We start from the raw sequence: 109,001 nt of genomic DNA on the forward strand, positions 1-109,001 counted from the left end.
CTCGTTTGGAGAACAGGCTAACTTCAAACCGCGGACCTTTCAGGGGAGCAGGTCATCGGTTCTCGGAGTTTTTCGACGGTGATGGGCCCCTCGATCTCTGCAACCCCTTCGGTAAAGGGTGGTCTAGGCTGAACCACCAATCCGGTTTCCTCATCTTCCGTGCCGGGAACCGCATTGGTGTCGAGGGGCGGTTGCGATGCGTGTTGTACCGGCGGATGAGTGACAACCATCGGATGCGGTTCAGGATGCCGCGTTGCCATCGGGTGAATGAGTCCCTGTGAAGAAACCAGTTCTTTAGCGCGGTCTTCGAACACCTTCGCCCGGATACTCTGACCTTCGTGCTCCGCTCCCAAAGCTGCAAGTCGTGCATGCAGGTGGGCTTCGACTACCTGATACTCGTGTTCGGAAGACCGGGGTTTCAATCCTGTGAAAGCCTCGAATTCGCTTACTATGGCTCTGCGAGATGCAGAAGAACGGAGGATCTCGACCTCCCTGGCGTAGACGCTGACTGCGGCCTTCACTTCGTTGGAAGACCAGGTCGCATCGAGACGCGACGCTGGAAGGGCATCGCCAAGTCCGTCGGTCAGAAGGCTGGTCAAAACGACACGTTGGATAGGAACGGACATAGCCAGGGTGCCTTTCCGCTCCGACATCCGTTCCATCCGGGATTGCCGACGCAAGGTATCCAAAGCCTGCTTCAGTCGCGCATCAAAGTAATGCGCGATCAGCTCTTCGGGGAGCGGGTCGATGACGAAAAGAAAGGCGTCCAGCATGGCTTCGAACTCTGTAATCAGCGTTCGGGACCACGTATGCGCCGTTTTTTTCATCTGTCGTCCCCAGGGCGATACGCACAGGACGGATAGATGTGGATAACCCCGGAAAGCGCCGCCGAAAATGATAGTGGCGGCCCTGGCGGTAGAGGTATGTTTGAGTTCGCATGATGCCCTCCTGATGAGGGACACCGATGGGCTGACCTGATCACCCGAAGTGCGCGCGTTGTGACATCTGTGTGTCAGCAGAGCGCAGAAACTTCAAAAGGCGTTCGGAGCTAAATCCGAAAGACACACGTTTTCAGTAGCTTGAAGGGATTTTGGCTCCGGCGGTAGGGATCGAACCTACGACCAATTGATTAACAGTTATGATTTTGGTCTCTTTCCGCTTTCTGCCCATACCCTCCAAAAGCCTCCCATACCCCTATAAATAAAGTAAAATCAGCATCTTGTACCATGTTCGGTGCGACCCTATGTTTTCCCATAGGTTCACAAAACCTGCTTACTAACTGCTTACTTTTTTTGAGGGGCTGAGGGCCATGGCCAAACTGACGGCACAAGGCGTGCGGGATATGCCGCTCACAACGGCGGGGCAGAAATTCGTCTGGGATGATGGCCAGCCCGGTCTGGGCGTCCGTATTGGGAGGGCCTCAAAGGCTTACATCGTGCAAAGCCGCGTAGGGGCCAAGACCCGCCGCGTGACGCTGGCCAAGACGGACCACCTAACCCTGAATGATGCCCGCAAGCTGGCAAAGAAGGCGCTGGCCGAAATGGCCGATGGCAAGGACCGCAACGCGCAACTCAGGCAGGACCGGGCGAAACTCATGACCCTCGGCCAAGCGGTAGACGGGTGGCTTTCCGAACGGTCGCACCGTGAGCGCACCGCCGTGACCTACCGGGCCACCATGGCCCGAGAATTTGGCGATTGGCTGAGTATGGAAATGCGCCGGATCACGCCAAAAGTGTTCCAAGCCCGTTTTCATGAGATCATGGCCCGCACTCCCGCCGGGGCCGCGCTGGCCGTGCGCACTTTCAAGAGTTGCTGGAATTGGGCACGGGTTGACGTGACCGATGCAGAGGGAAACCCGCTCTTGCCCGAATGCCCCGCTGACATTGTGAAGCGCAAAAAGATCATGCCCAAGCCAAAGCGCCGCCAGACATTCGTGAGTGACTGGAAAGAGTTTTTTGAGGCTTTGGACAACCTTGAAACCAATTCCAATCGCCACCCCGAGGCTGGGGAGAAATTCAAGGTATACGTCGAATTGCTGGCCCGCACTGGGTTGCGCATGACTGAGGCCGCATATTTGGAATGGGCCGATGTGGACCTTAAGGCCAAGACGCTCACCATTGTGGCCGAGAGGGCGAAAAACGGGGAAGCCATAACCCTGCCATTGGCTGAGCAAACCGTGAGGCTCTTAGAGGCTCAGAAAGAGCGCACCGGGGGCGAAACCTATGTCTGGGGGGCTTCGCCCTACGGCGACCCACGCAAGACGCTCACGGCCTTTCGTGAGGCTCTTGGCTGGCCTATCGGCTTCCATGATTTGCGCCGCAGCTTTTCAACGGTGGCAACCCGCCTTGATGTCCAACAGACGAAGCTGAAACGCTTGATGAACCATGCCACGGGCAGCGACGTGACCGCCGGATACCAGATTTTGACTGACCCCGAGATGATGCGGGGGGCTACACAGGCCGTAAGTGACTACATGGATCAACAGAGGACGGCTTGAAACATCGCCGCTAGCGGGCCATACTCAAAGCAGCGTCAGAACAAGGATGTTTGATCGTCACCCGCTCAAGTGACGGGCAGCGCGAAACCCGCAACCCGGTGCGTCGATGAAAGGGACGTGCCAACATCCTTGGAGAACGCCAATGCCAATCAAACTCAAAAAGCCCGCACCAATTGTGTCCGATATGCTCACGGTTGACCAAGCCGCGACCGTTCTAGGCGTCAGCCGCCGTTATCTGGACAAAGACCGATATGAGGCACGTGCCAACGGCACACCACCCAAAGTGCCTTTCTCCGTGCTGGGGCACCGCACCATTCGCTACAGCCGCACCGATTTGCTGGCATTCCTTGAAGCCAAGCGCATTGCGTGAGGTGACACATGAGCAAATGGCAAACACATGCCGAGATGTGCGGCATAAAGGCGGCTGAGCGTCTCTATGAAGTAGATCCTAGTGCCACCCGCGAAATACGCGACACAGACATGTGGGGCGCTGGGGTGGTTCTTCTGACGTTTCTCAGAGATCACCACGCGCCTGAGTATGAAATAGCCGAGGCAATGTCGATTATGCTCAGGGCATACGTGACGCGCTTTCAATCACTGAAAAGCGGGGGCGTCCCGTGACCTTTCTCAAATCAGCCAAAGCCAAGGCCGAACTGGCCAGCGATATAGCCAAGGATCACGCGGCCCAGACCGCTCAGGCGAACTCGCCTATCCAGACCCGCAAAGACATTCGGGGCTTTTGGGTGCAGCACCCCAAGAGCCGAGATTTGTTTGGAGCGATCTACAAGACTTGGCGCAAGTCCAACGCGGTTCGTCCCGGCCATGCTGGGTATTGGGCGGCTTATCCCTATCCATGGTGGAGCGACCTTACGGGCATTGCCGTTGCAACGCTCAAGCGCCACCTAGATCGTCTGGAAAACCTCGGGCTGATAGAGCGTGAGCGCGGCAAGTTTGGGGGCAACAGGGTGCTGACCTTTATCCGGCCCACGATCCTCGGCCTAAGGTTATCCAACCCAAAGAGCCAAGACTGGCAGCACCTTGGGCACGACCCCAACACCCCGCCAAACGGGCCAGCCCAAGGCGTGAAGCCGAACACTGCGCACAAGGTTGCTGGCCCCCAGTCTACCGATGAAAAGCCTCTCACCATGGCTGAGCTATTGGCGATGGAAGAAGCCGAAAAGCCTCTGACGTTGGCAGAGGTGCAGGCAATCTTGGCCGAGGATGATTGAAGGAATGGGCGGGAATGAAACGAATTGGACTAGCTCATTCTCGGCCCGAAATGGCCTAATCAGTGAGCTAGTCGATGAGCTAGTCAGTGAGCTAATCCATACACAGAAATACTCATTACATTCGTATTTCTATCCCATCTCTCTAAAGAGAGATGATCCGAAGAACCCCATCCCCTTTGTCAAGGTGACGGGTGGAGATTGGGCTATCTGAATAGATCACCCCGGAATACCCTCCACCCCCCCATAGCCCCCCGCCTCTCAAGGCCGGAATTGACAGGCCGAATGAGCCACCGTATTTTGTGATTGTTGTTGCCCGTCGGCCCTACATGGTCGGCGCTCGCACTTAGCGGGCGGGCACCACAAGCGAATGAAACCCACGCTTGAGGTGCGCCCGTGCAAACCCTGCACAAGATCACATTGCCCCAGACCCCTAGGGGACCCCTGCCCGCCGAAAGGGGGAGGCCCGCATCTATCGGAGGGGGCGGAGCGGAGGCACTCGAGCGGGTGACGGTTTTCGAGCGGGGGGCGTCCGCTTGATTACGATCCGCCGCAAACCCAAGCTGGAACCTGTTGACGCGCTGGCGAACTGGCTGGCGCGTGAGTTTACCATTCCGGCTGGTATCTCTCGCGGCGAACCTTTCGTGCTGCATGACTTCCAGCGTGAGATTGTGGCGGCGTATCTCAGCCAAGATTATGACGGCCCCACGTTTCGGACCTGCATCTTTTCCACCCCGCGCAAGCTGGGCAAGTCCACCCTGCTAGGCGCGATCCTTCTGGGTCTCATGTGCCCGGATAGCCCCATCCACATTCCCCACTTTTGCGGCGCTATCGCGGCCCCAACCGAAAAACACACGGGCTACATTGCTGCCGCGATGTTCGCCCTTCTGGAAACGGCGGGGCGTGAGGGGGAGTTGCACAAGCGGGTAGACCCCAAGCCGGGGCGGCTACTCATGGGCAATGGCGTTTGCCACCTCAGCACCGGGAACATGAAACAAGGCCACGGTGCTGACCTTGACCTAGCGGTGATTGACGAAACGGGCCTTATCTCGGCTGGGCAAGGGGAACTCATAAACGCCTTCTACGATGCCCTTGCCGCCAAGGATGGCCAGTTGATCCTCACGGGCACCCGTGGCGACAGCCCCGAGTATAACGAACTCATTTCCCGCCCTGACAAGCGCACCCATGTGACCCTCTGGGGCGCTGATCTGAATGACGATGCCAGCGACCCGGCGGTTTGGGAAGCGGCAAACCCCGCCCTGGGCACGATCAAATCCCGCCGTTTCATGCAGGATGCGCACGACAAGGCCGAGCAAGGCGGCTCGCTCACCTCTTTCAAGGCGTGGCACCTCAACATGCCGCTCAGCCCTAGCCGCCAGTTGCTGGTGGAGTATGGCCAGCTACAACGGGCTTACGATGTGAACGCCAAACCTATTCCGGGTGAGCAGTGCTTTGTTGGGCTGGACCTCGGGGGCAGCGCGGCCATGACCGCCGCCGTGATCGTCTATGCCGAAAGCGGCGTGATCCGCCCGATTGCCGCGTTTCCGGGTGAGGGGGAGTTGGACCTTGCGCAACGGGGCAAACGCGATGGCGTGGGCAACCTTTATGTGAGCCTAGCCGGGACGGGCGAACTCTTTGAGACAAGTGGCCAAGTCACCGATGTGGCCGAGTTTCTGGCGCGGCTGAGGGAAGAAATCGGGGATCACCCCGTGCAATCCATTTCTGGCGACCGTTACCGGGATGCCGAGTTTCGCACTGCCATGGCACGGGCCAAGATTGATTGGCCAGTTGTGACCCGTGGCACCGGGCCGAAAGACGGCGATAACGACATTCGGGCAACCCGCCGCATGTTCCTGAGCGGCAAGGCCAAGATGCAGCGCAGTCTTTTGATTGAGGCCGCCGTTGCCGAGGCCGATGTGAAGGTTTCCGCTACCGGGGCCTGCCAACTCGACAAGTCGCACCGCAATGCCCGCATTGACGTTGCTCAGGCCCTCACGCTGGCCTGTAGCGCCTACGTCTCGGCCATGGACGCACCTCAGCCGGAATATGAGGTGCAGCTATGGTGAGGCGTCAGGATCGTTCCACAATCGACACGCGGGAATGGAAGCGCAGCATTCGGCCCGCCATTGCGCACCGGGCGAATTACCGTTGCGAGTGTTGCGGGAAATTCTGCGGAATGCACGGGCACGTTGACCATATCGTGCCCCGCTCAGCATGTGCCGAGGCGCTGATTGACCCCCGCGACAAGGCCAACCTGCAATACCTCTGCCCCGCCTGCCACAACGCCAAATCCGCCAAGGAAAAGTGGAGCGGCCACAAGCGCCGTGACCGCACGGGCGAAATCCGCCGTTCGCACGTGCCGGGGCGTGAGGCGTTCCAGTCCGCCCTTGCGAGTGCAGTGGATTGCAAATTCTCGGGGCTATCGGGGGGTAAATGAATGAATAGGACAATTCGGGAGACAATTCTGGAAACCCTGCATCTCTCTTTGGCTGACATTTCAGGGGGTGTCCCGGCGTCTGACCCGTATCCGTTTTCTATCTCAGAGGTGGTGCGCGGCCCCTTGCCTCCGACAAGCCCCAAACGGCTCACGGCGGGGCTGGTGCCGATGAAAGAGAACAAGACGCAAGGCACGTCCTTTGTGGAGTGTTTCTTGGAGGTGAGCGTTGATTTTCGCTATCGCGCTCAGCCGGGGGAGGTGCCCGCCACGATCATTGAAACCGTGGCCGGGATGATCCAGCGCCGCCTTCTAGTGGATACGACAGTGAAAGGGTTGGCCGTTGATCTGTATGACGCTGGCAATGTCGTGGACCTCGATCACCCCGAGGATTTGACAGCCGAGGGCAGCGTTTTCTTTGTCGTGCGGTATCGCCACGACCTGAACGACCCCCGCACATATCTCGGCCAAGCGGCCCCAGCACCGGGGGCCACATGACTGACACGCACGACGTTGGCCTTTCCGTAAGCTACGGCAATCGGCGGTATCAGGACGCCCGCCGGGGCTTGGATGCTCTGGCCGCGACCCTCGGCAAGAACGTGGATGACTTTGCCCACGTGGTGGCCCGTGAAATGCGGGTTTTCATCGCACGGGAAACCGACAAGCTGGCCGCACGGCATTCCGGCACCACGACAACTGACAAGGCCCTTGCCAAGCGCACCGGGCGGCTGGTGCGTGAGCTACAGCACGGCAGGGTGGTGCATGAGGCCGCAAAGGTGGCCGATGTGTATGGCGAAGTCACCTTGCCGGGTGAGTATCGTATTCAGGAATACGGCGGCACGATCACGCCCCGAGAGGGCCAATATCTGTTTGTGCCATTGCCCGCCGCGCTCAAGGCCGATGGAAGCCCGAAAAAGCTCAATCCTCGGCAATGGCAACACACCTTAATTGCTGAAAGCCGCAAGGGAAACCTTCTGCTTTTCCAACGCTTAGGGCGGAAGGTTACACCGCTCTACGCCCTCAAACCTCAGGTGCGGGTGCGTCCCCGGCTTGGGTTTGTCGCGCAAATGAAACGGGGCTTCCCCGAGTTTGCCGACCGTGCGCTTGAGGCGCTTTTGGACGCGCTCACGAAAGACATAACCTGAGAGGCTACCATGTTGAAATCGCAAGAAATCCAACTGGCGCAAAGCAAGCGCCGTGAGAAAATGGCCGAAATCCAGAAGGCCGATGAAATCACCGACGACGCCCGCACCGAATTGCGGTCCCTGACCTCGGCATACGAAGGGGCCGAGGTGGAGTTGCGGGCCGCGCTTCTGGTGGAGGGGGCCGAACGTGACAAGATCAAAGAGCCTGACCGGGCCGAGAGCGATTTTGGCCGGGAATGCCGCTCGTTCAATCTCTCGGGCATGGTGGCAAGCCTGACCGAGGGCAAGCCGCTGACGGGACGTGAGGCCGAGGTTTCCGCCGAACTGGAAAACCGTCACGGGGATGGCCAGAAGGGGGTGCGCTTCCCATGGGAGAGCCTCTTGGAAACCCGTGCCGATGTGGCAACGGATGCCAGCACCAGCGTGAGCGGCAATCTGGCGTCTCACCCCACGATGAACGCCCTTGAGCGTTTCTTTGAGGCCAGCGCGGCACAACGCTTTGGCGTCTCGGCTCTGCAAGTCACGGGTGCCCCCAGCTTCCCCGAGATCACCGGGGGCACGGGCCTGTCATGGGTGGCCGAGGGTGCCGGGGCCGATGCCGCCGCAATCTCCACAACCGCCGTCAGCCCCGCCATTCACACGGCAACGGGCCGCTACCTTCTGACCCGCCAAGCCATTCGCCAGAACTCGGCCCTTGAGGCGATCTTGCGCCGTGACCTTTCCGAGGTGCTGCGTGAGGGCATGGATTTGGCCGTGTTGCAAGGCACCGGGGCAGATGAGCAACCGGCGGGCTTTGAAACCGTGCTGACCGGGGGCCGCACAGCGGCGCTGGATGACGTGGCCAGTTTTTCCGAGTTTCTGTTGCGGGCAACCGAAATTCAGGAAACGGCCAAGCTGAGCGACCCCTCGGGCGTCCGCATCGCGGGTGCGCCGATTGTCCACCAGACCCTTGCCGACACTTTGGTGAGCGGCACCGCCGTTTCGGAACTGGACCGCCTCAAGGGGGCGGGTTTCGGCATGATGTGGTCCAGCCAAGTCAGCACCCGAGGGGCGCGTGACGGCACCGATAAAGGGGCGTCCAGCGTCTACTTTGGGGCCGGGGCGAACAACGCATTCGTGCCCACGTGGGGAAGCCCGGAATTGCTGGTGGACCCCTACAGCGAAAGCAAGACGGGCAAGGTGGCCCTCACCATGTTCGCTTTCGTTGATGTGCTGATCCAGCGCACCGCCACCCACTATTTCAAGCTGACGGGGGTGCAAGACCGCGCATGAGTGTCCGCCGCATGATCTGGGAAGCTGACGGCCTTGAGGTGCGTCAGCTAGACAAGCGCCCGGTGATTGCGGGCCGCTTCCCATACAACTCACTGGCCGTCCTCTCTGATCGGGGGACGGTCCGCAAAGAAACCATCATGCCGGGGGCTTTCAGCTTCACCCTTGGCGACCCCAGCCGAGAGGTGAACCTGCTTTTCGGCCATTCGTTTGACCGTCCGCTTGCCTCACGATCCTCCGGCACCCTTGAGTTAAAGGATACTGAGCGTTTCCTTGATTTTGTGGCCACCATTCCCGAGGGGGCAGACCGCGCAAGCCATGTGGTGGACGCCCTGGCATTGATCGGCTCAGGGCTTGCCCGAGGTATCAGCCCCGGTTTCCGGGTGCCGCCGTCTGACGTGGTGCCGGGGGCGGAAAAACTGGTGCCTGAGCCGGGAAATCCGAGCGTCAAAATCCGGCAACTTTGGGCGCTCTTGCTCTTTGAACTCTCGATTGTGACGCGGCCCGCCTATCAGGACAGTGAGGCCGAACTCAGGGCACTGACGGCAAGCGCGAACGATCCAGCCAAGCGGGAAAGGATCGTGTTGCCATGATTACGCTTTTGGAAACCTCATTCACGCTGGGGGATGACCCGGCAACCTCGCTTCTGGCCTCTGAGGTGGCCTTTGAGGCCGATGGGACCGAAACTGAGGCCACGGCCATGCTCACGGCCTCTTGGGCCATGGTGGAGGCGTTCACGGGCAAGACATACCGGGAAATGACCGCTGGCAAGGTGATCGTCAAAGCCGATACGCCCATCACGTTCACATGGTCCCGCTATCCGTTCCCCGTGACGATTGGCGTCAGCATCTATCAGGGGGGATCATGGGTAAGCCTTTCGGCCCCCTATGTGGCCGAGGTGGGCATGATTGACCTTGAGCCGTTCCAACTCACCCGCCTGACCCAAACGGGCACCGTGGCCGGGGCACCCGTCACGGCCAACGTGACAAGGGCCGTCCACCAGCTGGCGCTTTATCAGCTCATGCAAGGCCCCAGCCGCCGGGAATACAGCTCACAATCCTCTGGGGATTTTTCGTTCACCCGTGAAAGCCTGATGCCCGTATTTCGCGGCTCTGGGGCGGGTGCCTTGCTTGCATCGGAGGTGCGGGGATGATGTGGCCATTCAAGCGAAAGTCCGAGATTGAACAACGCGCCTCTTTGGGGGTGACGCTGGAATACATGGATCACCGTCGCCGGGGCCTTCTTACTGACGGCAAGGTGCCCCTGAGCGCGACCGTGGGCACGGCTCTGCATTTCTGGACCTCGGGCTTTGCCATGCTGGAGCTTGCCCCCGTGCCTGTTGATCCTGCCACGCTGGCCGCAATGGGGCGTGACCTTCTGTTGAAGGGGGAAACGTGCTGGCATATCCGGGCCGATGGCTCAGCCCTCAAGCTGGATCACGTGGCCTATTGGGATGAATTGGCCTCGGGCCGCTTTCACCTTCACATTGCGCACCCGCATGAAACTGAAACCCGCAAGGCGCTTGCGGGTGAGGTGTTGCGGCTGACGATCAATGCCGACCCCGCCACCCCATGGCAGGGGCGTTCCCCGTTCAAGATGATGGGCCTCAGCCCCGCGCTTCTGGCCGAGATTGAAAAGGCCGTGAGCAACGCCACCAGCTATACGGGCAAGGGGCTTCTTCCCATGCCGTCCACCATCCCCGAGGATCAACAACAAAAGGCGGCTACGGGCCTGCAATCGTCCTCTTTGGCCGTGGTGTCCAGCAAGGCCGATTTTGCGCACCAGACCGGGGGCCATGCTTCTGAGTTTCGGCGGGTGGACCTGACGCCAGACCTTGGCAAGGCTGACCTCAACACGTTCACGGCTGACCTGCATAATCGCCTCTTGGCAGGGTGTGGCGTTCCCCCGGCACTGGTAACGGGCAACGGCAATGCCGGGGCCATGCGGGAAGGGTATCGGCTCTTTGCCCTGCAAACGATCTTGCCGCTTGCCCGCCAATGCCTGCCGGAACTGACGCGAAAGATTGGCGTCCAGACTGTCAGCATTGACCAGATGATGAGTGCCGATGTGGCGGGCCGTGCCCGTGCCGTGGGTGTCCTGACAGGGGCCGGGGTGCCCCTTGATAAGGCCATGCGCCTCGTGGGGTGGGACCATGAGTAGGCTCAGCCCCCTACAGACCGCCAAGAGGGCGGCGAAATCCAACCCCGCGTTCAAACGGGCGCTTGTCTACATCACAGCAACCGATAGCGGGGTGCCCGTCTATGATGCCGCCGGGGAACTGCAATACGACCGGGCCGAGGATACCTTGGGCTATGTGGACAAGAGCAAGGAAACCGTCCTGACCCTCTCGGCCACATATCAGGGCAGTCACCTTGTCACCGTCCTGAGTGAGGTGGCCCCGAACGGTGCGGCTCTGATCCTGATTGACGGGGTGTTCTACGAGATTGTCACCGTCCACTCGGCTAACGTGCTGGCCACGCTTGTGACGTATGACTGTAAGTCCCTCGGCCCGAATGACGCACCGGTGATCCGCAATGCCTAAACCGATGCCAGCACCGCCCCCGATGCCCCGAGAGGGGGCAACCGCCGATGAGATTGGCCAGACCCTTGCCGCGTTGCTGGAATGGATTGTGAAGGCCCGCCTAGCCGATTTGCTGGACGCGGGCCTTACCCATGCCGATGTGTTCAAGCTGGTGCGCGTGGCCGATGATTACCGCAAGGGGGAGTTTGGTCCCGAGACCTTGGCGACGATCCACGACCTTGCCCCCAAGCTAGACCGGATGAGCGTAGAATTGCGTTAGCACTTTAGGAAGCTACTCGGGCCAGTGCCGGTCTTCTAACTTCGCTTTTTTGGTGTAGTGGGCGCGATTGTATAAAGCCGAGACGAGGCTCGTTGTAACCATGCCAAAACGCTGCTTTGGGTCATCGGCCCGCGAAGGGTGAGCCTTGTCAAGCGCGTCAAGCGCCGACATGCCAGTTTTGAGTGCAGCGGCCCAACTGCGTATCTTTTGATCTTCAAACGAGACCAGAACGCTATGCGCAAATGCGTTTCGTATTTTGCGCACAGCTTCTATGTCCTGATACTCTGATCCCGAGATTAGGCCGAGTGCGCGGCTTGCGCTCGACTTTGCGGAGAAGGTCGAAAGTGGAGCGTTGGGACCATCAAAGAGGCTTTTGCTCGCAGCGCCCTCTAAAAGAAAGCCACGCAAGACCTCTTCCAGCATTTCTTCGATGAGTGACGCTGCAACTAAGGCTCGCCCACGGTCTGTCTCGCTGTTGGAAGCGTCAAGAAATGTCCTCAGCCGTTGATAATAGGGATCGTCAAATTTCATGGATGTCACACCGACCTGCGGGATTGCTGCGTTCTATTAGCAAGCAAAGCGACCGGCTGTGAGGGCTGACTTGCTTACTATGTGCTTACTAACGCCAGAACCCCCCTATGACGCCTCTCTGAGGTGTCGCGCAAATCTCTGATTTACTTGGGGTTTTTGGCTCCGGCGGTAGGGATCGAACCTACGACCAATTGATTAACAGTCAACTGCTCTACCGCTGAGCTACGCCGGAACACACTGCGGGGCTTTAGAGAAGCTCTGGGGGGGGCGCAAGGGGTTTTCTGGCATTTTCAGATCAGATGCCAAAGGGCACCGGGGCTAACCTCGGGGGCGGCTGCAACGCGTCCTGTCTCCCAAAGGTGGATCAAGTGCGCCAGGACGTTTCGCCCGGCCGCCGCATGGAGCGCCCTTGGCGTGTCCGTGTAGATTTCGTGAACCAAGTCCGAAACGCGCCGTGGGTGGCGGAGGGCGCCCAGGATGTCTGCCTCTCTCATAAGGCGATGGGCGCGCAACTCTGCACAGCGTCCCGACGGGTCTGTGATCATGTCCCCGTGCCCCGGCCAAAAGCGCTCGGCGCCAAGGTCAGCGAGTCGATCAAGGCTCGTCAGGAACTGCCCCAGGTCACCGTCGGGCGGTGAAATCAGAGTGCTGGCCCATCCCATGACAGTATCGCCTGTGAAGACGAGCCTCGCGTCGGGCCATTGGAACGACAGATGGTTCGACATGTGGCCCGGTGTGTGAACCGCCCGCAGGCACCAACCGTCACCCTGGACTTGATCGCCGTGGGACAGCATCTGATCGGGGGCAAACTCGGCATCAATGCCCTCACCGCCCTTAACCTGAGGCGCGAGCCTGGCCATAATCTCACTGCGTCCCGCCACGGCTGGACCGAACGCCAGGACGGGCGCTCCGGTGATTTCCGCGAGAGGGCGGGCCCCAGCGGAATGGTCCAGATGGGCGTGTGTCACGAAGATCCCACGCACCTGGCGCCCCGCGATGACGTTTTGGATCGCATCGAGATGGGCGGGCAAGGCAGGGCCCGGATCGATAACCGCAAGGTCTCGATCCCCAAGTATGAAGGTATTCGTCCCAGGCCCGGTCATCGGCGAGGGGTTGGGGGCGAGCAGGCGTCTCAAGCCACTTTCGTCGTCGCTGCCTGCGCGGTAGCCTTTGGTCATGTCATCCCCATCCGATCTTGCATCGTCCAAAGCCGTCCGTGCCCGCCTAGCACGCCGCGCGTGGTCCCGCCGTTGGTTGCCACGCAGCTTCTATGCCCGCGCCGCCCTGATCTTGATCCTGCCGGTCATCGTCATCCAACTTGCCGTGGCGGTGATGTTCCTGCAACGCCACTACGAAGATGTCACCGTTCAGATGACCTCCAACATGACACGGGAGATTGCGCTCGTTCGCGCGCAACCCGCGCTTGCGGAGCAATTGGGCGTTCGGCTGGACCTCTCCGAGGTCGAAGATCGTGTTTTGCTCTGGGATCTCTCCGCGGAGGCGATGCGCGGGGTTCTGTTTTCGCGGTTTGCCGATGTGGCGGCCATCGACACTGTCAGTCAGGACAAAACTGTCTTGGTGGGGTTCAGCGACGGAACCCGGCTGGTGTTTCCACGGTCTAAGGTGTCCGCGTCGAACCCGCACCAACTGCTTGTGTTGATGGTCGGTACGGCGCTCGTGATGACGGCGATCTCCATCCTGTTCATGCGTGGCCAGATCAGACCGATCCGGCGCTTGGCCCGCGCAGCCGAAGCCTTCGGGCGGGGGCAAAACGTATCCTATATCCCTGGCGGAGCGACCGAGGTCCGGGCGGCCGGGACCGCATTCCTGGACATGCGCGCGCGGATCGAACGGCATATGGAGCAACGGACGCTGCTGCTGTCTGGCGTGAGCCACGATCTGCGCACGCCGCTTACGCGCATGAAGCTGGAACTGTCCATGATGGATGCTGCGGAGGTCGCGGATCTGCAGCGCGACCTCGCGGCCATGGAGCGTATCATCGACACGTTTTTGACGTTTGCCCAGCAGGATGCCACGGACACGCGCGCCCGCGTTGATGCTCTGGCCTTGCTGCAAGACGCGGCGCGCATGGCAGCCCCCCAGCAGGATATTCCCGTGACGGGGCAATCGGTGACCGTAGACCTATATGCCGATGGCATCCAAAGGGCCCTGTCAAACCTCATTCGCAATGCCTTGACCTACGGCAACAGGGCGCGCGCCTCGGTGACGGCGGGTGACACGTCTTTGACCTTCACGGTGGAGGACGACGGGCCGGGTATTCCCGAGGCCCAGAGAGACGCCGCCACCCGACCCTTTGCCCGGTTGGACCGCGCCCGCAGCAATACCAACGGCAATGTGGGGCTGGGCCTGTCGATCGTCCAAGACGTGGCCCGCGCGCATGGCGGACTGCTGCGGTTGGGAACATCGGATCTGGGGGGCCTAAAGGCCGAGATTGTGATTCCCCTCTAGGTGGCTGAGGCGCCTGCGTGTTTCACGAAAAACCACTCCTGCCGTCGCTCCGATAGGCGGCATCGCCAGCGGCGAGCGGGCAGAGGCCCAAACAGACCTACCGGCAAAGCCAGATCAATTGCGAGATGGCGGCCCTCGCAACCTACCAACACCAAGCGAGACCCGATCCAACCGCCGCGCGGTACCGACGACCTGAACACGCCCGCGACCGATCAAATCAACACCGTTTGACAAGCGTTCGTCTCCCGTAGTGATGAATATCCCCGTTTCGATGTTCCTCAAATATGCCAAATCAACCGGTACAGCCTGCGCCCAAGCCTCGTCAGCGCACAAAGCTCTGAAAGCCCGGATTCGAACCGTTCGGTTCCTAACAGATGCCTGGGACGTCCAATGCACCGGCTCCCGCGAAGACGAGCCGCCCAATTGATATGCGTCTCGGACAGACCAGTGATCCCCGGCTCGTCACCCTAAGAGGCAGCCCGCGGAACGTTGATTTCACCCAACCGGGCCCGCTCGCATCCCAGTCGAGCAAGACTGCTCCCGAAGTAGGCTGCGGCGACCTGATCCTGACGCAGACGGACGTAGTAGGGCTGGTAGCCAACATAGCCGCCAAAGCCGTTCTTGGCATTGTATTCACCGCAGACGATGCGATCGCCCGTCACGGTGCGAAACCCCTCGGCGTGCCGAAACCGAAGGCTTTCCGGGTCCCTTAGACTTGCTTCCAGATGGGTCTGAACAATCGATAGATCCGCCGGCCCCACTGCCGCCGGCACGACCGAAACAGGTTCAGTCGGAACACATGCACACAAAACCAACACAGCGGCAAACGGGGCCAGACGTCTCGTACCGTAGTCTTGCCAAGGGATCGTTACCAAAGGGTTAACCGGCGAACGGCATGTCGGGAGGGCCGCAAGATGATCCAAAACCGGAAGGCGTAGCGCAGCGTGCAGACCGCGTGAACGGGGCCGACCGGGGCGTCGGTTTTAAAAATGTGGTAGGCCCGGCAGGACTTGAACCCGCAACCAAAGCGTTATGAGCGCTCTGCTCTAACCAATTGAGCTACAGGCCCCCAACGGTGTAACGAGCGATAGCAGACCGCCCCCTGTGGTCAAGTCGGAGACGCCCATGCCCCTAGATTCCCCGCGCACACCCTATCTGGGACGCTACCTTGCCGTATCTGCGGCGGTTATGGTCGGGATCGGTGCGGTCAACATCTCGCTCCGGATCTTTACGGGGTATTCGCTGCCGAGCGGGGCGGCGTCGATCATTCCGCCGATGATTGCCGCGCTGCACGTGGGGCAGGTCTGGGGGCGGGATCGCGGCTCCGTCCCCGACAATCGAACCGCTTGGCGCTGGGCGGGGGTGGCTGGCCTCGTGTACCTCGCGCTCCAGATGCTGATCGTGCCGGTGGTCATCGCGCGGGCCAATCACACGCCCGAGATCATTGCCCTGGTGGCCGTGATTATCGCTGGGGTGACGCTGGCGGCGATCGTCATCAATCGCCTGTTCCTGACCATGGGGGCCAAGGGCGCGGTTGCCGGTCCGCGGACCTGATGCTAGGGCGCGGCCACCAACCATGGGGGCGCAGATGACCGAGGGCAAAAACGGCCTGACCTATGCGGATGCGGGCGTAGATATTGACGCGGGCAATGCCTTGGTCGATCGCATCAAACCGGCGGCTAAGGCGACGGAGCGGCCCGGAACGATGGCGGGCCTCGGCGGGTTCGGCGCGCTCTTTGATCTCAAGGCAGCGGGCTACGAGGATCCGATCCTTGTCGGCGCGACGGACGGTGTCGGGACCAAGCTGCGCCTCGCCATCGACACGGGGCACCTGGGCACGGTGGGGATCGACCTTGTGGCCATGTGCGTCAACGACTTGGTTTGTCAGGGCGCCGAGCCGCTGTTTTTCCTCGACTACTTCGCGACCGGCAAGTTGGAGACCGAGGCGGCCGCTTCGGTGATCGAGGGGATCGCTGCGGGCTGCAAGGCGTCGGGTTGCGCCTTGATCGGGGGCGAGACGGCCGAAATGCCGGGCATGTATGGGGCAGGGGACTTTGACCTGGCCGGGTTCGCCGTTGGTGCAATGGAACGGGGCGCTGCCTTGCCTGCCGATGTCGCCGAAGGGGACGTCTTGCTTGGTCTGGCGTCGGATGGGGTCCACTCCAACGGGTTTTCCTTGGTGCGCCGCGTCGTGGAACGGGCGGGCTTGTCGTGGCAAGATCCTGCGCCTTTCACCGAGGGTCCGTTGGGGGCCGCCTTGCTGACGCCGACGCGGCTTTATGTGCTGTCAGCCCTGGACGCGGTCCGGGCGGGCGGCGTAACGGCGTTGGCCCATATCACGGGCGGCGGTCTGACGGAGAACCTGCCCCGTGTCCTGCCCGAGGGCCTTGGCGCAACCATCGATCTGGGGACCTGGCGACCGAACCCGGTCTTTGGATGGTTGGCGCGCGAAGGCGGTGTGTCTGACGCAGAGATGCTGAAGACCTTCAACTGCGGCGTCGGGATGGTTGTGGCCTGCTCAGCGAGTCGGGCAGAGGCCCTGACGAACCGCTTGACCGAGGCGGGCGAGACTGTCGCGCGCCTTGGCACGGTCACGCAGGGGACCGGCGTCACCTACACAGGAACCCTCACCTGGTGAGCAGGGACGACCACAAACGCGTGGCGATCCTGATTTCGGGCGGTGGCTCTAACATGCTGCGCCTCGTGGAGGATATGGCCGGGGATCACCCCGCACGTCCCGTTCTTGTGGCGTCCAACGACCCGACGGCGGCGGGGCTGCGCCGGGCTGCGGACCTGGGGATCGAGACGGCTGCGGTGGATCACCGCCCGTTCGGCAAGGACCGCGCGGCGTTTGAGGCGGCCTTGCAGGCACGCCTGATTCAATCGGCTCCCGATATCGTCTGCTTGGCGGGGTTCATGCGGATCTTGACCGCGCCATTCGTCGATGGGTGGCGGGGCAGGATGTTGAACATCCACCCCTCGCTTCTGCCGAAGTACCGTGGCCTCAACACCCACGGACGCGCCATTGCGGCGGGTGATGCGGAGGCGGGATGCACCGTCCACGAGGTGACCGCCGAGTTGGACGATGGCCCTATCCTGGGCCAAGCGCGGGTGCCGATCCTACCAGACGACGACGCAGAGACCCTGGCCGCCCGCGTGTTGGTGCAGGAGCATCGGCTCTATCCGGCGGTTCTGCGTCGGTTCGCCGCTGGATGTACCGATCCGCTGACCTTGACATGACGTCTTTTCCTAAGGGCGGACCTGGGCTACACCAGAAAGCACGCTAGGCGAAGGGGTCCTCCTATTTCTTCTGACATCACGACGATCACGACAACCGAGGACCTCGCTGCCTTCTGTGCTGCCGCAGCCAAGACGGCCTATGTCACGGTTGATACGGAGTTTCTGCGCGAGCGAACCTATTACTCCAAATTGTGCCTGATCCAACTGGCCTTTGCCGGTGATGGTGAGACAGATGCCGTGTTGGTAGACCCGCTTGTCGAAGGGCTGGACCTTCAGCCGCTCTATGATCTGTTCATGGATCCTGGCGTGATCAAAGTCTTTCACGCCGCACGCCAAGACCTTGAAATCTTTGCCATCGACGGCGATGTGATCCCCGCGCCGTTGTTCGACACGCAGGTCGCGGCCATGGTCTGCGGCTTTGGCGAGCAGGTCGGCTATGAAACGCTGGTCCGCAAGGTCGCCAAGTCCCAGGTAGATAAATCCAGCCGGTTCACGGATTGGTCCCGCCGGCCCCTGTCAGACGCGCAGAAGAAATATGCGCTGGCGGATGTGACCCACTTGCGGGTGATCTACGAATATCTCTCCCAGGAACTGGCGCGCTCGGGCCGCACCGCTTGGGTTGAGGAAGAAATGGATGTGCTGCGCGACCCTGCCACCTATCGGGTGGAGCCGCGCGAGGCCTATGCGCGCCTGAAGATGCGCAATCCCTCTCCGCGCTACCTGGCCGTGGCGCGCGAGTTGGCAGCCTTCCGGGAGCATTACGCGCAAACCCACAACGTGCCCAGATCGCGCGTGTTCAAGGATGACGCCCTGCTGGAGTTGGTCGCCAACAAGCCGAAGGACTTGGGTGAGTTGGGCAAGGCGCGGCTTCTGCTGCGGGAAGCGCGCAAGGGCGCCATCGCCGATGGTATTCTCCAGGCCGTTGCCGATGGTCTTGCCACGCCGCGCGAAGCAATGCCGATCCCGCCCAAGCCCCGAACCCGGGACCAGATCAATGGGGCCTTGGCCGACCTGCTACGGGTGTTGTTGAAAGCCAAGGCGGAGCAGGCCGGTGTGGCCCAAAAGCTGATCGCGACGGCGGCCGACCTGGATGACATCGCGTCCGGTCAGCGGGATGGGGATTGGACACGGGGCTGGCGGCGTAAGGTCTTTGGCGCCGATGCCCTCCGCCTGTGTGAGGGTGAGATCGCCCTGGCCTGCGAAGGGCAAGACGTGCGGATCGTGGAACTGTCCTGACGTCAAAGGCTCTTTGTGAAAGAGCCTTTCTGGAGTTTTAGGAAAACTCCCCCGCAGGCTCGCCGCGTGTTTTTACCAAAAACACGGGAAAGACCTTTCAAGCGAAAGGTCTTCTGGTGCTATTGCGCGACCAATTTGGGTTTGTGTGGACTTCCGTGGATGCTCGCGCTCGTCCTGAGACAGCCTTTACCTTTGCGCCCCTCAGGGCCGCAGGTGCACCCCATAGGCCCACCCTTCAGCGCCAGAAACATGGCGCACGCGCACCCAGGCCCCGTCGCGGGCAAGTTCGTCCAGGCGATCACCGGGATACATCCGCCTAAGAACATCATGTTGCGTGCCAGGCCCGCGCCGAAGGTTCAGGTAGCCCTCGCCGGTCTGGGCCACGAACAATGGCCCGCCAACGGGTTCGGCCCGGCGCTCCAGATACCTGAGAGAGGCCCAACCGCGCTCCCCCGAAGGCAGGCGTACGCGCGCCCAGGTCCCCAACTCCTCCTCGACGGACACCCTGTCACCCGGGGACAAGCGGCGCAGCACCTCATGCTGTGTCCCAGGACCCGCGCGTAGGTTCAGGTACCCTTCGTCGGACTCGGCGACGACCAACCCCTGGGCCAGGGCTGTTCCGGGAAGCAGGATCAGGGCGGCAAGCAAGGCAAGGCGGCGCATGGGGTCTCCGGGCAGTTGGGGGCGTTGGTGGGACCGTGCCGTCGCCTGTCACGCCGTTCAAGGTGAAACGAGCCCTACCAGTCGGTCAGAGCCACACCTGTGACAGCTGCGCGACCAAGGGCTTGGCCGCTACCGGAACAAGACCAATGCGCCGGGCGACCAGGCAACCCGCGCTGCTGCGCCGATCTCCAGGACGGGACGGCCAAAGACATTCCGCATGGACAAGCGGACGGTTGCCTCCGTTCCAGACAGGGCCACGTCGTAGTAGGTCATGTCGCCATAGTAGACGACTTCGGCCACATGCCCCGAGGCGACGTGGTCGGTATCGGCTTGGCCGTCGAACAACAGCGTGGCCGTTTCGGGCCGGAACCCAACGACCGTCTCCCCATCGGTCGTCGCCGTGGCCTGCACGGCGGCCAGGGGCACCTCGCCCAGGCCCGGTACGGACACGCGATCGCCCGTAACGGTGGCGGGCAAAAAGTTCATGGTCCCGATGAATTCCGCCACACGGCGGCTGTTCGGGCGGCGGTATAGGTCTTCGGCTTCGGCGATTTGAGCGACGCCGCCCTCGAACATCACCGCGATGCGGTCCGACATGACCAGCGCTTCCTCCTGATCATGCGTCACCAGAATAAAGGTGATGCCCACCTGCCGTTGGAGACGGATTAACTCCACCTGCATGTGTTCGCGCATCTTTTTGTCGAGGGCGCTGAGGGGTTCGTCCAACAACAGGACCTTAGGTTTCAGAACCAGCGCGCGGGCCAGAGCCACCCGTTGTCTCTGACCACCCGATAGGGCGTGGGCGGCGCGGTCGGCATAGCCATCCAGGCCGACCATGGCTAAGGCCTCGGCAATCAGCCCATCCTTTGCATCTGCCGTCAGATCCCGGCGCTTTCGCAATCCGAAGCCTACGTTTTGCCCAACGCTCAGATGGGGGAAGATGGCATAGGACTGGAACACCATGTTGGTGGGACGCTTGTTCGGCGCCACCCGCGTCATCTCCTCTCCGGCCAAGACGACCGTCCCTTCGGAGACATCTTCGAAGCCCGCGATCACGCGCAAAAGCGTGGTCTTGCCGCAGCCCGATGGGCCGAGCAGCGAAAAGAACTCCCCGCGTTCAATGTCCAGGTCGATCCCGCGCAGGGCGTGGTAATCGCCGTAGTATTTTTGCAGGCCGCGCAGGCGGATGAGGGGGGCGTCGGTCACAGGAACCCTCCGCTGTCTTTGGCGCCGGTTCGGGCCAGGCCCCGGCGGCGGTTCCATTCCGCCAGGACGAGGATCCCGATGGAGACGATCATGAGGATAGTGCCCAAGGCCATGACGACCGGGATCAGTCGCGGGAACCGCAAGAGAGACCAGATGTAGACCGGCAGCGTGGGGTCGGATCCCGTCAGGAAAAAGGCGATGATGAACTCGTCCAGCGAGATGGTGAAACTGATCAGGAGGGCCGCGACAATCCCAGGCATGACAAGGGGCAGGGTGATGAGGCGAAAGGTTTCCGCCCGCGAACAGCCCAGGTCGATGGCGGCTTCTTCCAGGCTGGGATCCAGCGACTGAAAGCTGGCGTTCAGGATCGCGATGGCGAAGGGCGTGCAGATCAAGACATGGGCGGCGACCACCGTCCAGAGCGACAGATCCAGCCCTAGCATCCGCACCGCCACCACCAGCAGTGAAACACCGACGATGATTTCCGGCAGAACGAGCGGCAGCATGATCAGGCCCATGGCCGCCGCCTTGGCTGGGAAGCGATACCGGATGTTCGCCCGCGCCGCCGCCAATCCGAGGAGGACCGCCAGGACCGACGAGGTTCCCGCCACGAACAGGGAGTTCATCAGCGCCGCGTGCAACTCGTCATTGGTCCAAAGTTCGGCGAACCACTTGGTCGTGAAGCCGTCTAAGGGAAAGGCGATCACTGTCCCGTCATTGAAGGCGAAGACCGGTAACAACAGGATCGGCGCATACAGAAACGCCAGAAACAGAATGACATAGGCCCGCAACATCTCAGCGCGCCCCACCCGACAGCTTCCGTGCGATCAAGACCGTGGCTAGGGCGATGATCGTCACGATCCCCATGGCCAGGATCGCCAGCGTGGCCCCCATTGGGGCGTTGTTAAGCCCCCCGAAATGGGCCTGGATCAGATTGGCAATCATCAGCCCGCCGGGGCCACCCACTTCGGCGGGGGTGACGTAGTCGCCCACCGTTGGGATGAAAACAATCAACAGCGCTGCAATCACGCCTGGCATGGCCAAGGGCAGGGTGACCCGAAGAAAGGTCGTCACGGCCGTCTCACCCAGGTCACGCGCGGCCTCCAACAAGCTGCGGTCGATTTTTTCGAGCGCCACAAAGATCGGCAGAATCGCAAAGGGGGCAAACGCATGGGACAGCGTCAGCACCACCGCGTTCGCATTATAGAGCAGGAAGGTCAGAGGCGCGTCGATCAGGCCCAGCCCCGTCAAAGCGGAGTTGATGACCCCATTGAACCCCAGCATCACTTTCCACAGGAAGATCCGCAGAAGATAGCTGGTCCAGAACGGAATGGTGATCAAAAACAGCCAGAGGCTCTTGCGGTCGGGTCGGACGTGAAAGCTGACGTAATAGGCGACCGGGAAGGCCAGGATCACCGTGACGATGGTGACCACGCCCGAAATGGCGATGCTGCGCCCCATGATCGTGCGATAAATCGGGTCGGTCAGCGCCTCGGCGTAGTTGGCCAGGGTCGGCGTGCGGTCGATGGTCAGGTAGTCTTGTGTCCAAAAGCTGAACACGAGGACGGCCAGTAGGGGCCCCGCCAAAAGGGCTAAGGCATAGACCAGGGGCGGCGCAATCAGAGTCAGCCCGCGTTTCGTGTCTTGATCCAACGGCACCCCCATCGACCCGTCTGGGGACGATGGCGCGAGGGCTTCCGGGGGGCAAGCCCCGTTGGCGGTCTTCGCTATGGTTTCCGGCGCCCCAGGGTCGGTTCTGCACGGTCCTGACGCGGCGCCGCCGCAACGGCGGGCGGTGTTTGGTCCGGCCCCGGCCGGGTGCCGCTTTCCATCAGGGCGCGCATGGCGTGGGTGTCCCGCGCCGTGTCGACCTGCGCCCGCGCGCCAACGGTCAAGGCCACGACCAACAGGCCGCCGACCGCCAGGCCGCCGCCCGTTCCCATGAGCACCGGGTCCGCCGCATAGAGCACGACCCCGCGATAAGCGATCCACCCCCCAAAGAAGAGCACCGCCCAGCCGCAGACGGCCACCAGGAAGAGCGCAATGCGCGAAAAGACATACATGGGCCAGAGTGTGCCGCGCCCGTGGGGCCGGGGGCAAGCCATCAAACGGCGTGCAGGCGGCGCGCGCGACTCGGAGCCGTTATCCGTCGCCTAGGACATACCAATCATCGAAGGCCGATGCTTTTTCCAAGACGCGGGTGTAGCCCTGCGCCGCCAAGAGATCATGGATCTGTTCCCGCGCGGGGGTGTAGTTGTGCTCCACCGTCATGACGCGGATCTTGCGCGGCCCAAAGTCGAAGGCCCGTAAGATGTCCAACTCGCTCCCCTCGGTGTCGATAGACATGTAATCGATGACCTCTGGCGCATCGTGCCGGTCCAACAGATCGTTCAAAGAAACCGTGGTGACCTTATACCGGTCACTGCGGAGCTTTTTGCGCGGTGACAGGGTCCGGTCCGCAAAGGTCGCAATCGATCCGAACTCCGACCCTGCGTCGCGCGGGCTCACGAATTCAAGCGAGGCGCCCGTCTCCGACCACACGCAATCCGTGTCGATCGCCGCCGCTCGGTTGTTTCGGAGGTCTGCGTGCCACAGCTGCGCGGGTCCGCCAAGATCCCCGACCAGCCAAAGGACATCTCCAGCAGCCATGTGTTGGACAGCGTGACACCGTCGGTGGCGCCGAACTCCACAAAGTAGCCGCCCCGCTTGAACCCCGTTTGCATGAGGGCAAAGACATCTTGTCTCAATTGGCTTCGGCTTGGCCCGGCATTGTGTTGGGCGAGGACCATATCAAACAGCTGAAACACACCCGTCTGACAGTCCAGAGCGCGGCGATACTTCTCGTCTCGGACGACGGACTACCCAAAAACTGGCAAAAACTCTCTCTCCGGCAACACCACGGTGTGCCGGTTCTACAGGATAACACCCGCAAGAAAAGGCACCAGCGCCGGGTAAGGCGCTGGGTCAGCCGAGAAAGCGTATGGTCATCACTGGCGTATAGTTTTCGCCGAACCCACGGGGTTGCACGGTGATCGTCTCGCCGCGCAACAGGGTGTTGCCAACGATCTCGTCCACAGACAGCGAAGACTGACCAACACTGTTGGTCAGGAAACCAGCGGTCATGGACATGCGCAGCCGACCACCCACGGAAAAGAACCCTTGGAAATCGGTGTAGTTTTCGCCTGCGGTCAGATCGTCGACAGCCAGCAACGACATCTCACCGCGTTGGGTGCCGAGGGTCAGGGTTGCCAAGCGACGCAAGGAGGGGGTCGAGCCGTCGGGCTCCAGCCCGTTGCGCAGCCTGTTGACTACCACACGGTAGCGCCCGTCAAAGGCATCGGTCAGGATACGGTCGCCGTCATCGCTGGAGGACCCGGCAACGGTGTTACATGCCGCCAACATCGGCGCGACTGCCATCGCTGCCAAAAGCCGTCGGCGATACGGATTGGGTGTCAAATCGTCGGAAGTCATGGTGCCTGCTCTGTCCGCTTCTAGGTCGGTACATTGTTGGGGGCCGCCACGGGGGCAGCCCCACACCATGTTTTGTAGCTTAACGCTTCGAGAACTGGAAGGACTTACGTGCCTTCGCCTTACCGTACTTCTTCCGCTCGACCACACGGCTGTCGCGGGTCAGGAAGCCAGCCGCCTTCAGGGCGGAGCGCAGGCCGGGCTCGTAGAGTTGCAGAGCCTTGGACACGCCGTGCTTTACCGCACCAGCTTGGCCAGACAGACCGCCGCCCTTGACCGTGGCCATGACGTCGAACTGACCTTCGCGGTCGGTGATCTGGAACGGCTGCTTCAGGATCATCTGGAGCACGGGGCGGGCGAAGTACTTGTTGATGTCCTTGCCGTTGACCGTGACCTTCCCGGATCCGGGCTTGATCCAAACGCGGGCGACCGCGTCCTTCCGCTTGCCGGTGGCGTAGGAGCGGCCCAGCTCGTCGCGCACGGGCTCGCGCGGCGCAGAGGTGTCCAGCAGGATCTCTTCGCCAGCGGCAGGCGCGGCGGCCGAGGTGTCGACGGCGCCCTTGAGATCTTCGAGGGAGTTGAGTTGTTCGGCCATGCGATCAGCTCCGCGTGTTCTTGGAGTTCATGGACTTAACGTCCAGCACTTCGGGGGACTGGGCCTCATGCGGGTGCTCGGCACCGGCATAGACGCGCAGGTTGGTCATTTGCGTGCGGGACAGCTTGTTGCCCGGCAGCATCCGCTTGACGGCCTGGGTGACGACCCGCTCGGGGTACTTGCCTTCCAGGATCTGGCCGGTCGTGCGCGACTTGATCCCGCCCGGATAGCCGGTGTGCCAGTAGTTTTCCTTGTCACGCTTCTTGCCGGTCAGTTGCACCTTGTCGGCGTTGATGACGATGACATTGTCGCCCATGTCCATGGACGGCGTGAAGGTGGCCTTGTGCTTGCCGCGCAGGCGCATGGCGATGATCGAGGCGAGGCGACCCAGAACCACGCCTTCGGCGTCGATCAGGATCCACTTCTTGTCGATCTGGTCGGGGGTCATGGTGAAGGTTTTCACGGGTCCCAATCCTATCTGATCGTATGTGGAAACAAGAGGGCATCGCCCCCGGATGCGCGGCTTATATAGAGTTCATGCGCCGGGTCAACGGCGCGCGATCTGCGAAAATAAAGAGATTACAGCTGCTTAATTATAAGGTATTATTTTACCCCATATACTTAGACGTCCAAACCACCCTGAGGATTGTCCAGCAACTCTTTCAGGCGTCGGATCGCGCTGCGAAAGCTGTCGAGGCTGACGCCCGCGTTGATTGCAAAGCGCACCGCATGGGGGGCGTTGGTGTCGCGCCCTGCATATTCCTCAGCCGCGCGCAGCTTGACGCCCGCGGCCTCCGCCGCGCGACAAAAGGCCGAGGCCCGCCACCCCACGGGCAAGGTCAGCCACAGGAACGAGACGTCCTGCCGCCACACAAGGTCATAGCCCGACAGGATGTCTGCGGCGGCTTCGGCATAGGTGCTGACCATGCGCCGAGTCTCATCCATCAACTCCGGCAGATCGGGGTGGACCAGCAAACGCGCCATCAGATCGCTCAGTGGCGTTGCCATGCCAAAGGAATTGTATTCCGCCGCGCGGCGCAGCGCGACCTGCCGTCCAGATGGCGCAATGGCAAAGCCCAACCGCAGGGCTGGCGTGATCGTCTTTGCGATGGAGGCGATGTGCCAAGTCCGTTCCGGCGCCAGCAAGCGATAACTGGGCAGGGGACCCGGCTCCATCCGGTAGCAATCGTCTTCCAGGATCTGCAGGTTGGTTTCCCGCGCGACCGCTACAATCTCGCGCCGCCGGGCCTCGGGTGTGACACGGGCCGTGGGATTGTGCACTTCGGGCGACGTACAAAGAAGTTGCGCGTCCACCTGGCGGGCGGCCGCCTCAAGGGCATCGGGGCGAAGTCCGTCCGAATCCATGGCAATCGGCACCACCTCGGCACGCATCGTCTCGGCCATGCGGCGAAAACCGGGGTAGGTCAGTTCCTCCACCAGAACGACGGGGCGCCGCCCGGTCAGGACCGATTGCATCACCATGGCGATCCCGTGTTGCCCGCCGTGGGTCAGGGCGATGTCATCGGCCTCAACCGGGCCCAGTGACGGATGGGACAGGAATTGCGCGGCCGCCGCCCGCGCGGGGCGTTCGCTGGCAAAGCTGGGATAATGCATCATGCCCGAGGGCGGATCTTCGGCCACCTCCTTTAGCAGGTCACGGATGAGGCGCGCCTGCCCGACCGATGGCAGGTGCGGGGACAGCAGATTGACTTCATAGACATCGCCGCCGGTATTGTGCGGGGTCGAATCCACTTCGAGCGCCTGAAACTCCCGATAAATCGGGGCCGGTCCCGAGGGTTCTGCCACAAAGGTTCCGCGCCCCACCTGGGCCTCCAACTCGCCGCTGTCGGTCAAGCGCGCGTAAGCGCGTGCGATGGTGCCCGGTGTGACGCCGATCCGCCACGCGAGGTCACGTACCGGCGGCAAGCGCGTGCCCGGTGTCAGGTCGCCCCGGGCGATCGCCGCACGCACGGCGCTTTCGACCACGACATATTTGGGGCGGTCATCGCCACCGAAGTCGACTTGGATGATATTCGATTCCGTTATTGTACCCATGACAATGTATCGCTGGTTTTGTGTGACGACGAATTGTATCTCTATCTCACGGCCTAGCCGAAAAATTGTATCAATGCAATCCACAGCCTAAAGGTTACACTCGAAAGGACACATGTCATGACCTCCCTCGCCTTCGACCATCCCGCCCTCAACGCCCATGCTGCTGCCCCGGCCTCGCCGCTCAGCCAGGCTTTGATGACCCTCGCGGTGACCGTGTCCGTCTGGGAGATGCGCGCAAAGACCCGCCAGGCGCTGCGTGACATGGATCCAAACCGCTATCCCGACATTGGCCTGACCACAGCAGAAGTACTGCACGAGGTTGGCAAGCCGTTCTGGGTGGCCTGACGCCCCATTCCTGATCTCTTCCCCACTAAGGCCGGATATCCGAGAGGATCCGGCCTCTTTTTTTTGACCGCCACGCGCCTTGCGTCAGGTCGCAGGGTCCTGGGCACAATCTTCGTGAACTATCCCACCGTCGTCAGATCTTGGCGGTGTTTGACGCCACCGCAGCGTCACGGGCCGGGATGGAATAGGTCAGACTGGCGCGCGCCACGGGGGCGGTATTGCCTTCGGAGAAAAGCAAACACTCCCCCACGGCCAGAACCCGTCCCAGCTTCAGCAGGCGGACATGGCACAGAATATCCGCGCCCGCCGCAGGTTTGCGCATGAAGTCGATGGAACAATTGGTCGTGACCGCCAAGGCAACGGGCCCGATCCGCGACAGGATCGCCAGGTAGACACTCACATCGGCCAGGGCAAACATCGACGGGCCAGAGACGGTCCCGCCCGGCCTCAGATGTTTGTCCGACACGCGCAAGCGGACCACTAGGCGGTCCACCGTGACCTCATCCAGCGTGAAATCCTCGGCCACCTGCAAGAACTCCGCATCGAGAAATCGCTCAAGCGAGGCCGCATCCATGGCGAGCGTTGTATTGACCATTGCATTCCCTCCAACCGCTCCGCAGTTTTGCGGCGGGTGAGGGGGATCGCAATGACCGACATTTTGTTACGTGACGACTCGGACGGCATCACAACGTTGACCTTGAACGATCCGGGGACGTTGAACGCGCTCTCCGATGAGATGCTGGCCGCTCTGTCGACCACCCTGGCCGAGGTGGGCGACAGCGACAGCCGCGCCGTCGTTCTGGCCGCCGAGGGGCGGGCCTTCTGCGCGGGCCATAATCTGCGCCAGATGCAAGCCATGCGCCAAGCCGAAGACGGCGGGGCCGCGGCCTTCGGGGATCTGTTCGACCGTTGCACCGCCGTCATGGCCCAAATCCGGGATCTGCCCCAACCCGTGATCGCCCAGGTGCAGGGCCTCGCCACAGCCGCCGGATGCCAGTTGGTTGCAACCTGTGACATGGCAATCGCCGCCGAGGATGTGCGGTTTGGGGTCAACGGCGTGAACATCGGTCTCTTCTGTTCTACGCCGATGGTCGCGCTTTCGCGCAACGTGCCGCGAAAACAGGCGATGGAGATGTTAACGACGGGTGCGTTTCTGACGGCGTCCCGCGCGACAGAGGTCGGTTTGATCAATCGAGCGGTGCCCGCAGACCAGCTAGTGGCGGAAACCCGCGCATTGGCGGAGACGGTGGCAAGCAAGCTGGCGGCGGCGCAGCGCATCGGAAAGGCGGCATTTTATGCACAGCTGGAGCGTCCCCTCGACGCCGCCTATGCGCTGACCCGGGATGCGATGGTGGCCAATCTCGCCGACGCCGATACGGCGGAGGGGATACAGGCTTTCTTGGAAAAGCGCCCGCCCCGCTGGACATGACGCGACGCACCCCGCACAAGGCCCTGACGGCAAGGGGGCAGTGGGTATGCGTATTCTTATTACCAATGATGACGGCATAGCGGCCCCCGGTTTGGTGGCGCTGACCGAGATCGCCGAGGCGGTCGCGGGGCCTAGTGGCGAGGTTTGGACCGTCGCACCGGCCTTTGAGCAGTCGGGCGTCGGCCATTGCATCAACTATGTTAAGCCGTCGATGATGACCAAACTGGCGGAGCGCCGTTTCGCCATCGAAGGCAGCCCGGCAGATTGCGTCCTCGCCGGGATTGGAGAGATCGTGGACGGTCCCATCGATCTGGTTCTGTCGGGGGTCAACCGGGGCAACAATGCCGCCGAGAACACGGTCTATTCCGGCACCATCGGCGCCGCGATGGAGGCCGCTTTGCAGGGCCTGCCGGCCATTGCCCTGTCGCAGTTTTACGGTCCTTTGAACGTCGATTTGGCCGATCCGTTTGAGGCATCGCGCGGCCATGGCGCGGCCCTCGTGCAAGAGCTTTTGGATGCGGCGCCCTGGGGCGGGTCCGACTATAAGCTCTTCTATAATGTGAATTTTCCGCCCGTTCCCTCGGCCAAGGTCAAGGGGTTCGCGGCCGTGGCCCAAGGGTACCGCGGCGACGGCCGTATGGGTGTCCATCCACAGACCTCACCCTCGGGGCGCAAATACCTCTGGATCAGCGGATCGGCCCAGGGTGAGCGGACGGCCCCCGGCACGGATGTGCGCGCGAACGTGGATGGATGGGTCTCGGTCACGCCCATGCGCTGCGACCTGACCGACCGCGCGGCCTTGGAAGATCTTCGGGCTGTGATGCCCGATTACCAGGACTGACCTGTGACGCCCGAAGACACCATGCGGATGCTTGTGACCCTGCGCTCGCGCGGGGTGACGGAGCCGCGTGTTCTGACGGCGATGGAGCGGACGGACCGGGGCGACTACGTCTCCGACACGTTTAAGGCGCGGGCCTATGAGGACGTGCCCCTGCCGATTGCCAGTGGCCAGACCATCAGCCAGCCGTCGGTTGTCGGGCGCATGACCCAGGCGCTGAACGTGCAGCCTCGGGATAAGGTGCTAGAGGTAGGGACGGGCACCGGCTACCAGGCCGCGATCCTGTCTCACCTGGGCCGCCGCATCTACACGGTGGAGCGTCACCGCGCCCTGGCGCGCATCGCAACCGAGACGCATGTGCGCCTGGGTCTGACCAATATCACCGTCATCTCGGGCGATGGCAGCCACGGGCTGCCGGAGCAGGCGCCCTTCGACCGCATCCTTGTGACAGCCGCCGCCGAGGACCCGCCCGGCCCGCTGTTGGCACAGTTGCGAGAGGGGGGTAGCATGGTGGTGCCTGTGGGCGTATCCGACCACATGCAGCAGCTTGTCATCGTCACGCGGACGGCGTCTGGCTACGACTATGAGGATTTGAACATGCCGGTGCGCTTTGTGCCGCTGGTGGAAGGGGTTGAACACGGCTGAAGACCGCGTCGACCCGCAGATGGGCAGGACGGAGGGACAGGGATGTCCAGACGGATGGGTGTGACACGCTGGGCAGGCCTTTGGGTCGCGACAGCGCTCCTGACGGGGTGCAATGGTGCCTTGCAAAACCTCGATCTAGATTTGCGGAACAATGCGCCTGGGGGGCTCGACACCTCCAGTGCGGCGCGGCAAGCGGCGGCGGATCGACCGCGCCCCGATGGCAATGGGTTGATCACATACCCGAACTATCAGGTGGCTGTGGCCCGGCGCGGCGATACCGTCGCGGATGTGGCCGCCCGGATCGGAATCTCAGCGGACGAATTGGCGCGCTTCAATGGGCTGGCGCCCCAGTCGGAACTGAACCGCGATGCGGTCCTGGCCATGCCGCGCCGGATCACGCCCGGGGCAGGGGGCGGGGCAACCCGTCCGGACATCACACAGATCGCAGGCGCCGCGATTGACCGCGCCGATGGGGCGACGCCGGCGGCGGCTCCGGTAGCTGTGCAGACCGGTCAGGAGCCCGTGCGCCACCGGGTTGCGCGGGGCGAGACCGCGTTCTCGATCTCGCGCCTCTATGGGGTCAGCCCGTCCAGCTTGGCGGAATGGAACGGCCTCGACAGCGATTTGCGCGTCCGTGAGGGACAGTTCCTGTTGATCCCGCTGGTCATTGGCGACGATGGTGCGTCCGAAATTGCGGCGCCCGTGCCTGGCAGCGGAACGGAAACGCCGGTGCCTCCATCCGCCAGCTCGGCTTTGCCCGAAACGGTTGAGGAGGTCGCGCTGCCGGAGAGCCCGAACCTGGACCAGTTCCGAACCGAAGCCACCGCCGACGCCACACCAGAGGCCGAGCCGGAGCCGGTCGCGGCCTCGACCCCCGACACGAGCGCGGAGCCGAACCGCCTGCGCCGTCCCGTCTCGGGCGAGGTGTTGCGACCGTTTTCTTCCCGGAATGAAGGGGTGGATTTCCGCGCCTCCGAAGGCAGCGCGGTGGTTGCCGCCGCCTCGGGCGAAGTTGCGGCCATCACGCGCGATACGGATCAGGTGCCCATCCTGGTGTTGCGCCACGACGGTGGCCTGCTGACGGTTTACGCGAATATCAAGGATATCCAGGTCCAAAAGGGCGACAGCATCCGCGCAGGCCAACGTCTGGCCAGCGTCGGTGGCGGCGACCCGGCGTTCTTGCACTTCGAGGTGCGGCGCGGCTTCGATGCCGTCGATCCGGAGCCGCTTCTGCGCTGACCCCCGACGTTTGGACCATCTGTCACGACCCTATGCAGCGGAAAAAACCCTGCGGACGCTTTCACATCCGCCGGGCAATGCGTAAGTAGAGCGCAGGGAAATGCGACAAGGCCCCGGAGGGGTCTGTTTATGGGAGTGTTATCGAGATGCTGAACAATATTGGCCTGCCTGGCCTGCTGCTCATCGCCGTCGTCGTGCTGGTTCTGTTTGGACGTGGCAAGATTTCTTCGCTCATGGGCGAAGTGGGCAAGGGAATCACTGCGTTCAAGAAGGGCGTCAGCGACGGCTCCAAGGACGACGACAACGATCCGGCCCTGGCCGACGGCGCGGCCGCGCGGGATGTCACGCCCGAGACGACCGACAAAGACAAAGCCTGATCCCTCGCACGGCCCCGGAGGGCTGAGCCATGTTTGATATCGGTTGGAGCGAGATGCTCGTGGTGGGCGTCGTGGCGCTGATCGTGGTGGGCCCCAAGGACCTGCCGCGCATGTTCCGTGCGGCCGGTGAATTCATGGGCAAAGCGCGGCGCATGGCGCGCGAGTTTCAGTCCGCCATGAACCAAGCCGCCGATGATAGCGGCGTGGGTGATATCGCGGGGGACCTGCGGAAGGCTGCAAACCCCAAGCAGTTCGGCATGGATAAGATCAAGGAAGCGACCGACGATCTGACCAAGTGGACGCCGGACGACACGACCGGCCCGAACACCCGCGACTTGGCCGAGAAACGGGCCGCCGCCAAGGAAAAGATCGCCGAAAATGCTGCGCGTATGACCGAGGAACGGAAGGCCCGCGAAGCGGCTGAGGCAGCTGAGGCCTCCGCCGAGCCAGAGTTGCTGCCCGATCCGGTGGCACCGGCCCCTGAAAGCAAGAAGGCATGACGACCCGCGACGACATCGAAGACAGCTCTGCCCCCTTGATCGAACACCTGGCGGAGCTTCGGACGCGGCTGATCCGCTCCGTCGCGGCGTTCCTGGTGGCGATGATCGCCTGTTTTGCCTTCGCGCAGGAGATCTTGGCCTTTCTGCTCGGGCCCATCGAAGACACCATGCGCGCGCTGGGGGATCCGAACCCCCGGATGCAGTACACCGCCCCGCAGGAGTACTTCTTTACCCAGATCCGCGTGTCCGTCGTCGCCGGGCTGGTCGTGGCCTTCCCCGTGATCGCCCATCAGCTTTGGCGCTTCGTCGCCCCGGGTCTTTATAAAAACGAGAAGAAGGCCTTCCTGCCGTTTCTTATCTCGTCACCGGTCCTGTTTACCCTGGGCGCGGCCTTTGCGCATTTCATCGTTGTGCCCTTGGCGATGCAGTTCTTCCTGGGGTTCGCCGATGTGCGTGAGGTGATCGTCCAGGCCATTCCGACCGAAGTGCCGGACGGCGTCATCATCACGGTGCCCGAATTGCCCGCCACGCCCGGTGCCTTGGCCCCGCCGGTGGATGAAGGGATCGACATCGTCTTCGACGGTAAGGTCAATGAGTCCCTGGATATCACGCTTAAGATGATCGTGGCCTTTGGGTTGTGCTTCCAACTTCCGGTCCTGTTGTCGCTGATGGGCGTTGCCGGGTTGGTCTCTGCCGAGGGGCTGGGCACCGTGCGGAAATACGCCGTTGTCGGCATCTTGCTGCTGGCCGCCTTGGTCACGCCGCCGGATGTGATCACGCAGGTCATCCTGTTTACGGTGGTCTATGGCCTGTATGAGATTTCGATCTTCCTCGTGTCGATAATCGAGAAGCGGCGACTGAAGCGGATGCGGGCCGAGGGCCTTCTGGACGAGGACGAAGAGCTTTGAATGACGCCGCGTTGGAGCGGATCGCAGACGCCCTCGACCGCCTTGCTCCGCTCCCACAACCCGCCCCGGCCTGGGATGCCTCTGCCTATGTGTGGGACACGGCGCCGGATCGTCTGGTGCCGGTGCCAGAGGTCAATCGGATCGCGCTGGACCTTTTGCTTGGGATTGACCGGGCGCGGGACACGCTGCTCGACAATACGCGACGGTTCGCCCAGGGTTTGCCCGCAAATAACGCCCTGCTGTGGGGTGCGCGCGGGATGGGAAAATCGAGCCTTGTGAAGGCGATACACGGCGAACTTGAAGCAACGGGCCTGAAGCTCGTCGAATTGCAGCGCGAAGACATTCAGACCGTCGGTCGCCTGCTTGCGCTGCTGCGGGCGGCGCCCCACCGCTTTGTGCTTTACTGCGACGATCTCAGCTTCAGCCACGATGACGCGGCGTATAAATCGCTGAAGGCCGTGCTGGATGGGGGTATCGAGGGGCGCCCCGACAACGTGATCTTTTATGCGACCTCCAACCGTCGCCACTTAATGCCCCGCGATATGATCGAAAACGAACGGGGCAGTGCCATCAACCCTGCGGAAGCCGTTGAGGAGAAGGTCTCGCTGTCGGACCGGTTCGGCTTGTGGCTAGGGTTCCACGCCTGCGATCAGGACAGCTATCTGGCGATGATCCAAGGCTACTGCGATGCCCATGATCTGGTGATCGACGGCGACACCCTGCGTGCCGAAGCAATCGAATGGCAGGCGACGCGTGGCAGCCGGTCTGGTCGTGTGGCCTGGCAATTCTTTACTGACCTTGCGGGCCGACACGGCATTTCCGTTTGACTGCCTGAAATCTGTGCAGGGAGCCCAAGGGAAACCGGCTGCATCCCTTTTCAACGGCTGAGCATCATCCTACCGTCCCGGTGGAACGGTCCGTGACAGGGCCGCCAAACAGGGAGAATCAGAATGAAAAAGCTGCTACTGGCCTCTGCTGCCGTCTTGGCATCGACCGCTGCCTACGCTGACGGGCATTCGCCGATCAAACTTGGTGTGATCCTCGGGTTCACGGGGCCGCTGGAATCGCTGGCCCCCCAGATGGCTGCGGGTGCGGAGATGGCGATGGCCGAGGTCTCCGCCTCGGGTCTGCTGCTGGACGGTTTGACGGTCGAGCCCGTGCGCGGGGACAGCACCTGTATTGACGCCGCCGCGGCCACCTCTGCCGCAGAACGGCTCATCACGGGTGACGGCGTGTCGGGGATCGTGGGGGCAGATTGCTCAGGCGTGACAGGTGCCATTCTACAGAACGTGGCTGTGCCCAATGGGACCGTGATCATTTCGCCGTCGGCCACGTCGCCCGGCCTGTCTACCGCAGAGGACAACGGCCTGTTCTTCCGCACGGCCCCGTCCGATGCCCGTCAGGGGGTCATCATGACCGAGATCCTGATGGAACAGGGGATCGAGTCCGTTGCCGTGACCTACACGAACAACGACTATGGCAAGGGCCTCGCCGACAGCTTCCAAGCCGCTTACGAGGCCGCCGGTGGTGAGGTGACGATTTCCGCGGCCCATGAGGACGGGAAAGCCGATTACTCCGCCGAGGTGGGCGCGCTGTCGGCTGCTGGCGGAGACCGCCTCGTCGTGGCCGGCTACGTGGATCAGGGCGGCTCCGGCATTGTGCGCGCGGCGCTCGACTCGGGGGCCTTCGACACCTTCCACTTCCCAGACGGCATGATTTCCCAGGCGCTGGTCGATAACTTCGGCGATGAAATCGACGGCTCCACGGGGCAGAACCCTGGCACCGACAGCCCAGGCGCCATGCTCTATCAGGAGATGGCGACCGCCGCAGATTATGACGGGACGTCCCCGTTCTCGGCAGAGGCCTATGACGCCGCCGCGCTGATCATGTTGGCCATGCAGGCCGCAGGCTCCACCGATCCGGCGGCTTATAAGGATGCTGTCATGGACGTGGCCAATGCGCCCGGTGAGCCGATCCTGCCAGGCGAATTGGGCAAGGCGCTGCAAATCCTATTGGACGGGGGCGACATCGACTACGTCGGTGCCTCGGCCGTGGAATTGATCGGACCGGGCGAATCCGCCGGGAACTACCGCGAAGTGACCTTTGACGGTGGCGAGTTGCAGGTGGTCGGCTTCCGCTAAGGCAGCCTTTCGATGCCATGCGCGGCCCCTATGTTGTGGGGCCGCGTCATTCAAAGGACATCACGCATGATCGAGGTCGAGGACCTTCACCGCCATTTCGGTGGCTTCCGGGCTGTCGACGGCGCCTCCTTACGGATCGAGGCCAGGTCGATCACCGGTTTGATTGGTCCAAATGGTGCGGGAAAAACGACACTTTTCAATGTGATCGCGGGTGTTCTTAAACCCACGTCCGGTCGCGTGACCATGGCGGGCGAAGATATCACGGGCTTGCTGCCCCACGCGCTCTTTCACAAAGGCCTATTGCGGACGTTTCAGATCGCCCATGAGTTCAGCTCCATGACCTGTCGGGAAAACCTGATGATGGTGCCCGGCGGTCAATCGGGTGAGACCCTGTGGAACACATGGTTTGGACGCAAGCGGATCGCCGACGAAGAACGGGCGCTGCGCGCAAAGGCCGACGAGGTGTTGGAGTTCTTGACGATTTCTCATCTTGCGGACCAGCGGGCGGGTCAGGTGTCCGGCGGGCAAAAGAAGCTGCTGGAGTTGGGGCGCACCATGATGGTGGATGCCAAGATCGTCTTCCTGGATGAGGTGGGCGCTGGCGTGAACCGGACGCTTCTCAACACGATTGGCGACGCGATCCTGCGCCTAAACGCGGAACGGAACTACACCTTTGTGGTGATTGAGCACGACATGGATTTCATTGGGAAGATCAGCGACCACGTCATCTGTATGGCCGAGGGCCGCGTCCTGGCCGAAGGATCCCTGGCCGACATCAAGGCCAACGAACAGGTGATCGAGGCCTATCTGGGCACCGGTCTCAAAAACAAAGAGAGCGCGTGATGGGCGCCCCGTTCCTGATTGGCGAGGCGATGACCGGCGGCTATGGGGCCGGGCCGGACATCCTGCATGACTGCACAATCGCCGTAGACCCCGGTGAGATCGCCGTGATCGTCGGCCCAAATGGCGCTGGCAAATCGACTGGTATGAAGGCCGTGTTCGGGATGCTGACCCTGCGCAAGGGCTCGGTCCGCCTGAATGGGGAGGACATCACGGCGCTGACCCCCCAGGCGCGCGTCGGCAAGGGCATGGGCTTCGTGCCGCAGACGTCGAACATCTTCACCTCCATGACCGTCGAGGAAAACCTGGAGATGGGCGCTTTCATCCGGCGCGACGATTTTTCGGACACGATGGCTCAGGTGTATGACCTGTTCCCAATCTTGAAGGAAAAGCGGCTGCAACCGGCGGGCGAGTTGTCCGGTGGTCAGCGGCAGCAGGTGGCGGTGGGCCGTGCCCTGATGACCCAGCCGTCGGTTTTGATGCTGGACGAGCCGACAGCGGGTGTCTCCCCCATTGTCATGGATGAGCTGTTCGATCGCATCATCGAGGTGGCCCGGACAGGGATTTCTATCCTGATGGTGGAGCAGAACGCCCGGCAAGCGCTGGAGATCGCAGACAAGGGTTACGTGCTGGTGCAGGGGCGGAACGCGCATACGGGCACGGGCAAGGACTTGCTGGCGGACGAGCAGGTTCGCCGCAGTTTTCTAGGGGGCTAAGATGATCGGTCATCCATGGCATAGGGGCCTTTTGGCCGTCGGCGCCGCCGGGCTACTGGCATCGATTGCGAGCCCAGCCTCGGCGCAAATCTGCACATTTCAGACCGAGTGTTTGGAAGACGAGACCTGCATGGACAGTACGTTCTCGGTCGATGTCTCTGAGGAGGCCATCGCGACGGAGTTCGGAGATTTGGACATCGTCGCCAGGGTCGACGGGCGCCTGGTGGCCGAAGGGCAGGGGATGACGATCCTGTTTACCCGCGCCGAAGACGGCGCTGCGCGGGCCTCAATCCATATGGCTGGTCCAGCGGTCATTACCTATTTCGGGACCTGTGAGGGCGCTGAATGATCGATCTGCTGAACGCCTTGGTTGTCCTTGGCAACTTCGTCATCGTCCCCGCAGTGTCCTACGGAGCGCAGCTGGCGCTCGGGGCGCTCGGGGTGACGCTGATCTACGGGATCTTGCGGTTCTCCAACTTTGCCCACGGGGACACCATGGCCTTTGGGACCATGGCCGTCATTCTGACGACCTGGGGCCTGCAATCGATTGGAATTGGGTTCGGACCCTTGCCCACAGCGCTGCTGGCCTTGCCCGTGGGCATTGCGGTCACCGCTGCGCTGATGCTCGGGACCGACAGGTTGGTTTACCGCTTCTACCGGCGAGCAAAGGCAGTGCCTGTGACCTTCGTCATCGCCTCGCTGGGCGTGATGTTCGTGATGAACGGCCTGGTGCGGTTCATCATTGGGCCGGATGACCAGCGCTTTGCCGATGGCGAGCGCTTCCTGATTTCCGCGCGGGACTTCCGCACCCTCACCGGCTTGGACGAGGGGCTGGCCATTCGCACGACGCAAGTGATCACCGTCGTCGTCGCGGTGATCGTTGTGGCGGCTTTGTTCTGGTTCCTGAACAAGACCCGAACTGGGAAATCCATGCGGGCCTTCAGCGACAATGAGGACCTGGCCTTGCTGTCCGGCATCAATCCGGAACGGGTGGTCGTCATCACCTGGCTGATCGTGGCGGCCCTGGCGACGATTGCGGGGACGCTCTATGGCTTGGACAAGTCTTTCAAACCGTTCACGTACTTTCAACTGCTGCTGCCGATCTTTGCGGCGGCCATTGTCGGTGGGCTGGGGTCGCCCCTGGGCGCCATCGCGGGCGGCTTTGTGATCGCCTTCGCCGAAGTCACGATCACCTATCCACTCAAGAAAGTGCTGGGCTACTTGCTGCCCGAGGCGTGGGAGCCGGCGAGCCTCGTACAATTGCTCAGCACCGATTACAAATTCGCGGTCAGTTTTGTGATCCTGCTGATCGTTCTTCTGTTCCGACCTACGGGCCTGTTTGCGGGGAAATCGGTATGAGCACGCTACGCCCCATTGATCTTGCCCTGTTTGCGTTTGTCGCGGTTCTGTTCATCGGAACGGGGTTTGCCCAATCCTGGAACGTGACGCTGACAATCCTCAACATGGGGCTGATCTCGGCGATCATGGCGCTCGGCGTGAATATGCAATGGGGCTACGCCGGGCTGTTCAACGTGGGCATCATGGGGTTCGTCGCCTTGGGCGGCCTAGGCGCCGTCTTGGTGTCGATGCCCCCGGTCGGTGAGGCCTGGGCCCAGGGCGGCATTCGGCTTTTGGCGGGGCTGGTCCTGGGCGCGGCCACGGTGACGGCTGCGATTTTGGCTTGGGCGCGTCTGACGCGGTTTCGTGGCCTGGCTGTTGCTGGCATTCTGTTGATCGGGTTCTTTGTCTTCCGCAGTGTATTCGACGGTGGAGTGCAGGCGGTGGAGGCCGTTAATCCGGCTGTGACGGGGTATCTGGGCGGGCTTGGCCTGCCGGTTGTCCTGTCTTGGCCGGTGGGCGGTCTGCTGGCGGCAGGGGCGGCCTGGGTGATCGGCAAGACGGCCTTGGGCCTGCGGTCGGATTATCTGGCCATTGCAACGCTGGGCATCGCCGAGATCGTGATCGCCATCCTGAAGAATGAGGACTGGTTGGCGCGGGGCGTTAAGAACGTCATCGGTCTGCCGCGCCCCGTTCCCTATGAAATCGACCTCCAGAATTCTGAGGCGTTCGTGGCTCGAATGACGGCTTGGGGGTTCGATCCCGTGACGGCGTCCTCGATCACTGTCAAACTCGGGTATACGGCGTTGTTCCTCCTGGTCCTGGCGATCCTGCTTTGGTTGGCGCAGGCGGCCCTTGCGTCGCCTTGGGGGCGCATGATGCGGGCGATCCGAGACAACGAGACCGCCGCCGAGGCCATGGGTAAGGACGTCACGCGGCGCCATTTGCAGATCTTTGTCCTCGGGTCGGCGGTTTGCGGTCTGGCAGGCGCCATGATGACGACCCTGGATGGCCAGTTGACGCCGGGCACCTATCAGCCGCTGCGCTATACCTTCTTGGTGTGGGTCATGGTGATTGTCGGCGGGTCCGGGAACAACTGGGGCGCGGTCCTTGGTGGCTTTCTTGTGTGGTGGCTTTGGGTCCAGGTGGAGCCGATTGGCGCCATGCTGATGGAAGCGATCACCTCCGGAATGGCGGATGGATCCTGGCTCAAGGCGCATTTGCTGGAGGCGGCGGCACATATGCGCCTGCTGACCATGGGGATTATCCTATTGCTCGTGCTGCGTTTTTCCCCGCGCGGGTTGATCCCGGAGCGGTAAGGTGAGCGTCTGTCGCAGCAGAGGAGTCCCGATTGAGATCATCACGACCGAAGTGACCGAAGTGTACGGTGTCTCAGAAGAGCGGCTATAGCAGATTGTAGGGGCGTTGAAGGCTGCTCCAACTCTGACGCAACAGACGGGCGTTGGCGGGGCAACAGGAGTTTGATCGCCATGACTTTTGATGAGTATCGTGCACTTTCACGGGAAGAGCAGGTCCGTCTGGGCGCGGAAGCCATGGCGATTTCGGTGGCCGTCGAAGGCGAGAATCTGGTTCGAAGTGTGCAGCGTGTTCGTCGGGCGGGAGCCGCAAAGACAACGTCGTCGGGCAAGTCGACAAGCGAAGTCATCGATAGGCCTCGGAACAGTGGCCTCTGGGCAAAGCACACCACGAAACGGTCCAAAGCCACGGGTCGGGGACGGGCGCGGAATTTGCCAACGCCTGCCGTCAAAAACAGTTAAGCCCTATTCGGCCGCCGTCTGTTCCGCGGCCCCGGCGGCTTCCAATTCCTCAGCCTTCTTCTCGACTTGTTCCACGATGTGATCGACCATCTGATCATTGCTCATCTTGTGGCTCTGCTTGCCCGCCAGATAGATCATGCCCGACCCGTTTCCGCCGCCGGTGAAGCCCACGTCGGTCATAAGCGCCTCGCCCGGGCCATTCACGACGCAGCCGATGATCGACAGGCTCATGGGCGTTTTGATGTGCTCCAGCCGTTTCTCAAGGGTTTCGACTGTTTTGATAACGTCGAAGCCCTGACGCGCGCAGGATGGGCAGGAGATGATGTTTACGCCCCGATGGCGCAAGCCGAGCGACTTGAGGATCTCAAACCCGACTTTCACCTCTTCCACCGGATCGGCGGATAGGCTGACGCGCATGGTATCGCCGATCCCCATCCACAACAGGTTGCCCAACCCAATGGCTGATTTGATCGTTCCTGAGGTCAGGCCGCCCGCCTCGGTGATGCCTAGGTGGATCGGCGCGTCCGTGGCCTCGGCCAGGCCCTGATAGGCGGCGGCGGACATGAAGACATCGCTCGCCTTGCAGGAAATCTTGAATTCGTGAAAGTCGTTGTCTTGCAGGATGCGGATATGGTCCAACCCGCTCTCGATCATCGCATCGGGGCAGGGTTCCCCATATTTTTCAAGTAGATGCTTTTCCAAGGACCCCGCATTCACGCCAATGCGGATGGAGCACTTGTGGTCCCGTGCCGCCTGAATCACCTCTTTGACGCGGTCCGCACTGCCGATATTGCCTGGGTTGATCCGCAGACAGGCGGCGCCTGCCTCCGCCGCCTCGATCCCCCGTTTGTAGTGGAAGTGGATATCCGCGACGATGGGCACCGGGCTCTCGGCGACGATCTCTTTGAGCGCTTTGGACGACGCCTCGTCCGGGACGGAGACACGCACGATGTCGGCGCCCGCTTCGGCGGCGGCTTGGACCTGTGCGACGGTGGCGGCCACATCGGTGGTCAACGTGTTCGTCATCGTCTGGACAGAGATCGGCGCGTCGCCGCCCACGGGCACATTGCCCACCATGATCTGACGCGACGGACGGCGATCAATCTGGCGCCAAGGGCGAATGGCGTGAAGGGACATGGGCGGCCTCTGACGTTAGCGGATCACGTCAGACAGCTAAGCCTCGACGCGCCGCCATGCAACAGGGTCACTGGCTGTCTGACTGTCCTGGGGTAGCGGCCTCTGAGGTGAGTTCTGCAACCACGCGGGCAATATCGCTCCCGTCGGTTAGGTCGGCCAACGCGTAGGTCTCGGTCACCAGATCGGACGAGATTTCCCGCGTCGCAACCTGCGCCCCGGGCGCAATCGGCCCGTAGGTTTGACCCGCAACCGAGAAATAGACAGCCCCCGTGTTCCCCGTGCGCAGCGACACCGGCGCCTCGGTGGCGGGGATCTCAAAGGTCTCGCCGGGGGCGAGTTCACGCTCCAACAATTCATTCCCGTCCGCAGTGCGCACACGTACCCACGCCCGTCGGGCCGCCACGATAACCACGGCATCTGGGGCGGACGCTAAGACCTGCGGTGTCGCAGGCGCCGCCTCCTCCGTTCCAGCCAGCGCGTCGGCGACGGCAACATCCACGGCCGCCGCGAGGGTTTGCGCATCAGGCCCGTTCAGACCAGCGGGCTGAGCGGTCCGAAGCGCACCTACGGTCCCCGGTTGGATTGTCGAGATCGGCGCATCACGGGCCGTCAAAATAGGCGCATCCAGCGCCTGGGGCCGATACAGTCGCGACAAGGCTTCTGAGGTGGGGATGTCCACGCCAGCAACCTCGGGCGCGTCGGTCTGGGGCAGGGCAGGGGCCAGTGGGTCCAACTCTGCCACAAGCTCGGGCGCTTGTTCCACGGGCGCGACCTGAACGCGCTGAATTTCCTGGACGAGGGTCCAACCGCCATATCCCAAGCCGCCAACCAGCAAACCCAGCACAGCGATTGACCCGAGCGCACCGGGTTCAAACCCTGCAAAGACGGGTGTGGCCTTGTTCGCAAACGGATTGCCAGACCCCAGCAATGGGTCACTTTCTATGGCGGCTTTCTTCGTTTTCGGGGCCAGCGCACCGCGCGGCACGTCGCCGAGGCTCCCCAACGGGCCGCTGCGCGGCAGCTCCGATTCCATCGGTTTGAGCGCCGAAATCCCGCCGAAGCCCGCCTCTTCGCAGAAGCGCGCGAAGACGATTTCGGGGTCCATGTTGAGATATCGCGCGTAGCTCCGCACGTAACCCGCAACGAAGGACTGGCTGTCGAAGGCCGTCAGATCGGCGTTCTCAATGGCGGCGATATAGCTCGCTTTGATGCGCAATTCCCGTTGCACATCCATGAGCGATTTTCCCAGGGTCGCGCGTTCACCGCGCATTTCATCCCCAAGACGCATGTCGAATGAGTCAAAACCCCGCGACGGGCTCTCGACTTTGGATAGAAATCTAGACTTTCGGCCAAACATGGGCCTGCCCCTTGAAGGTTGTGGCCACACCTCTCCGGGCGCGGTTCCGTCCTGTCTACCAGGGCCGACTCCCCATCTGCCCTGCACTGCCCCCTTAGCTTAGCATCCTAAGGCTCACAATGCACGGGTTCTCTTATCCGGCGGCTTGAGCGCGATTTAGCGCGCAATGGGACCACAGATCATCCATGGCCCGAACCAATGCGTCAATCATGGGCGGAGTGTGTACCGGCGAAGGCGTAAAGCGCAGCCGCTCCGTCCCACGGGGCACGGTCGGGAAGTTGATCGGCTGCACATAGACACCGTGATCCGACAGCAACCGATCCGAAATCATCTTGCATTTGACCGGATCCCCCACGTGCACGGGCACGATGTGGCTGCCGTGGTCGATGATCGGCAGGCCAAGACCCCGCAGGCGCAGTTTAAGAACGGCGGCCCGTTCTTGGTGCAGATCGCGCAAGGCCTGATCCGATTTCAGGTGCTTGACCGATGCGGCGGCGCCTGCTGCCACAGCCGGGGGCAGGGATGTCGTAAAGATAAAGCCAGGCGCATAGCTCCGGATGGCATCGCACATCTTGGCCGAAGCAGCGACATAGCCCCCCATGACGCCATAGGCCTTGGCCAAGGTGCCGTTGATGATGTCGATCCGGTGCATCAAGCCATCACGCTCCGCCACGCCTGCGCCGCGGGGGCCATACATGCCGACGGCATGCACCTCGTCGATGTAGGTCAGGGCGCCGAATTCCTCGGCGAGGTCGCAGATCGCTTCGATCGGCCCGAAATCGCCATCCATGGAATAAATCGACTCAAAGGCGATCAGCTTCGGCGCTGCCGGATCGTCGGCCTCCAGCAGTTCCCTAAGATGCGCGGTATCGTTGTGGCGGAAGATGCGCTTCGCCCCACCGTTCCGGCGCACCCCTTCGATCATCGAGGCGTGGTTGAGCGCATCCGAATAGATGATCAACCCCGGGAACAATTTGGGGAGCGTGCTCAAAGTCGCGTCATTGGCGATGTAGGCAGAGGTAAAGATCAGAGCGGCGTCCTTTTGGTGCAGGTCCGCAAGCTCCGCCTCCAGCAACTTGTGGGAGACCGTCGTGCCCGAGATATTGCGCGTCCCGCCCGACCCGGCGCCCGTCGCATCCAAGGCGTCGTGCATCGCGCTCAGAACTTCGGGATGTTGTCCCATCCCAAGGTAGTCGTTGCCGCACCACACGGTGATGTCCTGGGTCGACCCGTCAGGCTTTTTCCACGTCGCATGGGGGAACTGACCCCGACGCCGTTCGATGTCGATGAACGTCCGATAGCGGCCCTCGTCGTGCAAAGCGGTCAGGGCTTGATCCAGCGCCATCGTATAGTCGGTCATGACGTGCCTTTCGGTCTAAGGGCGGCAGGCGCCCGTCGCGTGTTCCTAGCCACAGGCCCCCGTGGCGCCTAGGCTACAGATTGTCGCGCGAACTTAGTTCGCCACGGCCACTTCGCAATCCCGCGCGCCCCCGGCGGCGCAGGCAGCCAGCGCCGCATCTCCTCCGTCCCCAAGGCCCCAGGCCCCGGTGGAGGGGCTCAAGGCCAGCGCGGCATTGGCGCCCGCCCGCCGAAAATCACGGCCCGCAACCGCCCGGCTCGCGTCCTGGCTCAGTGTCAGACTGCGGCCTTCCCGGAACCTGCGCGGTGTAATTTCTGCGACCACGACACAGCTGCGCCCCCCCGCCTTGGCGGAACACCCCTCGACGGCTGCTGCCCGCGCAGCCTCTAGACTGTGGTAATTGAACGCCCCCGTCGAAGCCTCGTTTTGCAACCCCGCGTCCGGGTCGACCGCCAAAGCCCCGTAATACTTCAGCGACGCCAGTTTCGGCATCTCCCGCAGGGTGGCCAGATCCAAGTCGCTTAGGAAGGGCTGGGGGGTCACCTCCAGGGTCGAGGTGCGCGTGCCGAACAGATCTCGCTTGGCCTGGGCTTGGTTTGGCACCTCTTGCGCCATCGCTGGGCAGGCGATCACGAGGCTCATCAAGGCGGCGCGGATCATTGGCAAACTCCCTCAAGTCTACAGGTTGCCCTGACCTATCACGGGACAGACCCGGCCTGCCAGAACGACCTCCCCCTTCGATGTTCCATAAATATTGCCGGGGGGGCGAGCGAAGCGAGCGGGGGCAGAGCCCCCTGCGCAGACCGTATCAAAGTGCCGCGCCCTATGTCTCCGCCGGGACCAACCCAAGGCCGCGCAAGTAGACCCCGATTCCCGCTTCCAACAGGTCCTCTGGCGGAAAGGGTGTGTTGGCCCCGGGCTTGCCACGGGCGAACAACTCGACGACGCCGTGGCTCATGGCCCAGATATGACTGCTGACCATGGCCGCTGGGGGGCGCCGACCTTCGGGGATATGCTGTGATAGATCTTCCGCCGCCCGCTCCAGCACGCCTCGGGACCGGTTGACCGCGCGGCTTAATTCGGGCGTGGCATGGCGGGATAGGCCGCTTTCGAACATCGCCATGTAGTGACCCGGGTATTTGCGCGCAAAGGCCAGATAGGCACGGCCCGTCGCCTCGAATGCGGCCAGCGCCGAGGGCTGCCCGCTCTCGAAGGCGTATTCCATAAGGTCGCCAAAGATCGCGTGCCCTTGCAAGGCGCATTCGATGATCAGGTCTTCGCGCCCCTCGAAATGGCGATAGACGGCGGCGGGGGTCACCCCGGCCTGTTTCGCCGCCTCCGACAGGGTGAAGCCCGTTGGCCCCTTCGCTTCGATCAGGGCCAGCGCCGCGTCCACCAGCGCCTGGCGCAGGTTCCCGTGGTGATAGCCGCGCTTAGGCACCGTTCAACCACAGCTCTGGCCCGCCCGCGACCTTGGCGTCCACATCCAAAACGGAGGCATCGCGCCCGTCATAGGGAATGCGCGACAGAACGGCCCGAATGGCATTCACCCGCGCCCGACGCTTGTCGTCGGACCGAACGATGGTCCAGGGCGCGACGGCGCTGTGGCTGCGGTCGAAGGTCTCGCCGATGGCCGCCGTATAGGCGTCCCAGCGGGACAGCCCTTTGACGTCGATGGACGACAGCTTCCAGTGTTTGAGGGGGTCATTTTCCCGCGCCAGGAAGCGCCGCAGTTGCTCCGCCCGCCCCACGTTCAGCCAGAGCTTCACGAGGATCGTCCCCGCCTCGACCTGCATCCGCTCGAAATCCTGGACCTGACCAAAGAAGACCTCTCGCTGCTCTGGCGTGCAAAACCCAAAAACATGTTCAACGACGGCGCGGTTGTACCAGGACCGGTCGAAGAGCGTGAGTTCACCCGCCGTCGGCAAATGCTGCACGTAGCGTTGGAAGTACCATTGCGCGCCCTCCCGATCCGACGGTTTTGACAGCGCCACGATCCGCGCGATCCTTGGGTTTAGGTTTTCCCGGATCCGCTTGATCGTGCCGCCTTTGCCCGCGGCGTCGCGGCCCTCGAAGACCACGGCAACCTTGGCACCGGTCTCTTTGATCCAGGTCTGGCACTTGACCAATTCGATTTGCAGCGCCTCCAGCGCGGCTTCGTAGTCGTCTTTGTCCATCCAGCGGTCGTAGGGGTAATCCGGGGTCAGGATATCCTTCTTGCTGCCGTCCTCGATTGCGCGACGGACCTCGTCCGGGGCCTCTTCTTCGAAGAAACGGGTAATGGCGGCATCGAACGGCTTTTGCATCGGCGGGTCCTCTTTACGCCTTCTATATGGTGAGATAGCGGGGCGAGGGCCAGCCCCGCCGCCCAAGGTCCTCCATTGGTTGACCAATTGGCGGTCCGTTTTGCTGGCCCATGTCAGCGGTACCTGGCTCACGTGCCAGCCCGCTAAGGCGGGGTCTTCGCCTTGCCCCGCAGTCCTCAAGGCGGTCTCGGTGTTACGCCCTGGCCAAGCGGTCCACGGCAGCCACCACCGCCTCGGGCGCGGCATGTTGGGGCATATGGCCGACGCCATCGAGCATCGTCAGATTGGTATGCGGTACGAGTTTCTGAAACGGTCCGGCGTGGACGGCAGGCGGCACGATGGTGTCCACCGTTCCATGCAGCCACTCGATGGGCAGGGTCAGATCCGACGCATAGCGTGCCTGCATGTGGGTGATGTGCGGTTTCAACCCGTTGACCTGGCGCGCATTGGCACGAAGTGACCGCCGCCGGAGGGTCAGTTGCCCGCCGATGTGATCCAGGTATCCGGCGGGCACCGGGTTCGGCGCAAAGATCCGGCGTGTGATCTCGTCCAGTTTGGAGTCCGGGACCAGGGCCGTCATCATCGGAATGGCCAGCGCGCCGCCAGGTGCCGAAGCGTTCAGCGCATAGAGCGGCCCCAACCCGCCTTGCCACCGCATCGCCGCCGGGGCCAGCAGCACCAGCCCCCGTGCGGCGTGGTCCAGCGCCCAGGCCAGCGCGACCGTGCCGCCAAAGCTATGGCCCAGAACCAGGGGGGCGCCCTCGCCGATTTGCCCATAGGCTGCGGCCAGTAGGGTTGCTTGTTCTGCCGGGGTCTCTGCGGCGCTGCTGAACGCCGCGTCATAGGTGGGGTCCGTGCGCCCGGTATAGCCCAGCCCCGGTCGGTCGAAAGCGATACAGCGATACCGTCCCGACAAGCGGGCGATCAGGTCAAAGGTGAACTCCCGCGCGTTGCCCGAGGCCCCGTGGATCATGACCAGATCCGGCCCCGTGCCCCGCACCACTGCGTGGACGGGCACGCCGCCCACATCCAAGATGTCGCCCTCGGGGGGATAGGCGGCCTCGATCCGGGCCTCGCGCGCGGTGGCACGCGCGGTCACGGCCAAGCCGCCACCGGCCACCGCCAGCCCTGCCGCCGCGCTGCCAATCAGCATTCTGCGCCGATCCATGGGGTCACAACGGCTCCGGTGCGCCGCCCAGCACTTGGCGATGGGTGCCGATCAGCGCGGGGTCAAAGGGCGTCGTCTGGTAGATCTCGTTGATCCAGTTCCCGTACAGCAGGTGAGCATGGCTGCGCCACCGGTTCGAAGGCTGTCGCGTCGGGTCGTCATCGGGATAGTAATTCCCGGGCACGTTGATTTCTGTTCCATTGGCCATGTCGCGTTCAAACTCCTTTTGGAGTGTGTCGCTGTCATACTCGAAATGGTTGAAAATATGGATCGCCCGGCGTGTCCTGTCTTCGATCAGGCAGGGACCCGTTTCCTCGGAGCCGAGCAGGACCTGCATCCCAGCCGCCTCGACCGCGTCCCGCCGCACCTCGGTCCAGCGGGAGACGGGGATGACGCAATCGTCCGAGAAGCCCCGTAAAAGGGGCGACGAGGGCGCCTCGTTCTGGACGCGGAAACAGCCGAAGTGCTTGGCGGGCAGGATGTGCTTTTCCACCCCATGGAAGTGCCAGACCAGAGCCATCCCGCCCCAGCAGACACCGAAGGTGGAATGCACATTGGTCTGCGTCCAATCCATGATCTCGCGCAGCTCATCCCAATAGGTGACCTCTTCGAACGGCAGATGCTCGATGGGGGAGCCTGTGATGATGAAGCCGTCGAACTTCTGGTCCTTCACCTCCTGGAAGGTGCGATAAAAGCTCTCCATATGCGCGGGGCTTGTGTGCCGCGACTGATGCTCCGTCATGCGGATCAGGGTGAATTCGATCTGCAAGGGCGTCGCCCCGATCAGGCGGGCGAATTGCGTCTCGGTCGTGATCTTCATGGGCATCAGGTTCAAAAGCCCGATGCGCAAGGGGCGGATGTCCTGCCGGGTCGCATCTGCGTCCGACATGACCATGACGCCCTCGGTCCCAAGGACGTCATAGGCAGGCAGGTCGCGGGGCAGGGTGATGGGCATGGGATCTTCCGAGTGGTTGGAACGGCAGAGTTATGGGGTGGGACGGCCCCTGCCAAGGGCGGCGGCCACAAGGTCGCTCACATCCGCGGCATCGCGCACGGTGGCGACCTCGGCGGCGGTGGTCTTGACGCCCCAGTTGCGGGCCATGGCGACATAGCGCGGCTGCCGCTCGGCGATGGCGGCGGCATAGGCTGCGACCGCGAACTCTTTGGGGTTCACCCTGTCGGCGGGGGTGCCGGTGCGATCCAGGTAAGCCTGCCACTGGGCGGCCAAGAAGGCGGGCCGGTAGCACATGGGCTTCGGGTCCCGGGAAAAGCGGTCGATCAGGGTCTGGGCGTGATCGGGCGTGCCCTCGATCCAGATCATCAAGGTATTATCCGATAGGGCCGTCAGCGCCGGGTCCTCTGGGTCCTCTGGGTCAACCACCTCGCAGATCGACCCACCCGTGTCGCAGATGAAATGGTCGTAGCCATAAATGTCCCGCGCCCGTTCGATGAAATGGGGCGTGTCCAGCAGGGCATTGATCTCGGCCCTGACATGCAACTCCTGCCGTCGTTCGTATTCGGCCATGGGCAGGCCGCCTTGGGCAGGGTCGCCGGGTTGACCCAGATAGGCCGACAGGGGCGACAGGTTCTCGAACGTCATGTTGGAGCCGATGTAGATACTGTCGGTCCGCAGCAGCTTGGCCAGGAACGGGACCTTCATCGCCTCGCGCTTGAGATTGTCGTTGATATGTTCGCCCATGTAGGCCGTGCCAATGCGATAATCGATGGAGTAGTGGAACCACTCGCCCGCGTCCTCGCGCCCACCGCGCAGGATCTGGCTGACGTGGGTCTTGCCCAGGCCAGACATCCCGAACAACGTGATGCGGCGACGGGTGGCGGAGCGCCAATCGGCTTCGGTCTCATAGAACATGGGGCGCGGCCTAGCCCCGCACCCGGCACCCGTCAACGGCGGATCAGGCGCAGCACCCGCCCGTCGATCACCAACAGTCCCGCCGCCAAGAGGCCAAAGCCCAGATAGACCGTGGTCGCCAGGACCTCATCCCGGACCCAGGCGCCCAGCAGGATCGCCACCGGTGGGATCAGCAACGTACAGAGCAGCGCATTCCCGCTGCCCGCCATGGCCAGAACGCGGAAATAGAGCAGGTAGGCAAAGGCCGTAGCGATCACCGCGTAGTAGCCCACCGCCAAGATCGTATCCGTCTGCGTCGGGATCACCGGCCCGTCGACCAGCAACGCCAGGGGCACCATGACCAGCGACGATCCCGTCAGCATCCCGGCGGCCTGAACCTGGGGTCGCAACCCGGCCAGTCGGATCCGCGCCCAGACACCGGCGAAGGCGTAGCTGACGGTCCCGGCAACGACGGCCAGTTGGGCTGCGGATCTCAGGTCGAAGTTGGCGAGGTTGTGCAAACCGATGGCCGTTGCCACGCCAAGAAAGCCAAGACTAACACCAAAGGCGCGGCGCGCCGACAACCGTTCGTCCGCCAGGAGCGCCGCCGCCACCAACACCCCAAATATCGCGGTGCCCGCGTTCAGGATCGAGGTGAGCCCGGTCTCGATATGCAGCTGTCCCCAGGCCATCAGAAGAAAGGGCAGTACGTTGTTGAGCACACCCATGACCAGCAGGCTGCCCCAGACGCCACGGTCCCGGGGGATGGGCAGGCGCTTCACAAGGACCCAGGCCCATAGGATCAGGGCCGCCACGCCCACGCGATAGGCGACCGAGGTCACGAATGGGATCTCGTCCAGCGCGACCCGGATCGACAGGAAACTGCCGCCCCAGATCAGGGCCAGCAGGCTCAGTTCGGCCCAGGCGCGGGCGGGCATATCCGTCGTACTCATGGGATCGGGGTTAGGTCGGGTCCGGGGCCTTCGCCACCCGTTTCTTGTGCTAAGTGCACCGGCTGCGGCCCTTTGGGGATAAAACCAGTGTTGGCCCTCGCCGGATGCCAGACCCTATGCGTATGATGGTGGCGGGCCACGCCTGGCCTGCGACCGAGGGGGAGTGTCATGAAACGGTTTTTGTCTGGGATCGCCTGTGTCTTAGCCTTGTGGTCAGGGCCAGCGGCGGCTGAAACCCTGCTGTTCGACTATTATGCGACCCTAAGCCCCCGGGATACCTATAACTCCAAGGGGCAGCCTCTGACGGATGTCTGCGCCATCGTCCAACAGGACCGCGCCAATGTTCACCGTTTTGGCAACCCGGATCGGGAGCAGCCCGACAGTTTCTTTACCACACCAGAGCGGCGGGCGATGATTGCTGGTCGCTGCGATTATCAGCGCGGCTATCACACGGTCGAGCGGATCCGCAGCCAGGTCATCGGTTTTGTGCTGGTCCGCGTGTACGGCTCGGGTGGGCGTGTCACTCGGGTGCAGATCTTAGAGGCGGCGGGTTAGGGCACGGCTCTGACCTGGGCGTTACAGGACAGCGGGTAATGCCTGCGGCTACCACCAAATAAAAGGACCGTCCCGCATCTGCTGCGGAACGGTCATGCACTGGTTACCCAAAAGGGATCAGAACTTATAGGCGACCTTGAAGCCCACACCGATGGCGCTGTTGTCGGTAAAGCTTGCCACCGGCTGCCCCCCGACGCCTGCAAAGGCGCTGCCGACCTTGGTGTAGTTGATGCCGCCGGAGATATCCAAATTGCCCGTTGAATACCGTGCCCCGACCGAGACGCCGATCTGACCATCGGTTGGCCCGAGCGGTGACAGCGTGGCGCCGCCGTTGTCCTTCTCGTAGGTGATCGAGGCGAGACCGACCAGTTCATCCGAGAACCGCCGCGCCACACCGAGCGTCCAGCGATAGCTGTCGTCGATGTTCGCTAGGTCCGACCCAAGCTGCGTCGGGATCACGTCGAAATCGTCCCAATCCGTCCAGCGCATGGAGGCCAGAAGCAAGGTCTTCGGATTAATCCCGGTCTGGAAGTCGATGTTCACCGACTGGGGAGACTGGAACGCGATCCGGCCCGGGATCGGCGCGCCCGCACCGGCCGCGGTAAAGCCGAAACGTTCGGTCGCATCGCCTTCGTGGGTCACCTCGGAATGGTAGGTCACGGCCAAACGCAGGGCGATTTCCGGGATCTCATAGGCCGCGCCTAGGGTGACGCCGACGCCCCAGCTTTGCTCGATCTCCACATCGTAGCCGGTGAAGCCCCCGACGCCTGGGGTCAGGAATTGCGTGCTCAGCGCCTGGACCTGTGCCCCAAGGGCTTGTGCGTTGGCAGGTCCCCCCACTGCCGCCACGGCCGTTGGATCCCCCTGAAGCGCCGCGCCCAGGGTGGCAAAGCCCACACCCGCGCCACGGGCCACGGACGAGACGCTGATCGCCTGGGCATAGGCCTGTCCGTTCAGCGCGACCGTCCCACCGGCGCGTTCCGCCCGCAGACCGCCGAAAACGCTCACCCGGTCGCTGAGTTGGTACTTCCCGATAAAGCTGACGGCGTCCGACGACAGGTCAGCCTTTGTGCCGCCCAGGGCGGAGGTTTGCGGCGTGTCGTTGTAGAAAATGTCCGCGCCGAAGGGTTGATCGCCGATAATGGCGTAGCTGAAGCGGTCGTTGATCTGATTGCTGTAGCTGAAGCTGTACTGCGTGTAGGACCCACCGGCGTCGTAGCTTCCGGTGCCGCGAACGTCTGTCCCGGTGAGATCGGGGGTGACGTGGCTCAGCCCGAACGACAGCGTGCCTGGATCGTCAAAGATCGCCAGTACCGATTGGCCCGATCGATCAAGGCCGCCGGCGGACGCCGCGCCGACAGTTGAAAAGGCCGCCAGAACGGCGACCGTGAAGCGTGTCATATGTCCCTCTCCCCTGGGCTTGGCGGTCTGTGAGGTGACCACCGCCGGAACCTCCTTCCGGCAACGCATCAGATGTGAAAGCCACGATGCGACATTAGGTCCGCATCGGTCAAATCGAACGCTACGTCAGAGGCCAGACAGCGGTCTAGATCCCCGCAGCGGTGGCCCAGGGGCAACATTTTTCCAGCCGTGACGCCACGTTACGACCGTTCGGCCAGTTTTAGGTTTGCCCAAGCCGCCGCGATGATGACCGCCCCACCGATCAGAATCATCGGCTCTAGCACCTCGTTGTAGACGAGCACCCCAATCAGCGCGATCAACGGAAGACGCGCGAAGTCCACGGGCATCACCGTCGAGGCAGGGGCCAAGGCCAGGGCGTTCGTCAAACAGAAGTGCGCACAGAGCCCCGCAAGCCCAATCGCCGTCACCCATGGCAGCGTGGCCCAAGTCGGCAGCGCGATGTCGCCATCGTAACCCGCGCAGACCAACCCAAAGATCAATTGGAGAGTCGTCAGCCAGAACAGGATGCCCATCACCGTTTCATCCCGCGTCAGACGCCGGGTCATGAGGTTCGTCAGAGCAAAGAAGACCGCCGCCAGCCCGGCCCAGATCAGGCCCGTGTCGAACTGCCCAGAAAACGGCCGCGCCACCAAAAGGACGCCCGCAAAGCCCAGGGCCGCGACGGCGTATTGAATGGGTCGGACCCGTTCCCCCAGGATCAGAGGCGCAAGGACCAAGACCCAAAGCGGTGAGGTGAACTCCAAAGCGAAGACCTGCGCCAGCGGGATGAGCGTCACCGCCAGGATCCACAGGTTTTGCCCCGTGAAGTGGGCCATATTGCGCAGGATCTGAAACCGCAGGTTCCGTGTGGTGACCTCGCCCAGCTTCCCCATTAGCGCGCCGACACCGACCACTAGGATCACCCCGACGACCGACCGGTAGAGCATAATTTCAAAGGTATCGTGTACGTCGGCGACGGCACGACCACCCACCGCCATGAAGGTGAAGGACGCAATGCTGCCCACCATCCAAAGGGCCGCCCGCAGGGTGGACGACCGGTCCTGGCGCGACATGGGAGCTTAGCTTTCGGGCGTTTGGTAGACGCCCTGTTCCTTGAGGGCGTCGATCACTTCCTTGGGCATATAGGTCTCATCGTGGCGGGCCAGCACTTCGGTCGCGACAAAGACACCGTCCACATAGCTGCCGGTGCCGACCATGCCTTCGCCCTCGTTAAAGAGATCGGGCAAGACGCCGGTATAGGTCGCTGGGATCGACGCGCCCCCATCGGTGACGCGGAAGGTCACCGATGTGCCTTCCCCCCGCACGATGGAGCCTTCCTCGACCAGGCCCCCGATGCGGAAGACTTCGCTCGGCGGGGGCGGGGCCTCGGCCACCTGGCTGGGCGACCGGAAGAAGTTAATACCGTCCCGAAAGCCATATCCGATCAACGCCGCTGACCCGGCGAGCGCCACTGCGGCCAGCACAAGGACTTGGATCCGGCGGGTCTTTTTCAGCGAACGCATGGTCGGGCCCTTTCTCAGGCGGCTGTGAAGGTAAGCCCGCGGCGCAGGAACTGCGTGGCGCGGGCCGAGACTTGGTCCGGGTCGCCGGTGGTCAGCATCTCACCGCTGCCATCTGCGCCCATCTCTGGCTTGCGGGAAAGGTAATCGGCCAGGCTTTCGGCCACAATATCCGCCTGACTGAAAACCTTGACGTTTTCGCCAAGCGCCTTCTGAAACGCCTCCTGCACCAGCGGATAATGGGTGCAGCCCAAGATCGCGGCATCGGGCGTGGGCATCTTGCGGGTCAGCGCATCTACATGGGATCGCACCAACGCTTCGGCCAGGATCATGTCGCCGTCTTCGATGGCATCTACCACCCCGCCGCAGGCCTGTGCCTCCACGTCGACGCCGATGGCGCGAAAAGCGAGCTCTCGCTGGAAGGCCCGGCTGGCCACGGTGGCGGGGGTCGCGAACAGAGCCACCTGTTTCACCGCGACCTCGCGCGGGGGAGAGTTGTCGCCCCACTGCCGTTCCGTCAGCGCCTCGATCAGGGGTACAAACACGCCCAAGACACGCTTGCCCTCTGGCACGCCGTCTTCCTGCATCCGACGCAGGGCAGCGGCGGAGGCCGTGTTGCAGGCCAAGATCACAAGATCCGTGCCCCGGTCCCACATATCCTCCACCGCGCGCTTGGTAAGGCGATGCACATCTTCGGCGGTGCGCACGCCGTAGGGCGCGTTGGCGTTATCTCCGTAGTAGCTGACCGGCAGGTCGGGCAAACGCTCCGTCACGGCTTGCCACACGGTGAGGCCCCCCAATCCGCTGTCGAAAATACCAACGCTCATGTGCAGCCCGCCTTTTGGGTGTCGAAGTTAAAGCCGAGGTCATCGCTATCGCGCCCGGCCGCATATGTCTTGGCGCGTAGCCAGGCCATCAGGTCGCTTTGGGTGCCGGGCACTGCTGCGATCTCCTCCGGCGGAATCGGGGTGCCGACGGACAGGCGGACGGGTTTATCGGTCCGGCTTTTGAATTCACGCACCAACAGGCCCAGGCGCAGGGTTTCGTGCAGATGACTGGCCAGGTGGAACAGACGCGAATTGGCGCCCTCGAAATGGATAGGCACCACGGTTGCGCCCGACTGACGGATCAACTTGGCCGAAAAGCCCCGCCAATAGGGGTCCTTGGCCGGGCCAAAGGGTTTGACGGGCGTGCTGACCGCGCCACCCGGGAAAACCCCGATCAGCCCGCCCTCGGCCAGGTATCCCAGCGCTGCCCGCCGCATGGCCAGGTTCACGGCCTGGGCGGCTCGGGTTTCCTCGAAGCTGACGGGCAAGATGACATCCGCCAGATCCGGCGCCCGTAGAAAGACGTCATTGGCGATGATCTTAAAGCCGCTAGGCCGCGCCCGGTTCAGGATCAGCGAGAGCGTTAGCCCATCCAAAATGCCATAGGGATGATTGGCGACGACAACCACGGGACCGTCCGAGGGAATGGCGGATAGATCGCCATGGACCACGTCCGGTTGCAGCCCGTAGCGGACGGCCATTTCCTCCCAGAAGACGGCTCCATTGGCCACGGCCTGATCATACCCGCGCGCCCGCCGAAGCAGCGATCCGCGCCCGGTAAGCGTCTCAAGCCCCCGGATCAGAAAGCGCCCCCGGCGGCTGCGCGCTCCGGTGGCATAGGTGATGTCGCGCGCGATATCCCGTTTCATGCCGTCACCATACCAGAGCGGTGGGCGGGGGGACCATGACGATCTTGTCGCGATACACATGGTTGGCACGGTCTCTGGCGCCGGCTGCAACGGCTGCCACGCCCCTTAAAACGACAAAGGCGCCCCGCAGGGCGCCCCATCTTAGCGATGTCCAGCAGAGGACGATCAGCCGTTGTTTTCAGAGATGAACTTGACCGCATCGCCGAAGGTCTGGATCGACTCGGCTGCGTCATCGGGGATCTCGATCCCGAACTCTTCTTCGAAAGCCATCACCAGCTCGACCGTGTCGAGCGAGTCGGCGCCCAGATCGTCGATGAAGGAGGCGTTCGGAACGACCTTGTCTTCGTCTACGCCCAGATGCTCGACGACTTTCTTGCGGACGCGGTCCTCGATGTCGCTCATGTCTCTACCTCATATCGGTGCCCCTGCTGGGGCCGTTAAGCATGTCCCTCGCCCGGATCATCGGGCTGCTCACTCACATGTGAACACCGGAGATGCGTTCAACCCCCCCGGATTTGTGCGCCGCCTATATCACGCGGTCCGGCGATGGCAAATCCTTTGTCAGGGGACACTCAGGCGGGGTCTTCGGTGCCGCCGATGATGGCATCCACCTCTGTTTCCACCCGCCACCCTGGCTCCACGAAGGCAGAGACCTGCATCACCGTGATGACAGGGCGAATGTCACGGAAGATTTCCCCATGGGCGCGGGCGGCGTCCTCCCAATCTGCGATGTCGGTCAAGAGGATACGCGTGCGTACCACGTCCTCCATGGTCGCGCCCGCCTCCGCCAACGCCGCGCGCGTGATCTCAAAGCAGCGCACCAATTGGCCGTAGGTGTCGGTCGCATCGGTGCCGATGGGCCCGGTGCCCGCGACCGCAACATGATTGCCGATCCGCACGGCGCGGCTAAAGCCCATGATCGGTTCAAGATAACTGCCGGAGGGGATATTCTTCCTCATAGCATCGCCATCCCACCGTTCACATGCAGCACCGTGCCGGTCACATAGGCGGCCTCTGGGCTTGCCAGATAGAGCGTCGCGGCGGCGATCTCCTCGGGCGTGCCCATGCGACCGGCCGGGATTTGGACGTTGATCTTGTCCTTCTGGTCATCGGTCAGCTTGTCGGTCATGGCCGTGGCGATGAAGCCTGGCGCCACGGCGTTCACCGTGATCCCACGCGAGGCCACTTCGTAGGCGAGCGACTTCGCCATGCCCACCATCCCGGCCTTCGAGGCGGCGTAGTTCGCCTGGCCCGGATTGCCCGTGGCGCCAACGATGGAGGAGATATTCACAATCCGACCCCAGCGCGCCTTCATCATGCCGCGCATCACACCTTTGGACAGGCGGAAGGCCGAGGTCAGGTTGACGTCCAGCACCGACTGCCATTCGTCGTCGGACATGCGCATAAACAGGTTGTCGCGCGTGATCCCCGCGTTGTTCACGAGGATATCGACGGCGCCCATCGCTTCGGTCGCTTGTTTGGGCAGGGCCGTCACCGCGTCGGCGTCGCCCAGGTTGCAGGGCAGCACGTGGGCGCGTTCGCCCAACTCATCGGCCAGGGCCTGGAGCGGGTCGACCCGCGTGCCCGACAGGCCGACGGTAGCGCCCGCGCCATGGAGGCTGCGCGCAATGGCGGCACCGATCCCGCCAGAGGCTCCGGTCACGAGCGCCGATTTTCCAGTTAGATCAAACATCTCAAGCCTCTTCCTGAAGGGATTGCACCGCCGCCGTGACATCGGCTGGGGCACCGACCGCGCGACAGGCAATGGTCTTGTCGATCCGACGGATCATGCCCGAGAGCGCCTTGCCAGCCCCGATCTCCCAGACCTCGGTCACGCCAGCGGCGGCCATTGCAGCGACGCTTTCGCGCCAGCGGACGGAGCCGGTGACCTGATCTACCAAGAGCGCGCGAATCTGCGTCGGGTCACTCACAGGCGCCGCCGTGACATTTGCCACAACCGGGACGGAGGGGGCTGCCAGATCGACCGTGTCGAGGGCCTGGGCCATGGCGCGAGCCGCAGGTTCCATCAAATCGCAGTGGAACGGCGCGGAGACGGGCAGCATCACAGCCCGCTTGGCACCGGCTTCTTTGGCCAGAGGCAGGGCGCGCTCAACGGCGTCCTTGTGCCCAGAGATCACCACTTGGGTCGGGTCATTGTCATTGGCAGCCTGGCACACTTGGCCTTCTGCGGCGGCCTGGGCCACGGCGCGGGCGTCGTCGAAGCCCAGACCCAGCAGCGCCGCCATGGCGCCTTGGCCTACGGGCACAGCCGCTTGCATGGCCTCGCCGCGCAGGCGCAGCAGGCGGGCCGCATCGCCCAGATCGAGGGCACCCGCCGCCACCAGAGCGGTGTATTCCCCCAGGGAGTGTCCGGCCACGAAGGCCGCATCGCGCGCGACGTCCACGCCTTCGGCCTCCAAGGCGCGCAGGGCCGCGATGGAGGTCGCCATCAGCGCGGGCTGGGCGTTGCGTGTCAGGGTCAGTGTCTCGGCCTCGCCGGACCAAATTAGACCGGACAGGTCTTCGTCCAAGGCCGCATCCACGGCGTCGAAAACGGCGCGGGCCGCCGGATAGGCCTCGGCCAGGTCGCGGCCCATGCCGATGGTCTGGGCGCCCTGGCCCGGAAAGACGAATGCGCGGGTCATATCCCCTCCGATATCTGCGGTTGGCGCGGTCTATAGCGATTTTGACGCGGCGTGAATTGGGATTTGCCGTTTTTTCGTGCGGTAAGGCGCTGTTTTGCGATCCTCGCACGATGTCTGTGCGGGGATGCCTGTGGTGTCGCCGTGATGGCCCTCTACGTTTTTGACACACCAGTTCATCGCCACGGAAGCTTGCCATGACAGCCACCCATACCGCCGCGACCAACACCGCATCGACCTACGGCTGGGTTGAGCGCGCGTTTCATTGGTCCATCGCCCTGCTGATCGTGACTGCCATCGCCCTCGGCGTCGTCGCCTATGATTGGTCCTATGACACAGATGCCGCCTTGGCGACCAAAGCCACGCTGTTCAGCGCCCATAAGACCGTCGGGATCGCAATTTTCTTCATTGCGCTGGCCCGGATCGCTTGGGCGCTCAGCCAGCCGCGTCCCGCGCCGCTGCATCCGGATCGCAAGGCCGAGACCTTTGCCGCCGCGGCGGTGCATTGGCTGCTCTATGGCTCCCTCGTGTTGGTGCCCGCGTTTGGGTGGGCACACCATGCCACCGCCGAAGGGTTTGCGCCCATCTGGTGGCCATTTGGCCAATCCCTGCCGTTCCTGCCCAAAGACCCGGAGCTGTCGGCGACCCTCGCCACCCTGCACATGGTGTTCGAGCGCGTGATGGTCGCGGCCCTGCTGCTGCACATCTTGGGCACCGTGAAGCACAGCCTCATCGACAAGGATTCGACCTTTGGGCGGATGTGGCGCGGGGTTGATCCCGGCCCCTTGTCGGGTGCCAAGGCCCATGTGGCCCCGGTAGGTGTCGCGCTCGTGGTCTGGGCCGGTGCCCTGGGCGTTGGGTTGGCGCTGGGGCCCAAGACGGCCACGGCGGTCCCGGTTCAAGCTGCCGAGGTGTCTGGCGTGTCCACCTGGACGGTCGAAGAGGGAACGCTATCGATCACGGTGCAACAGCTTGGGGCGGCGGTCACCGGCTCCTTCTCGGAATGGCAGGCCGCCATCGACTTTGACGAGACGCCCCGCGCCGACGGCACCCATGGGACGGTCGAAGTGGGTGTTTCGACGGCGTCGCTGTCCCTGGGTTCGGTGACACAACAGGCCACAAGCGGCGATTTTTTGGCCTCGGAGGCCCATCCGCAGGCGACCTATACCGCGACGCTCCTGTCCGAGGGGGAGGGCTATGTCGCCGATGGCACGCTTTCCGTACGTGGCGTCGATGTGCCCCTGCGCCTTCCGTTCACGCTGGAGCTAGAGGGCGACCGCGCGGTGATGGCCGGAACTGGCACGCTGGATCGTCGCGATTTCGGCATGGGCGAAAGCTACCCCGACGAATCGAGCGTTGGTTTCACGGTGGAGGTCACGGTTGCCCTGACGGCCAGTCGGCTCGAGTGACGGTGTGGGTAGACTGACCGTGCGGGCGGTCGGGGTCGTTAACCATCTCTTAACGCCCCGACCGCGTCGCCCCGAATGGTAACCTTTCGTTAACTGCACTAACGAACTCCTGCCCCCTCGCCACAGCATCAAAGGGGGCAGGCTATGCCGACGGTCCGATCCATCGCAGAACAGATCGTCGCTCGAGAGGGCGGCTACGTGAACGACCCTGACGACCCCGGAGGCGCCACCAATTTCGGTGTCACGATCCACACCATGCGCCGCTTGGGGCTGGACCTGGATGGCGACGGGGATATCGACCCCGCCGATGTCCGTCGTCTGACACGGGTCCAGGCCACGGATATTTTCGTCGAACATTATTTCAAGCGTCCGCGCCTGGCTGAGTTGCCCGAGACGCTGCAGGCCAGCGTGTTCGACATGTATGTGAACGCGGGCGCGAATGCGGTTCGTATCCTGCAACGTCTGCTCAATCGCATGGGGCAACGGGTGGCCGTCGATGGGACGATCGGCCCGCAAACCATCGGTGCAGCTAGGGCGGCGGCCGCAGCGGCCCCGGACCATATCGCGGACGCCTATGGGATTGCGCGTCGGAATTACTACTACGCTTTGGCCGACCGCCGGGCCGCGTCGCGCAAATATGCGCGCAGGCGGGATGGCGGGAAGGGCGGATGGATCACCCGGGCCGAAGAATTCATCAGCCCGAGGTTTCACCTGAGCGCGGCGCAGCATCGGGAAAGGACCGCGAAATGGGGATGATTGGCAGCCTTGTGCGCGGGGCAGGCGCCGTCAGTGGTCTCGGCGATGCGGCCAAGGGCCTGTCGGAGGTCTTCGTGCCCAATGCGACGGCGGGTCAGGCCCTGGAACATGCCGCCCACCGCGCCGCCTTAGAGCAGCTTTCAGCCGAAATGGGGCGCACCGCCCGTGGCCCATTTGATCGGCTGGTCGACGGTCTCAACCGCCTGCCGCGCCCGATGCTGGCGTTGGGCACCTTAGGACTGTTCATTTACGCAATGGTTGCGCCCGTTCCCTTTGCGGCGCGTATGGAAGGCCTGGGGTACGTCCCAGACCCCCTGTGGTGGTTGCTGGGCGCCATCGTAAGCTTCTATTTCGGCGCGCGAGAGCTGCACTACCTACGGGGGCCGCGCGTGCCGCGACCTGTGCATCAGCCGAGGCCCCCCCGGCGGACGGCGTCTTGGTCGGCTGCTCTGGATGGGGCAGGCGCAGCGTCGCCTGATGTTTCTGGCGGGACGGACGGTGCGACGCCTGAAATCGACGCTCAGGATGCGCTCGACACCCCCTCGGACGCCCGTGCCGCAGATATGGCTGACAATCCAGCGCTCGCGGATTGGATTACGGCCCAACGACGGTGACAGCGGAGCGTCAGATCGCCGCAAAAAGAGGCAGATGTTAACAGGGGCGTGACGCCGCACCCCATTGGCGATCCATGGTCCGGGGGATATACACAGGGCCATGATTATTGAGCTCGGTCACTTCGCCCTGATCCTCGCCTTCGCGGTCGCAATCGCGCAGACGGTTGTGCCGCTGGTCGGCGCCCATTATCGTTGGAGCGGGTGGATGGCCATGGCCTCGCCCGCGGCGACGATCCAGGTCTTGCTGGTCGGGTTCAGCTTTGCCGCGCTGACCTATGCTTTTGTGACCTCCGACTTCTCACTGAGACTGGTGGTCCTGAACTCGCACACGGACAAACCGATGCTCTATAAGATCTCGGGCGTCTGGGGGAACCACGAGGGATCGCTTTTGCTCTGGGTGCTTATTCTGGCGCTGTTCGGAGCAGCTGCGGCCTGGTTCGGACAGCAACTGCCTGAGACGCTGCGCGCCCGCGTTTTGGGTGTGCAGGCAAGTGTGGGCGTGGCGTTTTACGCGTTCATCCTGTTCACCTCTAACCCGTTCGAGCGGCTGGCTTTTCCCCCCTTCAACGGGGAGGATCTGAACCCGCTGCTCCAAGACCCTGGCCTGGCCTTTCACCCGCCGTTTCTGTATCTCGGCTACGTCGGCCTTTCGATGGCCTTCAGCTTCGCCGTGGCCGCCTTGCTCGAAGGGCGCGTAGACGCGGCCTGGGGGCGCTGGGTACGGCCTTGGACGCTGGCGGCGTGGTTGTTCCTGACCATCGGGATCGCGTTGGGGTCATGGTGGGCCTATTACGAGCTTGGGTGGGGCGGCTTCTGGTTCTGGGACCCGGTCGAAAACGCGTCGTTCATGCCTTGGCTCATCGCCGCTGCGCTCCTGCACTCCGCCATCGTGGTGGAGAAGCGCGAGGCGCTGAAGGCCTGGACGATCTTGCTCGCAATCCTGGCGTTTGGCTTTTCGCTGGTAGGGACGTTTATCGTTCGGTCTGGCGTCCTGACGTCGGTCCACGCCTTCGCGAATGATCCGGAGCGCGGGGTCTACATCCTGGCGATCCTGGCGATTTTCACCGGTGGCGCCTTACTCCTCTACGCGGTCCGCGCACCGGTCATGCAGGCCAAAGGCGTGTTTGGCGTGGTTAGCCGCGAAAGTGCGCTTGTCGCCAACAACCTGCTCCTCGCTGTGTCCTGTTTCGTTGTGTTCATCGGGACGATCTGGCCGCTGGTGGCCGAAGTGGCGTTTGATCGGAAGCTGTCCGTCGGCCCGCCGTTCTTCAACGCAGCCTTTACGCCTTTCGTGATCGCGCTGGCGGCGTTGCTGCCCCTGGGATCCATCTTGCCGTGGAAGCGTGGGGGCGGCGCCCATTGGGGCAAACTTGTGCCCGTCGCCGTTCTGTCCGTCGCTGTGGCCGGTCTCATTTGGGCCATGCAGACGGGTCAAAGCCTGGGCGGGCCGCTTGGGGTTGCCCTGGGTGTTTGGCTGGTCGTCGGTGCGGGTGTTGACCTGGCCACGCGGACGGGCCGCGGATCGGTTGGGGATCGTTTGCGGCGCTTGACCCGGCTGCCGGGTGCAGATTGGGGCAAAGCGCTGGCCCATGGCGGGTTGGGGATCACGATCTTCGGGGTCGCTGGTCTGACCGCATGGGAGCAAGAGAAGATCGAGATCATGGCCGTGGGCGACCGTATGGAGCTTGGGCGCTATGAGGTCGTTCTAGAAGACGTCAGCCGCGTGCAGGGACCGAACTACATCTCGACCATGGCGCGAATGCATGTCTACGAGGGCGGGCGCGACATTGGCGTGCTCATTCCTGAAAAGCGCATTTACCCTGTGGCGCAAATGCCCACCACCGAGGCCGGCATCGACAATGGGTTCCTGCGCGACGTCTATGCCGTCATCGGTGATCCGCAGCAGGGCGGTGGCTGGGCGGTTCGCGTCTATATCAAGCCATTTGCCAACTGGATTTGGGGTGGCGCAATCATCATGGCCCTGGGTGGCCTCGTCTCCCTCGGGGATCGCCGGTATCGCGTGGCGGGGGGTGCCCGGCGCAAGGCGCCCGTGGCCGGGGTGCCCGCAGAATGAGGGCCGCGCTCATCGGAGCGTGCTTGCTCCTCTTCGCGGGACCCGTGGCAGCGGTGCAGCCAGATGAAGTGCTCGATGATCCGGTGCTTGAGGAACGGGCGCGCGAGCTATCCAAGGGTCTGCGCTGCCTCGTGTGCCGAAACGAGAGCATCGACGAAAGCAACGCTGGTTTGGCGCGCGACCTGCGGCTCCTGGTGCGTGAACGCCTGGTCGCTGGGGATACCGACGAAGAACTGATCGATTACGTCGTGGATCGATACGGGGAATACGTGCTGCTGAACCCGCCAGCCTCCGGCTCAACGCTGTTGCTGTGGGGCGCGCCGCTCGCGCTGCTTTTGCTGGGGGCAGGTGTCGCCACGGCCCATATCACGCGCCAGCGCCGCGCCGTGCCCGATGGGTTGTCTGACGCGGAAGAGGCGCGCGTGCGGGAACTGCTCAAGGCTGAGGACTGAGCGACCGGCCCTGGACCTTTGGCTGTGTCCTGCGGTATGAGCTCCACACGGTCCGCAGTTCACCGAGGCACCGCCGCCCCGCTTGGGGTACGCTGAACCTGCTTTGAGACGTTGATAGATCAACGATCCACTCCGCCTTCCGGCGGGCAAGGGCGGTCCCCCGACACTCCTCTATGGGGTGGCGCGTTGGCGGCAGGAGATCGACCATGCCGAGGGAAGCCTTCCCACTCGTCCTAGAGGACGTGACACAATTCACCCGCAGCCTGCGACATCAGGTGCCCGGTGACATCCCCCATCAGACGATGCTCAACCATGTGGCGCGCGCGGCGGGCTATCGCAATTTCCAACACCTCAAGGCCGCCAGCGGGTGGGGCGAAGCACCGACCGAAGCGCCCCCGAATCTGGCTCAGGTGCGCCGGGCTGCTGCCCGATTCGACGCCGAAGGCCGCTTCACCGGTTGGCCCACTAAGCGGTCGCTTCGCATGTTGTGCCTCTGGCCCATCTGGGCGCGGTTGGATCCCCGCGGCGTGCGGACGGAGCGGCAAATCTCCGATGAGATTCATGCGCTCTGTACGTTCCGCGATGCGGCGGGCATCCGCCGCGAGATGGTGGGTGAGGGGATGCTGACCCGGACCCGGGATGGCAGCGAATACCGCCGGATCAACCGCGCGCCAACATCGACTCAACGGGCGCTGATCCGGCTTGTCTTGCCGTGATGTCGCGCTTTCCTGCGGGCAATTGTTTGCCTAAGCCTTAAGGGACGGCCCCTGGGTATTATGTCCGGGGGCCTTGCCACAGCGGGCCAAGGGTCCGTCGCAACCCGATGGGCAGGAGCCGCGCCATGAACTACGAAACGATCCGCCTGAGCTTCCGAGATGGGGTGGGCATCCTGACGCTGAACCGCCCGGATGTGATGAACGCGCTTTCGACGCAGATGCGCGCTGAAATCCTGCACGCGGTGCAATCCGCCGAACGGCAGGCCCGCGTGCTCGTCATGACGGGCAAGGGCAAGTGTTTTTGCTCCGGCCAGGACCTGGGCGACCGCTCCAACATGAACACGCTCAATCTGGAGCGGACGCTGCGCGACGAATATGAGCCCATGCTGAAGGCGATCTTTGACTGTGAGATCCCAACCATCGCCGCCGTTAACGGCCCTGCGGCGGGGGCGGGGGCCAACCTGGCGCTCGCGTGTGACGTTGTCATCGCCACCGAAAGCGCCGTGTTCCTTCAGGCGTTTACGCGCATCGGTCTGATTCCAGACGCGGGCGGGACCTATTGGTTGCCGCGTCAAATCGGGACGGCCAAGGCCATGGGGGCCGCGCTTTTTGCGGAGCCGGTCACCGCCCAACAGGCCAGCGATTGGGGCATGATCTGGGAGGCCGCGCCCGACGAGCGCTTCGCCGACGTCTGGGCCGAACGGGCGCAGCACCTCGCGAATGGGCCGTCCACGGCCTACGCCGCTGTCAAACAGGCAATCCGGGGCAGTTTCGACAACACCCGTGATGAGCAGCTCGCCCTTGAGGCCAAGTTGCAGGGTCAGGCCGGACAGACCCGCGATTTCAAGGAAGGCGTGCTGGCCTTTCTAGAAAAGCGCGCCGCGCGGTTCGAAGGGCGGTAGGCCGGGACGCGCGCGCGGGTCACCGCCCGGCTTCCGCCATGCCTTGCCCCCGGTCGCGGTCGCGTCGTATCAGGCGGCACGTGTTGGGGAGATCGAGCTCATGGAATTGCGCCGCGTTGTCGTGACGGGTCTGGGAATTGTGTCACCGCTGGCCTGCGGGATCGAAGAGACATGGCGCCGCTTGATCGACGGGCAGTCGGGCGCCGGGCCGATCACGCGCTTTGACGCCAGCCACTTGGCAACGACCTATGCCTGCGAAGTCCCGCGCGGTGACGGCACTGACGGAACGTTCAATCCCGACGATTGGATGGCGCCTAAGGAACAGCGCAAAGTGGATGAGTTCATCCTCTATGGTATGGCGGCAGCTCAGCAAGCGGTGGAGGATTCCGGCTGGACCCCTGGCGAAGAGGGCAAGCTGCGCACGGGCGTTATGATCGGATCAGGGATCGGCGGCCTATCGGCCATCGCGGATACCGCCGTCCTGCTGAAGGAACGGGGGCCGCGCCGCGTGTCACCGTTCTTTATCCCCTCGGCCTTGATTAACCTCGTATCCGGTCAAGTGAGCATCAAATACGGCTTCAAAGGCCCGAACCATGCGGTGGTGACCGCCTGTTCGACGGGCGCCCATGCCATTGGCGACGCCGCGCGTCTCATTATGTTGGGTGACGCGGACGTGATGGTCGCGGGCGGGGCAGAATCGCCCATCTCCGAGATTGGCATCGCTGGGTTCAATGCTTGTAAGGCTCTCTCGACCAAGTTCGCCGACGACCCGAAATCGGCCTCGCGCCCCTATTCTGAGGACCGCGATGGCTTCGTCATGGGGGAGGGCGCCGGGGTCGTGGTGCTGGAGGAATACGAGCACGCCAAGGCGCGGGGCGCCAAGATCTATGCCGAAGTGCGCGGCTATGGATTGTCGGGCGACGCCTATCACATCACCGCTCCGTCTGAGGATGGCGAGGGCGGGGAACGGGCCATGCGGGCCGCGCTCAAGAATGCGGGTCTGACGCCGGGGGACATTGACTACATCAACGCCCACGGCACCTCGACCATGGCGGACACCATTGAGTTGGGCGCGGTAGAGCGGATGCTGGGCGACCATGCGGGCAAGGTCACGATGTCGTCGACGAAGTCGGCCGTGGGCCATTTGCTGGGCGCTGCCGGCGCGGTAGAAGCTATTTTCTGCATCCTGGCCTTGCGCGACCAGATCGCGCCGCCCACTTTGAACTTGGACACGCCCGCCGTGGACACAAAGCTGTCGCTTGCGCCGAAGGTTGCCGAGAAGCGGAAGATTGACGTGGTCCTGTCGAATTCCTTCGGGTTTGGCGGTACGAATGCGACGCTTATCTTGTCGAAACCACATTAACATCGGAACGGAACCCTCTGATGTGGAAGCATATCGCGGCGAATGCCTTGACCCTCGGGATCGTGGTGATCGTGTGCCTGGCGGGTCTGGTGCAGCTTGGCAAAAGCCGTTGGGCGGAGCCTGGGCCGCTGGCCGAAGCCGCGTTCTTTGAAGTACCGCGCGGGGCAAATCTGGATCGCGTGAGCGTGGCACTGGCGCGGGATGGCATCGTCAGTTCTGACAGTATTTTCCGCATCGGAACGAAATATGCGGAACGGGATCGTGACCTGAAGTTCGGGACCTATGAGATCCCGGCGGGGGCGTCGATGCCGGAGGTGCTGGACATCATCACAGCGGGCGGGCCTTCTGTCTTCCCCTACACGGTCACCTACTTGTTGCGCGCGCGCGGGCCTGAGGTGCGCGTTCGGGAGCGTGTCCCCGGGCAGGATGCGCCGGTGGAGGTCGCCACCTTTGCGCCTGGTGTGGACGCGACGCCGGAGGCCTACACCGACCTTGTGGCAAGGGGTGTGCCGATCACCTGGCGGGTCTCGGTTGCGCCTGGCCTGACCTCCTGGGAGGTGGTCGAGGGCTTGAAGGGCGCCGATTTCCTAGAGGGGGTCGACGGGTTGGTCGTGCCGCCCGAAGGCAGCCTGGCGCCCGATACCTATGACGTGGCCCGGGGGTCCGACGCCGGAGACCTGTTGCAGCGGATGCGCGTGGCGCAGGAGCGGATCCTGGCGGAGGCCTGGGCGGCGCGGGTGCCAGGTCTGCCGCTGGAGACGCCGCAGGAGGCGCTGACGCTTGCGTCTATCATCGAGAAGGAGACCGGTGTCGCCGAGGAGCGTCGGTTGGTGTCCGCCGTCTTCGTAAACCGATTAAACCAGGGGATGCGTCTGCAGACGGACCCGACGGTGATTTACGGGATCACGAACGGCCAGGGTGGCCTCGGCCGTGGTTTGCGGCGGAGCGAGTTGGACCGGACCACGCCCTACAACACCTATCGGATTGATGGTTTGCCGCCGGGGCCGATTGCCAACCCAAGCGCCGCTGCGATCCGCGCGGCCATGGATCCCGAAGAGACCGATTTCATCTTTTTCGTGGCCGATGGGACCGGAGGCCATGCGTTCGCCGAGACCTTGGCCGAACACAATCGGAACGTTGCTGCGTGGCGGGCGATTGAAGCGGCTCGGCAATCCACCAGCGGTAATTGAAAAAGGGACGGCGATGTGCCGTCCCTTTCTACGTGTCTGATGTGACAAGTCTTTATTTGTCGACCACCGCCACGTCGCGCCCGGCGGGCACCATGATGACGACCTGGCCTGCGGCGTTCGTGAACGTGAACTCGGTATTGGGCACTGCCGTCAGATCCATATCGATTGGTTGGGCGTCGCTCAGCACTTTGCCGCCTTGGATCACGACCGGCTCCGCCGAGCTGTAAGACGTAATCAGCGCATCCGCGTCGGTCGGATTGATTGCGGCGGCCTGGTCGATCAGTGGGCTCTCGGTTGTGACGCTGCCATCGACATAGGCGATGCCCTTGATGCCGGTTGATGCCATCTGCGCAAAGGCGGCAGGTGCGGTGATGAGCAGGGCGGCGGCGGTGGTCATAAGCGTCTTGGACATGTCGTAACCTTTCCAATGTGCGGCCCGCGAGACGTTGAATGCGGGCCGCGATGTCTGGAAAAGAAACGGCGGGTTTGGGATCAGGTTCCGAAGATATCGGTCGCCAGCCTGGAACAGGTTGGCGAGATCCTAACGAAATACGCACTAAATCAATATGTTGCCGACAGTCTTTGGATCGGTGCAAACCCGCCTTCGATACGTTGGTCCTTTGGGAAGACGTCCGTCGCTGGTGACAGTGCCCCGCCCATTGCACCTGCGCCCTGGTCGGGACACGTGCCATGGGATGGACAGGCGTCGTCCCTGGCAGCGATCCGCCTTACTCGGTTGAGATGTCGACGGATCTGCCCTCTGGGACCTTGACCACGATTTGACCAGCCGCGTTCGTGAAGGCAAAGCCGCTGTCACCCAGGGGCGTCAACACCATGTCGACGGCGGATGCCTCGCTGAGTGTTTCATTGCCTTGCAAAATGACGGGCGGCTTCGTGCTTTGCACGATGATGCGCAGGTCCGCGGCAGCGGCGGGGACGGCCACGACGAGAGATACCGCCAAAGCGATTGGGGTCTTCATAGGCTATTCCTTTCGTTAAATCTCGGACGGGTCGATATGCGATGCGTCCGACCAAGGTGTGCTTGGTGGCCTGACTTTGGCGGAGGGATGCTGGCGACTCTAGGGTTGAATGGCGCAGTGCTCTGGCTTAGGCGCAAATGTGCGCAGTTCGTAAATATATAACATAATCAGTAATTTAAGAATTATCGACGATCACGGAATATTTCCGTTGACCCACAGAACGCTCACGAACACATTTGGGACAAGCTGGAAGACATGGGCGAGGCGCGGATCGGGAGACATCCTGGGGCGCCTCGTTTTTTGTCTCGATCGTGCGGACCGGGGAAACCTGCACGGGAGCAAGTTCATGATCGAGGAAACGAGTGTGGTCGCCGGGGATACCGACCTGGGCGATGTCGAAGGACGGGCGCGTTCGGCGCTGCGCAGCATGGAGACGCTGCGGGATGTATTGGATCGCAAGGCTCTGGAATTGGCTGAGACACCTATCGACGGGATCAAACCCGACGATGTGCTGAAGCTGAGCCGGGACCTTGCCAAGGCCGTCTCTCAGGCGGTGGATTTAGAAGGGAAGGTGGCGGATGCCGGACGGATCGAACGCGGAGGGGACGGGCTTGACCTGGCCAGTGCGCGGGCTGAAGTCCGGCGCCGCCTCGATCTCCTGCTTGAGCGAGGCTGAGCGGGAGGTCTTTCTGGACGGCTTAAGTGACAATGCCTTGGCGTCGTTGCCCTGGCTGTTCGACTTCTGGGCCCTGGATCATCAGGTGCCGCCTGTGGGGACATGGCGGACCTGGGTGATCTTGGGCGGGCGCGGCGCGGGGAAGACCCGCGCCGGTGCGGAATGGGTGCGGTCCCAGGTGGAAGGGCCGCGCGCCCTGCAGCCTGGGTTCGCGCGGCGCGTCGCGCTGGTCGGGGAGACCTATGAACAGGTGCGTGACGTGATGATTGAGGGGGAGAGCGGGATACTGGCCTGTTCGCCCCCAGACCGCCGCCCGGTCTGGAAGGCCGGGCAGCGGAAGCTGGTTTGGGAAAACGGGGCGGAGGCGCAGGCCTTTTCGGCCCATGACCCGGAGGCCCTCCGGGGACCTCAGTTCGACGCGGCTTGGGTGGATGAACTGGCGAAGTGGAAGCGCGGGTCCGAAACCTGGGACAACTTGCAGTTTTGTCTGCGGCTGGGAGAGGACCCCCGCGCCGTGGTGACGACGACGCCCCGCAACGTAGAGGTGTTGAAGGAGGTTTTGGCGCGGCCCACGACCGTGTCGACCCATGCGCCGACCGAGGCGAACCGGGCGCATCTGGCGCGCGGCTTCTTGGAGGAGGTCCGCGCGAAATACGCGGGCACGCGGCTGGGTCGGCAGGAGTTGGACGGCGTGCTGCTGGAAGACATGGAGGGGGCGTTCTGGACGACCTCTGGCTTGGACGCTTTGCGGGGGGATCCGCCGGAGGCGTTCGACCGGGTGATAGTCGGCGTGGACCCGGCGGTGAGTTCGGGCGGTGCTTCGGACGAGACGGGGATCGTGGTTGTCGGCGCGATGACCCAAGGGGCGCCGCAGGACTGGCGCGCTTGGGTGTTGGAGGATGCCACGGTCAGTGCCGCCTCGCCCACGGAATGGGCGGCGGCGGTGGCCTCGGCCTACGACCGCTGGAACGCGGACCGCGTGGTGGCTGAGGGCAATCAGGGCGGCGAGATGATCGAAGCCGTGTTGCGCCAAGTGGCGCCCTTGGTGGCCTATCGGAAGGTCACGGCGCGGGCGGCCAAGGGCGTTCGAGCGGAGCCGGTGGCAGCGCTCTACGAGCAGGGCCGAGTGCGGCACGCGCGGGGTTTGGCGCGGCTAGAGGATCAGATGTGCCGGATGGGGGCCACGGGCTACCAGGGGCGGGGCTCGCCCGACCGGGTGGACGCGCTGGTCTGGGCGCTGTGGGAGGCCATGCTGGATCCCGCCAGGCAGGGGGCGGGGCCGCGGATGCGGCAGCTTTGACCAAGGATGAGCGGGGCGCGGGCGGGCGCCCCTTTTTTATGGGCAAGATGAAGGAACGGGCGATGTTCGGATTTGGCAGGAAGGATGCAGCCCCGGAGGCGGCGAAGGCCTCGGCGACGGGGCGTGTGGTCGCCTGGGGCACGGCAGGCCGGTCGGTCTGGTCGCCTCGGGACACTGGGTCGATGGTGCGGACGGGGTTCACGGGCAACCCGGTGGGCTTTCGGGCGGTAAAGCTGATCGCGGAGGCAGCGGCGGCGGTGCCGCTGGTCTGCGGCGACGGCATGGCTCGGTTCGAGGTACATCCGGTGGTCGACCTATTGGCGCGACCCAATGGCGCCCAGGGGCGGGCCGAGTGGTTCGAGGCGCTGTTCGGGCAGCTGATGCTGTCGGGCGATGCCTTCGTGGAGGCGGTGGGAGCCGAGGGCTTGCCGCTGGAGCTTCATGTGCTGCGGTCCGATCGGATGTCGGTGGTGCCCGGGGCCGATGGTTGGCCGGTGGCCTATGACTATGCGGTCGGGGGGCGGAAGCACCGGTTCAAGGTGGGTGAGGTCTCCCCCATCTGTCATGTGCGGATGTTCCACCCCCAGGATGACCACTATGGCCTATCGCCCATGCAGGCGGCGGCGAGCGCGATTGACGTCCACAACGCGGCCTCGAAGTGGTCCAAGGGGTTGCTGGACAATGCGGCGCGGCCCTCGGGCGCGATTGTGCATCAGGGTGAGCCGGGGCTGAGCCCCGATCAGTTTGACCGTCTGTCGGCGGAGTTGGAAGCGAACCACCAGGGGGCGCGGAACGCGGGGCGGCCGATGCTGCTGGAAGGGGGGCTCGATTGGAAGCCCATGGGATTCTCGCCCTCGGACATGGAGTTCCAGAAGACCAAGGAGGCCGCCGCCCGCGAGATCGCCACCGCCTTTGGCGTGCCGCCGATGATGCTGGGGATCCCGGGGGATGCGACCTATGCCAATTACGTGGAGGCGAACCGGGCGTTCTATCGCCTGACCGTGTTGCCGCTGGTGGGCAAGGTGGTCGAGGCGCTGTCCCATTGGTTGTCGCAACATGGACAGGAGCCAATGCGGATTGAGCCGGACCGCGACCGCGTGCCCGCCCTGCAAGCGGAGCGGGATGCGGAGTGGGCGCGGATCGCCAGTGCGGATTTCCTGACCAATGACGAGAAGCGGCGGATGCTGGGTCTGCCCGCGCTGGAGGTGTGAGCCATGGCGGGGGACGCCCGCGGGGGCGGGTCACGGTACCTTTATGCGCCGTTTCAGGAGACCGACGCGGTCTTTGCCAGGCTGGAGGCGCGACTGGCCGGGGTCGAGATGATCATCGGCCGGTTGGAGACCGACCGGGAGGTCAACAAGGAAAAGCAGAACGGGCTGGAGGCGCGGTTCAATCGGATCGACGCGCGGCTGGATCGGATCGACGGTCTGATCTCGCGCCTGGTCTGGCTGATCGTCGCGGCCATCGTCGGCGGCTTCATGTCGTTCGTGATGAGCGGCGCGTTCATGCCGGTGTGACCGGCGCATAGGGGCGAGGAGACGCACCATGACATTGGAAAAGAAGTTCGCGCACGGAGAGACCTCCGTGCGGCTGGAGGAGGGTGCCCGGATTACGGGGTACGCCAGCTGGTTCGGGGTCGAGGACACGGGCCGCGATGTGGTCGCGCCCGGTGCCTATTGCGACAGTCTCGCGCGCGCAGATGCCGAAGGGCGCAGCATCAAGATGCTCTGGCAGCACGACCCGGCCCAGGTGATCGGCGTCTGGGACGTTGTCCGGGAAGACAAGCGCGGCCTCTATGTCGAGGGACGGCTGTTGCCCGGTGTCGAGAAGGCCCGCGAAGCCGCGGCGCTGATCGAGGCGGGCGCGCTGGACGGGCTGAGCATCGGATACACGGTCAAACGGGCCGTGAAGGACAGTCAGGGGCGCAGGCTCCTGCAGGAACTGGAGCTTTGGGAGGTGTCGCTGGTGACGTTTCCAATGCTGCCCAGTGCGCGGGTGGGGGCCAAGGCGGACCCTCTGCGTGACGTGGCGCGGGCAATCCAGGCCGCGCGTCTTGAACTGGCGCGCGACTGAAGCCGCCGCATTGATCCAACGAAGGAGAGCCCGATGAGCCATGACGGCGTCGGGGAAGTCACGGAGGCGTTGGCCGGTTTGGTCAGCGACTTCAAAGGCTTCCGCAATCAGATCACCCGAGACATGCAGCAACAGGAAGAGCGTCTGAAAATGACCTATAAGACCCAACGTCCCCAGCTTGAGACCGCAATGGCCGACGACGCCCCCCACCAGAAGGCCATGGATGCCTATCTGCGGTCGGGCGATGACGACGGGCTGCGCGCCCTGGAGATGGACGGCAAGTCCATGAACACCGCCGTGGCCGCCGAGGGTGGCTATCTGGTCGATCCGCAGACCGCCGAAACGGTACAATCGGTGCTGACCTCGGCCGCCTCGCTTCGGGCGGTGGCCAATGTGGTCAACGTCGAGGCGACCTCCTACGATGTGCTGGTGGACCATACGGAGATGGGCGCGGGTTGGGTCACCGAGACGGGGTCGGTGAGCGAGACAACCTCGCCCCAGTTCGACCGTATCTCCATCGCGCTGCATGAGTTGTCGGCCATGCCCAAGGCGTCCCAGCGTCTGCTCGATGATGCGGCCTTCGATATCGAGGGCTGGCTGGCCGGGCGCATCGCCGACAAGTTCGCCACCGCTGAGGCCGCGGCCTTTGTGGTTGGGGACGGGATCGACAAGCCCAAGGGCTTTTTGACCTATACCGCTGTCGACGAAGCCTCCTGGGCTTGGGGCAACCTGGGCTATGTGGCGACGGGTGCTGCCGATGACTTTGATACGACCTCGCCTGCCGATGCGATTGTCGACCTGGTCTATGCCCTGGGTGCTAAGTACCGGGCGAACGCGGCCTTTGTCATGAACTCCAAGACCGCCGGTGCCGTGCGCAAGATGAAGGATGCCGATGGGCGATTCCTTTGGACGGACAGCCTGGCCGCCGGTCAGCCGGCGCAGTTGATGGGGTATCCGGTGCTGATCGCCGAAGACATGCCCGATGTTGGGACGAACGCCACGGCCATCGCGTTTGGTGATTTCGGTGCAGGCTACACCATTGCGGAGCGGCCCGACCTGCGGGTCTTGCGCGACCCGTTCAGCGCCAAACCCCATGTCTTGTTCTATGCCACCAAGCGCGTGGGTGGGGACGTGACGGACTTTGCAGCGATCAAACTGCTCAAGTGCGCAGTGGCCTAACCGAGGTGCCCTGAGGGGCGTCTGCCGATCCCTGTTCCCGGCGGCGGGGGCAGGGGACGGGGCCGGTGGGCTTCCGGCCTTGGTCCGCACGCGCGGCGTGCCGGTCCCGTCATTTTCACGAACACTTTCCTGCGGAGGACCCTATGGTTCTGATGGTTCTAGAAACCGAGGCCCTGACTGACGCCCAGCTGCCGGTGGAGCAGCTGGCTGCGCATCTGAGGTTGGCTGAGGGCTACGCCACTGTGCCCGGTCAGGATGCCCGGCTGCGGCAGCGTTTGCGTGGTGCCATCGGCATGGTGGAGCGCCGCTTGGGCAAGGTGATGATCGCGCGGGAGGTTGTTTTGTGCGGCCCGTCCGAAGGCAGTGATCGCATTGCTTTGCCCGTGGCGCCGGTGACGGACGTGCTGTCCGTGTCTGAGATGCGGGATGGTCAGACGACCGCCATCGTCGGCGCGCGGGTCGAGGAGGACCCGGAAACCCCCTGTCTTGTGTTGCCGCACACGGTCTCAACCGGCGCAGTGTTGCAAGTTACCCTTTGGGCGGGGTGGGGCACTTGGGACACGCTGCCCGATCCGATGTGCCAAGCTGTCCTGCTGACGGCGGAGGGGTTGGACAGTGGCGACATCTCGGCTGTGATGCCGATGATAGAGACGTTGCTGGCGCCCTGGCGCGTCCGCCGTCTGGGGAGGGCTGCTCTATGAGCCGGACCTTCAACAGGCGGATGACGCATCAGGTGCCGGTGGACACGGCTGACGGTGCCGGCGGCTTTGTTCGCACCTGGGTGTCCCGGGGGGCCCTATGGTGCGAGATTCGTATGCGCTCGGGCAGCCTGAAGGCCACCGAGTTCGGAGACACGGCCCGTCTTAAGGTCAGAATTCTCACCCATGCCGTCCCTAGCGATCATGATGCGCGGCCTTGGCCGGGGCATCGGATGTTGGACGGCCCCCGGACCTTTGTCATCGACGCGGTCCATGAGAGCGACTCCGCGGGCCGTTACCTCACCATTTTAGCGACAGAGATGCCCGAGGCAGGAGGCGCGCCATGACCTATGCCATGGGCAACAGCTTGCAGATGGCGATCTATAGCCGTTTGGCGTCGGACCCTGCGCTGGAGAGCCTGATCGACGGGGCGATCTTTGATGCAGTGCCGCAGGTGGCCCCGGATCTCTTTGTGGCGCTCGGCCCGGAAGACGTGACCGACCGATCCGATCAGACCGGCTCTGGCGCGCGCCATGATCTGCGCATCAGCGTCGTGACGTCCCGAGACGGGTTCATGGCGGCCAAGGCGGTCGCGGCCCAGGTGTCCGACAGCCTGTTGTCGGCGGCTTTGGTGATGAGCCGGGGGCGCGTGGTCTCCCTCCGTTTTTTGAAGGCGAAGGCCCGGCGAGATGAGGGCGAGGATACCCGGCGCATCGACCTGTGGTTCCGCGCGCGGCTTGACGACGAAACTTCCTGAGGAGCGAAGAGATGACGGTGCAAAGCGGTAAGGACCTTTTGCTGAAGGTCGATTTGGACGGGAACGGTGTGTTCGGCACCATGGCGGGGCTTCGGGCGACGCGGCTGACGTTTAATGCGGGGTCGATCGACGTGACCTCCCTGGATAGTACGGGCGGCTGGCGCGAGTTGCTGGGTGGCGGTGGCGTCAAATCGGCGGCTATCAGCGGATCAGGCATCTTCCGCGATGCGGATACGGATGCCCGCGCGCGGCAGCTATTCTTTGACGGTGAAGTCCCTGTCTTCCAGGTGATCGTCCCCGATTTCGGTGTGGTCCAGGGCGCGTTCCAGATCACGTCGCTCGAATATGGGGGCACCCATGATGGTGAGGCGACCTATGAAATCGCACTGGCCTCGGCGGGCGAGTTGACGTTCACGCCGCTCTGATGGCCGACGGAAACCCCTTTGCCGGTGAGGTGGCGCTGACCCTGGATGGGCGCCGCCATGTGCTGAAACTGACCCTGGGTGCCTTGGCTGAATTGGAGGCCGGCATGGAGGCCGACAGCCTTGTCGCGCTGGTGCAGCGGTTCGAAACGGGCGCGTTTACCGCGCGCGATGTGATCGCACTGCTGTTGGCAGGTCTGCGGGGAGGCGGCTGGCACGGCCAGGCCAAGACCCTGTTGGAGGCAGAGATCGAAGGGGGGCCCATGGAATGCACGCGCGTGGCGGCGCTGTTGTTGGGGCGCGCCTTTGCGTTGCCGGGCGCATGAGCGGACCTGTGTTCGACTGGCCAGCGCTCATGGCCGCCGGGATCCGGGGCTTGGGCCTGTCGCCTGCTGCGTTCTGGGCGCTGACACCAGCGGAGTTGGCGTTCTTGCTGGGGCATGGCGACGGAAAGCTACCAATGGATCGCGCGGGATTGGAGGCCCTGGCCGCGCGGTTCCCTGACACGACGGGAGACACCTGATGGATGACCGAGAGCTTGAAGGCTTGGACCGGACGCTAGAGGACCTGGAACAGCGCATGGGTGGGGGGCAAGTGATCGTCTCGCGGTTCACCGATGAGCTGGGAAAACTGGAAGACCAGATGCTGTTCACCCAGAAAGAGGTCAACAGCATGTCTCGCAGTTTTGGCGGTAGCCTCAAACGGGCGTTCGATGGTGTGATTTTTGACGGCATGAAGCTGTCGGACGCACTGAACGGCTTGGCGAAATCAATGCTGAACACCGTCTACAACACGGCCATGAAACCCGTACAAACGGCGCTGGGTGGGGCCTTGGCCCAGGGTGTCAACGCCATCCTGCCCTTCGCCGACGGCGGTGCCTTTTCCCAAGGCCGGGTGATGCCTTTTGCCAAGGGTGGCGTCATTGCAGGTCCGACCACCTTCCCCATGCGAGGAGGCACCGGCCTGATGGGAGAGGCCGGACCAGAGGCGATCATGCCATTGACGCGGGGCGCTAACGGCCGGTTGGGCGTTGAAATGGTTGGGGGTGGTCGTGCCGTCAATGTGACGATGAACATCCAAACGCCGGATGTGGAAGGCTTTCGCAAATCCCGCAGCCAGGTCGCTGCCGAAATGTCCCGCGCCCTGTCGCGCGGTGCGCGCAACCGTTGAGGAGGGAGCGCATGTCCTTTCACGAAGTACAGTTTCCCCCCCGCTTGTCGCTGGGCAGCGTGGGAGGCCCTGAGCGCCTGACGGAGATCGTCACGCTCGCCAACGGATATGAAGAACGGAACACGCCATGGGCCCATTCGCGTCGTCGCTACGACGCCGGTGTCGGCATGCGATCATTGGATGACGTGTCTGATTTGATTGCGTTTTTCGAGGCGCGGCGCGGTCGCCTGCATGGGTTCCGCTGGAAGGATTGGTCCGACCATAAGTCATGTGCTCCGTCGCGAAAACCAGCCTTCGATGACCAGGTGATCGGTACGGGAGATGGTGTTCGCCGCAGCTTTGCGTTGACCAAGACCTATGTCTCAGGAACCCAGAGCTACACGCGACCGATTGCCAAGCCGGTGCGCGGGTCCGTTCGGATTGGCATCGAGAACGACGAATTGCAGGACACGATCCACTACGTGGTCGATCCCGTGACTGGCGTGGTGATGTTTGAGGCGCCGCCGGATCGCGGGGTTCAGGTGACGGCTGGCTATGAGTTTGACGTGCCGGTTCGTTTCGACAGCGACGGTATTCAGACGTCGGTCGCGAGCTTTCAGGCGGGCGAGGTGCCGGATGTCCCGGTCGTGGAGGTGCGCGTATGAGCGACCTTGCGGATCATCTGGCCGAGGGGACGACCACAGTCTGTCGCGCTTGGGTCGTCACCCGAAAAGACGGAGCAGTGTACGGGTTTACCGACCATGACATGTCGCTCGAAATTGATGGCGTCACGTGTCGCGCATCATCGGGGCTCAGCGCTGGGGCGCTGCAAGGCTCGACCGGATTGTCCGTGGACAACGTCGAAGCCACCGGAGCGCTGAGCGACGCTGCGATCACCGAAGCGGACCTGAGAGCGGGTCGTTGGGACGATGCTGAGGTCGTTGCCTACCTGGTCAACTGGATGGATACGGAAGCGTTCGAAGTCCTGTTTCGAGGTAGGCTTGGCGAAATTGCCTGGGGCGGCGGCGCATTTTCGGCGGATCTGCGCGGTCTGGCGGAGCAGCTGAACAAGGTGCGCGGACGAGTCTATCAGGCCCGCTGTGACGCTGTGTTGGGTGACAATCGGTGTCGTAAAGATCTCTCGGGTGAGATCTTTTCCCTCGAAGTCACTGTAGAGGCCGTCGATGAAAACCGGATCCTGACCCTTCCGGCACTGGATCTGTATGCAGCGAAATGGTTCGAGCGTGGTCGGGTGGACGTGCTGGACGGCAAGGCGGCCGGGGCGGTCGCGCAGGTCAAGACGGATCGGTCGGGCGCCACTGGGCGTCGGATTGAGCTATGGTCGAAGCTGCTCGCGCCGCTCCAACCGGGCGCGCGCATCAGATTGACGGCAGGGTGCGACAAGCGCGCCGAGACCTGCCGGTTCAAGTTCGACAACTTCCTGAACTATCGCGGCTGTCCGCATATTCCGGGCGAGGACTGGCTGCTGGCCTATCCCACGTCCGGGGCCATAAACGACGGTGGCAAGCGATGAGCGCCGTTGTTGTCGAGGCGCGCCGTTGGCTCGGGACGCCCTACGTCCACCAGGCATCGGTTCGGAGGGCGGGTAGCGATTGTTTGGGGTTAATCCGTGGCGTTTGGCGCGGCTTGTATGGTCGTGAGCCGGAGGCGGTGCCGCCGTACTCGGCCGATTGGTCTGAGCCGCAGCGCAACGAGGTTCTGTTCCAGGCAGCGGTTCGTCATCTGCGGCCCGTTTCGCCTGACCGCCCGTTTCAGCTCGGCGAATGTCTGTTGTTTCGCATGCGCGATGGTGCCGTCGCCAAGCATCTTGGTGTGCTGAGCCGCATCGGGCCCGAGGCCGCTTTCATCCACGCGTATTCGGGACGAGGGGTTGTCGAAAGCCCCCTGTCCAGACCTTGGGCGCGTCGCATCGTGGCCCGTTTCGATTTTCCCGCCAAGGCGGCTTTGGAGGACTAACCCATGGCAACACTGGTACTTGGTGCGGCCGGTGCCGCGATTGGCGGCAGTCTTGGCGGGTCTGTGCTGGGGCTCAGCGCGGCGGTTGTTGGGCGCGCTGCCGGTGCGACGCTGGGCCGGGTGTTGGACCAACAGATCATGGGCGCCGGTGCCGAGGCGATTGAACACGGGCGCGTTGATCGGTTTCGCTTGACGGGTGCATCCGAAGGCGCGGCCATCCCACGCGTCGTTGGTCGCGTTCGCTTGGGCGGGCAGGTGATCTGGGCAACACGCTTCAAGGAGACGCGAACCACGTCTGGCGGCAGTGGCAAGGGCGGACCCAAGGCGCCCCAGACGACAAGTTTTACCTATAGCGTGTCGGTCGCCTTGGCGCTGTGCGAGGGACGGGTGACCCGGGTCGGACGTGTTTGGGCCGATGGCAATGAGATTGCCCGTGATAGCATTCACATGCGGGTCTACGACGGGAGCGAGGACCAGCAGCCTGACGCGTTGATTGAGGCCGTGGAAGGGATCGGTGCGGCGCCAGCCTACCGCGGGATATCCTACGTCGTCATTGAGGACCTGGACCTGACGCCGTTTGGCAATCGTCTGCCCCAGCTGTCCTTTGAGGTTGTGCGAGCCCCCGACACAGATGAGTTGGACGTTGCAGATCTTGTGGAAGGGGTCGCGTTGATGCCGGGCACGGGCGAATACGCCCTGGCCACGACTCCGGTGCATTATGACCATGGTGCTGGCGGAAAAGACTCGGCCAACGTGAATACATTGCAAGACATGCCAGATGTCTCGGTATCGCTCAGAGATCTTCAGGAAGAGCTTCCGAATGTGACATCGGCGTCGTTGATAGTGTCCTGGTTTGGCGACGACCTGAGATGTGGGCAGTGTACCATCCGCCCCCGTGCGGAACAGGATGAAACCGATGGCACACCGCAACCCTGGACGGTGTCGGGAATGACGCGCGAGACGGCAGGTGTCGTGCCAACGCTAGAGGATCGCCCGGTGTATGGGGGCACGCCTGGGGATGCCTCGGTGGTGGAGATCATTCGCGATATGACCGCACGCGGTCTGGATGTCACCTTTTACCCGTTCATTTTGATGGATCAACTTGCGGGAAATGGCCTACCTGACCCCTGGGGCGAGGATGAGCAGGCGGTGTTGCCTTGGCGAGGGCGCATCACGACCGACATCGCACCGGGCCGTGACGGGACGACGGATCGGACGGTGGCTGCGGATGCGGAGGTCGCAGCCTTCTTTGGCACGGTTTCACCCGGTGATTTTGCGATCAATGATGGGACGGTATCGTATTCCGGCCCCGACGAGTTTTCGTATCGGCGGTTTATCCTGCACTACGCTGCCTTGTGCGCAGCTGCGGGCGGGGTGGAAGCCTTTTGTATTGGGTCAGAGATGCGCTCTCTGACGCAAATTCGCGGAGCGGACGATACCTTCCCCGCTGTCGGTGCTATGATTGCCTTGTTGGAGGACGTCCGTCTTTTGCTGCCTGGGGCTAAGCTCGGATATGCAGCGGATTGGAGCGAGTACTTCGGGTATCATCCGGTCGATACGGGCAACGTTCACTTCCATTTGGATCGGCTTTGGTCCCATCCCGCTTTGGATTTCATCGGGATCGACAATTACATGCCGCTGTCCGATTGGCGTGACGGACTGAACCATGCGGATGCGGCCTGGGGTGACGGGCGCAGCTTGCCGTACCTCATGGCCAACGTCGAAGGGGGCGAGGGGTATGACTGGTACTACCCAACTCAAGAGGCGCGGGATGCCCAACGGCGTGTTCCGATCACGGACGGACTTGCGCAGGAGCCATGGGTCTACCGCTACAAGGATCTGAAGTCTTGGTGGCTCAACCCGCACCATGACCGGATTGATGGGCAACGGCTTTCGACCCCGACGGCATGGTTGCCGCAGTCCAAACCTATTCGCTTCACCGAGTATGGGTGCGCGGCAATCGATAAGGGTGCCAATCAACCGAACAAGTTTCTTGATCCAAAGTCGTCCGAGTCGAGCCTACCCTTCTATTCCAATGGCCGTCGAGATGACGCCATGCAGGCGCAGTATTTGCGCGCAATCCTGGGCTATTGGCGGGATCCGGATCGCAATCCGGTGTCTGAGGAATTTGGGGGCCGCATGTTGGACCTGCCCCACAGCCTGGCGTGGGCTTGGGATGCAAGACCATGGCCAGCCTTCCCCGATCTACGGTCCTTCTGGACCGATGGCGAGAATTACGGTCGTGGGCATTGGATCAATGGGCGATCAGGAAATCAGTCGCTGGCCAGCGTCATCGTCGAGATTTGTCAGTCAGCCGGATTGGGACCTGTGGATGTGTCGGAGGTCTATGGTGTCGTTCGTGGATACACCGTCACCTCTGTCCAGAGCGCGCGCGCGGATTTGCAGCCGTTGTTGCTGGCCTATGGAATTGAGGTTATCGAACGGTCGGGCACCCTCCAATTTTCCATGCGTGAAAACGCGAAAGAGGTCTCGATCGCAGAAAGCATGCTGGTGCGCGATGGCACTAAGCCGGTTGTTTCTGTCCAGCGAGCGCCCGAGGCTGAGGTGGCTGGCCGCGTCCGAGTGCATCATGTGGACGCGGGGGGTGATTTTGCCCCGCGTACGGGGGATGCCGTGCATCCTGGGGAAGATGCTTTGCCGATTACGGATAGCGAACTGCCATTGTCGCTGACAGCAGGGGAAGGACATGCCCTTGCCGAACGCTATCTGGCGGAGGCGCGTATCGCGCGGGACACGCTCGAATTGGCCTTGCCCCCATCGTCCCGTGACGTGCGAGTTGGTGATCTGATGCGCGTCGGGGATGCGGACGATACCTGGCGGATTGATCGGATTGAAGACGCCGGACAACGGCGGGTCGAGGCCGTGCGCGCAGAGACATCGGTGTTCGACCCGAGCGATGCCGTGGAAGATGGGTCCGGAAAATCGCGACCGGCGGCTGCTTTGCCCGTTCAGTCCGTTTTCTTAGATCTGCCGCTGCTGACGGGGCAGGAGGTTCCGCATGCGCCCCATGTGGCTGTCTCTGCGAGGCCCTGGCCTGGGTCGGTTGCCATCCATTCATCGGTGGAAGATGCAGGTTACCGTTTGAACACGGTGATCGACACGCCTGCAACGTTGGGTGTGACGGAAACGGTTCTAGAGCGCGCACAAGCAGGGCTATGGGATCGCGGTCCGGACCTTGTTGTGCGGCTTCAGGGGCCACCGTTGGAGAGCAAATCGCGCACGGCTATTTTGTCTGGCGCCAATGCGATGGCAATTGGGAACGGGTCCATCGGCGGATGGGAGATCTTTCAGTTCCAGGATGCGCAGTTGATTGAACCAGGGGTCTGGGCTCTTCGCCAACGGTTGCGTGGTCAGAGAGGCACAGATGCTGTCATCCCCGATGTTTGGCCCATTGGGAGCACGGTTGTGCTGTTGGATGGCGCGGCGGAGCAAATTGATTTGGCGACAGATGCGCTAGGACTGCCCCGGCACTATCGCATCGGCTCTGCCCGCTTGGGTGTTGACCATCCTAGCTATGTTTATCGGGTTGAAACGGCTATCGGCGAGGGGCTGCGGCCCTATGCGCCTGCCCATCTGCGGGCGATCCTGGATCAGGACGGGTTTCGTCTGACATGGGTTCGCAGGTCGCGGGCGGTTGGTGAAGCCTGGGACGCCGCTGATGTGCCCCTTTTGGAGAGTGTTGAACGCTATGAGGTGCGCGTGCGCGATGCTGGTGGCGTTCTCCTGCGAGATTGGCAGCAGAGCGATACGGAGTTTGCTCTCTCACCAACCGAAGCGGCTGATGTTGGGGTGGGAAGCGGTCCAACGATATGGGAAGTTGCACAGGTGTCCGACGTCTTCGGTCCTGGACACTTTTCAAGACTGCTGCTGAATTGACGCACAAATGGTGATTTGCCCTCGGTCGCCCCGACAACTAGGTTGATCGGGCAATTGAGGAACACTGACCATGACCTTGCCCGATAGCACAGTGCGCGCAGTCGACTTCGTATGGGACCAAGCAATGCGGGAGGCGCGCGATGCCATCGCCGGGGAGCCGCTGCTTGGTGGGTTGATCCATTCCTGTATCTTGCACCACGGGTCCCTGGAACAGGCGCTCGCCTATCGGTTCGCTCAGAAGCTGGCGTCGTCGGAAATGTCGGCACAACTGCTGCGCGAAGTGTCGGATACGGCTTATCTAGATGACCCAGAACTCGGGCAGGCGGCCCGTGCGGATGTGGTGGCCGTCTACGAACGTGATCCGGCCTGTCATCGGTTTCTTCAGCCATTGCTGTTCTTCAAAGGCTTCCAGGCCATCCAAGCGTACCGCGTGGGCAATTGGCTCTGGCGACAGGGCCGGGTCGATCTGGCTTACTTTGTTCAGATGAGGGTGAGCGAAGTCTTCGGCGTCGATATTCACCCGAATGCGCGTGTTGGTCGGGGTATCATGATCGACCACGCTCACTCCATCGTCATCGGGGAAACAGCCGTCGTTGGCGACAACGTTTCCATGCTGCACTCTGTAACATTGGGCGGCACGGGCAAGGAAGACGATGATCGCCACCCTAAAATATCGGATGGGGTTCTGATCGGGGCGGGTGCGAAGGTTCTTGGGAACATATCCATCGGCCACTGCAGCCGCATTGCCGCAGGCTCGGTTGTTCTTGAAGCGGTTCCTCCCATGAAAACGGTGGCTGGTGTGCCGGCCAAGATCGTCGGTGAGGCTGGCTGCGCGCAGCCGTCTATCATGATGGATCAGCTGATCGGGATCAGGACGCCCGACGCGTGAGAATAGGGGCGGCGTCGACGACGTCGCCGCACACCTGATTAAGCCAGCATAACCATCGGGTTTTCGAGGTTTTCTGCCAGGGCCTTCAAGAAATCTGCGCCCAGAGCGCCATCAATTACCCTGTGATCGACGCTCAGTGTCACAGACATGACCGTTGCGGCGGTAATCTCTCCGTCGCTGCCAATCACTGGCTTTTTGACGCCTGCACCAACCGCAAGGATGGATCCATGGGGTGGGTTTATGACCGCGTCGAAGTTGTCGATGCCGAACATTCCCAGGTTCGAGATCGCGAAGCTACCGCCCTGATACTCATGGGGGGCCAGCTTCCGGTCGCGGGCGCGGGCGGCGAGGTCTTTCATCTCAGCCGACAAAGCTGACAGAGACTTCAGGTGCGCGTCCTTCAGCACTGGCGTGAAGAGCCCACCCTCGATCGCTACGGCGACCGCCACGTCCGATGGGGTCAACTTGAGCACGCGGTCTCCGGCCCAGACAGCATTGGCGTCAGGCACCGCTTGGAGCGCCAAGGCGCCTGCTTTGATGATGAAGTCGTTCACGGAGAGTTTGACCCCGCGACCCTCAAGCTGCTTGTTCAACTGGCTGCGGAACTTCAGCAGAGCATCGAGGTGAATATCCCGCCGCAAGTAGAAGTGCGGGATCGTTTGCTTGGCCTCGGTCAGGCGGGCTGCGATGGTCTTGCGCATCCCGTCCAGCTTGACCTCTTCGAACTCCCGATCTTCGTACATCTTGAGGATTGTGTCCGCGGCCATGCCAGCGGGCATCGCGGGCTTTTGGCCGTCGGTTGAGGCTGGCTTTGGTGCATCCGTGGCGGCGGCGGGTGCTGGCGCTGCACTGACTTGAGCCCCCTCGACGTCTGCTTTGACGATCCGCCCGCGCGGGCCCGATCCCTTTATTTGGCTGAGATCCAAGCCTTTGTCCTTCGCGATCCGGCGCGCTACCGGTGTCGCAAAGACGCGATCACCTTTGGCGGCGGGCGCCGGGGTGGCACTGTCATCAGGACCCTCCGCCTTGGCAGGCGCAGTGTCGGCGGGCGCGTCAGCAACGGGGACGCTGGTGCCACCGCCCGAGGTGGCGACCTCAGCGGCGGAGGCGTCCTCTCCCTCTTCGAGCAGGACCGCGATGGGAGAGTTGACCTTCACGCCCTCCGTTCCTTCGGCGATGAGGATCTTGCCGACGATACCTTCATCGACGGCTTCGAACTCCATTGTGGCTTTGTCAGTTTCGATTTCGGCCAAAAGGTCCCCGGAGGATACCGTGTCGCCTTCCTTCACAAGCCATTTCGCAAGCGTCCCCTCTTCCATCGTGGGTGAGAGGGCGGGCATCAGAATTTCGGTTGCCATATCTGCGGCCCCTTACTTGTAGGTCACTTTGCGGACGGCTTCGATGACTTCGTCGGTCGTCACCAGCGCCAGCTTTTCAAGGTTCGCGGCGTAGGGCATCGGTACGTCTTTGCCCGTGCAGGTCACGACCGGCGCGTCCAAGTAGTCGAAGGCGCGCTGCATGATCGTCGAGGCCATGTGATCACTGAAAGACGCGACCGGGAAACCTTCCTCCACAAGAACGCAGCGGTTGGTTTTCATGACCGATGCGAGAACCGTGTCATAATCCACTGGGCGGAGCGTTCGCAGGTCGATGACCTCCGCCTCGATCCCATCGGCTGCCAACCGTTCGGCCGCTTCTAGGGCGTAGGTCATGCCGATCCCCCAGGAGACGAGCGTCACGTCCGAGCCCTCGCGCCAGATCCGGGCTTTGCCGAAGGGGATCGTGAAATCGTCCAGCTTGGGCACCTCGAACGACTTCCCGTAGAGGATCTCGTTCTCCAGGACGATGACCGGGTTGGGGTCGCGAATGGCCGTCTTCATCAGGCCTTTGGCGTCCGCCGCCGAATAGGGCATCACGACTTTCAGGCCGGGGATGCTTGCGTACCAAGCGGCGTAGTCCTGGGAATGCTGGGCGCCCACCCGCGCGGCGGCGCCATTCGGCCCGCGGAAGACCATGGGCGCGCCCATTTGTCCGCCGGACATATAGAGCGTCTTCGCAGCAGAGTTGATAATCTGATCAATGGCTTGCATGGCGAAGTTGAACGTCATGAACTCGACAATTGGCTTCAGGCCGCCAAAGGCTGCGCCAACGCCGATGCCGGTGAAGCCGTGTTCCGTGATCGGCGTGTCGATGACCCGGCGCGACCCGAACTCGTCCAGCATGCCTTGGGTCACCTTGTAGGCGCCGTTGTACTCGGCCACCTCTTCGCCCATCACGAACACCGTGTCGTCGGCGCGCATCTCTTCGGACATGGCGTCGCGGATGGCCTCGCGGACGGTTTGGGTGATCATCTCCGTGCCTTCCGGCCAGTCCGGCGAGGCTTTGGACACTGGGGTCGGTTCCTCGCTCGCGACCTGCGCGGCGGCAGGGGCAGGGGTCGCGGCCTCTTCCAGAGCTTCCTGTGTCGTGGCCTCTGTGGTGGTCGTCACCGCGTCCGCGCTCTCGCCGTCTTCCAGCAACAGGGCGATGGGGGAATTCACCTTTACCCCTTCGGTGCCCTCAGCGACGATGATTTTGCCGATGGTGCCTTCGTCCACGGCCTCAAATTCCATGGTCGCCTTGTCGGTCTCAATTTCCGCCAGGATATCGCCGGAGGCGACGCTGTCGCCTTCTTTGACCAACCACTTGGCGAGCGTGCCCTCCTCCATCGTGGGGGAGAGGGCTGGCATCAGGATTTCGGTTGCCATTTACACGGCCTCCTGCGGAATTTCGTCTGCATAGATGTCGGTCCACAACTCTTCGAGCGCGGGCTCCGGGCTTTCCTTCGCGAATTCCGCCGAGGCGTTCACGATGTTCTTGATGTCTTTGTCGATGGCCTTGAGGTCGTCTTCGCTGGCGTGCTCGCCGGTCAGAAGCATCTGACGTACCATCTCAATAGCGTCCCGCTCTTCGCGCATTTTCTGCACTTCGTCGCGGGTTCGATATTTGGCCGGGTCCGACATGGAGTGGCCGCGATAGCGGTAGGTTTTGATTTCCAGGATGTAGGGGCCCTTGCCCGCGCGGCAGTGGGCGACGGCCTTTTCGCCGGCGGCCTTCACGGCCAGAACGTCCATCCCGTCCACTTCTTCGCCGGGGATGCCATAGGCGGCGCCACGCTCCCAATAGCTGGGTGACTTGGTTGACCGCTGGGTCGAGGTGCCCATGGCGTATTGGTTGTTCTCGATGACGAAAATCACTGGCAAATCCCAGAGCTCCGCCATGTTGTAGGCCTCATAGACCTGGCCCTGGTTTGCGGCCCCATCGCCGAAGTACGCGAAGGTGACGTTGTCGTTGCCCTTATATTTATCGGCAAAGGCTAAACCCGCGCCGATGGGCACTTGGGCCGCAACGATCCCATGGCCGCCGTAGAAATGCTTCTCCTTGGAGAACATATGCATGGAGCCGCCCTTGCCCTTGGAGTACCCCCCCTCGCGCCCCGTAAGCTCAGCCATGACACCATTTGGGTCCATGCCACAGGCCAGCATATGGCCGTGATCGCGGTATGAGGTGACGCGCTTGTCGCCTTCTTTGGCGGCGGCCTCTAAGCCAACGACAACGGCTTCCTGCCCGATGTAGAGGTGACAGAACCCGCCGATCAGGCCCATGCCGTACAGCTGGCCTGCTTTTTCCTCGAACCGCCGGATCAGCAGCATGTCGCGGTAGTATTGCAGCAGGTCGTCCTTAGACACATTCGGCTTCGCCTTGGCAGGCGCCTTGCGTGTGGCCATTGGGTCCTCCTCCGAGTCAGAGATCGTTCAACGTTAAACAATCTCCTAGCGGAAAGGTTCTCCTACGGGAAGTCCCTTCGCTGCAAACCTGCATCGCGATGTCTGCAAGACTTTACGGATTGCCCGTCAAGCCAGCCGTCGTTGCGACACGCCGCCAAAACGTGCGAACGGACGGATTCCGTGGTCTCAAAAACGGATGGTGTATCGATCTAAGGGGACAGGCCGCTCGGACCCGCGCGAGGGCTTATTCGATGACGATTTCGTCGACGCGCGCCATGCCGAGCACGATGCGCGCCCGTTCGTCCAGCAGGTCCAAATCGAGATAGTCATCTGACAGGCGCCGCGTTTGGTCACGCATGCGGTCTGTCTCTTGGGTCAACAGAGCGAGTTCGCCTTCCAACCGCGCACGGTCCGCTTCCAGCTCTACCCGGCGAAAGACGCCGTATTCACCTTGGACGGCGGCAAAAACGAAATACCCGGCAAAGCCAAGCAGAGCGATCGGAAGGATAATGCCGTAGCCCGGCGTTCTGCGTTTGGGTGCCATATCTGCCTGCTCCAGAAACCTCTGATGGGTCCTTGGCGGGACTATGCCATGGGCTGTGGCCCATAGGAATCCCCCAAATGCAAGACGCGCCCCAAAGGGCGCGTCCGTGTAACGGTCGACCGACGCACCTGGTGCGCGGTCCCCTTAAAGCGAAGATTACCCAGCGACGGAAGCCGCACGGATGCTTTCGATGGTTTTGCCAAGTTCCCCGTTAAAGGCGTCATCGTCCTGTGCGTCGGACAAGCCTTCTGTCAGGGCGCGGCTGAAGCTGGCGATGACGCCCCGGTTCTTGGACAGACGGTCGTTGGCCTCGTCCCGCGAATAGCCACCGGACAGAGCCACAACGCTCATGACCTTGGGATGGTCCACCAGCGGGGCGTAGAAGTTCGGCTCTTCCGGCAGAGTCAGCTTCAGCATGATCTCCGTGCCCTCGGGCAGGGTGTCCAGATGCTTCAGGATTGCGTCGCGGAGCATCGCCTCCGCTTCGGCCTTATCGGCGATGGAGATCGTCACTTCGGGTTCCAGGATCGGGATCAGCCCATGGGCCAGGACTTGGTTCCCGACCGCGAATTGCTGGGCGACGATGGCCTCAATGCCTTCCGCATTGGCGGCGCCAACGACCGAGCGTTCTTTGGTCCCAAAGATCCCTTTTTCGACGGCGCGGGCCAGGGTCGCGTCCAGGTCAGGCATTGGCTTCATTAGCTGCACGCCATTGGCCGCCTCTTCCAGACCTTTGTCGATCTTCAGGAAGGGGACGACCCCCTTCGTTTCCCACAGATAGGTGGCCGAGGGCGCGCCCTCGAACTCACGGTCCATGGTCTGTTCAAACAGGATGGCGCCAATCACGGCCTCTCCGGTAAAGGCAGGCGCGCGCACGATCCGGGCGCGCATGGCGTGGATCAGGTCGAACATCTCCGTCTCGCCGGAATAGCGGTCTTCCTCGATCCCATAGAGCCGCAGCGCCTTGGGGGTGGAGCCGCCCGATTGGTCGAGCGCGGCAATGAAGCCCTGTCCGGCGCGGATCTTTGCGGCTTTGTCGGTCTGGGTCATGGGAACTCCGAAGGCTGAAATGGTCGCCTTCGGCGTAGAACGCCGTCAGCGCTCTCGCAAGGGAATGATTGCGCTAACCGGACACCGGCGACGGAGTGTTGCCCCGAGCAGCCCATTTGGTCGGAGTCGGTACCGTCGTCTTTGGCGCATGATCCGGTGGTTGGGCTGTGTCTTTGGGGCGGCCGACAGACCGATGTGCGTGGTCAAATTGAGGGCGGTTCCGTGGGATGTCCACGTTCCCGCGGGAGTATGTTTTGCGGGCACCAGGGGTCTTTGTGTGATCCGATCATCAGACGCCCGCTGGGATTTGGTGCCAAGTCGCTCGCCGCTGTTTGCAAGAGTTTTGAACCCGAAACGAGCGAGCGAAAGTGAAACGCCCCGCTAGTCCCAGGGCAACGCGAGCGGTCCTTTGGGCCGCCCTGTTGCTTGCACCGGCAGCGATCACGACCAGCACAACTTGTGCGGTGGCGCGGCATTGCGCGCCGCCCGCGGGCAGGCTCAGGCAGAAAGCGCCGCGACGCCAGGCAGTTCCTTGCCTTCCATCCACTCAAGGAAGGCACCCCCAGCGGTGGAGATGTAGGAGAACGCCTCTGCCGCGCCCGCTTGGTTCAGGGCCGCGACCGTATCGCCACCGCCTGCGACCGACACCAGGGTTCCCGCCTTGGTCAAGACAGCGGCGTGGGCGGCTGCCGCATTGGTGGCGGCATCGAAGGGCGACATCTCAAAGGCCCCGAGGGGGCCGTTCCAAATCAGTGTCGCGCACCCATCCAGCACCGTCTTGATATGCGCCACCGAGTCCGGCCCCGCATCCAAGATCATCTGTCCCTCCGGTACCTCCTCGGTCTTTACAGTCCTCGTCGGCGGGTTTGCCTTGAACTCAGCGGCGACAACGACGTCGCGGGGCAGGAGAATGGCGCAGCCCGCAGCCTCCGCCTTCGCCAGGATGTCCCGCGCGGTGTCCAAGAGGTCATGCTCACAGAGGCTGGCCTGAACGTTCACGCCTTGGGCGGCCAGGAAGGTATTCGCCATGCCGCCCCCGATGATCAGGTGCTGCACCTTGGTCACCAGATTGCCCAGCAGGTCCAGCTTGGACGAGACCTTGGCCCCGCCCACGACCGCAGCCACCGGGGGCTTTGGCGTGCCGAGCGCGGCCTCCAGCGCCTCCAACTCGGCCTGCATCAGACGTCCCGCGCAGGCGGGCAGCAGACGCGCCACGCCCTCGGTCGAGGCATGGGCGCGGTGGGCGGCCGAAAACGCATCGTTGCAATAGACGTCCCCTAGCGAGGCGAGAAACTGCGCCATTTGCGGATCGTTTGCTTCCTCCATCGGGGAAAAGCGGGTGTTCTCGATCAGGATTGGGCCAGTCGTTCCTTCCAGCGTGCCACGGTCGGGGCGTTCGACGAAGGCGACCTCTGAGCCGAGTGCCTCGGACAAGGCAGGCACCACCTGACGCAAGGACATCTCGGGCACGACCTGACCCTTGGGGCGCCCAAAATGGGCCAGCATCACCGGCTTCCCGCCCCGAGCGACGATGTCCTTGATGGTCGGAACGATGCGATCAATCCGCGTGGTGTCGGTCACCCGCCCGTTTTCGACCGGGACGTTGATATCCACGCGGGTCAGGACGATTTTGCCGTCCAGGTCCATGTCGTCGAGGGTTTTGAAGGTCATGGCGTTGCTCCGGTCGTGGCCGCGACCCGGTCGTCGGGAATCACGGCAATGCATTCCAGTTCGACCAATAGGGCAGGATCGGCCAGGGCTTCCACCACGATTGCAGTCGAGACCGGACCGAAGTCTGGCTTGAACCGTGCGGCACGGGCGGCGGAGACGGCGGGCCAGTCGCTGGCCTTCACGAGATAGGTCGTCATCGACACGAGGTCATCCAAAGTGCCCCCCGCCGCAGCCAATACCCGCGCCACGTTGTCGAGCGCGGCATGGGTTTGGGCGCCAGCGTCCCCTGGATGAAGAATGTGTCCCTCGGCGTCCCAGGCCACTTGCCCCGTCAGGTGGACGCGCCGACCCGCCGGTTCGATCACCCCCTGCTGCATGGGAAAGCCCAGGCTGGGCCACAGGCCGGGTGGATTGAGATTGATGCGCATCATTGGGCGGCTCCGCGTTGGAATGCCGTTGTCTCGACCGCCACCGGGCGCCCCGTCAAGTTGGAGCAGCGGCGCCAGGACCACCAGTCAAGGGCGCGGCGGACGCAGACCTATGCTCACGCGCCGCCGCTTTGCCGGAGGACCTCAACCGACCCGCGTCAGATGAGTTTTCCCATCGCCACCGCCGTATCGGCCATGCGGTTCGAAAAGCCCCATTCGTTGTCATACCAGCTGAGGATGCGCACCATGGTGCCGTCCATGACCTTGGTCTGATCCATGTGGAAGATCGAAGAATGGGGGTCGTGGTTGAAATCAACCGAGACGAGTTGCTTGTCCGTGTAGCCAAGAACGCCCTTCAACTTGCCGTCGGCTGCGGTGCGGATCGCGTCGTTTACCTCTTCGACGGTGGTGGCGCGGGATGCGGTAAAGGTGAGATCGACGACCGACACGTTGGGCGTGGGCACGCGGATCGCCACGCCGTCGAGTTTGCCGTTCAGCTCGGGCAGGACCAGTCCCACAGCCTTTGCGGCCCCGGTGGAGGTTGGGATCATCGATAGGGCCGCCGCCCGCGCGCGATACAGATCCTTGTGCATAGTATCCAGCGTCGGTTGGTCACCGGTATAGCTGTGGATGGTGGTCATGAACCCCCGTTCGATCCCAACCGTGTCGTTCAGGACTGAGGCCACGGGCGACAGGCAGTTTGTCGTGCAGGAGGCGTTGGAGACCACAAGGTCATCTGAGGTCAGCGTGTTGTGGTTGACGCCGTAGACGATGGTCTTGTCGGCATTCTTGCCGGGCGCCGAGATCAATACCCGGCTAGAGCCATTTTCCAAGTGCGCCTGGCAGGCCTCCTTCGAGGTGAAAATTCCGGTGCATTCCATCACCACGTCAACGTCCGACCACGGCAGATCGGCCGGATTGCGTTCGGCGGTCACGCGCATCTCGCCCCGGCCAACGTCGATCCAATTGTCCCCGGTTTTCACGTCGACGGGGAATCGCCCATGGACGCTGTCGTATTGCAACAGATGGGCATTGGTCTCGACCGGACCCAGGTCATTGATGGCGACGACGTCGATGTCGGTCCGGCCCGATTCAATGATCCCACGCAACACGTTGCGCCCGATCCGACCAAAGCCGTTGATTGCTACCTTGACCATGATGTCCTCCGACAAATCTGCGGTGCTTTCCACGGCAACGGGTCGTTACCGCTAACAGTTCCGCGTTTGCGCTAACATGGTGTGGGAGGCAAGGGCAATATGTCGCGGATTAGCTCGGAGCCGCGTTAGCGCCAGACGGCCAGGTACTCGACCAGGGCGAGGAACTTGCGCGCCAGGAACAGCAACGCATCGGCGCCGTTGAACAATAGGTCCGCCAGAACCACGGAGGTGATTGACAGGGCGAGGACAAGGGCGACGGCGTTCGACATGGCCCGACCATCCGTGTCGTCCCGTCAAAGCGCAAGGGTGCAGGCGTCAGCCGCGCAAATCCAAATGGGCCTTGTGATATGCGAGGCCGGATTTCTCGAACGAGTCGGGGGCAATCGTAAACCCAAGGCCGTGGTAAAAGGTCAGGGCGGTCGCCCGCGCGTCGCACCAGAGGGTGTCACATCCCGCTTGGCGCAAGACCAACGCCCCAGCTTGGACCAGCGCGCGCCCCAGGCCCTGACCCTGATAAGCGGGATCGACCGCCAGTTTGCGCAGCCGCGCAGAGGTCGGTCCGTCGGAATAAAAGGACGCGACGCCGACCAAGCTGCCGGATCGTTCCGCCCCAAGGTGGATCGCATCGTCGTCGCCCGGAACGCGGAGCGCGCCCAGGGGACGGTCGGGCCAAAGAACTTTTTGGCGCAAGGGCAACGTGTCTTCGGCCGTGAGCGGGATGATCTCCATTCCGCCATCATGGGGATTGGCCTCGGGACGGCAAGGCGCCAGAAACGACAAACCGCCGGACGCGGGTCCGGCGGTTCCAACGCGCCATGGCGGCGCGCGATATCTTGTCTTTGGGTGGCTTAGATCAGCCGACCCATGTGACCGGCCACGTCGGCCATCCGGCAGGAGAAGCCCCACTCATTGTCGTACCACGCCAGGACGCGAACGGTGCGACCGATGACTTTGGTCTGATCGGGGGCGAAGATCGACGAATGGGTCGTGTGGTTAAAGTCGATGGAGACCTTGGGCTCCGGGTCATAGGCCAGCACGGCACCCATGTGTCCGGCGGCGGCTTCCGCCACGACTTCGTTGACGTCGGCGACGGTCACATCTTTGCCCGCCTGGAAGGTCAGGTCCACGGCAGAGACATTCGGCGTCGGAACGCGCAGGGCGGTGCCGTCCAACTTACCGGCCAATTCGGGAACAACCTCGCCAATGGCCTTGGCGGCACCGGTCGAGGTGGGGATCATCGCCATGGCGGCGGCGCGGGCGCGGTACAGGTCCTTGTGGCGGCGGTCCAGCGTCGGCTGGTCGCCGGTGTAGCTGTGGATCGTGGTCATAATCCCGGCTTCGATGCCGATGGCCTCGTGCAGCACCTTGGCCAGCGGGGCGAGGCAGTTCGTCGTGCAGGACGCGTTGGAGGCCACGTGGTGATCGGTCGTCAGCTCCCGGTGGTTGACGCCATAGACCACCGTCTTGTCGGCGTTCTTGGCGGGGGCGGACACGAGAACCCGCTTGGCGCCACGCGACAGGTGGACGGCGGCGGCCTCCCGCTCGTTGAACTTACCCGTGCATTCCAGGACGACGTCGACGCCCTCCCAATCCAGCTCCTGCGGATCGTAGGTCGACATCACGTCGATGGGGCCCGCGCCCAGATCCAGGGTGTTGCCTTCGACGCGCACCTGACCACCATAGCGGCCATGGATGCTGTCGTAGCGTAGGAGGTGGGCATTGGTCTCGATGGGGCCGGTGGCATTCATCTTAACGACGGCGACGTCGTTGCGAGCTGCCGAAGCAATATGTGCGAGGGTGCAGCGGCCAATCCGCCCGAACCCGTTGATGCCGACCGTGACCGTCATGACCATCTCCGTCCTTTAAGAAATTGCTGCACGTGTTGGTGCTGCTATAGACCCAACCTGTGGCGTCACAATGTCGAAAAGGTGTGCTATCGCATGCCGTTAGCGTTAAACCGCCATGGTGGCGGTAACGGTTAACGCTAACGGGGCGGAACTGCCCAGATGCTGGGCCGTTGACGGTTGCGTCGAGGTGGCATCTCGTGCGTCCAAAGACCTGGGATTCGCAGGGGCCGGAAGGGGACGGATATGAGTGGTTTGCTGGCTTTGCTCGACGATGTGGCGGCCATTGCCAAGGTCGCTTCGGCCAGTATCGACGACATCGTGGGGCAGGCTGCCAAAGCCGGGACCAAGGCGGCAGGGGCGGTGATTGACGACGCGGCCGTGACGCCGAAATACGTCCACGGCTTTCAGGCCGCGCGGGAGTTGCCCATCGTCTGGAAGATCGGGCGGGCGTCGGCGTTCAACAAGCTGGTCATTCTACTGCCCATTGCGATGATCCTGTCGCAATTCGCGCCCTGGCTGATCCCCTACTTCCTTCTGCTGGGCGGTCTGTACCTGTGTTTCGAGGGCGCGGAGAAGGTCTATCACTGGCTTGTCCCCCACGATGACCTGTCGGACATCGACCCTGAGACGACGCCGCTGGACGCCACTCACCTGGAAGAAAAGCGCGTGGCTGGGGCCATCAAAACCGATTTCATCCTATCGGCGGAGATCATGACGATCATCCTGGCGAACATCGATCCCGGCTCGGCCTGGTGGTACGAGGCGATCATTCTGGGCGTGGCCGGGTTGATCATCACTGTGGCCGTCTACGGGGCCGTGGCCCTGATCGTGAAGGCTGATGACGTGGGCCTCGCCATGGCGACCCATGCCCGCCTGGAAGTAACGCGCGCCATCGGACGCGGCGTCGTGCGGGGCATGCCCGGCTTCATGAAGGCGCTTACCTTGATCGGGACGGCTGCCATGATCTGGGTTGGCGGCAACATCGTCGTGCACGCCGTGGGCGAGATCGTCTGGCACGGCCCCTACGACCTGATCCACGGTATCGCCGTGGGTGCGGCAGAGGTGGCGACCGTGGCCAAAGGTTTTGTCGAATGGCTGGTGACAGCGGTCCTGGACGGCATTGTGGGCCTGGCCCTCGGGCTGGCGCTCATTCCAGTGGTGACGCGGGTTTCGGGCCTGTTCGGTGGTGCCAAGGCCCACTGACGCGCCTCTAATCCGGGCCGCCAAACCTCTGCTGCCACAGGCTCACGCGCCGCTCATCCCTGGCATCATAGGCGGCCACGGCCTCTTCCATCGACAGGGGTGCGGCGGCGTCATTGTCTTCGGCCAAGGCTGTCAGGCGCATCGTGTACCACGCCGTGATCCCGCCTTCTGGTGGATTGCTAAACCGGGGAAACGCCGGATCGTTGCCCCCGCGACGCCATGTCCGCGGTAACGCAGGGTCGATGATCAGGCTCCGGGCTAGACCCACCGCATCCACGGCTCCCCCTGCGAGCGCCTGCGCGGCATCCGCCTTGGTCTTGATCCCGCCGGTGATCATCAACGGCACGTCGGTCCGCTGACGGGCCACCGCCGCGAATGCCAGGAAGTAGGGGGCCGGCGTCGTCCGGTCGGAGGCGGAGGGGGCGCCGGGAAAATACGTCCCGCCGCTGATGTCGATCAGATCTAGGCCCGAGCCCGACAGGGCACCGATGACCTCCAACGCTTCCGTCTCCGCAAAGCCGCCTTGCAGTTGGTCTGTGGCGTTGAGTTTGAGCGCGACGGGCAGATCCGGTCCAACGGCCTCCCGAACGGCGCTCACCACATCCATCAGGAGGCGCATGCGATTGGTCAGGGTCCCGCCATAGGCGTCGCCGCGTTTGTTGAAGAGAGGGGAGAGGAACTGGCTCAGCAGAAAGCCGTGGGCCGCGTGGATCTGCACCCCCGTGAATCCGGCGGAGACCGCGCGCGCAGCGGTGCGTGCGAAGGCCGTGGGGAGGGCCGCGATATCGGACAGCGACAACGCTTCGCAGGCCAAACCGGGCAGGTTCAGCGCGCTCGGGCCCCGGGGCCGACTGATCGGCGGATGGGCCATGGCACCCGCATGGCCCAGTTGCGCCCAGAGGTGGGCACCGTCCTGGGTCGCGCGGTTGGTCAACGCGCCCAGCTTGCCACCGTCCGAGCCATCGTGGAGCACCAGGTTCCCCGGCTTCTCCGCCGCGAAGGGGTCGCCCTGCACCTCGCCAATGATCGAAGCGGCGACGCCACCTTCGGCCCATCGCTCATAAAGACGCGCCTGAACGGGACCGGGGTCCCCCTGGCCGTCACCGAGCGAATCCGACATCGCCGATTTGACCAACCGGTTTCGTAAAACCGCGCCGCATGGAAGCGTCAGGGGGGCGAAGAGATCTGCGGGTGTCATGCCCTCGACCTGTCACCAAAATCCTTCGGCGGTAAAGCGAAAATGCCTGATGTCCGACCCCCGGGCTGAACCGGGGATCAGAGGGTCTGAAGCGCGGCCGTCCGGCTTAGATCAAGGCGCGGGCGGCTTTGGCCACGGCTTCGGCGGTAATGCCATAGTGTTCATAGAGAACCGATGCCGGAGCAGACGCGCCGAACCCTTCCATGCCCACAAAGGCGCCCTTGTCGCGGCGACCCCGCTCCGAGAACAGCCATTTGTCCCAACCCATCTGCACGCCGGCCTCCACGGCCACCCGGACCGGACCGGCGGGCAATACGCGTTTGCGGTAGGTCTCGGGCTGTGCCTCGAACAGCTCCCAACAGGGCATGGAGACCACGCGCGTCCCGATCCCGTCTTGTTGCAGCAGATCACGAGCCTTCAGCGCGATCTCCACCTCGGAGCCCGTCGCCATCAAGATCACCATCCGCTTGCCCTCGGCCTCGGCCAGAACATAGGCGCCCTGGGCCGTCAGGTTCTTGCTGGTGAAGTCCTTACGCACCGTTGGCACACCCTGGCGCGTGAGCGACAGGACCGACGGCGTGCGCGCTGACGTCAAGGCCAGCTCCCAGGCTTCGGCGGTTTCCACCGTATCGGCGGGGCGGAAGACATTGGTGTTGGGCGTCGCCCGGCTGATGGCCAGGTGCTCAACCGGCTGGTGGGTCGGGCCGTCTTCGCCCAGGCCGATGCTGTCATGGGTCATGACGTAAGTGACCGGCACACCCATCAGGGCCGATAGGCGCATGGAGGGGCGTGCATAATCGGTGAAGCACATGAACGTCCCGCCGTAAGGCTTTGACCCGCCGTGCAAAGCGATCCCATTCATGGCGGCGGCCATGCCGTGTTCGCGAATGCCGTAGTAGACGTAGCGTCCGGCGCGGTTGTCGGCCGAGAATGTCCCCAACCCTTCGGTCAAGGTGTTGTTCGACCCGGTCAGGTCGGCCGAGCCGCCGATGGTTTCCGGCATGATCGGGTTAACCACTTCCAGCACCATCTCGGAGGACTTGCGGGTGGCGACCTTGGGCTGGCTTTCGGCCATCTGCCGCTTCAACGCTTTGATCGTGGCGGACAGGCGCTTGGGGGCCTCACCGGCCAAGGCCCGCTCAAAATCGCGCTTTTTGCCCGACCCCATGCTGGCCAGGCGCATGTCCCAGGCGGCCCGCTCTTCTGCGCCACGGCTGCCGATGGCCTCCCACTCCGCCTTTAGGTCGGCGGGGATCTCAAACGGCCCATGGTCCCAGCCGTAGGCGCGCTTCGTGGCGGCGATCAGGTCGGGATCGGTCAGCGCCCCATGCCCCTTGGAGGTGTCCTGCGCGCTGGAGCCGATGGCGATGTGGGTCTTACACGCGACCATGGTCGGCTTCTTACCCTTCTGCGCTTGGGTCAGGGCCGCATCGATGGCCTCGGGGTCGTGGCCATCCACTTCGAGCACGTCCCAACCGGCGGCCTTGAAGCGCTGCCGTTGGTCGGTGACGTCTGATATGGACACCTTGCCGTCGATGGTGATGCCATTGTCGTCCCACAGGACAATCAGGTGCGACAGTTCCAGCTTACCGGCCAGGGCGATGGCCTCGTGGCTGACGCCCTCCATGAGGCAGCCGTCGCCAGCAATCACCCAGGTCTTATGGTCGACGATCTTGCGACCGAAGCGCGCGCGCTGGTTTTCTTCGGCGATGGCCAGGCCCACGGCGGTAGAGATGCCCTGGCCCAGCGGGCCGGTTGTGACCTCGATACCGGGCGCATGGCCGAACTCCGGATGTCCGGCGGTGATCGCGCCCAACTGGCGGAAGTTGCGAAGCTGCTCCAACGTCATCTCGGGGTAGCCGGTCAGGTGCAGCAGCGAATACAGCAGCATCGACCCGTGCCCCGCCGACAGAACGAAACGGTCCCGATCCGGCCAGTCTGGGCGTGCGGCGTCGAACTTCAGGTGCTTTTCAAAGAGGACGGTGGCGACGTCTGCCATGCCCATGGGCATCCCCGAGTGGCCCGAGTTCGCGGCAGCCACGGCGTCCAGGGTCAGCGTGCGGATCGCAGCGGCCCGGCGCCAATGGCCAGGATTGGCGGCACGAAGGGCGTCGAGATCGGGCGTTTGGACGTCGTCTGTCACGGATAAAGCCTCCGAAAGGGGTGATTTGCGCCCTGTTAGCAGGCTGGGGCAGGGGTGCAAGCCATGGCCGATCTCTGCCTGTGACGGCCAGCCTTTGACAAGGCGCGTCAATTGGGGTGGGATGCCGCCAAGATAGAACCAAAGGGGCAGAGGTCATGGCGGAAGAGGCGGAGCTGGAAGCAGCCCTCGCGCGGATAGAAGCAGCGCTGGCGGCGACCGGTCGGTCCCTGGCCGAAACCACGCCGGTCCCAGATCTCAGCGCGGATTTGGCCGCGGCCCAGGCCGAGGTTGCCGAGGCTCAAGCGAAGATCGCGACCCTAGAGGCGGATCTCGCTGCTCGGTCAGAGGCGCTGGATGCCGCGACCGAGGCGGCGGAGACTCAGGCCGAAGCGCTCGCCGCCGCCGAGGCCCGCGCGCAGGCCGCTGAGCAAGCTTTGGCCGATGCCCCAGCCCCCGACCAAGAGGCGGAAGTGGAAATCTTGCGCACGCGCCTGGCAGAGATGTCGGCGGCCATGGATGGCCTCCGGTCCGGGGCGGATGGCGCCACTGATGCGGGGCTGCAGGCCGAGAACGCGGCCTTGCGGGCCGCGCGGGAGTTGGACCTGGCCGAGATCGAAGCCCTCCTGAAGGAATTGGAACCCATGCTGGAGGCCGCACATGCCTGACGTCACCATCGAGATCGGCGGTCGCGCCTTCACTGTGGCCTGCCAGGACGGCGAAGAGGGGTATCTGAACGCCGCCGCCGAGATGCTGAACCGGGAGGCTCAGACCCTGGTGGCAAGCGGATCCCGGCTGACCCAGGACAGGATGCTGTTGATGGCGGGCCTGATGCTTGCCGATAAGGCGATCTCTGCCGAAGAGGAGCTTCGGACCATGGACCGCCGCTTGGCGCAGCAGACGACGCTCCTGGATGAACTCCAAGCCCGCCCGGAGCCGGAACCGGTGGAGATCATCAAAGAGGTCGAGAAAGAGGTCGTCAAAGAAGTGGTGCCCGACGCCGCTCTCTCTCGCCTGACGGACTTAGCCGACCGTGCGGAGAAACTGGCGAGCGACGTCGCGGAATGGGCGAGCGCGTGATGTGACAGGACGCCGCGCAGCGTTTGGCGCGGTGCGTGGCCCCTAGCCGAAACCGGCCTCCGCCAAAAGGCGCTGCGCTTCGTCCGTGGTCTTTGCAAGCGCATCGCGGTCTTCGCCCGGGTGGAAGCGCGCGCGCACGGCGGTCGCCATGGGCTTGGGCGTCAACAAGTGGATCTTGGGGGCATCCTTCGTGGTCGCCTCTGTCTGCCACGCCTGGACCAAGGCCCGCTGGGCGGCCTTTGTCGCCATATAGGTCGCTGCAAACTTCAACGGTCGGTCATCGTCGAAAAACACGGCCGTTGCCCCGCCGGCTGCCTGTAGCAGGGGTGCGACATACGGGATGAGCCGCGTCAGCGCCGTGACGTTCGTCTCGATGGATTTGGCCACATCCTTTTCGCCCATCATATGGGCAGGGGTCAGCGGCGGCGCATGGACCGCCGTATGCAGCCACAGGGGCAGCGCCCCCCAACGGTCATGGATGCCCCGGCACAGGTGCTGCATGGCGCCCGCGTCGGTGATGTCCATGGGCGCCAGCGTGGCCGAGCCGCCAGCGGCCTGAATGCGGTCATCCAACTCCTCCAGCGCACCTTGGGTCCGGGCGACGGCGATGACATGTGTCCCGCGGGCTGCCAAAGCTTCGGCCAAGGCAGCGCCCAGCCCACGGGAGGCGCCAGTCACAAGGGCGAGGGAAGGGGGGGATGCCATGGAAAACCTCCGCAGTCGCATGATCGGGTCGGCGTGCCATGTCTTGCGTGCGGGATCAAGTTGACACCCCGTGCCGGGATACGGAAAAGGGCCGTAAGATCAACCAAAACACCACGAGGACGCGTCCATGTTCCAGACCCATACCGCCCCCGGCCAGGCTCTTGGCCAGTTGTCGTTTGCCAAACAGGCCGCCGTCGTGCTGGCCGGTTCGCTGCTGATCGCCTTGGCCGCGCAAGTCAGCGTGCCGTTCATCCCCGTGCCGATGACCTTGCAGACCCTGGCGATCCTGATGGTTGGCTTTGCCCTCGGGTCCCGCCTGGGCGCCATCACCGTGGCCGTGTACCTGGCCGAAGGCGCCCTGGGTGCGCCCGTCTTCGCGAACTTCAAGAACGGTGCCGCCTTCTTCGGCCCGACCGCTGGCTTCTTGGTGGGCTTCGTCGGCGTTGCCTGGCTGGCCGGTTTGGCCACCGACCGTGGGATCACGAACCCGATCAAGCTGTCGCTGGTGGGAATCGCGGCCTCTGCGGCGCTGTACATCCCCGGTCTGGCGTGGCCGATGGGTGTGGCCGGTGCCATGGGTCTGACCGTCTATGGGCATGACCTGGCCTTTGGCCCCCTGGCCGAAGTGTTCATGCTGCCCTTCCTGATCGGTGATGCGGCCAAAGCGATCCTGGCGGCGCTGCTGGTGTCTGGCGGCCTGAGCGTTTGGCGCAAGCGCCAGGGCTAAGCACCTGACAAGAAAAGATTAGCGGGCTGCCTCTGTGCGGCCCGTTTTCGTTTGGCGGAGGCGTGCCAGCGCCGTCTTGCACATTCCCTGATCCAGCCAGGAGCAGCCCGCACAGATCCGGTCCAAGTCCTGGGGTGTCACCCGCGCGCGCACGCGGTCCAGGCAGTCCCCCCAACTCAAGGTCTCGCCTGGCACGAGCCCAAGCTGTGCCGCGTGGCGTCCGTCGAGCACGGCGATGCGGTCCCCGGCTTCGCAACCCAATCCGCGTCGTTTGGGACAGGGCGCACAGATCGCATCGGCGTCAGACGTGATGAGAATGGGAATATCCTCACCGCCCGGCGCGCGCAGGCGCCCGTCGACGATATGGCCCATATTGGCGATGAACGGACCACTATAGCCCTTGCCCTCAAACCCGATGGAACAGAGCACGTGATGCGGGCGCAGCCGGATCGTCACGGGGTCCGGGCCCGTTTGCAAGCAACGCCGTAAGCCATGGCCGCTTACTCGGCGGCCTTCAGTTGGAAGCCATTCTCGAGCTGATCCGACGGCTCCACTGGGTATTCCCCCGAGAAACACGCATCGCAGTATTGCGGCGCCTTGGGGTCTCGCCCCTTCGCCTCGCCCACCGCGCGATACAGACCATCGAGTGAGATGAACTTGAGGCTGTCCACGCCAAGGTGGTCGCGCATCTCTTCTTCGGACATGGTCGCGGCCAGCAGCTTTTCGCGCTGTGGTGTATCCACACCGTAAAAACACGGCCAGGCGGTCGGAGGGGAGGCGATGCGGAAATGCACCTCCTTGGCGCCCGCATCCAGGATCATTTCCTTAATCTTGCGAGAGGTCGTCCCCCGCACCACGCTGTCGTCCACCAGGATCACGCGCTTGCCGCGGATCAAGGCGCGGTTCACGTTCAGCTTGAGCCGCACCCCCATGTTCCGAATCGATTCGGTCGGCTCAATGAAGGTTCGGCCCATGTACTGGTTGCGGATGATTCCCATGGCATAGGGAATGCCCGATTCGAGGCCGTATCCGATAGCCGCCGGTGTCCCCGAATCGGGGACCGGGCAGACCAGGTCCGCCTCAACCGGTGATTCCTTCGCCAATTCACGGCCAATGGCCTCACGCGTGGCGTAGACAGATTGCCCGCCCAAGATCGAGTCGGGGCGGCTGAAGTAGACATGCTCAAAGATGCAGAACCGAGGGCGCTTGGCCTCGAAGGGACGGTGCGAGGTCACCTTGTCTTCGGTGATGACGACCATCTCGCCCGGCTCAACCTCCCGCAGGAACTCCGCACCGATGATGTCGAGCGCGCAGGTCTCGGACGCCAGGGCCCAGCCGTCCCCAACCCGGCCCAGAACGAGGGGGCGCACGCCCAGGGGATCGCGCACGCCGATCAGTTTGGTGCGCGTCATGGCCACGACGCTGAACGCACCTTCGACGCGCCGCAGGGCGTCTTTCATGCGCTCCGGAATGTTGCGCTGCAGACTGCGCGCCATCAGGTGAATGATGCATTCGCTGTCACTGCTGGACTGAAAGATCGAGCCACGTTCGATCAATTCCCGCCGCAGGGCTTCGGCGTTGGTGATGTTGCCGTTGTGGGCAATCGCCGCGCCCCCCATGGCGAATTCGCCAAAGAACGGCTGGACGTCTCGGATCGCGGTCGCTCCCTTCGATCCCGCCGTCGAATAGCGCACGTGGCCGATGCCCAATGTGCCGGGCAACATGTCCATCACGTCCTGGCTTGTGAACGTATCGCGGACGTAGCCGAAGCGGCGGACGGAGTTGAACCCCTGTTCCGGGTCATGGACGACGATGCCACCCGCTTCCTGTCCGCGATGCTGCAAGGCGTGCAGACCCAGGGCAGTGAAGTTCGCGGCGGAGGAGACGCCGATGACACCAAAGATGCCGCATTCCTCTTTCAGTTTGTCGTCGTCGAAGGGATGGGCGCGCCAGTCGGTTTGGGACATGAGGGGGCCTTTGGCATCGTGGCTGTCACGCAGGCGTCATATGTCGCCTGCGCCGGGGTGTCACGTCGCTTTCGGGTCGCACCGGTCGGTTGTGTCGCTCGGGTCGGTGCGGGTCACTCTGCGTCGGGCAGGGTGGTATCGGCCGGGGTCACAGGCGCACCGCATTCGCCAACCAGCGCTTCGTAGCGTTCCAGGATCCAACCGGGGGCGTCCTCTGGGATCTGGTCTTCGATCCCGGCTTGGGCCCGACCGAAGATCGCGGCGGATCGGCTGTTCTCGACCTCTGGGATCCCTTCGTTCACAATTACCCGGTCGTAGACCACGAAGGCCACCGCAATCAGCAGCACGCCGCGCAGCACCCCAAACAGGAAGCCCGCGCCCTGGTCGATCGCACCCAGGGCAGAATGGCGGATGGCAGCGCTGAGAAGCGGCGTGAAAAAGCTTGTCAGAACAAGGGATAGGGCGAACACCAGGGCGAAGGCGGCAATGACAGCCAACTCACAACTATCGCCGAGAATGTCGCCCACATAGGGGATCTCCCGCACCAGCGGTTCAGCGGAGCCTGCGAAGGTGAACGCCAAGACGGCGGCGGCGACCCAGCCCAAGATGGCCATGCCTTCGCGCACCAAACCACGGGAAAAGGCCAAGATCGCCGATATGACGATGACGATGGCGGCCCCGCCGTCGACAATGGTGAAACCTTCCATGCCCGTCCTCTCAACTCGTCCCCGAGGCTCAGGCCGCGCCGAACACCTCGCCCACCAGGGTCGTGAGGTCGGGCAGCAGCCGCAGGGCCATGTCCCCCGCATCCCCGGTTTTACACCCTTTGGGCGCCATTGCGGCGGTGAAACCAAGTTTTGCTGCCTCTTTCAACCGATTTTCGGCCTGGGCCACGGGGCGCAGCGCACCCGATAGCGACAGTTCTCCGAAAACCACGGTTTCCGGTGGAATCGCCGCATCTTCGCGCGCCGAGAGCAATGCGCAGGCGACCGCCAAATCGGCGGCGGGTTCCTGCACGCGAATGCCACCCGCGACGTTCAGATAGACGTCCAGCCCGGCAAAGGTGATGCCCGTGCGCGACTCCAGCACGGCCAGGATCATGCTCAGACGGCTCCCATCCCACCCGACGACCGCACGGCGGGGCTGGCTTAACTGGGATGGCGCAACCAAGGCTTGGATTTCGACCAGCACGGGGCGCGTCCCCTCAACCCCAGCAAAGACAACGGACCCGGGCGCTGGCGCATCGCGATCACCGAGGAACAGCGCAGAGGGGTTCGCCACTTCGGCAAGGCCCGCCCCCGTCATCTCAAAGACGCCAATCTCATCGGCGGGGCCAAAGCGGTTCTTGACGGCGCGTAGAATGCGGAACTGGTGGCCGCGTTCCCCTTCGAAATACAGCACCGTGTCCACCATGTGCTCGACCACGCGGGGCCCGGCAATTTGCCCTTCCTTCGTGACGTGGCCCACGATGATGACAGCCGTCCCGTGGCGCTTGGCGAAACTCGTCAGCTCCTGGGCAGAGGCCCGCACCTGACTGACGGAGCCTGGGGCCGCGTCCACCGTATCGACCCACATGGTTTGAACCGAATCGATGATGGCCAGCGCGGGTTTCTCCGCCTCCAAGGTGGTCAACACGTCGCGCAGATTCGTCTCGGAGGCCAAACGCACGGGCGCATCGCCCAGGCCCAGCCGTTGGGCGCGCATTCTGACCTGGGCCGTTGCCTCTTCCCCAGAGACATAGACGACCGATTCCCCTGCGCGCGCGAAGGCCGCTGCGGCCTGGAGAAGGAGGGTCGACTTCCCGATCCCAGGGTCGCCCCCCACCAGCGTCGCCGAGGCCGGAACCAACCCGCCGCCCAGCACGCGGTCCAACTCGGCCAGGTGCGACAGGGTTCGGGGTGGCGGCGCCTCTTCGGTCTGAAGGTCGGTCAACGCCATGCGCCGTCCCTTGGCCGTCCCAAGGGATTTCTTGGACGGCCCTTGTGACAGGGGCACTTCTTCCTGGATCGAGTTCCAAGCCCCGCATCCATCGCAGCGGCCTGTCCATTTCTTGTGAACGGCCCCGCACTCCGTGCAGGCGAATTGTGTAACCGGCTTTGCCATGTTCTTGTTTTGATCTCAATCCTGCGCGATGGCAAGGCCGCGACGCTCTCTCAGCCGGACGGGTGCCGTTGCATCCACTCGCTTTTGTCGCGTAGGGCGTCGCACAGTCTATTGCCGAGCCACACCTCAGGTTTCGCCACAATGAAATAGACCACGGTGAAATGTACCCTGACGGGACACAATCGGTGGGGCTAGGCCGGCTCGTCGCCGCGATACTGCCGGGTGTACCGCTGCCCTAGGTTCGTCAGGATCTCGTAACCGATCGTACCCGCAGCCCCGGCCACGGTGTCTACGGTGCGATGGGGATCGAGCACCGTGACATGGGTTGGGTCCGCATCAAGATGACTGATGTCGATGGTCAGCATGTCCATGGACACGCGACCCACGGCGCGGCAGGCAACGGGTCCTGCCATGACCTCCAGATCCGGCTGTAGGGATCGGGGCAGCCCATCCGCATAGCCCCCGGCCACGGTTGCGATCCGCGATGCCGTTTGGGCTGTCCAGCTTGCGCCATACCCCACGTGATCGCCCGCTTCGATGTCGAAGCAGGCAATAACCGGCAGGTCCAGGCCAACAACTGGCGTCGCATCCTTGAACGGCAACCCACCGTAGAGACCGATCCCAGGTCGAACCATGTCGAAATGGTACCCAGGGCCGAGGGTCGTCCCGCCCGTCGCAGACAGACTGCGCGGAATATCAAGGCCATCAGTCATGTATCGGAAGGCCGATAGCTGTGCGTTGTTCTGTTGGCTGCCCGGTTCATCCGCCGAGGCCAGGTGCGACATGATCAGGACCGGCCCAGCGCCCAGGGCCAGATCGGCCACCGCAGCCCATTCGGCTTGTTTCAGGCCCAGGCGGTTCATGCCCGTGTCCAACTGTATCCCAAACGGTTTTTGCGGAAGCGTTTCAAAATGCCGGGTCAGTTGGTCGATGGAACAGATCATCGGCACCAGGTCCGCCCGCTCGATCACCGAGGTGTCGCCCGCCATGTGTCCGTATAGCACGTATATTCGAGGCTCTGGGCCAAGAATACGGCGCAGTTCCAGCCCCTCGGCGGCGCTGGCCGTGAAGAAGGCGCGCGCGCCTTCCTTCGCGAGGCGGGGTGCCACGCGGGTCATGCCCAGGCCGTAGCCATCGGCCTTGACGACGGCGGCCGTCTCACAACTCGAGGCGCTGAGGCGGTCTAAGGCGCGCCAATTGGCAGCAACGGCTTCGAGGTCGATGTGGAGCGTTCCAGTAGGCATGAGGGCCTGATGCGGGCAAGGGCCTGCGCCGTCAAGTCATATGGAGCCTCTGCGGTACAAGACTGGCGCCATGGCGATCTGAGAAGATCGAGGCCTTAAGGTCTAAGACGTCCGACCATGCTTAGAGCGCCACGCCATCAACACAGAAAGGAGACGGACTTTGGTGCGGGCAAGTTCTGTCGTCGCCGGCGTCAGGTCTTTGACCAGGCCATAAGCGTTCCAAAGGTATCCAAGCGTTGACCGCCTGATCTCCGTTGGCTCAAGGCCTCACCCTTGGCCCCGATAGCAGTCCAAAACGAAACCGGGTTTCAACAGGACATCGCGGGTCTGGTGCCCATCCGCTTCCGGCGTTTTCGCGCGCCTATCGACCGCGCGCGTCCTGCCATGGCTTGGCCAAGTTGCCGAACCGCGTAAATCGCCCTTCGAACGACAGATCAACTGTTCCGATGGGACCGTGCCGTTGCTTGCCGATAATGACTTCGGCCTTGCCGTTCACGGCTTCCATGGCGGCTTGCCACTCCGCCATCTTGTCCAACTGGTGATCGCCCGGTTTCTCGCGCTCTTTGTAGTATTCCTCGCGGTAAACGAACATCACCACATCGGCGTCCTGCTCGATGGAGCCGGACTCCCGCAGGTCAGACAGCTGTGGCCGCTTGTCCTCACGGCTTTCGACTTGGCGGCTGAGCTGGGAGAGCGCAATCACCGGGATGTCCAATTCCTTCGCGATGGCCTTCAAGCCTTGGGTTATCGCCGACACCTCGTTCACCCGGCTGTCGCCGTGCCCCGGCGCCTTTACCAGTTGCAGGTAGTCTACGATCAACAGGTCCAGGCCATGGGTTCGCTTTTGCCGCCGCGCCCGGGCCGAAAGCTGCGCGATGGGCAGCGCGGGCGTGTCGTCGATATAGAGCGGGCAGGACTCCAGATCCTTGGCGGCCTCCACAAAACGGCGGAACTCCGCTTCGGTCATGTCGCCCTTGCGGATTTGTTCGCTGGGCACTTCCGCCGCCTCCGACAAGACCCGCGCGGCAAGCTGTTCGGCAGACATTTCAAGGGAGTAGAACCCGACCACCCCGCCCTCGACGGCGCCATCGCGACCGTCATGGGTGGTCCCCCGGCGATAGGCCTTAGCCACATTGAACGCGATGTTCGTGGCCAGCGACGTTTTCCCCATGGAGGGCCGCCCAGCGAGGATCAACAGGTCGGAGCGGTGCAGCCCACCCAACTTTTTGTCCATGTCGTCCAGGCCCGTGGAGATCCCGGCAAGCCCACCATCCCGCTGGTACGCCGCGTTGGCCACATCCACGGCCTGTTTGATCGCCGAGAGGAAGGATTGAAAGCCGCTCTCGCTGCGGCCTTGTTCTGCCAGGGAGTAGAGCCGCGATTCCGCGTCGACGATCTGATCCGCCGGTTCCCGATCCACGGTCACATCGGTTGCCTGGGCGGCGATGTCCTTACCCAGCCGAATCAACTCACGCCGCACCGCCAGATCATAGATCATCTGTGCGTAATCCCGGACCGCATAGGCCGCGACAGCCGAGGCCGCCAAGGCCACGAGATACGCCGGCCCGCCTAGGGCGGCGAGACCCTCGTCTTCTTCTAGAAACGGCTTCAAAGTTACCGGAGAGGCCAGCGCATTTTTTTGGATGCGTGCTGCGCAGATGTCAAAGATACGCGCATGAACCGGGTCGAAGAAGTGCTCCGATCGAATGACCGAGGCAGCGCGATCATAGAGGTCGTTGTTGGTCAGCAGGGCGCCGAGCAACTGTTGCTCGGCCTCGATATTGTGGGGCAGGGCGGCGTCGGTGTCAGCCGGGACTCCCTGGTCCAAACGCATAATCTCGTTCATTGCTCCGCCCGCCGCTCTTTGGTTGCCGAGAGCATAGGTGTGCAAACACCGCGCGGCAATGTCACCGCCCTGTGGATATCGGGGACAGGTGCCAGGTCATGTATCAACAGATTGGATTCTGGTGATAAAATGGCGGCGGCGCGGCGGCCTTCCGCTGGCCGTGGTCTCAGGCCTTGTGGGCCTCCTGCCAGGCGCGCGGATCGTTCAAAAAGGCTTCGACGCCATCCAGAGTTTCGGCGTCAAAGGTGCCCTGGGCCTTGGCCTCTGCCAAGACATCCCACCATGTCGCAAGCGCATGGAGCGTGACGCCATGGTCGCCGAGTGTTTTGGTGATTTCGGGGAAGATGCCGTAGCTGAAGATGACGCCCGTGTGCGCACACTCGGCCCCAGTGTCGCGGATGGCATCGACGAACGACAGCTTGGAGCCGCCATCGGTGGTCATGTCCTCGATCAGCAGAACGCGCTGTCCCTCGGTCATCAGCCCTTCGATCCGTGCATTCCGACCATAGCCTTTTGGCTTCTTGCGAACGTAGGTCATCGGCAAGGCAAGCCGTTCCGCGACGAAGGCCGCGAAGGGTATCCCCGCCGTCTCGCCCCCAGCAACGTTGTCAAAGGCTTCGAAGCCAGCATCGCGCATCACGGTGACGGCTAAGAAATCCATCAACGTCGCGCGCAGGCGCGGGTAGGAGATCAGCTTGCGGCAATCGATGTAGGTTGGGCTCGGCAGCCCAGAGGCGAGCGTGAATGGCTCCCGTGCATTGAAATGGACGGCGCCGACTTCAAGAAGGGCGCGCGCCGTCAGTTTGGCCATCTCTTCGGCCGTGGGAAAAGAGGTGGGGATCATGGCGGAACTCCAGGGGGTGGGGCGATTTTTCTCGAAAAATCGGGCGCTCAGGCCACGGACCAGTGTAGGGGATGACCGGGGTCGAACAGGGTAACGGTCTGGCCGTGGGCCTCGATCTCCTCGGGCAGGTCCAG

123 protein-coding genes and 2 tRNA genes (1 of these 125 running past the window's edge) are annotated in these 109,001 nt (G+C 63.2%); 65 read left to right on the top strand and 60 right to left on the bottom strand.

Translation table 11 applies throughout. From position 1 onward, the window contains the following. Positions 1–23: 23 nt before the first annotated feature. Positions 24–827 (bottom strand): hypothetical protein, encoded by an 804-nt coding sequence (locus K5R33_RS10870; protein WP_220749080.1) that lies wholly within the window; start codon positions 825–827, stop codon positions 24–26. A gap of 482 nt (positions 828–1,309) precedes the next feature. Here K5R33_RS10870 and K5R33_RS10875 point away from each other — a divergent pair, with 482 nt between their 5' ends. From K5R33_RS10875 to K5R33_RS10935, 13 genes are all read left to right on the top strand, one after another. Next, complete coding sequence (locus K5R33_RS10875; protein ID WP_220749081.1) at positions 1,310–2,497, top strand: tyrosine-type recombinase/integrase; 1,188 nt, start codon at positions 1,310–1,312, stop codon at positions 2,495–2,497. 142 nt (positions 2,498–2,639) lie between these two features. Continuing rightward, positions 2,640–2,867, top strand: coding sequence for a helix-turn-helix domain-containing protein (locus K5R33_RS10880; protein WP_220749082.1), 228 nt, complete (start codon positions 2,640–2,642; stop codon positions 2,865–2,867). Between the two features lie 247 nt (positions 2,868–3,114). Beyond that, on the top strand, positions 3,115–3,726 hold the full coding sequence (locus K5R33_RS10885; RefSeq protein WP_220749083.1) for a helix-turn-helix domain-containing protein: 612 nt from the start codon (positions 3,115–3,117) through the stop codon (positions 3,724–3,726). Between the two features lie 533 nt (positions 3,727–4,259). Further along, on the top strand, positions 4,260–5,789 hold the full coding sequence (locus K5R33_RS10890) for a terminase TerL endonuclease subunit (protein WP_220749084.1): 1,530 nt from the start codon (positions 4,260–4,262) through the stop codon (positions 5,787–5,789). Beyond that, positions 5,783–6,160: an HNH endonuclease gene (locus K5R33_RS10895; protein WP_255576327.1), complete on the top strand. Its 378-nt coding sequence runs from the start codon at positions 5,783–5,785 to the stop codon at positions 6,158–6,160. Before K5R33_RS10890 ends, K5R33_RS10895 begins: the two co-directional genes overlap by 7 nt. Next, positions 6,161–6,655 (top strand): hypothetical protein, encoded by a 495-nt coding sequence (locus K5R33_RS10900; protein ID WP_220749086.1) that lies wholly within the window; start codon positions 6,161–6,163, stop codon positions 6,653–6,655. Then, positions 6,652–7,302: a hypothetical protein gene (locus tag K5R33_RS10905; RefSeq protein ID WP_220749087.1), complete on the top strand. Its 651-nt coding sequence runs from the start codon at positions 6,652–6,654 to the stop codon at positions 7,300–7,302. The genes K5R33_RS10900 and K5R33_RS10905 overlap by 4 nt, the downstream gene beginning before the upstream one ends. Positions 7,303–7,311: 9 nt before the next feature. Further along, a complete protein-coding gene (locus tag K5R33_RS10910; RefSeq protein ID WP_220749088.1) occupies positions 7,312–8,574 on the top strand; it encodes a phage major capsid protein in 1,263 nt (420 codons plus the stop codon). Positions 8,575–8,585: 11 nt separating this feature from the next. Continuing rightward, a complete protein-coding gene (locus K5R33_RS10915) occupies positions 8,586–9,164 on the top strand; it encodes an HK97 family phage prohead protease (protein WP_220749089.1) in 579 nt (192 codons plus the stop codon). Next, positions 9,161–9,724 (top strand): hypothetical protein, encoded by a 564-nt coding sequence (locus K5R33_RS10920; RefSeq protein ID WP_220749090.1) that lies wholly within the window; start codon positions 9,161–9,163, stop codon positions 9,722–9,724. The genes K5R33_RS10915 and K5R33_RS10920 overlap by 4 nt, the downstream gene beginning before the upstream one ends. Continuing rightward, positions 9,721–10,731 (top strand): hypothetical protein, encoded by a 1,011-nt coding sequence (locus K5R33_RS10925; RefSeq protein WP_220749091.1) that lies wholly within the window; start codon positions 9,721–9,723, stop codon positions 10,729–10,731. The genes K5R33_RS10920 and K5R33_RS10925 overlap by 4 nt, the downstream gene beginning before the upstream one ends. Then, complete coding sequence (locus K5R33_RS10930) at positions 10,724–11,113, top strand: hypothetical protein (protein WP_220749092.1); 390 nt, start codon at positions 10,724–10,726, stop codon at positions 11,111–11,113. The genes K5R33_RS10925 and K5R33_RS10930 overlap by 8 nt, the downstream gene beginning before the upstream one ends. Then, positions 11,106–11,372: a hypothetical protein gene (locus K5R33_RS10935; protein WP_220749093.1), complete on the top strand. Its 267-nt coding sequence runs from the start codon at positions 11,106–11,108 to the stop codon at positions 11,370–11,372. Before K5R33_RS10930 ends, K5R33_RS10935 begins: the two co-directional genes overlap by 8 nt. 12 nt (positions 11,373–11,384) lie before the next feature. On the opposite strand, the gene K5R33_RS10940 is transcribed toward K5R33_RS10935, so the two are convergent. The 3 genes from K5R33_RS10940 to K5R33_RS10950 form a co-directional block, all read right to left on the bottom strand. Then, positions 11,385–11,903 (bottom strand): hypothetical protein, encoded by a 519-nt coding sequence (locus K5R33_RS10940; RefSeq protein WP_220749094.1) that lies wholly within the window; start codon positions 11,901–11,903, stop codon positions 11,385–11,387. A 157-nt stretch (positions 11,904–12,060) separates the two neighbouring features. Next, positions 12,061–12,135 (bottom strand) — tRNA-Asn (locus K5R33_RS10945). 58 nt (positions 12,136–12,193) lie between these two features. After that, the gene (locus tag K5R33_RS10950; protein ID WP_220749095.1) at positions 12,194–13,081 is read right to left on the bottom strand and encodes an MBL fold metallo-hydrolase; all 888 of its coding nucleotides are present in this window, start codon (positions 13,079–13,081) and stop codon (positions 12,194–12,196) included. Here K5R33_RS10950 and K5R33_RS10955 point away from each other — a divergent pair. Beyond that, entirely contained in the window at positions 13,080–14,372 is a 1,293-nt protein-coding gene (locus K5R33_RS10955; RefSeq protein WP_220749096.1) for an ATP-binding protein, read from the top strand. The genes K5R33_RS10950 and K5R33_RS10955 overlap by 2 nt on opposite strands. 467 nt (positions 14,373–14,839) lie before the next feature. Here the strand turns inward: K5R33_RS10955 and K5R33_RS10960 are convergent, their stop codons facing one another. Continuing rightward, complete coding sequence (locus K5R33_RS10960) at positions 14,840–15,034, bottom strand: hypothetical protein (protein ID WP_220749097.1); 195 nt, start codon at positions 15,032–15,034, stop codon at positions 14,840–14,842. A gap of 330 nt (positions 15,035–15,364) precedes the next feature. Next, positions 15,365–15,441 (bottom strand) — tRNA-Ile (locus K5R33_RS10965). 56 nt (positions 15,442–15,497) lie between these two features. On the opposite strand from K5R33_RS10965, the gene K5R33_RS10970 reads away from it, so the two are divergent. The 4 genes from K5R33_RS10970 (at position 15,498) to rnd (ending at position 18,848) form a co-directional block, all read left to right on the top strand. Continuing rightward, complete coding sequence (locus tag K5R33_RS10970; protein ID WP_220749098.1) at positions 15,498–15,926, top strand: ABZJ_00895 family protein; 429 nt, start codon at positions 15,498–15,500, stop codon at positions 15,924–15,926. A gap of 34 nt (positions 15,927–15,960) precedes the next feature. Further along, a complete protein-coding gene (gene purM / locus K5R33_RS10975) occupies positions 15,961–17,010 on the top strand; it encodes a phosphoribosylformylglycinamidine cyclo-ligase (RefSeq protein ID WP_220749099.1) in 1,050 nt (349 codons plus the stop codon). Then, positions 17,007–17,612, top strand: coding sequence for a phosphoribosylglycinamide formyltransferase (purN, locus tag K5R33_RS10980; RefSeq protein WP_255576328.1), 606 nt, complete (start codon positions 17,007–17,009; stop codon positions 17,610–17,612). Before purM ends, purN begins: the two co-directional genes overlap by 4 nt. Before the next feature lie 75 nt (positions 17,613–17,687). Next, positions 17,688–18,848, top strand: coding sequence for a ribonuclease D (rnd, locus tag K5R33_RS10985; protein ID WP_220749487.1), 1,161 nt, complete (start codon positions 17,688–17,690; stop codon positions 18,846–18,848). Between the two features lie 201 nt (positions 18,849–19,049). Here the strand turns inward: rnd and K5R33_RS10990 are convergent, their stop codons facing one another. From K5R33_RS10990 to K5R33_RS11035, 10 genes are all read right to left on the bottom strand, one after another. Continuing rightward, complete coding sequence (locus tag K5R33_RS10990; protein ID WP_220749100.1) at positions 19,050–19,511, bottom strand: SH3 domain-containing protein; 462 nt, start codon at positions 19,509–19,511, stop codon at positions 19,050–19,052. A 129-nt stretch (positions 19,512–19,640) separates the two neighbouring features. Beyond that, positions 19,641–20,717, bottom strand: a complete 1,077-nt coding sequence (locus K5R33_RS10995; RefSeq protein ID WP_255576330.1) for an ABC transporter ATP-binding protein — start codon at positions 20,715–20,717, stop codon at positions 19,641–19,643. Further along, positions 20,714–21,511, bottom strand: coding sequence for an ABC transporter permease (locus K5R33_RS11000; RefSeq protein ID WP_220749102.1), 798 nt, complete (start codon positions 21,509–21,511; stop codon positions 20,714–20,716). Before K5R33_RS11000 ends, K5R33_RS10995 begins: the two co-directional genes overlap by 4 nt. A 1-nt stretch (position 21,512) precedes the next feature. After that, positions 21,513–22,382, bottom strand: a complete 870-nt coding sequence (locus K5R33_RS11005) for an ABC transporter permease (protein ID WP_220749103.1) — start codon at positions 22,380–22,382, stop codon at positions 21,513–21,515. A gap of 62 nt (positions 22,383–22,444) precedes the next feature. Continuing rightward, positions 22,445–22,822: a hypothetical protein gene (locus K5R33_RS11010; protein ID WP_220749104.1), complete on the bottom strand. Its 378-nt coding sequence runs from the start codon at positions 22,820–22,822 to the stop codon at positions 22,445–22,447. A 37-nt stretch (positions 22,823–22,859) separates the two neighbouring features. Then, a complete protein-coding gene (locus K5R33_RS11015) occupies positions 22,860–23,366 on the bottom strand; it encodes an FkbM family methyltransferase (RefSeq protein WP_220749105.1) in 507 nt (168 codons plus the stop codon). 315 nt (positions 23,367–23,681) lie between these two features. Next, positions 23,682–24,188, bottom strand: coding sequence for a hypothetical protein (locus K5R33_RS11020; RefSeq protein ID WP_220749106.1), 507 nt, complete (start codon positions 24,186–24,188; stop codon positions 23,682–23,684). Between the two features lie 79 nt (positions 24,189–24,267). Beyond that, positions 24,268–24,780 (bottom strand): 30S ribosomal protein S9, encoded by a 513-nt coding sequence (rpsI, locus tag K5R33_RS11025; protein WP_220749107.1) that lies wholly within the window; start codon positions 24,778–24,780, stop codon positions 24,268–24,270. 4 nt (positions 24,781–24,784) lie between these two features. Further along, on the bottom strand, positions 24,785–25,243 hold the full coding sequence (gene rplM, locus K5R33_RS11030; protein WP_220749108.1) for a 50S ribosomal protein L13: 459 nt from the start codon (positions 25,241–25,243) through the stop codon (positions 24,785–24,787). Between the two features lie 158 nt (positions 25,244–25,401). Next, a complete protein-coding gene (locus K5R33_RS11035; protein ID WP_220749109.1) occupies positions 25,402–26,835 on the bottom strand; it encodes an aminotransferase-like domain-containing protein in 1,434 nt (477 codons plus the stop codon). Between the two features lie 117 nt (positions 26,836–26,952). On the opposite strand from K5R33_RS11035, the gene K5R33_RS11040 reads away from it, so the two are divergent. Next, the gene (locus K5R33_RS11040; RefSeq protein ID WP_220749110.1) at positions 26,953–27,180 is read left to right on the top strand and encodes a DUF1127 domain-containing protein; all 228 of its coding nucleotides are present in this window, start codon (positions 26,953–26,955) and stop codon (positions 27,178–27,180) included. Between the two features lie 133 nt (positions 27,181–27,313). On the opposite strand, the gene K5R33_RS11045 is transcribed toward K5R33_RS11040, so the two are convergent. After that, on the bottom strand, positions 27,314–27,775 hold the full coding sequence (locus K5R33_RS11045) for a PaaI family thioesterase (protein ID WP_220749111.1): 462 nt from the start codon (positions 27,773–27,775) through the stop codon (positions 27,314–27,316). A gap of 51 nt (positions 27,776–27,826) precedes the next feature. On the opposite strand from K5R33_RS11045, the gene K5R33_RS11050 reads away from it, so the two are divergent. The 14 genes from K5R33_RS11050 to K5R33_RS11115 all read left to right on the top strand — a co-directional run bounded on the left by K5R33_RS11050 (position 27,827) and on the right by K5R33_RS11115 (position 39,470). After that, positions 27,827–28,609, top strand: a complete 783-nt coding sequence (locus K5R33_RS11050; RefSeq protein WP_220749112.1) for an enoyl-CoA hydratase — start codon at positions 27,827–27,829, stop codon at positions 28,607–28,609. Positions 28,610–28,655: 46 nt separating this feature from the next. Beyond that, positions 28,656–29,450: a 5'/3'-nucleotidase SurE gene (gene surE / locus K5R33_RS11055; RefSeq protein WP_220749113.1), complete on the top strand. Its 795-nt coding sequence runs from the start codon at positions 28,656–28,658 to the stop codon at positions 29,448–29,450. A 21-nt stretch (positions 29,451–29,471) separates the two neighbouring features. Beyond that, positions 29,472–30,092: a protein-L-isoaspartate(D-aspartate) O-methyltransferase gene (locus K5R33_RS11060; protein ID WP_220749488.1), complete on the top strand. Its 621-nt coding sequence runs from the start codon at positions 29,472–29,474 to the stop codon at positions 30,090–30,092. A 42-nt stretch (positions 30,093–30,134) separates the two neighbouring features. Further along, positions 30,135–31,331, top strand: a complete 1,197-nt coding sequence (locus K5R33_RS11065) for a LysM peptidoglycan-binding domain-containing protein (RefSeq protein WP_220749114.1) — start codon at positions 30,135–30,137, stop codon at positions 31,329–31,331. Between the two features lie 146 nt (positions 31,332–31,477). After that, positions 31,478–31,708, top strand: a complete 231-nt coding sequence (locus K5R33_RS11070; protein WP_220749115.1) for a twin-arginine translocase TatA/TatE family subunit — start codon at positions 31,478–31,480, stop codon at positions 31,706–31,708. Positions 31,709–31,737: 29 nt separating this feature from the next. Then, a complete protein-coding gene (gene tatB, locus K5R33_RS11075; RefSeq protein WP_220749116.1) occupies positions 31,738–32,208 on the top strand; it encodes a Sec-independent protein translocase protein TatB in 471 nt (156 codons plus the stop codon). Further along, positions 32,205–33,116, top strand: coding sequence for a twin-arginine translocase subunit TatC (tatC, locus tag K5R33_RS11080; RefSeq protein WP_220749117.1), 912 nt, complete (start codon positions 32,205–32,207; stop codon positions 33,114–33,116). The genes tatB and tatC overlap by 4 nt, the downstream gene beginning before the upstream one ends. After that, positions 33,113–33,943 (top strand): ATP-binding protein, encoded by an 831-nt coding sequence (locus K5R33_RS11085; RefSeq protein ID WP_220749118.1) that lies wholly within the window; start codon positions 33,113–33,115, stop codon positions 33,941–33,943. The genes tatC and K5R33_RS11085 overlap by 4 nt, the downstream gene beginning before the upstream one ends. Before the next feature lie 123 nt (positions 33,944–34,066). Then, entirely contained in the window at positions 34,067–35,257 is a 1,191-nt protein-coding gene (locus tag K5R33_RS11090; RefSeq protein WP_220749119.1) for an ABC transporter substrate-binding protein, read from the top strand. A gap of 66 nt (positions 35,258–35,323) precedes the next feature. Then, positions 35,324–36,100 (top strand): ABC transporter ATP-binding protein, encoded by a 777-nt coding sequence (locus tag K5R33_RS11095; RefSeq protein WP_220749120.1) that lies wholly within the window; start codon positions 35,324–35,326, stop codon positions 36,098–36,100. Next, on the top strand, positions 36,100–36,813 hold the full coding sequence (locus K5R33_RS11100) for an ABC transporter ATP-binding protein (protein WP_220749121.1): 714 nt from the start codon (positions 36,100–36,102) through the stop codon (positions 36,811–36,813). Before K5R33_RS11095 ends, K5R33_RS11100 begins: the two co-directional genes overlap by 1 nt. A gap of 1 nt (position 36,814) precedes the next feature. Next, positions 36,815–37,162: an RNA-binding protein gene (locus K5R33_RS11105; protein ID WP_220749122.1), complete on the top strand. Its 348-nt coding sequence runs from the start codon at positions 36,815–36,817 to the stop codon at positions 37,160–37,162. Next, positions 37,162–38,172 (top strand): branched-chain amino acid ABC transporter permease, encoded by a 1,011-nt coding sequence (locus K5R33_RS11110; RefSeq protein WP_220749489.1) that lies wholly within the window; start codon positions 37,162–37,164, stop codon positions 38,170–38,172. The genes K5R33_RS11105 and K5R33_RS11110 overlap by 1 nt, the downstream gene beginning before the upstream one ends. Further along, positions 38,169–39,470 carry a branched-chain amino acid ABC transporter permease gene (locus tag K5R33_RS11115; RefSeq protein ID WP_220749123.1) on the top strand — a complete coding sequence of 434 codons (1,302 nt, stop codon included), beginning with the start codon at positions 38,169–38,171 and terminating at the stop codon, positions 39,468–39,470. The genes K5R33_RS11110 and K5R33_RS11115 overlap by 4 nt, the downstream gene beginning before the upstream one ends. Positions 39,471–39,932: 462 nt before the next feature. On the opposite strand, the gene ispG is transcribed toward K5R33_RS11115, so the two are convergent. The 10 genes from ispG to K5R33_RS11165 form a co-directional block, all read right to left on the bottom strand. Then, positions 39,933–41,066, bottom strand: coding sequence for a flavodoxin-dependent (E)-4-hydroxy-3-methylbut-2-enyl-diphosphate synthase (gene ispG / locus K5R33_RS11120; protein WP_220749124.1), 1,134 nt, complete (start codon positions 41,064–41,066; stop codon positions 39,933–39,935). Positions 41,067–41,133: 67 nt separating this feature from the next. Further along, the gene (locus K5R33_RS11125) at positions 41,134–42,336 is read right to left on the bottom strand and encodes a helix-turn-helix domain-containing protein (RefSeq protein ID WP_255588446.1); all 1,203 of its coding nucleotides are present in this window, start codon (positions 42,334–42,336) and stop codon (positions 41,134–41,136) included. Between the two features lie 220 nt (positions 42,337–42,556). Beyond that, entirely contained in the window at positions 42,557–43,783 is a 1,227-nt protein-coding gene (hemA, locus tag K5R33_RS11130; protein ID WP_255576336.1) for a 5-aminolevulinate synthase, read from the bottom strand. Between the two features lie 93 nt (positions 43,784–43,876). Continuing rightward, positions 43,877–44,443 carry a 5-aminolevulic acid synthase gene (locus tag K5R33_RS11135; protein WP_220749126.1) on the bottom strand — a complete coding sequence of 189 codons (567 nt, stop codon included), beginning with the start codon at positions 44,441–44,443 and terminating at the stop codon, positions 43,877–43,879. A gap of 163 nt (positions 44,444–44,606) precedes the next feature. Next, positions 44,607–45,224, bottom strand: coding sequence for a TetR/AcrR family transcriptional regulator (locus K5R33_RS11140; protein ID WP_220749127.1), 618 nt, complete (start codon positions 45,222–45,224; stop codon positions 44,607–44,609). After that, a complete protein-coding gene (gene ppk2 / locus K5R33_RS11145) occupies positions 45,217–46,089 on the bottom strand; it encodes a polyphosphate kinase 2 (RefSeq protein WP_220749128.1) in 873 nt (290 codons plus the stop codon). Before ppk2 ends, K5R33_RS11140 begins: the two co-directional genes overlap by 8 nt. A gap of 193 nt (positions 46,090–46,282) precedes the next feature. Beyond that, a complete protein-coding gene (locus tag K5R33_RS11150; protein WP_255588447.1) occupies positions 46,283–47,257 on the bottom strand; it encodes an alpha/beta fold hydrolase in 975 nt (324 codons plus the stop codon). Positions 47,258–47,261: 4 nt separating this feature from the next. Beyond that, the gene (locus K5R33_RS11155) at positions 47,262–48,212 is read right to left on the bottom strand and encodes a homoserine O-succinyltransferase (protein WP_220749129.1); all 951 of its coding nucleotides are present in this window, start codon (positions 48,210–48,212) and stop codon (positions 47,262–47,264) included. A 30-nt stretch (positions 48,213–48,242) separates the two neighbouring features. Next, positions 48,243–49,127, bottom strand: a complete 885-nt coding sequence (locus K5R33_RS11160; RefSeq protein WP_220749130.1) for an ATPase — start codon at positions 49,125–49,127, stop codon at positions 48,243–48,245. A 32-nt stretch (positions 49,128–49,159) separates the two neighbouring features. Continuing rightward, positions 49,160–50,059: a DMT family transporter gene (locus tag K5R33_RS11165; protein WP_220749131.1), complete on the bottom strand. Its 900-nt coding sequence runs from the start codon at positions 50,057–50,059 to the stop codon at positions 49,160–49,162. Positions 50,060–50,227: 168 nt separating this feature from the next. On the opposite strand from K5R33_RS11165, the gene K5R33_RS11170 reads away from it, so the two are divergent. Beyond that, positions 50,228–50,614, top strand: coding sequence for a hypothetical protein (locus tag K5R33_RS11170; protein WP_220749132.1), 387 nt, complete (start codon positions 50,228–50,230; stop codon positions 50,612–50,614). Between the two features lie 117 nt (positions 50,615–50,731). Here the strand turns inward: K5R33_RS11170 and K5R33_RS11175 are convergent, their stop codons facing one another. The 9 genes from K5R33_RS11175 to fabD all read right to left on the bottom strand — a co-directional run bounded on the left by K5R33_RS11175 (position 50,732) and on the right by fabD (position 57,876). After that, on the bottom strand, positions 50,732–52,015 hold the full coding sequence (locus K5R33_RS11175; protein WP_220749133.1) for an OmpP1/FadL family transporter: 1,284 nt from the start codon (positions 52,013–52,015) through the stop codon (positions 50,732–50,734). Positions 52,016–52,215: 200 nt separating this feature from the next. After that, positions 52,216–53,088 carry a DMT family transporter gene (locus K5R33_RS11180; protein ID WP_220749134.1) on the bottom strand — a complete coding sequence of 291 codons (873 nt, stop codon included), beginning with the start codon at positions 53,086–53,088 and terminating at the stop codon, positions 52,216–52,218. A gap of 6 nt (positions 53,089–53,094) precedes the next feature. Then, positions 53,095–53,538 (bottom strand): cytochrome c maturation protein CcmE, encoded by a 444-nt coding sequence (ccmE, locus tag K5R33_RS11185; RefSeq protein ID WP_220749135.1) that lies wholly within the window; start codon positions 53,536–53,538, stop codon positions 53,095–53,097. Between the two features lie 14 nt (positions 53,539–53,552). Then, the gene (locus K5R33_RS11190) at positions 53,553–54,362 is read right to left on the bottom strand and encodes a glutamate racemase (protein WP_220749136.1); all 810 of its coding nucleotides are present in this window, start codon (positions 54,360–54,362) and stop codon (positions 53,553–53,555) included. Then, positions 54,359–55,231: a lysophospholipid acyltransferase family protein gene (locus K5R33_RS11195; RefSeq protein WP_220749137.1), complete on the bottom strand. Its 873-nt coding sequence runs from the start codon at positions 55,229–55,231 to the stop codon at positions 54,359–54,361. The genes K5R33_RS11190 and K5R33_RS11195 overlap by 4 nt, the downstream gene beginning before the upstream one ends. A gap of 165 nt (positions 55,232–55,396) precedes the next feature. Then, positions 55,397–55,633: an acyl carrier protein gene (locus tag K5R33_RS11200; RefSeq protein WP_220749138.1), complete on the bottom strand. Its 237-nt coding sequence runs from the start codon at positions 55,631–55,633 to the stop codon at positions 55,397–55,399. Positions 55,634–55,803: 170 nt separating this feature from the next. Next, positions 55,804–56,190: a RidA family protein gene (locus K5R33_RS11205; protein ID WP_220749139.1), complete on the bottom strand. Its 387-nt coding sequence runs from the start codon at positions 56,188–56,190 to the stop codon at positions 55,804–55,806. Continuing rightward, positions 56,187–56,924 carry a 3-oxoacyl-[acyl-carrier-protein] reductase gene (gene fabG / locus K5R33_RS11210; protein ID WP_220749140.1) on the bottom strand — a complete coding sequence of 246 codons (738 nt, stop codon included), beginning with the start codon at positions 56,922–56,924 and terminating at the stop codon, positions 56,187–56,189. The genes K5R33_RS11205 and fabG overlap by 4 nt, the downstream gene beginning before the upstream one ends. Position 56,925: 1 nt before the next feature. Further along, positions 56,926–57,876 carry an ACP S-malonyltransferase gene (gene fabD, locus K5R33_RS11215; RefSeq protein WP_220749141.1) on the bottom strand — a complete coding sequence of 317 codons (951 nt, stop codon included), beginning with the start codon at positions 57,874–57,876 and terminating at the stop codon, positions 56,926–56,928. A 194-nt stretch (positions 57,877–58,070) separates the two neighbouring features. Between fabD and K5R33_RS11220 the strand changes: the two genes are divergently transcribed. The 9 genes from K5R33_RS11220 to mltG all read left to right on the top strand — a co-directional run bounded on the left by K5R33_RS11220 (position 58,071) and on the right by mltG (position 67,349). Beyond that, positions 58,071–59,282 (top strand): cytochrome b/b6 domain-containing protein, encoded by a 1,212-nt coding sequence (locus tag K5R33_RS11220; RefSeq protein ID WP_220749142.1) that lies wholly within the window; start codon positions 58,071–58,073, stop codon positions 59,280–59,282. A 144-nt stretch (positions 59,283–59,426) separates the two neighbouring features. Next, positions 59,427–60,038 (top strand): holin-associated N-acetylmuramidase, encoded by a 612-nt coding sequence (locus K5R33_RS11225; protein WP_220749143.1) that lies wholly within the window; start codon positions 59,427–59,429, stop codon positions 60,036–60,038. Further along, positions 60,029–60,652 carry a holin family protein gene (locus K5R33_RS11230; RefSeq protein WP_220749144.1) on the top strand — a complete coding sequence of 208 codons (624 nt, stop codon included), beginning with the start codon at positions 60,029–60,031 and terminating at the stop codon, positions 60,650–60,652. The genes K5R33_RS11225 and K5R33_RS11230 overlap by 10 nt, the downstream gene beginning before the upstream one ends. A 100-nt stretch (positions 60,653–60,752) precedes the next feature. Next, positions 60,753–62,726 (top strand): heme lyase CcmF/NrfE family subunit, encoded by a 1,974-nt coding sequence (locus tag K5R33_RS11235; protein ID WP_220749145.1) that lies wholly within the window; start codon positions 60,753–60,755, stop codon positions 62,724–62,726. Further along, positions 62,723–63,178 carry a cytochrome c-type biogenesis protein gene (locus K5R33_RS11240; RefSeq protein ID WP_220749146.1) on the top strand — a complete coding sequence of 152 codons (456 nt, stop codon included), beginning with the start codon at positions 62,723–62,725 and terminating at the stop codon, positions 63,176–63,178. Before K5R33_RS11235 ends, K5R33_RS11240 begins: the two co-directional genes overlap by 4 nt. A gap of 206 nt (positions 63,179–63,384) precedes the next feature. Further along, entirely contained in the window at positions 63,385–63,894 is a 510-nt protein-coding gene (locus K5R33_RS11245; RefSeq protein WP_220749147.1) for a DUF2087 domain-containing protein, read from the top strand. A gap of 125 nt (positions 63,895–64,019) precedes the next feature. Then, positions 64,020–64,796, top strand: a complete 777-nt coding sequence (locus K5R33_RS11250) for an enoyl-CoA hydratase-related protein (RefSeq protein WP_220749148.1) — start codon at positions 64,020–64,022, stop codon at positions 64,794–64,796. A 106-nt stretch (positions 64,797–64,902) separates the two neighbouring features. Next, on the top strand, positions 64,903–66,159 hold the full coding sequence (fabF, locus tag K5R33_RS11255) for a beta-ketoacyl-ACP synthase II (RefSeq protein ID WP_220749492.1): 1,257 nt from the start codon (positions 64,903–64,905) through the stop codon (positions 66,157–66,159). Positions 66,160–66,179: 20 nt separating this feature from the next. After that, entirely contained in the window at positions 66,180–67,349 is a 1,170-nt protein-coding gene (gene mltG / locus K5R33_RS11260) for an endolytic transglycosylase MltG (RefSeq protein WP_220749149.1), read from the top strand. A 52-nt stretch (positions 67,350–67,401) separates the two neighbouring features. On the opposite strand, the gene K5R33_RS11265 is transcribed toward mltG, so the two are convergent. Both K5R33_RS11265 and K5R33_RS11270 read right to left on the bottom strand, forming a co-directional pair. Further along, positions 67,402–67,761 (bottom strand): hypothetical protein, encoded by a 360-nt coding sequence (locus K5R33_RS11265; RefSeq protein ID WP_220749150.1) that lies wholly within the window; start codon positions 67,759–67,761, stop codon positions 67,402–67,404. Positions 67,762–68,077: 316 nt separating this feature from the next. After that, on the bottom strand, positions 68,078–68,329 hold the full coding sequence (locus K5R33_RS11270; protein WP_220749151.1) for a hypothetical protein: 252 nt from the start codon (positions 68,327–68,329) through the stop codon (positions 68,078–68,080). Positions 68,330–68,675: 346 nt separating this feature from the next. Between K5R33_RS11270 and K5R33_RS11275 the strand changes: the two genes are divergently transcribed. The 18 genes from K5R33_RS11275 to cysE all read left to right on the top strand — a co-directional run bounded on the left by K5R33_RS11275 (position 68,676) and on the right by cysE (position 83,346). Further along, positions 68,676–69,005 carry a hypothetical protein gene (locus K5R33_RS11275; protein WP_220749152.1) on the top strand — a complete coding sequence of 110 codons (330 nt, stop codon included), beginning with the start codon at positions 68,676–68,678 and terminating at the stop codon, positions 69,003–69,005. After that, complete coding sequence (locus K5R33_RS11280) at positions 68,908–70,305, top strand: DNA-packaging protein (protein ID WP_220749153.1); 1,398 nt, start codon at positions 68,908–68,910, stop codon at positions 70,303–70,305. Before K5R33_RS11275 ends, K5R33_RS11280 begins: the two co-directional genes overlap by 98 nt. Before the next feature lie 62 nt (positions 70,306–70,367). Continuing rightward, a complete protein-coding gene (locus K5R33_RS11285; RefSeq protein ID WP_220749493.1) occupies positions 70,368–71,516 on the top strand; it encodes a phage portal protein in 1,149 nt (382 codons plus the stop codon). Between the two features lie 3 nt (positions 71,517–71,519). Then, a complete protein-coding gene (locus K5R33_RS11290; RefSeq protein ID WP_220749154.1) occupies positions 71,520–71,822 on the top strand; it encodes a hypothetical protein in 303 nt (100 codons plus the stop codon). Between the two features lie 28 nt (positions 71,823–71,850). Beyond that, on the top strand, positions 71,851–72,378 hold the full coding sequence (locus K5R33_RS11295; RefSeq protein WP_220749155.1) for an HK97 family phage prohead protease: 528 nt from the start codon (positions 71,851–71,853) through the stop codon (positions 72,376–72,378). A 33-nt stretch (positions 72,379–72,411) separates the two neighbouring features. Next, positions 72,412–73,557 carry a phage major capsid protein gene (locus tag K5R33_RS11300; RefSeq protein WP_220749156.1) on the top strand — a complete coding sequence of 382 codons (1,146 nt, stop codon included), beginning with the start codon at positions 72,412–72,414 and terminating at the stop codon, positions 73,555–73,557. 143 nt (positions 73,558–73,700) lie between these two features. Beyond that, entirely contained in the window at positions 73,701–74,258 is a 558-nt protein-coding gene (locus K5R33_RS11305) for a head-tail connector protein (RefSeq protein ID WP_220749157.1), read from the top strand. Beyond that, the gene (locus K5R33_RS11310) at positions 74,255–74,602 is read left to right on the top strand and encodes a head-tail adaptor protein (RefSeq protein ID WP_220749158.1); all 348 of its coding nucleotides are present in this window, start codon (positions 74,255–74,257) and stop codon (positions 74,600–74,602) included. Before K5R33_RS11305 ends, K5R33_RS11310 begins: the two co-directional genes overlap by 4 nt. Continuing rightward, entirely contained in the window at positions 74,599–75,012 is a 414-nt protein-coding gene (locus K5R33_RS11315) for a DUF3168 domain-containing protein (RefSeq protein ID WP_220749159.1), read from the top strand. The genes K5R33_RS11310 and K5R33_RS11315 overlap by 4 nt, the downstream gene beginning before the upstream one ends. Positions 75,013–75,023: 11 nt before the next feature. Next, a complete protein-coding gene (locus K5R33_RS11320) occupies positions 75,024–75,437 on the top strand; it encodes a phage major tail protein, TP901-1 family (RefSeq protein ID WP_220749160.1) in 414 nt (137 codons plus the stop codon). After that, positions 75,437–75,760, top strand: coding sequence for a gene transfer agent family protein (locus K5R33_RS11325; protein WP_220749161.1), 324 nt, complete (start codon positions 75,437–75,439; stop codon positions 75,758–75,760). Before K5R33_RS11320 ends, K5R33_RS11325 begins: the two co-directional genes overlap by 1 nt. An 8-nt stretch (positions 75,761–75,768) precedes the next feature. Next, on the top strand, positions 75,769–75,957 hold the full coding sequence (locus K5R33_RS11330; RefSeq protein ID WP_373314166.1) for a rcc01693 family protein: 189 nt from the start codon (positions 75,769–75,771) through the stop codon (positions 75,955–75,957). After that, positions 75,957–76,604 carry an RcGTA-type gene transfer agent tail tape measure protein gene (locus tag K5R33_RS11335; RefSeq protein ID WP_373314167.1) on the top strand — a complete coding sequence of 216 codons (648 nt, stop codon included), beginning with the start codon at positions 75,957–75,959 and terminating at the stop codon, positions 76,602–76,604. Before K5R33_RS11330 ends, K5R33_RS11335 begins: the two co-directional genes overlap by 1 nt. Before the next feature lie 11 nt (positions 76,605–76,615). Next, positions 76,616–77,248, top strand: a complete 633-nt coding sequence (locus K5R33_RS11340) for a DUF2460 domain-containing protein (RefSeq protein ID WP_220749163.1) — start codon at positions 76,616–76,618, stop codon at positions 77,246–77,248. Continuing rightward, a complete protein-coding gene (locus K5R33_RS11345; protein WP_220749164.1) occupies positions 77,245–78,117 on the top strand; it encodes a phage/gene transfer agent baseplate hub protein in 873 nt (290 codons plus the stop codon). Before K5R33_RS11340 ends, K5R33_RS11345 begins: the two co-directional genes overlap by 4 nt. Beyond that, the gene (locus K5R33_RS11350; protein ID WP_220749165.1) at positions 78,114–78,560 is read left to right on the top strand and encodes a C40 family peptidase; all 447 of its coding nucleotides are present in this window, start codon (positions 78,114–78,116) and stop codon (positions 78,558–78,560) included. Before K5R33_RS11345 ends, K5R33_RS11350 begins: the two co-directional genes overlap by 4 nt. A 3-nt stretch (positions 78,561–78,563) precedes the next feature. After that, positions 78,564–82,457 carry a baseplate multidomain protein megatron gene (locus tag K5R33_RS11355; RefSeq protein ID WP_220749166.1) on the top strand — a complete coding sequence of 1,298 codons (3,894 nt, stop codon included), beginning with the start codon at positions 78,564–78,566 and terminating at the stop codon, positions 82,455–82,457. A gap of 70 nt (positions 82,458–82,527) precedes the next feature. Then, positions 82,528–83,346: a serine O-acetyltransferase gene (gene cysE / locus K5R33_RS11360; RefSeq protein ID WP_220749167.1), complete on the top strand. Its 819-nt coding sequence runs from the start codon at positions 82,528–82,530 to the stop codon at positions 83,344–83,346. Positions 83,347–83,384: 38 nt separating this feature from the next. On the opposite strand, the gene K5R33_RS11365 is transcribed toward cysE, so the two are convergent. The 11 genes from K5R33_RS11365 to gap (K5R33_RS11415) all read right to left on the bottom strand — a co-directional run bounded on the left by K5R33_RS11365 (position 83,385) and on the right by gap (K5R33_RS11415) (position 93,810). Further along, positions 83,385–84,704 (bottom strand): pyruvate dehydrogenase complex dihydrolipoamide acetyltransferase, encoded by a 1,320-nt coding sequence (locus K5R33_RS11365; RefSeq protein ID WP_220749168.1) that lies wholly within the window; start codon positions 84,702–84,704, stop codon positions 83,385–83,387. A 12-nt stretch (positions 84,705–84,716) separates the two neighbouring features. Continuing rightward, on the bottom strand, positions 84,717–86,093 hold the full coding sequence (locus tag K5R33_RS11370; RefSeq protein ID WP_220749169.1) for a pyruvate dehydrogenase complex E1 component subunit beta: 1,377 nt from the start codon (positions 86,091–86,093) through the stop codon (positions 84,717–84,719). After that, on the bottom strand, positions 86,094–87,113 hold the full coding sequence (gene pdhA, locus K5R33_RS11375; RefSeq protein WP_220749170.1) for a pyruvate dehydrogenase (acetyl-transferring) E1 component subunit alpha: 1,020 nt from the start codon (positions 87,111–87,113) through the stop codon (positions 86,094–86,096). A 244-nt stretch (positions 87,114–87,357) separates the two neighbouring features. After that, positions 87,358–87,657: an FtsB family cell division protein gene (locus tag K5R33_RS11380; protein ID WP_220749171.1), complete on the bottom strand. Its 300-nt coding sequence runs from the start codon at positions 87,655–87,657 to the stop codon at positions 87,358–87,360. A 156-nt stretch (positions 87,658–87,813) separates the two neighbouring features. After that, the gene (locus tag K5R33_RS11385; protein WP_220749172.1) at positions 87,814–88,707 is read right to left on the bottom strand and encodes a fructose bisphosphate aldolase; all 894 of its coding nucleotides are present in this window, start codon (positions 88,705–88,707) and stop codon (positions 87,814–87,816) included. 498 nt (positions 88,708–89,205) lie between these two features. Continuing rightward, complete coding sequence (locus tag K5R33_RS11390) at positions 89,206–90,378, bottom strand: phosphoglycerate kinase (protein ID WP_220749173.1); 1,173 nt, start codon at positions 90,376–90,378, stop codon at positions 89,206–89,208. Then, the gene (locus K5R33_RS11395; protein ID WP_220749174.1) at positions 90,375–90,809 is read right to left on the bottom strand and encodes a RidA family protein; all 435 of its coding nucleotides are present in this window, start codon (positions 90,807–90,809) and stop codon (positions 90,375–90,377) included. The genes K5R33_RS11390 and K5R33_RS11395 overlap by 4 nt, the downstream gene beginning before the upstream one ends. Positions 90,810–90,964: 155 nt before the next feature. After that, a complete protein-coding gene (gap, locus tag K5R33_RS11400) occupies positions 90,965–91,966 on the bottom strand; it encodes a type I glyceraldehyde-3-phosphate dehydrogenase (protein WP_220749495.1) in 1,002 nt (333 codons plus the stop codon). 122 nt (positions 91,967–92,088) lie between these two features. Further along, positions 92,089–92,232 (bottom strand): hypothetical protein, encoded by a 144-nt coding sequence (locus K5R33_RS11405; RefSeq protein WP_220749175.1) that lies wholly within the window; start codon positions 92,230–92,232, stop codon positions 92,089–92,091. A 46-nt stretch (positions 92,233–92,278) separates the two neighbouring features. Beyond that, positions 92,279–92,692: a GNAT family N-acetyltransferase gene (locus tag K5R33_RS11410; RefSeq protein ID WP_220749176.1), complete on the bottom strand. Its 414-nt coding sequence runs from the start codon at positions 92,690–92,692 to the stop codon at positions 92,279–92,281. 119 nt (positions 92,693–92,811) lie between these two features. Beyond that, positions 92,812–93,810 carry a type I glyceraldehyde-3-phosphate dehydrogenase gene (gene gap, locus K5R33_RS11415; protein WP_220749177.1) on the bottom strand — a complete coding sequence of 333 codons (999 nt, stop codon included), beginning with the start codon at positions 93,808–93,810 and terminating at the stop codon, positions 92,812–92,814. 243 nt (positions 93,811–94,053) lie between these two features. Here gap (K5R33_RS11415) and K5R33_RS11420 point away from each other — a divergent pair, with 243 nt between their 5' ends. Continuing rightward, positions 94,054–95,013 carry a DUF808 domain-containing protein gene (locus K5R33_RS11420; RefSeq protein ID WP_220749178.1) on the top strand — a complete coding sequence of 320 codons (960 nt, stop codon included), beginning with the start codon at positions 94,054–94,056 and terminating at the stop codon, positions 95,011–95,013. A gap of 7 nt (positions 95,014–95,020) precedes the next feature. Here the strand turns inward: K5R33_RS11420 and K5R33_RS11425 are convergent, their stop codons facing one another. Continuing rightward, a complete protein-coding gene (locus K5R33_RS11425; protein ID WP_220749179.1) occupies positions 95,021–96,211 on the bottom strand; it encodes an oxidoreductase in 1,191 nt (396 codons plus the stop codon). Between the two features lie 106 nt (positions 96,212–96,317). Then, the gene (gene tkt / locus K5R33_RS11430; RefSeq protein WP_220749180.1) at positions 96,318–98,354 is read right to left on the bottom strand and encodes a transketolase; all 2,037 of its coding nucleotides are present in this window, start codon (positions 98,352–98,354) and stop codon (positions 96,318–96,320) included. A gap of 155 nt (positions 98,355–98,509) precedes the next feature. Between tkt and K5R33_RS11435 the strand changes: the two genes are divergently transcribed. Beyond that, positions 98,510–99,019, top strand: a complete 510-nt coding sequence (locus K5R33_RS11435; protein WP_220749181.1) for a hypothetical protein — start codon at positions 98,510–98,512, stop codon at positions 99,017–99,019. Next, positions 99,012–99,431, top strand: a complete 420-nt coding sequence (locus K5R33_RS11440) for a cell division protein ZapA (protein WP_220749182.1) — start codon at positions 99,012–99,014, stop codon at positions 99,429–99,431. Before K5R33_RS11435 ends, K5R33_RS11440 begins: the two co-directional genes overlap by 8 nt. Positions 99,432–99,473: 42 nt before the next feature. On the opposite strand, the gene K5R33_RS11445 is transcribed toward K5R33_RS11440, so the two are convergent. Continuing rightward, positions 99,474–100,136: an SDR family NAD(P)-dependent oxidoreductase gene (locus tag K5R33_RS11445; RefSeq protein ID WP_220749183.1), complete on the bottom strand. Its 663-nt coding sequence runs from the start codon at positions 100,134–100,136 to the stop codon at positions 99,474–99,476. A 127-nt stretch (positions 100,137–100,263) separates the two neighbouring features. Between K5R33_RS11445 and K5R33_RS11450 the strand changes: the two genes are divergently transcribed. Next, positions 100,264–100,863, top strand: a complete 600-nt coding sequence (locus K5R33_RS11450) for a biotin transporter BioY (protein ID WP_220749184.1) — start codon at positions 100,264–100,266, stop codon at positions 100,861–100,863. An 18-nt stretch (positions 100,864–100,881) separates the two neighbouring features. Here K5R33_RS11450 and K5R33_RS11455 read toward each other — a convergent pair whose 3' ends face one another. From K5R33_RS11455 to pyrC, 8 genes are all read right to left on the bottom strand, one after another. After that, the gene (locus K5R33_RS11455; protein WP_255576344.1) at positions 100,882–101,319 is read right to left on the bottom strand and encodes a DUF1284 domain-containing protein; all 438 of its coding nucleotides are present in this window, start codon (positions 101,317–101,319) and stop codon (positions 100,882–100,884) included. 44 nt (positions 101,320–101,363) lie between these two features. After that, positions 101,364–102,830, bottom strand: coding sequence for an amidophosphoribosyltransferase (gene purF / locus K5R33_RS11460; RefSeq protein WP_220749185.1), 1,467 nt, complete (start codon positions 102,828–102,830; stop codon positions 101,364–101,366). A gap of 113 nt (positions 102,831–102,943) precedes the next feature. Then, positions 102,944–103,537, bottom strand: coding sequence for a CvpA family protein (locus K5R33_RS11465; RefSeq protein WP_220749186.1), 594 nt, complete (start codon positions 103,535–103,537; stop codon positions 102,944–102,946). Between the two features lie 28 nt (positions 103,538–103,565). Next, complete coding sequence (radA, locus tag K5R33_RS11470) at positions 103,566–104,933, bottom strand: DNA repair protein RadA (protein ID WP_220749187.1); 1,368 nt, start codon at positions 104,931–104,933, stop codon at positions 103,566–103,568. Between the two features lie 191 nt (positions 104,934–105,124). Further along, positions 105,125–106,177, bottom strand: coding sequence for an alanine racemase (gene alr, locus K5R33_RS11475; protein WP_220749188.1), 1,053 nt, complete (start codon positions 106,175–106,177; stop codon positions 105,125–105,127). Between the two features lie 361 nt (positions 106,178–106,538). Then, the gene (locus K5R33_RS11480; protein ID WP_220749189.1) at positions 106,539–108,023 is read right to left on the bottom strand and encodes a replicative DNA helicase; all 1,485 of its coding nucleotides are present in this window, start codon (positions 108,021–108,023) and stop codon (positions 106,539–106,541) included. Between the two features lie 166 nt (positions 108,024–108,189). Next, the gene (locus K5R33_RS11485) at positions 108,190–108,867 is read right to left on the bottom strand and encodes an orotate phosphoribosyltransferase (RefSeq protein ID WP_220749190.1); all 678 of its coding nucleotides are present in this window, start codon (positions 108,865–108,867) and stop codon (positions 108,190–108,192) included. A gap of 47 nt (positions 108,868–108,914) precedes the next feature. Continuing rightward, on the bottom strand, positions 108,915–109,001 hold the end of the coding sequence (gene pyrC, locus K5R33_RS11490) for a dihydroorotase (RefSeq protein ID WP_220749191.1). Its footprint extends 930 nt past the window's final position; 87 of the gene's 1,017 nt are visible here — the last part of the coding sequence; its start codon lies beyond the right edge, outside the window; the stop codon is at positions 108,915–108,917.

This window comes from Jannaschia pagri (genome assembly GCF_019655435.1).
GTDB classification, from domain to species: Bacteria; Pseudomonadota; Alphaproteobacteria; order Rhodobacterales; family Rhodobacteraceae; genus Jannaschia; species Jannaschia pagri.

Excerpts from the sequence above, each read along its gene's own strand:
- K5R33_RS11280 (WP_220749153.1), top strand. The coding sequence starts at position 68,908 with ATGCCGGACGGATCGAACGCGGAGGGGACGGGCTTGACCTGGCCAGTG.
- mltG (WP_220749149.1), top strand. The coding sequence starts at position 66,180 with ATGTGGAAGCATATCGCGGCGAATGCCTTGACCCTCGGGATCGTGGTG.
- K5R33_RS11275 (WP_220749152.1), top strand. The coding sequence starts at position 68,676 with ATGATCGAGGAAACGAGTGTGGTCGCCGGGGATACCGACCTGGGCGAT.
- K5R33_RS10870 (WP_220749080.1), bottom strand. The coding sequence starts at position 827 with ATGAAAAAAACGGCGCATACGTGGTCCCGAACGCTGATTACAGAGTTC.
- fabD (WP_220749141.1), bottom strand. The coding sequence starts at position 57,876 with ATGACCCGCGCATTCGTCTTTCCGGGCCAGGGCGCCCAGACCATCGGC.
- K5R33_RS11425 (WP_220749179.1), bottom strand. The coding sequence starts at position 96,211 with ATGACACCCGCAGATCTCTTCGCCCCCCTGACGCTTCCATGCGGCGCG.
- hemA (WP_255576336.1), bottom strand. The coding sequence starts at position 43,783 with ATGACCGACTATACGATGGCGCTGGATCAAGCCCTGACCGCTTTGCAC.
- K5R33_RS11250 (WP_220749148.1), top strand. The coding sequence starts at position 64,020 with ATGAACTACGAAACGATCCGCCTGAGCTTCCGAGATGGGGTGGGCATC.
- K5R33_RS10950 (WP_220749095.1), bottom strand. The coding sequence starts at position 13,081 with ATGACCAAAGGCTACCGCGCAGGCAGCGACGACGAAAGTGGCTTGAGA.
- K5R33_RS11480 (WP_220749189.1), bottom strand. The coding sequence starts at position 108,023 with ATGAACGAGATTATGCGTTTGGACCAGGGAGTCCCGGCTGACACCGAC.
- K5R33_RS11150 (WP_255588447.1), bottom strand. The coding sequence starts at position 47,257 with ATGGATCGGCGCAGAATGCTGATTGGCAGCGCGGCGGCAGGGCTGGCG.
- K5R33_RS11200 (WP_220749138.1), bottom strand. The coding sequence starts at position 55,633 with ATGAGCGACATCGAGGACCGCGTCCGCAAGAAAGTCGTCGAGCATCTG.
- K5R33_RS11220 (WP_220749142.1), top strand. The coding sequence starts at position 58,071 with ATGACAGCCACCCATACCGCCGCGACCAACACCGCATCGACCTACGGC.
- K5R33_RS11395 (WP_220749174.1), bottom strand. The coding sequence starts at position 90,809 with ATGATGCGCATCAATCTCAATCCACCCGGCCTGTGGCCCAGCCTGGGC.
- K5R33_RS11035 (WP_220749109.1), bottom strand. The coding sequence starts at position 26,835 with ATGGGTACAATAACGGAATCGAATATCATCCAAGTCGACTTCGGTGGC.
- K5R33_RS11285 (WP_220749493.1), top strand. The coding sequence starts at position 70,368 with ATGTTCGGATTTGGCAGGAAGGATGCAGCCCCGGAGGCGGCGAAGGCC.
- K5R33_RS11450 (WP_220749184.1), top strand. The coding sequence starts at position 100,264 with ATGTTCCAGACCCATACCGCCCCCGGCCAGGCTCTTGGCCAGTTGTCG.
- K5R33_RS11310 (WP_220749158.1), top strand. The coding sequence starts at position 74,255 with ATGAGCCGGACCTTCAACAGGCGGATGACGCATCAGGTGCCGGTGGAC.
- K5R33_RS11435 (WP_220749181.1), top strand. The coding sequence starts at position 98,510 with ATGGCGGAAGAGGCGGAGCTGGAAGCAGCCCTCGCGCGGATAGAAGCA.
- K5R33_RS11065 (WP_220749114.1), top strand. The coding sequence starts at position 30,135 with ATGTCCAGACGGATGGGTGTGACACGCTGGGCAGGCCTTTGGGTCGCG.
- rpsI (WP_220749107.1), bottom strand. The coding sequence starts at position 24,780 with ATGGCCGAACAACTCAACTCCCTCGAAGATCTCAAGGGCGCCGTCGAC.
- purM (WP_220749099.1), top strand. The coding sequence starts at position 15,961 with ATGACCGAGGGCAAAAACGGCCTGACCTATGCGGATGCGGGCGTAGAT.
- K5R33_RS11265 (WP_220749150.1), bottom strand. The coding sequence starts at position 67,761 with ATGTCCAAGACGCTTATGACCACCGCCGCCGCCCTGCTCATCACCGCA.
- K5R33_RS11335 (WP_373314167.1), top strand. The coding sequence starts at position 75,957 with ATGGATGACCGAGAGCTTGAAGGCTTGGACCGGACGCTAGAGGACCTG.
- K5R33_RS11045 (WP_220749111.1), bottom strand. The coding sequence starts at position 27,775 with ATGGTCAATACAACGCTCGCCATGGATGCGGCCTCGCTTGAGCGATTT.
- K5R33_RS11370 (WP_220749169.1), bottom strand. The coding sequence starts at position 86,093 with ATGGCAACCGAAATCCTGATGCCAGCCCTCTCCCCCACGATGGAGGAG.
- K5R33_RS11365 (WP_220749168.1), bottom strand. The coding sequence starts at position 84,704 with ATGGCAACCGAAATTCTGATGCCCGCCCTCTCACCCACGATGGAAGAG.
- K5R33_RS11100 (WP_220749121.1), top strand. The coding sequence starts at position 36,100 with ATGGGCGCCCCGTTCCTGATTGGCGAGGCGATGACCGGCGGCTATGGG.
- K5R33_RS10895 (WP_255576327.1), top strand. The coding sequence starts at position 5,783 with ATGGTGAGGCGTCAGGATCGTTCCACAATCGACACGCGGGAATGGAAG.
- K5R33_RS11445 (WP_220749183.1), bottom strand. The coding sequence starts at position 100,136 with ATGGCATCCCCCCCTTCCCTCGCCCTTGTGACTGGCGCCTCCCGTGGG.
- K5R33_RS10920 (WP_220749090.1), top strand. The coding sequence starts at position 9,161 with ATGATTACGCTTTTGGAAACCTCATTCACGCTGGGGGATGACCCGGCA.
- K5R33_RS11385 (WP_220749172.1), bottom strand. The coding sequence starts at position 88,707 with ATGACCCAGACCGACAAAGCCGCAAAGATCCGCGCCGGACAGGGCTTC.
- K5R33_RS11005 (WP_220749103.1), bottom strand. The coding sequence starts at position 22,382 with ATGGGGGTGCCGTTGGATCAAGACACGAAACGCGGGCTGACTCTGATT.
- K5R33_RS10925 (WP_220749091.1), top strand. The coding sequence starts at position 9,721 with ATGATGTGGCCATTCAAGCGAAAGTCCGAGATTGAACAACGCGCCTCT.
- radA (WP_220749187.1), bottom strand. The coding sequence starts at position 104,933 with ATGGCAAAGCCGGTTACACAATTCGCCTGCACGGAGTGCGGGGCCGTT.
- K5R33_RS11160 (WP_220749130.1), bottom strand. The coding sequence starts at position 49,127 with ATGTTCTATGAGACCGAAGCCGATTGGCGCTCCGCCACCCGTCGCCGC.
- K5R33_RS11340 (WP_220749163.1), top strand. The coding sequence starts at position 76,616 with ATGTCCTTTCACGAAGTACAGTTTCCCCCCCGCTTGTCGCTGGGCAGC.
- K5R33_RS10915 (WP_220749089.1), top strand. The coding sequence starts at position 8,586 with ATGATCTGGGAAGCTGACGGCCTTGAGGTGCGTCAGCTAGACAAGCGC.
- K5R33_RS11135 (WP_220749126.1), bottom strand. The coding sequence starts at position 44,443 with ATGATCCGCGCCGCCTTGATGAGCCTCGTGATCGCCTGCCCAGCGATG.
- K5R33_RS10875 (WP_220749081.1), top strand. The coding sequence starts at position 1,310 with ATGGCCAAACTGACGGCACAAGGCGTGCGGGATATGCCGCTCACAACG.
- K5R33_RS11410 (WP_220749176.1), bottom strand. The coding sequence starts at position 92,692 with ATGGAGATCATCCCGCTCACGGCCGAAGACACGTTGCCCTTGCGCCAA.
- K5R33_RS11165 (WP_220749131.1), bottom strand. The coding sequence starts at position 50,059 with ATGAGTACGACGGATATGCCCGCCCGCGCCTGGGCCGAACTGAGCCTG.
- K5R33_RS11195 (WP_220749137.1), bottom strand. The coding sequence starts at position 55,231 with ATGAAACGGGATATCGCGCGCGACATCACCTATGCCACCGGAGCGCGC.
- K5R33_RS11240 (WP_220749146.1), top strand. The coding sequence starts at position 62,723 with ATGAGGGCCGCGCTCATCGGAGCGTGCTTGCTCCTCTTCGCGGGACCC.
- K5R33_RS11180 (WP_220749134.1), bottom strand. The coding sequence starts at position 53,088 with ATGTCGCGCCAGGACCGGTCGTCCACCCTGCGGGCGGCCCTTTGGATG.
- K5R33_RS11190 (WP_220749136.1), bottom strand. The coding sequence starts at position 54,362 with ATGAGCGTTGGTATTTTCGACAGCGGATTGGGGGGCCTCACCGTGTGG.
- K5R33_RS11020 (WP_220749106.1), bottom strand. The coding sequence starts at position 24,188 with ATGACTTCCGACGATTTGACACCCAATCCGTATCGCCGACGGCTTTTG.
- K5R33_RS10900 (WP_220749086.1), top strand. The coding sequence starts at position 6,161 with ATGAATAGGACAATTCGGGAGACAATTCTGGAAACCCTGCATCTCTCT.
- K5R33_RS11170 (WP_220749132.1), top strand. The coding sequence starts at position 50,228 with ATGAAACGGTTTTTGTCTGGGATCGCCTGTGTCTTAGCCTTGTGGTCA.
- ppk2 (WP_220749128.1), bottom strand. The coding sequence starts at position 46,089 with ATGCAAAAGCCGTTCGATGCCGCCATTACCCGTTTCTTCGAAGAAGAG.
- K5R33_RS11245 (WP_220749147.1), top strand. The coding sequence starts at position 63,385 with ATGCCGAGGGAAGCCTTCCCACTCGTCCTAGAGGACGTGACACAATTC.
- K5R33_RS11205 (WP_220749139.1), bottom strand. The coding sequence starts at position 56,190 with ATGAGGAAGAATATCCCCTCCGGCAGTTATCTTGAACCGATCATGGGC.
- K5R33_RS10880 (WP_220749082.1), top strand. The coding sequence starts at position 2,640 with ATGCCAATCAAACTCAAAAAGCCCGCACCAATTGTGTCCGATATGCTC.
- K5R33_RS10905 (WP_220749087.1), top strand. The coding sequence starts at position 6,652 with ATGACTGACACGCACGACGTTGGCCTTTCCGTAAGCTACGGCAATCGG.
- K5R33_RS11040 (WP_220749110.1), top strand. The coding sequence starts at position 26,953 with ATGACCTCCCTCGCCTTCGACCATCCCGCCCTCAACGCCCATGCTGCT.
- K5R33_RS11405 (WP_220749175.1), bottom strand. The coding sequence starts at position 92,232 with ATGTCGAACGCCGTCGCCCTTGTCCTCGCCCTGTCAATCACCTCCGTG.
- K5R33_RS11155 (WP_220749129.1), bottom strand. The coding sequence starts at position 48,212 with ATGCCCATCACCCTGCCCCGCGACCTGCCTGCCTATGACGTCCTTGGG.
- surE (WP_220749113.1), top strand. The coding sequence starts at position 28,656 with ATGCGTATTCTTATTACCAATGATGACGGCATAGCGGCCCCCGGTTTG.
- K5R33_RS11175 (WP_220749133.1), bottom strand. The coding sequence starts at position 52,015 with ATGACACGCTTCACGGTCGCCGTTCTGGCGGCCTTTTCAACTGTCGGC.
- K5R33_RS11105 (WP_220749122.1), top strand. The coding sequence starts at position 36,815 with ATGATCGGTCATCCATGGCATAGGGGCCTTTTGGCCGTCGGCGCCGCC.
- K5R33_RS11440 (WP_220749182.1), top strand. The coding sequence starts at position 99,012 with ATGCCTGACGTCACCATCGAGATCGGCGGTCGCGCCTTCACTGTGGCC.
- K5R33_RS10930 (WP_220749092.1), top strand. The coding sequence starts at position 10,724 with ATGAGTAGGCTCAGCCCCCTACAGACCGCCAAGAGGGCGGCGAAATCC.
- ispG (WP_220749124.1), bottom strand. The coding sequence starts at position 41,066 with ATGTCCCTTCACGCCATTCGCCCTTGGCGCCAGATTGATCGCCGTCCG.
- K5R33_RS11380 (WP_220749171.1), bottom strand. The coding sequence starts at position 87,657 with ATGGCACCCAAACGCAGAACGCCGGGCTACGGCATTATCCTTCCGATC.
- K5R33_RS11355 (WP_220749166.1), top strand. The coding sequence starts at position 78,564 with ATGGCAACACTGGTACTTGGTGCGGCCGGTGCCGCGATTGGCGGCAGT.
- K5R33_RS11300 (WP_220749156.1), top strand. The coding sequence starts at position 72,412 with ATGAGCCATGACGGCGTCGGGGAAGTCACGGAGGCGTTGGCCGGTTTG.
- K5R33_RS11485 (WP_220749190.1), bottom strand. The coding sequence starts at position 108,867 with ATGATCCCCACCTCTTTTCCCACGGCCGAAGAGATGGCCAAACTGACG.
- K5R33_RS11090 (WP_220749119.1), top strand. The coding sequence starts at position 34,067 with ATGAAAAAGCTGCTACTGGCCTCTGCTGCCGTCTTGGCATCGACCGCT.
- K5R33_RS11070 (WP_220749115.1), top strand. The coding sequence starts at position 31,478 with ATGCTGAACAATATTGGCCTGCCTGGCCTGCTGCTCATCGCCGTCGTC.
- K5R33_RS10935 (WP_220749093.1), top strand. The coding sequence starts at position 11,106 with ATGCCTAAACCGATGCCAGCACCGCCCCCGATGCCCCGAGAGGGGGCA.
- K5R33_RS10955 (WP_220749096.1), top strand. The coding sequence starts at position 13,080 with ATGTCATCCCCATCCGATCTTGCATCGTCCAAAGCCGTCCGTGCCCGC.
- tatB (WP_220749116.1), top strand. The coding sequence starts at position 31,738 with ATGTTTGATATCGGTTGGAGCGAGATGCTCGTGGTGGGCGTCGTGGCG.
- K5R33_RS11390 (WP_220749173.1), bottom strand. The coding sequence starts at position 90,378 with ATGACCTTCAAAACCCTCGACGACATGGACCTGGACGGCAAAATCGTC.
- gap (WP_220749177.1), bottom strand. The coding sequence starts at position 93,810 with ATGACGGTCACGGTCGGCATCAACGGGTTCGGGCGGATTGGCCGCTGC.
- K5R33_RS11320 (WP_220749160.1), top strand. The coding sequence starts at position 75,024 with ATGACGGTGCAAAGCGGTAAGGACCTTTTGCTGAAGGTCGATTTGGAC.
- K5R33_RS11325 (WP_220749161.1), top strand. The coding sequence starts at position 75,437 with ATGGCCGACGGAAACCCCTTTGCCGGTGAGGTGGCGCTGACCCTGGAT.
- alr (WP_220749188.1), bottom strand. The coding sequence starts at position 106,177 with ATGCCTACTGGAACGCTCCACATCGACCTCGAAGCCGTTGCTGCCAAT.
- K5R33_RS11295 (WP_220749155.1), top strand. The coding sequence starts at position 71,851 with ATGACATTGGAAAAGAAGTTCGCGCACGGAGAGACCTCCGTGCGGCTG.
- K5R33_RS11095 (WP_220749120.1), top strand. The coding sequence starts at position 35,324 with ATGATCGAGGTCGAGGACCTTCACCGCCATTTCGGTGGCTTCCGGGCT.
- K5R33_RS11010 (WP_220749104.1), bottom strand. The coding sequence starts at position 22,822 with ATGGCTTGCCCCCGGCCCCACGGGCGCGGCACACTCTGGCCCATGTAT.
- K5R33_RS11060 (WP_220749488.1), top strand. The coding sequence starts at position 29,472 with ATGCGGATGCTTGTGACCCTGCGCTCGCGCGGGGTGACGGAGCCGCGT.
- ccmE (WP_220749135.1), bottom strand. The coding sequence starts at position 53,538 with ATGCGTTCGCTGAAAAAGACCCGCCGGATCCAAGTCCTTGTGCTGGCC.
- pdhA (WP_220749170.1), bottom strand. The coding sequence starts at position 87,113 with ATGGCCACACGCAAGGCGCCTGCCAAGGCGAAGCCGAATGTGTCTAAG.
- K5R33_RS10940 (WP_220749094.1), bottom strand. The coding sequence starts at position 11,903 with ATGAAATTTGACGATCCCTATTATCAACGGCTGAGGACATTTCTTGAC.
- K5R33_RS11235 (WP_220749145.1), top strand. The coding sequence starts at position 60,753 with ATGATTATTGAGCTCGGTCACTTCGCCCTGATCCTCGCCTTCGCGGTC.
- K5R33_RS11465 (WP_220749186.1), bottom strand. The coding sequence starts at position 103,537 with ATGGAAGGTTTCACCATTGTCGACGGCGGGGCCGCCATCGTCATCGTC.
- K5R33_RS11350 (WP_220749165.1), top strand. The coding sequence starts at position 78,114 with ATGAGCGCCGTTGTTGTCGAGGCGCGCCGTTGGCTCGGGACGCCCTAC.
- K5R33_RS11270 (WP_220749151.1), bottom strand. The coding sequence starts at position 68,329 with ATGAAGACCCCAATCGCTTTGGCGGTATCTCTCGTCGTGGCCGTCCCC.
- K5R33_RS11115 (WP_220749123.1), top strand. The coding sequence starts at position 38,169 with ATGAGCACGCTACGCCCCATTGATCTTGCCCTGTTTGCGTTTGTCGCG.
- cysE (WP_220749167.1), top strand. The coding sequence starts at position 82,528 with ATGACCTTGCCCGATAGCACAGTGCGCGCAGTCGACTTCGTATGGGAC.
- K5R33_RS11050 (WP_220749112.1), top strand. The coding sequence starts at position 27,827 with ATGACCGACATTTTGTTACGTGACGACTCGGACGGCATCACAACGTTG.
- K5R33_RS11290 (WP_220749154.1), top strand. The coding sequence starts at position 71,520 with ATGGCGGGGGACGCCCGCGGGGGCGGGTCACGGTACCTTTATGCGCCG.
- K5R33_RS11225 (WP_220749143.1), top strand. The coding sequence starts at position 59,427 with ATGCCGACGGTCCGATCCATCGCAGAACAGATCGTCGCTCGAGAGGGC.
- fabG (WP_220749140.1), bottom strand. The coding sequence starts at position 56,924 with ATGTTTGATCTAACTGGAAAATCGGCGCTCGTGACCGGAGCCTCTGGC.
- tatC (WP_220749117.1), top strand. The coding sequence starts at position 32,205 with ATGACGACCCGCGACGACATCGAAGACAGCTCTGCCCCCTTGATCGAA.
- K5R33_RS10990 (WP_220749100.1), bottom strand. The coding sequence starts at position 19,511 with ATGCGCCGCCTTGCCTTGCTTGCCGCCCTGATCCTGCTTCCCGGAACA.
- K5R33_RS10910 (WP_220749088.1), top strand. The coding sequence starts at position 7,312 with ATGTTGAAATCGCAAGAAATCCAACTGGCGCAAAGCAAGCGCCGTGAG.
- K5R33_RS11230 (WP_220749144.1), top strand. The coding sequence starts at position 60,029 with ATGGGGATGATTGGCAGCCTTGTGCGCGGGGCAGGCGCCGTCAGTGGT.
- K5R33_RS11345 (WP_220749164.1), top strand. The coding sequence starts at position 77,245 with ATGAGCGACCTTGCGGATCATCTGGCCGAGGGGACGACCACAGTCTGT.
- K5R33_RS11015 (WP_220749105.1), bottom strand. The coding sequence starts at position 23,366 with ATGGCTGCTGGAGATGTCCTTTGGCTGGTCGGGGATCTTGGCGGACCC.
- K5R33_RS11000 (WP_220749102.1), bottom strand. The coding sequence starts at position 21,511 with ATGTTGCGGGCCTATGTCATTCTGTTTCTGGCGTTTCTGTATGCGCCG.
- K5R33_RS11305 (WP_220749157.1), top strand. The coding sequence starts at position 73,701 with ATGGTTCTGATGGTTCTAGAAACCGAGGCCCTGACTGACGCCCAGCTG.
- purF (WP_220749185.1), bottom strand. The coding sequence starts at position 102,830 with ATGTCCCAAACCGACTGGCGCGCCCATCCCTTCGACGACGACAAACTG.
- K5R33_RS11125 (WP_255588446.1), bottom strand. The coding sequence starts at position 42,336 with ATGCGCGGTGAACGCGCGACCCTGGGAAAATCGCTCATGGATGTGCAA.
- K5R33_RS11315 (WP_220749159.1), top strand. The coding sequence starts at position 74,599 with ATGACCTATGCCATGGGCAACAGCTTGCAGATGGCGATCTATAGCCGT.
- K5R33_RS11420 (WP_220749178.1), top strand. The coding sequence starts at position 94,054 with ATGAGTGGTTTGCTGGCTTTGCTCGACGATGTGGCGGCCATTGCCAAG.
- K5R33_RS10970 (WP_220749098.1), top strand. The coding sequence starts at position 15,498 with ATGCCCCTAGATTCCCCGCGCACACCCTATCTGGGACGCTACCTTGCC.